A 115,343-nucleotide genomic window follows, 5' to 3' on the forward strand; every position below is an offset into this window, starting at 1 on the left:
AGCGCGCCGCCGAGCTGGCCCGCCGCCTCGCCGAAGGCCCCGCCCTCGCCCTCGCCCAGACCAAGGCCCTGCTCACCGCCGAGCTGGACATGCCGCTGGCCGCCTCCGTCGAGCTGGACGCCAACACCCAGGCCCTCCTGATGCACGGCGAGGACTACGCAGAGTTCCACGCCGCCTTCACCGAGAAGCGGCCGCCGAAGTGGCAGGGGCGGTAGCCGTGGCCGGGTCGTCCGTGCGGCGCATCGCGGTCATCGGCGGCGGCCCCGGCGGGCTCTACGCCGCGGCCCTCCTCAAGCGCCTCGGCCCGGACCGCGAGGTCACCGTCTTCGAGCGCAACGCCCCCGACGACACCTTCGGCTTCGGCGTCGTCCTCTCCGACGAGACCCTCGGCGGCATCGAACACGCCGACCCCGAGGTCTACCGGGCGCTGAGCCGCGAGTTCGTCCGCTGGGACACCATCGACATCGTCCACCGCGGCCGCACCCACACCTCCGGCGGCCACGGCTTCGCCGCCCTCGGCCGCCGCCGGCTCCTGGAGATCCTGCACGAACGCTGCGCCGGCCTCGGCGTCGACCTCCGCTTCCGCACCGTGGCCCCGCCCGCCGCCGAGCTGGCCGCCCACCACGACCTGGTCATCGCCGCCGACGGGGTGCACAGCGCCACCCGCGCCGCGCACGCCGACGCCTTCGGCCCGGACATCACCGGGCACCGCAACCGCTACATCTGGCTCGCCGCCGACTTCGCGCTCGACGCCTTCCGCTTCGAGATCGCCGAAACCCCGTACGGCGTCATGCAGTTGCACGGCTACCCGTACGCGGCGGACGCCTCCACCGTCATCGTCGAGATGCGCGAGGAGGTGTGGCGCGCCGCCGGGCTCGACACCTGTGACGCGGCCGAATCCACCGCCCGCTGCGCCAAGTTCTTCACCGAGGCCCTGGACGGCCGCCCCCTCCACGGCAACCGGTCCTCCTGGCTCGCCTTCCGTACGGTCACCAACTCCCGCTGGTCCCACGGCAACACGGTGCTCATCGGCGACGCGGCCCACACCGCCCACTTCTCCATCGGCTCCGGCACCAAGCTCGCCGTCGAGGACGCCCTGGCGCTGGCCGCCTGCGTCGAGGAACAGCCGGACCTGCCGGCGGCGCTGGCCGCGTACGAGGCCGAGCGCCGCCCGGTCGTCGCCTCCACCCAGCGCGCCGCAGCCGCCAGCCTGCACTGGTTCGAGGAGCTGGCCACCTATGTGGAACAGCCGCCCCGGCGCTTCGCGTTCAACCTGCTCACCCGCAGCCGCCGGGTCACCCACGACAACCTCCGGCTGCGCGACGCCTCGTTCACCGCCGCCGTGGAGGAGGAGTTCGGCTGCCCGCCCGGCACCCCGCCGATGTTCACCCCGCTGCGGCTGCGCGGCCTGGAGCTGCGCAACCGCGTCGTCGTCTCGCCCATGGACATGTACTCCGCCACCGACGGACTCCCGGGCGACTTCCACCTCGTCCACCTCGGCGCCCGCGCGCTCGGCGGCGCCGGGCTCATCATGACGGAGATGGTCTGCGTCAGCCCCGAGGGCCGCATCACACCCGGCTGCACCGGTCTGTGGACCGACGAACAGGCCACCGCCTGGCGGCGGATCACCGATTTCGTCCACACCTCCGCCCCCGGCGCGGCCATCGGCGTCCAGCTCGGCCACTCCGGCCGCAAGGGCTCCACCAAGCTCATGTGGGAGGGCATCGACCAGCCCCTGGAGAGCGGCAACTGGCCCCTGGCAGCCGCCTCTTCGCTCCCGTACGTGCCCGGCGTCAACCAGGTCCCGGCGGAGCTGGACCGGGCCGGACTGGACGCCGTCCGCGAGCAGTTCGCGGCGGCGGCCCGGCGCGCCGCGAGCAGCGGCTTCGACCTCCTTGAACTCCACTGCGCCCACGGCTATCTGCTCTCCGGCTTCCTCTCCCCGCTCACCAACCACCGCACCGACGCCTACGGCGGATCACTGGCGAACCGCCTCCGCTTCCCCCTCGAAGTCTTCGACGCCGTGCGCGAAGTCTGGCCGCGGGAACGGCCGATGACCGTCCGGATCTCCGCCACCGACTGGGCCGAGGGCGGCACCGACGCGGCCGACGCCATCACGATCGCCCGCGCCTTCGCCGAGCACGGGGCCGACGCCATCGACGTCTCCACCGGCCAGGTCGTGCCCGAGGAGCGCCCCGAGTACGGCCGCTCCTACCAGACCCCGTACGCCGACCGGATCCGCAACACCGTCGACGTCCCCGTCATCGCGGTCGGCGCGATCTCCTCCTGGGACGACGTCAACTCCCTGCTCCTGGCGGGCCGCGCCGACCTCTGCGCCCTGGCCCGCCCCCATCTGTACGACCCGCACTGGACCCTCCACGCGGCCGCCGAACAGGGCTACAGCGGACCCGGCGCGCCCTGGCCGCTCCCGTACGGCGCGGGCAGCCGTACCCCGCCCACCGGCCGCACCGACGCACCGAAGCCCCGGCTCACGCTGGGGTGACCGGACAGGTGTGACAGAGGCACCCGGCGGGGTGCGGCGCGCCGTGGTGGGTCTCGCGGTATCCGGCGGCGAGCCGCTCCAGCAGGCCGGCCAGCTCCTCGGCCTCCTCCCGCGACCGCGGGCGCACGCCGATCGCCGCGGCCCGGCGTAGCACGGCCGGCGCGAACACCGGCTTCGCCCGGAAGGTGTGCAGATGGCGCGAGCCCGTGTCGACGGTGATCCAGCGGCCGGTGCGGGCACGCCCGATGGTGGTCACCTGCTCGTGCGCCATGCCCGGGTAGCTGTCGACGACGTACACCTTCGCCCCGCCCCGGTACGTCCTGGTGCCCGGCCGCAGCTCCTGTCCGCCGTCCCCGTACCGCCGCCACCGCACGACGTTCGCGGCGACCAGCCACAGCGGCTCCGGCACGACGGGCTCGGCCGTCACCTGTTCCTCCTCAACTGCACCCGGTCCGCCACCGGTTCGTAACCGACGCGCAGATACACGCCGTTGCTCGTCGGGTTCGCCAGGTCCGTGAAGAGCAGCACCTCCGCCGCGCCCTCCGCCAGGGCAGCCCGGGACGCCTCGGCCGTGACGGCGGCCGCGTACCCCCGGCCACGGAACTCCGGCGGCGTGTACACCGACGTCACCCGCACCGTGCCCGCCAGCATCCGGGAGCGCCCCGCCAGCGCCACCGGCGCCCCGCCGCTCTCCCAGAGGGTGAGCGACCCGCGTTCCGTGCCCTCGTCCACCAGCCACTCGGCCGAGGACTCGGCCTGCCCGGTCGCGTCGGCGAACCCCCGCACCCAGGCCACCAGCAGTGCCCGGTCCGCCCGCGTCGCCGCCCTGGCCCGGCCCTCCGGGGCGGGGGAGGGCGGCCGGAGCGCGCCCAGCCGGTACAGCTGCTGCTCCCGCACGGTCCGGTAGCCCGGCAGCAGGGCGGTCAGCAGCGCCGCGGTGTCCCGGTCCGCGTCGACCCCGTCCAGGTCGGGACCCGACCCCAGGTCCGCCACCAGCGGCCCCACCGCCTCCGCGGGCACGGCGGTCAGCAGCGCCCCATGGGGCGGAGTGCGCACCAGGGTTCCCGCCACCGCCCCGTCCGCCCCGCGCCACCAGCCGAGCACGGGATCGCCCGCACCGTAGTGATGTGCGCCGGAACGCTTCAGTCGCTCGGTGACCGTCAGTGCCACCGTGTGCTCGACCGGCCGTGCGGCGAGCGAGGCGCCGGCCGAGGCGAGGAACACGTCGACATCGTCGGTGAAGGTCCAGGTCATGCCTCATCCTGCCCGGGTACGGGGGCCCGGGGCACCCGGATTTCACCCCCGGCGGGGCCTACCCCCGTACGTACTGCTCCCCGGCGTCCCGCAGCCGCTCGTGCAGCCGGCCGAACACTTCCGCCGACCGGCCGCCCGGCCAGTCCGCGGGCAGCAGCTCCGGCGGCAGACCCGGGTCCGCGTACGGGAGTTGCCGCCAGGAGTCCAGCGCCAGCAGATAGTCGCGGTAGGCGGTCTGCGGGCGGGGTTCGTCGTCGGCGTCCCCGGCCGCCTCCCAGTCCCGCAGCACCGGCTCGTGCAGTTCCAGGAAGTCGTGGTGCAGACGGGCCACCGCACCCAGGTCCCACCAGCGGGCGACCGCCTCGCGGGTGGCGGCGAAGCCGAGGTGCTCGCCGCGGAACAGATCGACGTACGGGGCGAGTTCGAGCCGTTCCAGGGTGTGCCGGGTCTCCTCGTACAGACCGGCCGGGGCGATCCACACCCCGGGCGCGGCCGTGCCGAAGCCGAGGCGGGCCAGCCGGGAGCGCAGCAGATGGCGCTTGCTGCGCTCCGCCTCGGGCACGGAGAACACCGCGAGCACCCAGCCGTCGGCGAGGCTCGGCGCGGGGTGCCGGTAGATCCGCCGGTCGCCGTCGTCCAGCAGCTGCCGGGCGTCCGGCGACAGCGCGTAGCCCGCCGAGCCGTCCCCGGCCCGGGCGGCCACCAGCAGCCCGCGCCGCTTCAGCCGCGAGACGCAGGACCGTACGGACGGGGCGTCGACGCCCACGGCGTGCAGCAGGCGGATCAGCTCCGACACCGCGAACGGCGAACCGTCCGCCGGACGGCCGTAGGCGCCGTAGAGCGTGATGATCAGGGAGCGGGGGGTGCGCAGCTCGGCCACGTGATCACTCTAGGCTTTGTTTTCCCTGAGCAGGAACCGCTGGAGTTTGCCGGTCGCGGTGCGTGGCAGGGACTCCTCGAACACGAAGACGCGCGGGCACTTGTGCGGGGCCAGGTTGGCTTTCATATGGGCGCGCAGCGAGTCGGCCGTCTGCTCGGAGCCCTCCGTCAGCACCACATGCGCCACCACGATCTCGCCGCGCAGTTCGTCCGCCCGGCCCACCACGGCGGCCTCCGCGACCTCCGGATGGCGCAGCAGGGCGTCCTCCACCTCGGGGCCCGCGATGTTGTAGCCGGAGGAGATGATCATGTCGTCGGCGCGGGCCACGTAACGGAAGTAGCCGTCCGGTTCACGGACGAAGGTGTCGCCCGTCAGATTCCAGCCGTGCCGGACGTACTCCGTCTGCCGGGGGTCGGCGAGATAGCGGCAGCCGACCGGGCCGCGCACGGCGAGCAGGCCCGCCTCGCCGTCGGGCAGCTCGTCGCCGTGCTCGTCCACCACCCGGGCCTGCCAGCCCGGCACGGGCACCCCCGTCATGCCCGGCCGGATCGCGTCGTCGGCCGCCGAGATGAAGATGTGCAGCAGTTCGGTGGCGCCGATGCCGTTGATGATGCGCAGCCCCGTCGCCTCGTACCAGGCCTGCCAGGTCGCCGCCGGGAGGTTCTCCCCGGCCGACACGCAGCGGCGCAGCGCCGAGAGGTCGTGGCCGTCCAGCTGACCGAGCATCGTGCGGTAGGCCGTCGGCGCGGTGAACAGCACCGAGACCCGGTGCCGGGCCAGCGCGGGCAGCAGCTGCTTCGGGCCCGCCTGCTCCAGCAGCAGCGTGGACGCCCCGGCCCGCAGCGGGAAGACCAGCAGCCCGCCCAGGCCGAAGGTGAAGCCCAGCGGCGGGCTGCCCGTGAACACGTCGTCGGCCGAGGGCCGCAGCACCTGGGCGGAGAAGGTGTCGGCGATGGCCAGCAGGTCCCGGTGGAAGTGCATACAGCCCTTGGGGCGCCCGGTGGTCCCCGAGGTGAACGCGATGAGCGCGACCTCGTCGGCGGCCGTGTCCACCGCCCGGTAAGGGCCGGAACCGGAGTGCGCGGCGGCCAGCCGGGTGAGGTCCGCGGGTCCGTCCCCGCCGAACGCGGTGATCCGCAGACCGGCCACGCCCGCCTCCGCCAGATCCGCCGTCGACCGGGCGTCGCACAGCGCGTGGTCGATCCGCGCCAGCGAGCAGATGGTGGCCAGCTCACCCGCGCGGGCCTGCGCCAGTACGGTGACGGCGATCGCGCCCGCCTTCATGACGGCGAGCCAGCAGGCGGCCAGCCAGGGCGTGGTCGGCCCGCGCAGCAGCACCCGGTTGCCCGGTACGACGCCCAGGTCCTCCGTCAGCACATGGGCGACGCGGTCCACGGTCTCCCGCAGTTCGCCGTAGCTCCAGACGGTTCCGTCGCCGGAGCGCAGGGCGGGGCGGTCGGCGCCGAACTCCTCGACGGTGCGGTCCAGCAGTTCGTGCCCGCAGTTCAGCCGGTCGGGGTAGTGCGGCGCCGGATCGTCCAGGAGGAGTTCCGGCCACTGGTCCGGCGGTGGGAGATGGTCGCGCGCGAAGGTGTCGATGTGGGCACCGGTGGCGCGACCGGTCGGCTCGTGAGGCGCGCCGGGGACGCGTACGGACGCGTCGGCGGCGGCTGTGGGCGTGTTCGGCGAGGAATTCGGCTCCATGAAGGATCGCCCCCTTGTCGCCTCTGGAGCGTATCGTTTGGGTGACGGTAGTCAACGGTCCGCGATAAGACATGGGTCAACGGTCCGCGATGAGACATGACGTGCGGTGCGAAAGGGCATGACGTGCGCAGCGACGCGACGAGCTGCCGCGCGACGCGACAGGACACGCGAAACGACGCGACAAGAGAGGCGCCGCCATGACGGCATTCTCCCTCGAACCGGAACAAACCGCCTGGTGCGAGGAGCTGCGCACCCTCGCCGCACAGGAGCTGCGCCCGCTGGCGGAGAAGGGCGAGCCCGGGCACGTCAACCGCCCGCTGCTGGCCGCCCTCGGCGAGCTGGGCCTGCTGGAACGGATGTTCGGCTCCGGGGCTCTTGATCTGTGCCTCCTCCGCGAGTCCCTGGCCCGGGGTTGCACCGAGGCCGAGACCGCGCTCGCCCTCCAGGGGCTCGGCACCACCCCGATCGTCCAGGCGGGCACCCCCGCCCACCGCGAGCGCTGGCTCCCGGAGGTCCGGGCCGGGCGGGCCGTCGCCGCGTTCGCGCTGAGCGAGCCGGGCGCGGGCTCCGACGCGGCGGCCCTGAGCCTGGCCGCCGAGCACACCCCGGCCGGCTGGGCGCTCACCGGCGAGAAATGCTGGATTTCCAACGCCCCCGAGGCCGACTTCGCCGTGGTCTTCGCCCGGACGACCCCCGGCGCGGGCTCCCGGGGCATCACCGCGTTCCTGGTCCCGTCCGACCGGCCGGGACTCACCGGCTCCGCCCTCGACATGCTCTCCCCGCACCCCATCGGCACCCTGGAGTTCGACGGCGTACCGGTCACCGCCGACGACGTCCTCGGCGAGCCCGACCGGGGCTTCCGGGTCGCGATGAACACCCTCAACCTCTTCCGGCCCAGCGTCGGGGCCTTCGCCGTCGGGATGGCCCGCGCCGCCCTCGACGCGACCCTGGAGCACACCGCCCGCCGCACCGCGTTCGGCGGTCCGCTGAGCGACCTCCAGGCCGTCTCGCACCAGGTCGCCGAGATGGCCACCCGCACCGAGGCCGCCCGGCTGTTGGTGTACGCGGCGGCAGCGGCGTACGACGCGGGGGAGAGCGGGGTGCCGCGCCGCGCGGCGATGGCCAAGCTGTACGCCACCGAGACCGCGCAGTACGTCGTCGACGCCGCGGTCCAGCTGCACGGCGCCCGGGCCCTGCGCCGGGGCCATCTGCTCGAACACCTCTACCGCGAGGTCCGCGCGCCGCGCATCTACGAGGGCGCGAGCGAGGTGCAGCGCACCATCATCGCCAAGGAGCTGTACGCGAACGCCGCACAGCGGCCCGGCCCCCACGAGCCGCCCGCCCCGGCGCCCGAACCCCCCGCCCAGCAGCCCGCGTCCCCGATCCAGGAGCCGCCCGCATGAGTCCGTCCCACCGGATCAACCCGGCCGAACTCTCCCCGCCCACCGGCTTCTCGCACGCCGTCGTCGCCACCGGCGGGCATCTGGTCTTCCTCGCCGGGCAGACCGCGCTCGACGCGGACGGCAAGGTCGTCGGGGCCACGCTGCCCGACCAGTTCGCCGTCGCGCTGGGCAATCTGCTCACCGCCCTCCACGCGGCCGGCGGCGCCCCCGCCGACCTCGCCCGGGTCACCGTCTACGCCACCGACGTCGCCGACTACCGCTCCCACGCGGCCGAACTGGGCCGGACCTGGCGCAGGCTCGCCGGGCGCGACTACCCGGCGATGGCGGTCATCGGGGTGGCCCGGCTCTGGGACGAGCAGGCGATGGTCGAGATCGACGGGGTCGCGGTCCTGCCGTGAGGCGCCGGCCCCCGAGTAGCGGCGGCGCGGCGGCGGAGCGAGGCTGAAGGGGTCCGGATGCCGACCCGCCCAGGAGAGTCAGCGGTGCCCAGCCAGCCGCCCCCGCGCCCCGCCGCCCGGTCCTATGACGGCGAGGGCATCGTCGTGGGCTTCGACGCGCACCGCTGTCTGCACGCCGCCGAGTGCGTGCGCGGGCTCCCCGCCGTCTTCGACGTCGACCGCCGCCCCTGGGTCCAGCCCGACAACGCCTCCGCTGACGAGGTCGCCGACGTCATCCACCGCTGCCCGAGCGGCGCCCTCCAGTACCACCGCACCGACGGCATGCCCGACGAGGTCCCCGACGTCCCCACCCATGTGTCACTGCACGCCGACGGGGTGCTCCACCTGCGCGGCGACCTCGAAGTCGCCACCGCGTACGGCCCCCGCCACGAGACCCGGGTGATGCTCTGCGGCTGCGGCGCCACCGGCAACACGCCGTACTGCGACCACAGCGGCCCCTGCGCCGAACACGGCTGAGCCGGTCCGCGCGACCGGGCCCCGGACACAGCGGCCGGGAGGTGCGCGGCGCGCCGGTCGGGTGAATCGGCCCGAGAGATATATCTGTATTTAGTGCCCTTTATTCCGGATGCCCCGCCGCCCGCCCCGGACACCCCGCTGTGATCGCGCTCATCGTCGCCCACTTCGCGCTGGCGGCCTGCGCGGGCCCGCTGGTGCACCGGCTCGGCCGACGGGCCTTCGTCGTGCTCGCGCTGCCCCCGGCCGCCGCGACCGTCTGGGCCTTCACCCGCTGGAGCACCGCCGCCTCCGGAGCCGCCGACACCTGGACCTGGGAGTGGATCCCGGACTACGGGGTCACCCTCGACCTCCGCCTGGACGCGCTGTCCGAGCTGATGGTGCTGCTCGCCGCCGGGGTCGGCGCGCTCGTCCTGCTCTACTGCGCCTCCTACTTCACCGACGACACCCCGCAACTGGGCCGCTTCGCCGGAAACCTCCTCGCCTTCGCGGGCGCGATGCTCGCCCTCGTCCTCGCCGACGACCTGATCACGCTCTATGTGTTCTGGGAGCTGACCACGGTCTTCTCCTATCTGCTGATCGGCCACGGCAGCGAACACCGGCACAGCCGCCGCTCCGCCCTCCAGGCCCTCGTCGTCACCACCTTCGGCGGCCTCGCCATGCTCGTGGGCTTCCTGATCCTCGGTCAGGCCGCGGGCACCTACCGGATCTCCGCGATCCTCGCCGACCCGCCCGAGACGACCCTCGCCGTGTCGATCGCCGTGGTCCTGGTGCTCTGCGGGGCCCTGTCGAAGTCCGCGATCTGGCCGTTCTCCATGTGGCTGCCGAACGCCATGGCCGCGCCGACCCCCGTCAGCGCCTATCTGCACGCCGCCGCGATGGTCAAGGCCGGGGTCTACCTGGTCGCCCGGCTCGCCCCCGCCTTCGCCGACGTCCCCGTCTGGAAGCCCGTCGTCATCGTCCTCGGCGGCGCGACCATGCTGCTCGGCGGCTGGCGGGCGCTGCGCCTCAACGACCTCAAGCTCGTCCTCGCCTACGGGACCGTCAGCCAGCTCGGCTTCCTCACCCTGCTCGCCGGGACCGGCAACCGTGACGCCGCGCTCGCCGCCGTCGCGATGATCCTCGGACACGCCCTCTTCAAGGCCCCGCTGTTCCTCGTCACCGGCATCGTCGACCACGCCGCCGGCACCCGTGATCTGCGGGAGCTCTCCGGCGTCGGCCGCTCGCTGCCGTACGTCGCCGGGGTCGCCGTACTCGCCGCCGCCTCCATGGCCGCCCTGCCGCCGCTGCTCGGGTTCGCCGCGAAGGAGGCCGCGTTCGAGGCCCTGCTGCACGGCTCCGCCGCCGACCGGTGGGCGCTGGGCGTCGTCGTCGCGGGCTCCGCGCTGACCACCGCGTACACCCTGCGGTTCGTCTGGGGCGCGTTCGCCCGCAAGCGCGGCGTCCCCGACACCCCGGTCCACTCCATCGGCTGGGCCTTCCTCGCCCCGCCCGCCCTGCTCGCCGTCCTCGGCCTGGTCCTCGGCCCCGGCGTCGGCTGGACCGACCGGCTGCTGGGCGCGTACGCCGACACGTTCCCGCCCGACCCGGACCCGTACCACCTCGCCCTCTGGCACGGATTCGGCCTCGCGCTGCTCCTGTCGGCGCTCGCCTGGGCCGCGGGCACCGTGCTCTTCCTCGGGCGCTCCCGGGTCACCCGGCTCTCGCGGCGGATCGCCTGGCCCACCGCCGACAGCGTCTTCGGCCATCTGCTGCTCGGGCAGGAACGTCTCGCCCTCCAGGTCACCGGCTTCATCCAGCGAGGCTCGCTCTCGGTGTACCTGGCCACCACCCTGCTCGTCATGCTCGGCGGCCAGCTCGCCGTCCTCCTGGTCGACACCCCCTGGGACGGGGCCGTACGCCCCCGGGTCTGGGACAACCCGCTCCAGGGCGCGGTCGCCGCCCTGACCTGTGCCGCCGCCCTGCTCTGTCTGACGGTGCGCCGACGCATGAAGGCCGTCGTCCTGGCCGGGCTGACCGGATACGGCACCGCGCTGCTCTTCGTCGTCCAGGGAGCGCCCGACCTGGCGCTCACCCAGTTCTGCGTGGAGACCGTCGCGATGATCGTGTTCGTGCTGGTGCTGCGCCGGATGCCCGTCCACTTCCAGGAGACCGTGAGCACCTGGCGGCGGGCCACCCGCGTCCCCGTCGCCCTCGCGGCGGCGGCCACCGTCGGCGTCGGGATGTGGGTCGCCGCCGCCGCGCGCACCGCCCCGCCGGCCGGCGCCGCCATGGTCCAGGAGGTCGCCGACCACGGGTACAAGGACGTCGTCGCGACGATCCTCGTCGACCTGCGCGCCTGGGACACGATGGGGGAGTCCGCGGTGCTCGCCGCCGCCGCGGTCGGCGTCACCAGCCTCATCTATCTGCACCGCCGCAGCGAGGGCACCATGGCCCAGGAGGAGCTGCGCGGCCGCACCGCCTGGTCCCTCTCGGCGCACCACTCCTCCCGGCTGCCGCTCGGCGACGACGCCGCCCCCGAACGCAGCTGGCTGGCCGCCGGAGCCACCCTCGCCCCCGAGCACCGCTCGATCGTCTTCGAAGTGGTGGCCCGGCTGCTGTTCCACCCGATCCTGGTGCTCTCGGTCTATCTGCTGTTCTGCGCCGAGTCCCTGCCCGGCGGCGGCTTCGTCGCCGGACTCGTCGCCGGGGTCGCCCTGATCACCCGCTATCTGGCGGGCGGCCGCTTCGAACTCGCCGAGGCCGCACCCCTGCAGCCCGGACTCTTCACCGGACTCGGCCTCTTCATCTCCACCGGGGTCGGCCTCATCGGACTCGCGGAAGGCACCGTCCTGCACGCGTTCACGTACTACGGACATCTGCCGGTCTTCGGCAAATACCACCTGAGCACCTCGGTCCTCTTCGACTTCGGCGTCTATCTGCTGGTCCTCGGCGTCGTCCTGGACATCGTGCGGGCCCTCGGCGCCAAGGTCGACCGGCAGATCGAACGGGCGGCGGGCGTCCTCACCCCCGACGGCGGCCCCGAGGCGGGAGGACCCTTGCGATGATCGTCAGCGCCTCGCTCATCGCCACCGCCGTCGTGCTCTGCGCCGTCGGCGGCATCCTCATGCTCACCCGCCCGCTGACCCGCATCCTGCTCGGCGCCGTCGTCCTCAGCAACGGCATCAACCTGCTGGTGCTCTCCTCCACCGGCCGGGCCGGCGCCGCCCCGCTGCTGTACGGGGTCTCCCTCAGCCGGGTCACCGACCCGCTGCCGCAGGCCATCGCGCTGACCGCCATCGTCATCACCCTGGCCACCACCGCGTTCCTGCTGGCCATGGCCTACCGCAGTCACCAGATCACCGGCACCGACGAGGTCCACGACGACCTGGAGGACCGGCGCATCGTGCTGCGCGCCGAAGTCCTCGGCGAACGGGACCAGTTGCGCGAGCAGTTCCGGTCGGGCGCCGAACCCACCGCCGAGGAGCGCGAACGCTACCGGGAGGAGCGCCGCCGGCTCCGCGACCGGCTCCGCGCCGACCGCGCCCGCCAGGCCCGCGGCCGCGATGCCTCCGGCAACCTGTGGAACGACGTACTGGGCGCGGACCCCGAGGACTACGCACGCGACGGCGACGCCAAGGCGGACGACCGCTACCCCCGTGACCGAGGAGCCCGAGGATGAACGCGCTCGTCCCGCTGCCGGTGCTGCTGCCGCTGTGCGCCACCGGCCTGAGCCTGGCCTTCGGCACCCGGCTGGGGCGCTTCCAGCGCTTCATCAGCGTGGCCGTGCTCACCGCCGTCACCGCGCTCTCGGCGACCCTCATGGTCGCCGCCGACCGGCAGGGCCCGCTCTCCGTCCACCTCGGCGACTTCGCCCCGCCGCTCGGCATCACCCTGGTCGCCGACCGGCTGTCCGGACTGATGCTCACGGTCTCCTCGGCCGTCACGCTCTGCGTGCTCGTCTACTCCCTCGGCCAGGGCATGACCGACCGGGACAAGGAGACCCCGCTCGCCGTCTTCCACCCCGCCTATCTGATCCTCGTCGCCGGGGTCTCCTGCACCTTCCTCGCGGGCGACCTCGTCAACCTCTACGTCGGCTTCGAGATCATGCTGGTCGCCAGCTTCGTCCTGCTGACCCTCGGCGGCACCGGACCCCGGATGCGGGCGGGCTCCACGTACGTGATCATCTCGCTGTTCTCCTCGATGCTCTTCCTCACCGCCATCGCCATGACGTACGCGGCCACCGGCACCGCCAACTTCGGCCAGCTCGCGGTACGGCTGGCCGACCTCCCCGTCGGCGTACAGACCCTGATCCAGGCGATGCTGCTGACCGTCTTCGCGATCAAGGCCGCCGTCTTCCCGCTCGCCGCCTGGCTCCCCGACTCCTACCCGACCGCCCCGGCCCCGGTGACCGCCGTCTTCGCCGGACTGCTCACCAAGGTCGGCGTCTACTGCATGCTGCGCACCGAGACGCTGCTCTTCCCCGGCAACCGCATCGGCGACCTCCTGATGGCCATCGCCCTGGCCTCGATGGTCATCGGGATCCTCGGCGCGGTCGCCCAGACCGACCTCAAGCGGCTGCTCTCCTTCACCCTGATCAGCCACATCGGCTACATGGTCTTCGGTATCGGCCTCGCCACCCGCGAGGCGTACGGCGGGGCCATCGTGTACGTCGCCCACCACATCACCGTCCAGACGACGCTGTTCCTCGTCGCCGGGCTCATCGAACGCCGGGGCGGCACCACGGAGCTGACCCGGCTCGGCGGGATGGCCCGGGCGGCGCCCATGCTCGCCCTGCTGTTCTTCGTCCCGGCGATGAACCTCGCCGGGATCCCGCCGCTGTCCGGCTTCATCGGCAAGCTCGGGCTGATGCGCGCGGGCGTCGCCGACGGCGGCGGCTGGGCCTGGGTTCTGGTGGCCGGCTCGGCCGCCACCAGCCTGCTGACGCTGTACGTGGTCGCCAAGGTCTGGAACCTCGCCTTCTGGCGGGCCGCCCCGCCCGGACAGGCCGCCGCCGGCACGGTCCTGGAGTCCGGCGACGACAGCGACGACGACACCGACGCGGGCCCCGACGACATCCCCGGCACCGGCGACGAGGGCATCGGAGCCACGCCCCCGCCCGCCGGTCGGGCCGTCGCCGCGACCCTGCACGGACGGGCCGTCATCACCACCAGCCGGCTGCCCCGCACGATGGTCGCGGCCACCGCGGCGACCATCGCGATCGGCCTCGCCTTCACCGTGTTCGCCGATCCGCTCACCGCCTTCACCGACCGCACGGCCGCCGAACTCCTCCAGCGGACCCCCTACATCCAGGAGGTGCTGGGCCGGTGAGACGGATCCTGCGCTTCTCGTTCAGCAACGCCGATCTGCCGCCGCTGAGCTGCGAGTTCGGCACCCGCCGCCGACGGGTGATCGATCTGCCGCTGATCGCCTGGCTCACCGTCATCTGGGTGCTGCTCTGGTCGACCCTCACCTGGGCCAACGTCCTGACCGGCCTGGTCGTCTCGGTCCTCGTCTGCCTCGCCTTCCCGCTGCCCCGGGTCGACCTCGGACTGCGGCTGCACCTCTGGGGCATCATCTGCCTGGCCGGCTATCTCTTCCACGACATGTACACCTCGGGGGTGAAGGTCACCCGGCAGATCTTCTTCGGCCTGCCGCACCGGGCCGCCGTCATCGGCGTCCCGCTGCGCTGCCGCAGCGACCTGATGCTCGCCGCCACCGCCGTCGCCGTCTCCAACGTCCCCGGCGGCTCCATCATCGAGGTGCGCCGGGCCACCGCCACCGTCTTCCTGCACGTCCTGGACGCCGACCGGCCCGAGGAGCTCGAAGCCGCCCGCCGCAAGGTGTGGCGGCTGGAGGAACTGACCGTACGGGCCTTCGGCACCCCCGACGAGATCGCCCGGGTCGCCGAACCCCCGCCACCGCCCCAGCTCGCCGCCGGGAGGCCCGCACCATGACCGCACCCGAACAGGTCGACCGGATCCTGCTGACCACCGCCGTCGTGCTGATCCTCGTCGCCGGGGCGCTGCTGCTGGCCCGGATCTGGCGCGGCCCCTCCATGCTCGACCGGGCGATCTCGCTGGACGTCTGCGCCGCCCTGATCATCGCCGGCCTCGCCGCCAAGTCGGCTTTCGCGCGCGACCCGTTCTACTTCCCGATCATGCTGGTGCTGGCGTTCCTCGGGTTCACCGGCTCGGTGGGCATCGCCCGCTTCATCGCCGTACGCGACCGGCCCCGCCACCCGCACCACGGCGACACCCAGGAGGGCCCGCAGTGAGTCTCTGGCTCCAGATCGTCGACACGGCCGGCGCCGTGCTGCTCCTCATCGGCGCCGCGATCTGTCTGCTCGGGGTGATCGGCATGCTCCGGCTGCCCGACGTCCTCTCCCGCAGCCACGCGGCGACCAAGCCGCAGACCCTCGGCATGATCCTGGTGCTGGCCGGGGTCGCGCTGCGGCTGCGCAGCGGCATGGACCTCGCCACCCTCGCCCTCATCGCCTTCTTCCAGATGCTCACCGGACCGGTGGCCTCGCACCTGGTGGCCCGGTCCGCGTACCGCACCGGCCAGGTCGAACACAGCGAGTTGCTCTTCGACGAGCTCGACGAGCAGCTCACCGACGGCAAGTGACCGCTCTCCGGCGGCCGTCACGGACAAAGCCCCCACGGCCCCGGGCCCGCGTGCCATGATGCGGGCACTGCCGGACGCTGGGGGGCGTAGTGGAAAGCACGGGCACAGTGCTGCGCGCATTGCGCGGCGCACAGAAGAGCGCCAAGGGCGTCTCGCTCTACTCGCGGTACGTGAACCGGCCCGCCGGACGGCTGCTGGCGGCCGGGGCCCATCGGGCGGGAATGACGCCCAATCAAGTGACCTTGACCAGTGCGCTGTTCACCTACGGCGCGCTGGCGTCGGTGGCGCTCGTCGAGCCGTCGTGGACGCTCGCCGTTCTGGTCTACGCGGCGCTCGCGGTCGGCTTCGCCTTCGACTCCGCCGACGGGCAGCTCGCCCGGCTCACCGGGCGGGGCGGGCCGGACGGGGAGTGGCTGGACCATGTCGTGGACTGCGGGAAGCTGGTGCTCGTCCACACCGCCGTCCTGATCTCCTTCTACCGCTTCGGCGAACTGCCCTCGGACACCTGGTTGTTGCTTCCGCTGGGCTTTCAGCTGGCCGCCGTGGTGACCTTCTGCGCGGGGCTGCTGCGCGAACAGCTCGGCAAGGCGGCGGCGAGCGCCCGGGGACCGTCCTGGGCGGAACCGGCGACGCCCGCGCAGCCGGTGTCCCGGGTGCGGGCCGTGGCGCTGCTGCCCGCCGACTACGGCGTGTTCTGCCTGGTGTTCCTGCTGCTCGGCGCACCCGGGGCCTTCCGCGCCGGGTACGCCGCGCTCGCGGTGGTGCACACGCTGTTCCTGGCGGCCTTCCTCGCCAAGTGGTTCAGGGAGCTGAAAGCGCTCCGGGCCGGCTGACGAGCACGTCCAGCGCCCGGCGCAGCTGGGTGCTGGACGTGTGCACGGTGTACGGGAAGTAGACGACCTCCACGCCGACTTCGGCGAAGTCGCGCTCCAGCTTCTGGCCCTTCTCGGTGCCCCGCCAGTCGTCGCCCTTGAAGATCACGTCGAACCGGACCTGCTGCCAGGTCTCGACCTTGTCCGGCACGGTCTCCACGAACGCGGCGTCCACGAACCGCACGCTGCGGACGATCTCCAGTCGTTCGCGGAGCGGGATCATCGGCGTGTGCCCCTTGGCGAGGGCCGCCATCTCGTCCGACACGACCCCCGCGACCAGGTAGTCGCACTGGCTGCGGGCGTGCCGCAGGATGTTGAGGTGCCCGACGTGGAACAGGTCGTACACCCCGGGTGCGTAACCCACCCTGTGCTGCACCATCCGTATCTCTCCCCCCACGGTGAACGTGATCCGGTGATGTTCCAACGACCTTACTGTGAAGAACACTTGTGCAAGCCGTGAACGGATAAGCTCGGCAGGGGCTGTTCCCCGGTGGGGACAGCGGCTGTCGTGGGGGGAAGGCGATCGTCCGATGTCCGAAACATCAAGGCCCAGTCCGCTGCGAGGCCGCCGGCTTCTGGTGGTTTCGACCAACTACGCCCCGGAGCTCACGGGCATCGGCCCGTACGCCACCCAACTGGCGGAGCACTGGGCCGCGTCCGGCGCCCGCGTACGGGCGCTCACCGGTATGCCGCACTACCCGTCCTGGCGGCTCGACGAGAACTACCGAGGCGTCTGGCGGACGGTGGAGATACGCGGCGGCGTCGGAGTGCACCGGCGCAGGCACTATGTGCCGCCCCGTCAGACCGCTCTGAAGCGAGCCGCGTTCGAGGCGAGCATCCTCGCCACCGGGCTGTTCGCACCGCCGCCCGGCCGGCCCGACGCCGTGATCTCCCAGATGCCCAGCCTCGCCGGCGGCGTCATCGGAGCCCGCCTCGCCCGGCGCCACCGCGTCCCCCATCTCCCCGTCGTCCAGGACCTGATGGGCGCCGCCGCCGCACAGAGCGGCATCCGGGGCGGCGGCAGGGCCGCCGCCGTCGCCGCGGCCGCCGAGCGGTACGCACTGCGCGGGGCCGCCCTCGTCGGCGTCATCCACGAGAGCTTCGTCCCCGGCGTCAGGGCCCTCGGCGTCGACCCCGGCCGCATCCGCCTCGTCCCCAACTGGACCCATGTACAGGGCCCCACCGCCGACCGCGCCGCGACCCGCGCCCGGCTCGGCTGGCCCGACGGGGTCCCGGTGATCCTGCACTCCGGCAACATGGGCCTCAAGCAGGGCCTGGACGTCCTGGTGGACACCGCCCGCCTCGACCCCGGCCTCCGCGTCGTCCTGATGGGCGACGGCAACCAGCGCGACGCGTTGCGCGCCCGCGCCGAGGGACTCGCCAACGTGGAGTTCCTGGAGCCCGCGGGGGCCGAGGAGTTCACCGACGTCCTCGCCGCCGCCGACGTCCTCGCGGTCACCCAGCGCGCCTCGGTCCTCGACATGAGCGTCCCCTCCAAGCTCACCTCCTACTTCACCTCCGGACGCCCCGTGATCGCCTCCGTCGCCGACGAGGGCGGCACCGCCGACGAGGTCCGCCGCTCGGGCGCCGGGCTCCTCGTCGCCCCCGAGGACCCGGCCGCCCTGCTCGAAGCGGTCCGGAAGCTGGCCGCCGACCCGGCCGCCGCCGACGCCCTCGGCGCCGAGGGCCCGCGCTACGTCGCCCGCCATCTGAGCCGGGAGGCGGGCCTCGCCCGCTTCGACGACCTGCTCGCCGAGGCCCTGCCGGACGCACGAGGGAGCTCCCGCCGATGACGCCACAGCACCGCGCCCCGGACGACCAGGACGAACCGGCGCTCCTGCGCGACCAGTTCCGCCAACTCCTGCGCTACCGCTCCCTGCTGGCCACCGGCGTCGTCATCGGCCTGCTCGGCGGCGGCTATCTCGCCCTCGGCGGCGAGGACACCTACACCGCCACCGGCGAGGTCCTCGTCCGCTCCGCGATCTCCGACCCCTTCGCCGCCGGAGCCACCGCCGACAAGGGCATCAACATCGGCTCCGAGCGCCAGACCGCCGTCAGCGACACCGTGGGCACCCTGGCCGCCGGAACGCTCCTCAATGAGGGCGACGACGTCACGGCCCGCAAGCTGCTCGCCGGACTCCAGGTCACCAACCCGCCCAACACCCTCACCCTCCGCTTCTCCTACACCGGCGACACCCCCGAGCAGTCCCGCGCCCGCGCCGAAGCCCTCGCAGGCGCCTACCTGGCCCACCGCAAGGCGCGTACCGAGGAGAGCATCGAGAACATGGCCGGTGGCTACCGTGCCCAGCTGAAGCCGCTGGAGGAGAAGCGCGACCTGCTGGAGGAGCAGGCCGGTGCGGCAGCGGCCGACGACGTCACCAGCGCCCGCGCCAACATCATCGTCTCCATCTCCGAGCTGAGCCGGAAGATATCCGAGCTGAAGGCCCTGGACACCACCCCCGGCTACCTTAACAAGAAGCCCGTCGCCCCCACCTCGCCGACCGGCCCAGGACTGCCCCTGCTCCTCGGGCTCGGCGGCGTCGTCGGTCTCGCGCTCGGGCTGCTGCTCTCCTGGGTGCGGCTCGTCTTCGACCCCGCCGTACGCTCCACCCGCGAACTCGTCCACTCGCTCGGCGCACCCCTGCTCGGCACCCTGCCCCGGGAACGCGCCGCCGCCGGCAGCCTGCTCGCCATCGGCCGCGGCGGCTCCCGGCTCGCCGAGGAGTACCGCGCCGTCGCCTTCCGGCTCGCCTACGACCCCTCCTTCGCCGAGAGCCGCCGTCTGCTGGTCACCTCCCCGCGCGGCGACAACGCGGCGGCCGCCGCCGCTGCCGCCAACCTGGCCGCCGCGTTCGCCGAGATGGGCCGGGACGTGCTGCTCGTCGAGGCCGATCTGCGCACCCCGTCGCTCGCCGACGACCTCGGCTCCGCCGCCCACGAGGTACGGCCGCCGCGCTGGGCCGCCGAGGAGAGCGACGGCAGCTGGCCCACCGGCGGCCGCTCCAACGTCGACGTCCCCGGCTCCGGAGCCTTCGCCCTGATCCCCGGCACCACCGCCGACAACGTCCCGCGCGCCCTGACCTCACCGTCCGTCGGCCGCATCGTCGCCGAGGCCGACCGGCCCGGCGGTGTCGTCATCGTCCTGGCCCCGCCCGTCCTGTCCTACGCGGACGCGGTCGCCCTGGTCGACCGGGTCGAGGGCGTCATGATCGTCTGCGACCCGCGCGAAGTGCACCGCAGCGACCTGGAACGCATCCGCGAGATCATCGGCGCCTCCGGAGGTTCCGTGCTCGGCGCCCTGCTCCACCCGGGCCGGGGCCGCCTGCGGCGGGCCGAGCGCCGCGCCAAGGCCGCCCGCCGCCGCTCCACCGGCGGCGACGGTGGTGGAGGCGGGGGCGGCACCCCGTCCGCCGAGGCGGACGCCCCCGAGCTGACCGGCGATCCCGCCGAGACCCTCGGCCTGCGCTCCGTCAACCTGCCGGCCGCCCGCCGGTGAGAGCCCGCACCGCCGTCCTCTGCTCGGTCGCGGACCAGGGCGTGGCGGCGCTCACCAACATCCTGGTGCTGGTGGCCGCCGCCCGGCTCTCCACCCTCGCCGACTTCGCCCGGTTCTCCGCGGTCTACCTGGTCTTCACGGTGCTCCTCGGCGTCTCGGGCGCGTACACCGGGCAGCCGCTGGTCCTCCGGCGCGGCGCGGGGAAGGAGACCCGGGGCGCCTGCCGGTCCGCCGTCACCTTCACCGTGCTCGCCGCCGCCGCGCTCGGCGCACCGCTCGCCGCCGTCTGCGCCCTCGTCCCCGGCGACACCGCCCGCGCCCTGCTGATGCTCGGCCTCGTCCTCCCGGTGGTGCTGGGACAGGACGCCGTACGGTACGCCTTCTCCACGCTCCAGCGGCCCCATCTCGCCCTGACCTCGGACCTGTTGCGGCTCGCCTGCGTGCTCGGGGCGCTCTCCGTACAGGACTACGGAGCCTCCCCGGCCCGCCTGATCGCCGTCTGGGGCCTGTCCGCCCTGCCCGCACTTCTGCTCTCCGCCGCCCTCCTGCACCGTGCCACCGCCGGATCCCCGCTGCGGCTGCGCCCGATGCTGCGGCGCGGCCACCTCGGACAGCGCTTCACCGTCGAGTTCGGCGTGGGCAACGCGACCGGCCAGCTCTCCGTCCTCGGCCTCGGCGCGGTCGGCAACCCCCTCCTCGTCGGCGCGCTGCGCGGCGCGACGACCCTCTTCGGCCCGCTCAACGTGCTCTACACCTCCGCCACTTCCTTCGGCCCGCCGCTGCTGGGCCGCATCGACGACGAGCGCCGCCGGATCCGGGCCACCGCGTTGCTCGCCGCCGTCCTCGCCGCGACCGCCGCCCTCTGGGCCACGGTGCTGGCCCTGCTGCCCGACGCCGCAGGCCGCCAACTCCTCGGCGACACCTGGCCGGTGGCCGCCGAACTGCTCCCGGCGACGGGCAGCCAGTACGCCGCGATGGCCGTCGGCACCTGTGGCCTGCTCGCCCTGCGCATGCTCGACCCGCGCACCACGCTCGCCATCCAGGTCGTCTTCTCGCTCACCGCCGTGGCATTTCTCGCGGGCGGTTACGCCGTCGGGGGCGTCCCGGGCGCGGCCTGGGGGCTGTTCCTGGGCTCGCTCTGCAAGGCCGTCGCCACCTGGATCAGAGTGGCGCGGCTGCGCCGGCACAGCCCGGCCCGCGACGGGGACGTCAGCGCCGACGCCCTGCCCGCCGCTCCGTGAACGTGGCGATCGCGACCAGGCACAGCGCGGCGATGGCCAGTTTCCCCGCCGCCTGCAGCAGCGGGCCGCGCAGCAGGATGAAGGTGTATCCGGCGATCAGCGGCGCGGCGATGGCCAGCACGCTCCCGGGGCCTGGCCCCGCCCGGGTCACGGCCAGGGCGTAGCGGCGGTCGGTGCGGGCCGACGCGTAGCCGATCAGCGCCATCCCGCCGATCATGCCGGACGCGCCGAGATCGACCCAGAACTCCGTCCACAGCGGGGCCGAGAGGTTGGTCATCCGCAGCCCCATCCACTGCCCGACCCGGACCCCGGTGTCCTCCGGCTTCCCGCTCCACACCGCGCGCGGCACGAAGAACAGCCCGGAGCCCGCCAGTTGGCGGCCGTAGGTGTGGCCCCGGGTGTCCACCCACGAGATGGTGTTGGCGAACATCACCATCTGGTCGTAGTCCTTGGTCACCAGCGGATCGAAGACCGAGGCCGACTGCACGGACCGCTGGCTCCCCTCCTCGTACCGGAACCTGTCCGCGTACGGGAACAGCACCAGCGCCCCCACCACGCCCGCCGTCAGCACCGTCCGGTAGACCGCCGCACTGCTCGGGAACGCGGCGAACACGAACGCCACCACCACCGTCAGGAACCAGTAACGGGCGTTGGAGACCGGGTTGTTCACCAGCAGGTTCAGCGCCGCCAGCGCCACCCACACCAGCACCGTCGACGGTCTGCGCCGGGCCCGGTAGGAGGTGGCCAGACGGCGGGTGTAGAAGAGCAGCGCCAGCAGCGCCGGGACCTGGCCGAAGCCCTTGAGGAACGCCGAGCCCACATTGGACCCCTCCGTGACCACCCCGCTCGCCGCCACGGTCTCGTTGATCTCCTGCCTGCTGGCGAAGAAGACCGCGGGCCCGCCCAGCTTCATCACGTAGAACGCGCTCGCCGTGAACGCCAGCAGCACCAGCAGCCGCAGCCGCAGCGGATGAGCGACGGCGGGCCCGCCGCCCGAGCCGCGCGCGGAGGGGGTCCGGCGGCGCAGCGGGCGCCGGGAGGCCAGCAGTGCCCCCAGGTCGTAGGCGGCACACCCGACCAGGACCATCGCGATGGCCGTGACCAGGTCCTGGCGCGGCCCCACCATCGGCGTCGGCGTCTGACCGATCACCACCTGGGCGAACGGCGCCACGCCCATCGCGATGTACACGAACATCCAGAAGACGCCCTGGAGCAGCCGCCGCCGGGTGGAGAGGATCATCGTCGCGAGACGGGCGCCCGCGTAGCAGGTCAGCACCAGCTGGAGCCAGTACGCGGTGTCCCGGACCCCGTCGCCGGGCTGGGCGGCGATCACCGCGGGCAGGAAGCAGACCAGGCCCAGGATGAGCGGCACGGACAGCGCCCGCGACAGCATCGACCAGGCGATCGGCCGCTCCGGAGGGCCACCGGGAACCCCGGGCCCCCGTGGGCCCACGACGGTGGGAGCGGCCTGCTCCCGCGCCGACGTGTGCACCGACGTCATGCGCCCCCCCCGGGATCAGTGAACCGCTGAACACTCTAACGAATCAGCCCACTTGAGGGGGGCCGATGACTACGCTGTGAATACTTGGCCATAGTCGAGGGGAACTCTGGTGAAAATCCTGCACATTGTCACGCTCCACACCCCGGATCACGCTTTCGGCGGTCCGACGCGCGTGGCGTTCAACCTCTCCAAGGTCCAGCGGGCGAACGGCGACGACGCACGCGTCATGGCCCTCGGCGACGGCTTCCCCGGCGGTGAACTGCCCGCTGAAGTGGAAGGAGTTCCGGTCCATCTCTTCCAGGCCCGGCATGTCCTCCCGATGTTCGAGGTCAGCGGCATCGCCTCCGCCGGGCTGCTGAACACCGCCCGCCGCATGATGCGCGGCGCCGACCTCGTCCATGTCCATCTGATGCGGGACCTGGTGACCCTGCCCGCGGCGCTCCTCGCACTCGCGACCCGTACGCCCCTGGTCGTCCAGACCCACGGCATGATCGACCCCACCGAGAAGAAGGTCGCCCAGCTCACCGACCTCCTCGGGGTCCGCAAGGTGCTGCGCGAGGCGGACGCCGTCCTGCATCTGACCGAGATGGAGCGGCTCGACGTGAACGCCGTCGCCGCCCCCGTCCCGCTCACCCGCACCGTACGGCTGGTCAACGGGGTCCGCCCGCAGGAGCGCAAGCCCGCCCGCGAGCCCGGCCGCCCGCCCACCGTGCTGTATCTGGCCCGGATCCAGGCGCGCAAGCGGCCCGAGGACTTCGTCGCCGCGATGCCGCACGTCCTCGCCCGCCACCCGGACGCCCGCTTCGTGCTGGCCGGTCCCGACACCGGCGCGCTGGCCGGCACCCTGGCGCTGGCCCGGAAGCTCGGCGTGGCCGAATCCCTCGACCATGTCGGTCCGTTGGAGCACGACGAGGTGCTGGCCGCCGACCGTGAGGCCGATGTGTATGTGCTGCCCGCGATCGAGGAGCCGTTCCCGGTCTCGGTGCTGGAGGCGATGTCGGTCGGCACCCCGGTCGTCATCACCCGCACCTGCGGGCAGGCCCCCGATGTGGCGGGTGCGGGCTCGGGCCGGGTGATCGACAGCCGGGTCGGCGAGGACGCGGCCAACGCCCGCAAGGTCGCCGACGCGATCCTGGAACTGCTGGAGCCGGAGGCCGCCGAGCAGGCGGGCAAGGCCGCCTGGGAGCTGGTGAACGAGCAGTTCACCATCGAGGCCGTCACCGCCACCCTCCGGCGGACCTACGAGGACGTGGTCCGCCGGAGGCGAGGGTGAGCAGAGCACTGATCAACGGATCGGCTTCTCGCGGGACTTGAGCGCGATCTGCCAGCGGTAGAAGCTCATCGCCAGCGCGAAGTCGAAGCCCGCCCGGCCGTCCAGGAACCCCCGCTTGTAGAGATACATGTAGGCGAAGGACACCACCGGCTTGAACGGCGCCTTGTGGAACAACTGCCCCTGGCGCGACTTGACCTGGCGCACCTGCTCCTTCACCCGGGGGTGGTGCTCCAGCCAGGCCTCCCAGTCCGAGTAGCGGTTGTGCCGCTCGAACCAGGCGGTCACCGGGTCGAGGTCCTGGTGCTCGATGGGGTGGGTGAGCGTGCCCACGCTCGCCGCGACCGGCTGGTAGTGGCCCTCCACCTCCCCGATGCCCGGCGCGTCCAGGTCCCCGACCTCCGGGTAGTGGCAGCGGGTCCGGTCGGTCAGCGACCGCTTGCGGATGGTGTATCCGTGCCGCAGCCGCTTGCCCGAGAACCAGTAGCCGAGCGGAATGTCGTACGCCGCGGGCTTCGGCGCCGCCGGATCGCGGAAGGTCTCCCGCAGCTCGGCCAGCAGCCCGGGGCTGAGCCGCTCGTCGCCGTCCAGGAGCAGAATCCAGTCCAGGTCCGTGCGGACGTTCTCCAGGCACCACTGCTTCTTGCGCGGATGCCCGCCGTCCCAGGTGTACGTGACCACCTCGGCCCCGCACTCCTCGGCGATCTTCACGGTGTCGTCGGTGCTGTGGGAGTCCACCACCACGACCGCCTCGAAGTGGCCCAGCACCGATTTCACCGCCTCCGCGATGTTCAGACCCTCGTTCTTCGTGGGGATCGCCACGGCTATCGGGAGTTTCGGCGTACCTGCGGTCATTCCGCGGCTCCTTCGGGCAGCCAGGCATAGCAGCCTGTGGACGTGAACGTAACTGCGGAATCGGGGATGGTGATCCTGCGGGACTTCCCGGTGCCGGACGTGCCGGAGGCCAGCTCCTTGCCGCCCGCCCCCTCGATCTGCCAGGAGCAGTCCGTGGTGGGGGAGGCCGAGCGGTACACGCCCGGCCGGAGCTTCTTCCCGGAGTGCCGGCCGTCCGGGTAGCCGTACGCCGCCTCGTCGACCAGGTCCTGGTGCTGGGTGCAGAGCCCGGCGACCGCGTCCTTCGCGTCCGGGATCTCACCCGTCACGATCGCGCCGACCGCGGTGTCCCGGTCGGCCTTGACGAGGTAGCGCAGCTTGTCGCAGGTCTCCTGGCCGGTCTGGAGCACGGCCGCCGGGTCCATCCCCTTCGGTACCCGGTCCTTCAGATACTCCTTCTGCTTCTTGGTGAACGTCCCCGTGGCGGGGGTGATCTCGTCGGCGGGCGTCTTCGGGCCCTCGGCCGTGGCGGCAGGAGCGGACGCTCCCGGGACCGCCGGCTCCTCGGTGGGCGGCGCGGCGGGCTCGGTGGCCGTGGTGGCGGACGGGCCGGGGACGGCGGGCCCGGAGGCCGCGGGGCGCTGGGCGCCCGCGGCCTCCGGGTCGTTCCCGTCCGCGGACGAGCCGCAGGCGGCCAGCGCCGCCGCCGTCAGCACGACGGCGGCGCAGGCCAGGAACGGGTTTCTCATCTCTCAGCCGTTCCTCAGGGCGTAGTGCGCGCTGACCTGGGAAGCGCTCAGCGCGGTCGGATAGATGGCGGTCTCGTCGATCTGCCCGGCGAAGAAGTTGCTGGTGGGGCGGTTCGGCCAGCCGGACAGGTTGTCCCCGCCGACCCGCCAGTAGCCCGGGTAGTTCTCGTTGCCGGTGATCAGGATGTTCGACGCGCGCAGCTGCCCGTCGACGTACAGCGCCATGCCCTGCCCCAGGGGGCCCTGGGTGGCGACGACGTGGTGCCACTGCCGTCGTTGTAGGCGGCCGATGTGGCGACGGTGCGGGCTCCGCCGCTCTGGACGCCGAACACGAGGCGTCCGTCGTTGCGCATGTAGATGTGCTTGTCGTGACGGTTGCTGTTCTGCTGGGTCAGATTGCCGAAGCCGACGATCTTCCCGCCCCGGGTCGTGGTGGTCTTGATCCAGGTCTCGATGGTGAACCGGGCCGGCTGGGTGTGCTTCCGGTTGCTGTACGCGTACTCGTCGGTGCCGTTGAACCCGATCGCCGTCGAGGGCCCGGCGACCGCCGCCGGGGTCTGCCGGTAGGCGGGGCCGTTGCGCATGAAGCCGTTGTTCAGATCGCCGCTGCTGTCGTGCGCGAAGGTGGAGGTGCCCTCGTCCCAGCGCCAGTAGAGGCTCGCCCCGTCGGACCTGACCCGCGCCGGGTACGCCTCCGCCGTGCTCGCCACGGTCGCGGACTGGGCCGGTGACTTGGCGCTGGTGTTGGGGCCGTCGCTCGCGGTGATCCGGTACGAGTGGGTCTCGCCCGGGGCGACAGCGGTGTCCGTCCAGGTCAGCTGGGGCCGGTCCCAGAAGACCGAGTAGCCGGTCGTCGTGTGGATCGGGGTGTTGGAGCCGTCCTTGTAGATCCGGTAGGTCAGCTCACCGTCGTCGGTGTCGAAGCTGGTCTGCCAGTTCACGTCGATCTGCCCGGGGGTCAGCGTGGAGAGGCTGACGTTGGGCACCCACGGCACGCCCGTGTCCGGGCCGTCCGCGAACCGGGTCAGACCCTGCTGCGGCTTGGTGTTGACGGTGGTGAACTCGCCGCCCACCCACAGGTAGTGGCGCCCGCCGCTGCTCGTCTGGCTCATCACGCGCGGCCCGACCGGCTCCCCGATCCCGTCGTTGGTGTCCGGGAACCAGGGCAGCAGCTTCGGGTCGTCCACCGACTGGGCCAGCAGATGCTTGCGCGGCTGGTCGGGGAAGGCGCCCATGCTGGAGCAGTCGTGGGCGTGGCTGCCGCTGTAGAGCACCCCGGAGTGCACCAGCACGGCCTGGGTCGCGCCGAGGCAGGTGTCCCGCCAGCGCTGCTCGAAGTTGCTGAGGTTCAGCGCGATGCGTCCGTCGAACACACCGCCGCCGGTGCCCTCGTTGCCGGTGTAGAAACCGGCTCCGTCCGTGGTGATGTCCTGGACCGTGGAGTTGTTGTGGATGAACCCCGGGTAGGACTTGGTGAGCTGTCCGGTGGTGGCGTCGACGACGGCCAGGGCGTGGGTGTTCGTGCCGTTGATCCGGAAGAAGTCCCCGCCGAGCAGCACGTTCTGCCCGTCCGGGGTCACCTCGACGGCCCGTGCGACCTCGTCGGCGTTGGCCGTGAAGGGCAGCAGTGAGGCTCCGGTCGTGACGGCGGCGAAGTGGCTCCGGGTCTGCCCGCCGACCGTGGTGAAGTCGCCCGCCAGATAGACCGTGTCATCGGTGACGGCAAGCCCGCGCACGGTCGCCGAGACCCCGATCTTGAAGGTGTTGCTGACGGTGCAGGTCTCGGTGTCGATCGCCGCGATGTTGCTCACGCCGACACCGTTGACCGCGCCGAACTGGCCCCCCGCGTACAGGGTTTCGCCGTCCGGGGAGAGGGCGAGGGCCCTTACGGTCGCGGTCCCCGAGGAGATGGTGAAGGACAGCGAGCAGTCGGTGGGCGCCCCGGTCGCCGCGTCGAACGCGGCGAAGTTCACCGCGGGCCGCTCGTTCGTGCCGGGGGTCGCGGTGGGGGGCCGCAGGGTGGAGAAGGTGCCGCCCGCGTAGACGACGCCGTCGCCGGCGGCCATCGACCAGACGATGCCGTTGGTCTGCCAGGTGGAGAGGTCGTCCGCGGTGATGGCGACCGGTGGTGTCAGCGCCGCCGCCCCGGAGGCCCCGACCGTGGTCGCGGTCAGGGCTCCGGCCAGCAGGCCGAGAGCGGCGGACACGGCCCGCACACGGCCGCGTCCTCCGCCTCTGCGCCCCGTACTTCCGTTCATCATTCAGCTCCGAAGGTGAGATTCGAGCTGCGGCCGAAAGGCCGCGGATCCTGCCTCGCCCGACCGGCGGCGGGGACGGTGCGTCCCGCCGCGGACCGGGGCGAGTGGGGAGGCGGGGCCGGGGCCCCGCCCATGGCCGGCGCGTTGAGCCCCACCGAGCGGTCGGTGGAGATCGGCGGTGGCGCCGGTGATCGTCCCGGTCACGGGCGCGGAAGGCGCTGGCCGGGGGTCATGGGTGGCCGCCGGCCCGGTCCGGGCGTCGGCGGTCACACGGTCGGTCGGTCCGGTAAGGGAATGGCGGACCGGCAGCGGTCCTGCCCCGTCATCGGTCCACCCGGACGGCGGCCCCGGTCAGCTGGTCGTCCAGCTGGCGGATGTCGGCGTCGACCATGATGCGGGCCAGCTCCCGCGACTTCACCTCGGGCTTCCAGCCCAGCAGCTCCTCGGCCTTCGAGGCGTCGCCGATCAACGCGTCGACCTCGCTGGGGCGTTCGTACTTGGGGTCGTAGCGCACATGCTCGCGCCAGTCCAGGCCCGCGTGCTCGAAGGCGTACTCCAGGAACTGGCTGACCTTGACCCCCTCGCCGGTGGCGACCACATAGTCGTCGGGGGCGTCGCACTGGAGCATCCGCCACATGGCGTCCACGTACTCCGGGGCGTACCCCCAGTCCCGGACCGCCTCCAGGTTGCCCAGATGCAGCCGGTCCTGGAGCCCCGCCTTGATCCGGGCGACGCCCCGGGTGATCTTCCGGGTCACGAAGGTCTCGCCCCGGCGCGGCGACTCATGGTTGAAGAGGATCCCGTTCACCGCGTACATGCCGTACGCCTCGCGGTAGTTGACCGTGGCCCAGTAGGAGTAGACCTTCGCCACGCTGTACGGGCTGCGCGGGTGGAACGGGGTCTTCTCGTTCTGCGGGGGCGGGCTGGCGCCGAACATCTCCGAGGACGAGGCCTGGTAGATCCGGGTCTGGATACCGCTGGCCCGGACCGCCTCCAGCAGCCGGATGGTGCCGAGCCCCGTGACGTCACCGGTGTACAGCGGGGCGTCGAAGGACACCCGCACATGCGACTGCGCGCCCAGGTTGTAGACCTCGTCGGGCTGGATGTCGCGCAACAGGTTCACCAGCGCGACACCGTCGGAGAGGTCCGCGTGATGCAGGACGAAGGAGCGCTCCGGCTCCTCGGGACCCTGGTAGATGTGGTCGATCCGCTCGGTGTTGAAGCTCGACGAACGCCGTATGAGCCCGTGCACCGTGTACCCCTTGTCGAGCAACAGCTCGGCCAGATACGAACCGTCCTGGCCGGTCACCCCGGTGATGAGCGCGGTCTTCGCCACGATTCCCCCTTCTCTGCTGATCGCCTCGACGGCGATGTTCACCGACATATCGGAATTGGAGCGTTCTGCGGCAAAGGGTCACCGCAGTCCCTTTCTGCTGGCACAATCCGAGCCATGACGACCGAACTCCCCGTCCCGCCCCAGGAATCCGCCCGTTCCCTACTGCGGCCCGGCTCCCGCATATTCGTCGCGGGACACCGCGGCCTGGTCGGCTCGGCGGTGGCCCGCCGCCTCGCCGACGACGGCCACGAGGTGCTCACCCGCGGCCGCGACCTGCTCGATCTGCGCGACACCGCGCGGACCGAGACGTATCTGAAGGAGGTCCGCCCGGACGTCGTGGTGCTGGCCGCCGCCAAGGTCGGCGGGATCATGGCCAACAGCACGTATCCGGTGCAGTTCCTGGAGGACAACCTGCGCATCCAGCTCAGCGTGATCGCCGGTGCGCACGCGGCCGGGACCGAGCGGCTGCTCTTCCTCGGCTCGTCGTGCATCTACCCCCGGCTCGCACCCCAGCCGATCCGCGAGGACGCCCTGCTCACCGGCGAGTTGGAGCCCACCAACGAGGCGTACGCCCTCGCCAAGATCGCCGGAATCGTCCAGACCCGGTCCTACCGGCGGCAGTACGGCGCCTCCTACATCAGCGCCATGCCCACCAATCTCTACGGGCCCGGCGACAACTTCGACCTGGAGACCTCGCACGTCCTGCCCGCGCTGATCCGCCGCTTCCACGAGGCGCGGCGCGACGGCGCCCCCGAGGTGACCCTCTGGGGATCCGGCTCCCCGCGCCGTGAGTTCCTCCATGTCGACGACCTCGCCGCCGCGTGCGTACGCCTGTTGGAGGCCTACGACGGTGACGAACCGGTCAACATCGGCTGCGGCGAGGACCTCCCGATCCGCGAACTCGCCGAGACCGTACGGGAGGTGACGGGCTACCAGGGGCGCATCGGCTGGGACACGTCGAAGCCCGACGGGACACCCCGCAAGCTGCTCGACGTGACCCGTCTCTCCTCCCTCGGCTTCAAGCCGCAGATCCCGCTGCGTGACGGCGTCGCCCGCACCTACGCCTGGTGGCTCGGCCAACTCCCGTCCGGACAGTGATGGTCCGCCGCCGTGAGAGCTCTCACGGCGGCACACCGGTGCCGCTCCCCGCGTCCGCACGCCCGCCCCGCCCTCAGTACGCCCCGCGGCCGTCGGTGACGGCGCGCACGGTGCGGGCGAGGAGTCCCAGGTCGGCGGCGACCGACCAGTTGTCGACGTACCACAGGTCCAGCGAGACGGTCTCCTGCCAGCTCAGGTCGGAGCGGCCGCTCACCTGCCACAGGCCCGTGAGCCCCGGTTTCACCGCGAGCCGGCGATGCTCCCGCTCGTCGTAGCGCGAGGCCTCCTCCGGCAGCGGCGGCCGCGGACCGACCAGCGACATATGACCCAGCAACACATTGAGCAGCTGCGGGAGTTCATCGATCGAGGTGCGCCGCAGCAGCCGTCCGACCGGTGTCACCCGGGGATCGCCGCGCATCTTGAACAGCGGACCGTCGACCTCGTTGGCCGCGGCGAGCTGTGCCTTGAGCTCCTCCGCGTCCGCCACCATCGTGCGGAACTTCCACATGGTGAACGGCCGGTTGTGCCGCCCCTGCCGGACCTGCCGGTGGAAGACCGGCCCCCGCGAGGACAGCCGGACGCTCAGCGCCACCGCCAGTAACAGCGGTGCCAGGGCCAGCAGTCCGAACAGGGCGCCCGTGCGGTCCAGCACGTTCTTGAACACCGCCTGCGGCCCGCCCCGCAACGGCGGCGCTATGTGCAGCAGGGTGAGCCCGGCCGCCGTGACCGGGCGCACCCGCTCCGCCGCCACCCCGGACAGCTCCGAGAGCACGGACAGGGCGACGCCCCCGTCGTGCAGCCCCCAGCCCAGCCGCCGCAGCCGGTCGCCGGTCAGCTGGGGCCCGGGAGCCACCAGCACCAGGTCCGCCGCATGGGCGTAGACCCCGCCGAGCACCGTGCTCACATCGTCGTCGGCCGGGCAGGACGCGAGGCGCCCCGGCGTCTGCACCCCGTCCAGCTCCAGCCGGGCGGACCCCACCGGAATCGCGGCGACCAGCGAAAAGTCGTGATCCGTACGGGAGTTGAGCAGCCCGGCCGCCCGGTCCACGCCGGCCGCGTCGCCGACCAGCAGCACCCTGCGGACCCGGTGGTCCCGGCGTCCGGAGAGCGGCCACCGGCGCAGCCCCGCCACCGCGGTGGCGACGAGCAGCCCGGGAGCCACGGCCACCACGGCCGTGGCCGGGTCCACCGGGCTCCCCGCAGCCGTGTGCAGCACGGCCAGCAGACCGATGAGTACGAGCCAGTCCCCGACCGCTCCGAGCGCGCCGCCCGGCTCGGTCATCGGCGGGTCGGTGTACCGCCCCCGGGCGCCCCGCAGCCCGGCCCACATCAGCCCCGCCACCGCGGCGGCCGCCACCGGACGGGGCTGGTCGCCCGCCCGCAGCAGCAGCCAGGCAGGACCGGCCAGACCCAGCAGGTCGGTCAGTGCGGCGAGGGCCGGCCCGGGGGCCTTCCTCCGCCGGGCCGGCGCCTGGCCGGCCGGGTCGCGCTGTGCCGTCGGGGCCCTCCACAGCTGCTCCAGGGCCGCCGTGCGATTCCGGGAGGCGGCGGTGCGGGGGCGCGGCGCGCCCCGGAGCCCCACCGGTCCGGATAGGTCGGTTTCCGGTATTTCGACATGCCCCATGAACCCCCCAGTCACAGTCGCACCCCCACAAACAGGACGCATCCGTCGATCCCATGGACTGACGGATGCGCCCTCGCTCGGTGCACGATATCCACACACGTGCCATTTCGCTGGAGTTCTCGTGAAGTTCAGACGGCTCGGTCCAGACACCTCCGATCGGCCGGAACCATCCGATGTCGCCTTCTGTGTACGGATGTTGAGGGAGCGACAGACGGGTAAGCGCTTGTGCCCGACGGGCGGTCGTGGGCGGCGAGCGGAGGCTCCGACTCCGGTGCGCCGGGCCGGGAACGCACGAACCCCCTGGCGGGCGGGTGCCCGGCCAGGGGGTTCGCGTGATCCTCGCCGTGCCGCCAGGGGTGGTGAGCGGACGGCGAGGGGGCACTACGGGGTCAGAACGCGCCGTCCGTGCGCCGCTTGGCGCGCCGGTGGACCAGCAGTCCGGCGCCAACGAGCCCGGCTGCTGCGAGAGTTACCGACATCACAGTCGCTCCGGTGGCGGCCAGGCTGCCGCCGCCCGAGGTCGGGGTGGCACCGGTGCCACCCGCGAGACCGCCGCCGACCGCCGCCCCGGACCCGGAGCCGCCGACCGTCGAGCCGGAGCCGCCGGCTGTACCGGAGGAGCCGCCGGAAGCGGAGCCGCCGCCCGACTGCGTACCGCTGTCACCGCCGGTCGCGCTGTCGCCGCCCGTGGACGCGTCGCCGCCTGACGAGCTGTCGCCGCCCGTGCTGCCGCCGCTGTTCGAGGTGTCGCCGGTGCCGCCGGCGTCGCCACCGGTCTCGCCGCCGCTGTCACCGCCGCTCTCGCCGCCGCCCGTGGCCGCCGTGACGGTGAGCGTGACCGCGGTGGTCCGGGTGGTGCCGACGGCGTTGCGGAACTCGGCGCGGTAGCGGTAGCCGTCCTGGGCCGTGCGCGCGGTGAAGGCGAGCTCCGACCCGGTCGCGCCCTCGACGTCCTTCCAGGTCTGCGCGCCGTCCGTGCTGACCTGCCAGCGGACCGTGGGCTCCGGGGTGCCCTCCGCCTCCGCGGTGAGGGCGACCTCCTCGCCGTCCTGGGCCGTGAGGTCGGCGGGCGCCCGGGTCACCAGGGGCGAGACCTGCCGGGCCAGCTTGGTGATCTTCCCCTCGGCGGGGCTGGTCACGAAGACCGTGCCGCCGCCCGGCTCGACGGCGAGCGAGGCCGCGCCGGACTGGGAGTGGTTGCCGGGCAGCGACAGGTCCTTCGCGGCGACCGCGAAGTCCTCGCTGCCGTACACGGTCAGCGTGCCGTTGTTGTCGTTGGCCGGGTCGGAGAGGTCCCCGCCGTCCTGCCAGACGACGAAGGCCCGGCCGCTGTCGGTGTCGAAGGCGGCGTCGCGGGCCAGGTCCTTGCCGACGAGCGTCTTGACCAGCGTGCCCGTGGCGTCGAAGACCAGCACGGACCGGTTGACGCCGACCCATACCGCGCCGGTGGCCGGGTCCGTCTCGGTGAACCCGGCCATGCCCTGCGCGCCGGGCAGGTCGAAGGAGCCGGTCAGTTCGAACGACGCGAGGTCGACCCGGTGCAGCTTGCCGGCCGCGAAGTCGCTGTACCAGAGCGCGTCCCGCTCGTGGTCGGCGGCGAACTGGGCGCCGCCCGGCAGGGTGAGACTCCGGGTGGCCTCGCCGGTCGCCCGGACGATCTCGGAGAGCTTCGCGCCCTGGGCGACCAGCACCGTCTCCGGCGTCGTCCCGGGCGCGATGTCCGTGATGGTGGACCCGGCGAGCCAGACGCCCGAGGCCGCCTCGTCGCCCGCCTTGGCGGCCCCGACGCCCCGCAGCGGGTAGTTGTAGACGACGCCGTCGCCCGGCAGCGGTCCCGAGATGCGGGCGGCCGTCGAGGCGCGCAGCTCGCCGGTGGAGCCGGGGGCCTGGCTGATCCAGCTCTCCGACGTACCGTCCTCGGGGTTCAGCACATGCAGCCCGCGCTCGTCGACGTCGGCCGTGTCGGGGAGGTTGTCCGCGCCGACGTACAGCTTCTTCGATTCGGGGTGCAGCAGCAGGTCCAGCGGCTTGCCCGCCGAGGTGAAGTCGGCGACCGCCTGGTAGGAGACGGTTCCCGCGGGCACGTCGACGCCCTCGCCGCCCGGTTCGCCGGGCTCCTGGCCCGCGAAGGCGACGGGTATCCGGACGTCCTGCGTACGGTCGCCCGCGGCGCGGTGGTCGGCGCGGGTGACGACGGAGCAGGACACCTCGGCGCAGTCGAGGCCGTCGCCCTTCGCCGTGACCTCGATCTCCACGTCGAACGTCCCACCGGGCCCGAAGGCCTGCGCGAGATCGCCCTCGTACGGGTCGCCCGGAGGCACGATCCACTGCGAGGTCTTCGAACCGCCGCTCATGTCCGCGCCGCCGAGGCAGGGGGAGGGCACCCGGTTGTCGCCGTTGTCCTTGCACAGGGCGACGTAGATGCCGGTGGTGAGTCCGTACCCCTCGCCGGCGACGCGGACCTTCTGCCCGGCCGGGTCGAGTCCGGTGGTGGCCGAGACGGTGAGCGTCTGGCCCTGCGGACCGGTGGCGGTCTTCGGGGTGCCGGCGTCGGCGCTGACCGCCGCGCCGACGGGGATCGCCGCGAGCAGCAGGGCGGCGACGGCGGCCGTACCGGCCCGGCGTCTCAGCCTGCCGCGGCCGCTCGGCGGGGTGCCGGGAGCGGAGCCCGGAGTGGATGTCATGTCATTCCTCGTCACGACGCGTGGGAGCCCGGTCCCGGCGCGAGCTGCCGGGACCGGGCGAATGGCTGTACTACTGAAGGAAGTTGCTCGGTGTCATCCGAATCCGTCTCACACGAAGTCGATGGGGGCGTGGACGTCGTACTTGCGGTCGTTGGTGTCGGTGTGGTCGGCGCGGGTCACGATGGCGCACTCGACGGTGTCGCCGCAGACGTTGCCGCCGCCGAGGTCGGCCTTGACGTGTATCTGGACGCTGAAGGTGCCGCCCGCGCCGAAGGGCGAGGTGTTGGGGAGGCCGCCGCCCAGGCTGGACACCCAGTGCGAGGCGCCGGTGGTGCCGGACTCGTCCTGGCCGCCGAGACACGGCGAGGGCTTGTTGTCGCCCTGGGCCCCGTCCACCACGCACAGGCTCACGTAGACGCCCTGGGAGGTGTTGTAACCGCTGCCGCTGACAGTGATGTTGGCGCCCGAGGCGGCCGCGGTGTCGGGCGCGGTGAGCGACAGGTTGTAGGTCGTGCCCCCGTCGGTGACCGTACGGGTACTGGTCGCGGCGGCGGCGGGGGAGGCGAAGGTCACGGCCAGTGCGGCGGCGGCGAACGCGGCGAGACCCGTGCGGGCGACGGTACGGGTGGAGGGAACAGCACTCATGTGATGAGCACCTTTCTCGGCATCGGTAACCAGAACCACGGACACCCAGTCGACTTAGGTAAGGCACACCTAAGTCGAAGTCTGTTGGGTTGTCAACAAAGTGGCCCGCCCCGGCCGCAGGGGCGCAAGGGTGCGGAGGTCAGCCGGCTCCGGCCGGCGGGAGGGTCTGCTCGGTCCAGATGGTCTTCCCGGTCGGGGTGTACCGCGTGCCCCACCGCTGGACCAGCTGCGCCACGATGAACAGGCCGCGCCCGCCCTCGTCGTCCTCCGCGCTGTGCCGCAGGTGCGGCGAGGTGTGACCGGTGTCCGAGACCTCGCACACCAGGGTGCGGTCCCGGATGAGGCGCAGCCCCAGCGGCCCGCCCCCGTACCGCACCGCGTTGGTGACCAGCTCGCTGACGACCAGCTCGGTCGCGAACGACAGCTCCTCCAGCCCCCAGGCGGCCAGTTGCCCGGTGGCCAGCTCGCGGGCGCGGCCCACCGACACCGGCTCGGCGGTCAGCTCCCAGTCGGCCACCTGTTCCGCGTCCAGCTCGCGGGTACGGACCAGGAGCAGGGCCGTGTCGTCGGCGCTCGTGCCGCCGGGCACCAGCTCGGACACCGCCCGGTCGCACAGCTCCTCCAGCGACGCGCAACCGCCGCCGAGCACCCCGCCCAGCGCGTCGAGGCCCTGCCCGATGTCGTGGTCCCGGGCCTCGACCAGGCCGTCGGTGAACAGCGCCAGCAGGCTGCCCACCGGCAGGTCGATCTCCATCGACTCGAACGGCAGGCCGCCCAGGCCCAGCGGCGGCCCGGCGGGCAGGTCCGGGAACGTGACCCGGCCCCCGGGTTCGACGATCGCGGGCGGCAGATGCCCGGCACGCGCCATGACGCAGCGCCGGGAGACCGGGTCGTAGACCGCGTACAGACAGGTCGCCCCGGTGGTCACGTCGTACGTCTCGACCGCCCCGCCGTACGGGTCCGACCGGTCCTCCGCGGGCTGCCCCACCAGGTCGTCCAGCCGGGTCAGCAGCTCGTCGGGGGCCATGTCGAGCTGGGCGAAGGCCCGTACGGAGGTGCGGAGCCGGCCCATGGTGGCGGCCGCCTGGAGCCCGTGCCCGACCACGTCCCCCACCACGAGACCGACCCGGGTGCCGGACAGCGGGATCACGTCGAACCAGTCCCCGCCGACCCCGGTCACATCGTCGGCCGGCAGATAGCGGTAGGCGGTCTCCACCGCGGACTGCGGCGGCAGATGGTGGGGCAGCAACTGCCGCTGGAGGGCGAGGGAGGCGGTGCGTTCGCGGGTGTAGCGGCGCGCGTTGTCGATGCAGACGGCGGTCCGGGCCGTCAGCTCGTCGGCCAGGGCGACCTCGCCGTTGTCGAACGTGGTCGCCCGGTCGGGGGCGAGCGCCCGGCCCGAGGCATCGGGGCCCACGCCCCGCTCGAAGGTGACGAGCCCCAGAATGCCGCCCCCGGCCCGCAACGGGACCACGAGGGTGCCCTCGTCGAGCACGAGCCCGCCGGAGGACAGGCTGCGGTGCTGCGGCGAACCGGGCGGATAGCCGACCGGCGGATACGGCGCCGGGGCCTCGCCGGAGGCGTCGGGGGCCGGTGCGGTTTCCGGCGGGACGGTCTCAGGCAGGGCGGGGTCCGGCGCACCGGCGCCCGGCTCCGACCGTTCGGCGACCCGCAGCAGGGACATGTCCGCCGTGCTGCCCACCGCCGCCGTCTCCCCGGTCACCGCGGCCCGGGTGACATCGACCCGTACGGCGGCGGCGAAGTCCGGCACGGCGACCTCGGCGATCTCCTCGGCGGTGGTGGCCACGTCCAGGACCGTGCCGATCCGGCGGCCGGCCTCGACGAGGAGGGCCAGCCGTTCCTGGACCCGGTAGCGGTCGGTGATGTCGAAGGCGTCCTCGCAGACGCCGAACACATGCCCGTGGGCGTCCTCCAGCCGGTAGTAGGCGCAGGACCACAGATGGTCCCTCCCCGGATCGCTGGGCGGCTGCCCCCGGAAGTTCAGGTCGAGGATCGGCTCGCCGGTGTCGATCACCTGGTGCATGACGCCGTCGAGCGTCTGCGGATAGCCCGGGCTCACGAAGGAGCCGCCGGAGTACAGCTCATCGGCCCGCATGCCCCGGAACGCGGCCAGCGGCTGCCCGATCTCCCGTTCGTAGGCGGTGTTGCACCAGGTCAGCCGCAGATCGGTGTCGTAGATCGCCAGCCCGACGGGCGACTGGGTGGCCAGCCCCTGGAGCAGGGCGATCCGCGACTCCCAGTGCCGCAGCTCGCCCACCTCGGCCGCCACCATGATCCGGTCCGGCGCGCCCGGCGTCCCGCTGCCCGCGGCGCCGCCCGGCAGCGGACAGGTCGCCGTCGCCACCAGCAGCTCACGGCCGTCGCGGGTGCGGGCCACGTGGATCTCGTTGCCGACGAGGGACGAGGGCCCGAGACCGGGACCGGCCGTTCCGGCGACGTCGGAGGGTTCGGCAGGTTCGGAAGGATCAAGCGGTTCGGCCGGTTGGAGCGCTTCGGACGGCGGGGACGGCTCGGGCGGCCCGTCCGGGGAAGGGCCGCCGACCGTGACCGGGTGCGCCGAGAGGAACGCGCTCAGGGGCCGCCCCAGGACCTCGGAAGGCGCGTAGCCGAGCAGCTCGGCGGCCGCGGGGCTCCAGCCGATGACGGTGCTCTCGGCGTCCAGAACCATCGTGGCCGCCCTGGTGACGTCCAGGGGGCCACGGAAATCGGCGCTCTCCGCCGTGTTCGCCGCGCTCACGGCGCGACCCCGGCCCGTTTCATTACCCTCAGAATCCGCCCTGCCCGGGACCGGCACAACCGCGGTGACCCGGTCCTGGCCCGCGGGGCACCGGCGTCAGCGCACCCCGTCGGGCCGGAACTGCACGCTGACGCGCGGTCCGACGGCCCGCGCGGTCTTGGGGATCGCGTGCTCCCAGGTGCGCTGGCAACTGCCGCCCATGACGATCAGGTCGCCGTGGCCGAGCGGCCTGCGCACGGGGGCGGGGCCCGGGCGGCGCGGCCGCAGGGCGAGGTGCCGGGGCGCGCCCAGCGAGAGGATCGCGACCATGGTGTCCTCGGTGCCTCCCCGCCCGGTGGTGTCCCCGTGCCAGGCGACCCCGTCCCGCCCGTCCCGGTAGAAGCACAGCCCCGCCGTGGTGAACGGTTCGCCGAGCTCGGCCGCGTAGTGCCTGCTCAGCTCGGTACGGGCGGCCTCCAGTGCCGGATGCGGAAGAGGGTCGCGGCGGCCGAAGTGGGCCAGCAGCCGGGGGACCGCCACCACGCGCTCGTACATGACGCGCTGCTCGGCCCGCCAGGCGACATCCCGCACCAGCGTCTCGAACAGCGTGTCCGCGCCCCGGAGCCACTGCGGCAGCACGTCGATCCAGGCCCCGTGGCCCAGATCGGTGCGCCGCAGCCCGCTCAGGGGGCGGGTGCCGACCTCGGCCTCCTGGTCGAAAAGTGAGCTCTGCAGGTGTACGGCCATGGGACGAGCGTAACGCTATTCGAGCATGTGTGCGAATATTCGGACGGTGGCGGCGCCTGCTCAAGCGGTGACGGGGAGGGGCCCTTCCTTGATCAGATCGGCGCACTTCTCGCCGATCATCATCGTGGTGATGCACGGATTGACCGTCGGCAGGAACGGCATGACGGACGCGTCGGCCACCCGCAGCCCCCGGACCCCCTTGACCCGCAGCTGCGGGTCAAGCGGCGATTCCACGTCCTCGACCGGGCCCATGCGGACGGTCCCGGCCGGGTGGTACACGGTGTTGTGCGTCTCGCGGATGTAGTCGAGCAGCTCGGCGTCCGTGGTGGCGCCCGGCCCCGGCGCCAGCTCCGCGCCCGCCCAGTCGGCCATCCGGGGCTGCGCGACGATCTCCCGCGCCAGCCGCAGCCCGTACGTCATCACCCGTACGTCGTGCTCGTCGGTGAAGTAGCGCGGATCGACCCGGGGCTTGTCCCGGAAGTCCCGGGTCCGCAGCCGTACCGTGCCCCGCGACCGGGCGCGGGTGACGTTCGGGGTCAGACAGAAGGCGTTGTCCGAGGTCGGGTAGCCGCGCCGGTAGGTGTTCATGTCGAACGGCACCGAGCCGTAGTGGAACATCAGATCCGGCCGGTCGAGCCCCGGCTCGGTGTCGGCGAAGATCCCGATCTCCCACCACTGGGTGGAGGTGGTGACCATGGGCCGTTTCGCCTCCCACATGATCACGCCCTCCGGGTGGTCCTGGAGGTGCGAGCCGACGCCGGGGGAGTCCACCCGTACGTCCACCCCGGTGTCCCGCAGATGTCCGGCCGGGCCGATGCCGGACAGCATCAGCAGCTTCGGGGAGTCGATCGCCCCGCAGGAGACGATCACCTCGCGCCGCGCGTGCACCGCCCCGCTGTGGACCGTGTCGGGCTCCAGATACTCCACCCCGGAGCACCGGTCGCCGTCGAACAGCAGCCGCTTCGCCTGGAGCCCGGTCCGTACCTCCAGGTTCGGCCGCTTTCCCAGCACCGGGTGCAGATATGACACCGAGGCCGAGGAACGGGTGCCGTCCTCGCGGGCGTTGATCTGGAACCAGTGCGCGCCCCGGATCACCGTGGAGCCCGTGTTGAACGGCACGGTGGGAATGCCCGCCTCCGCGCAGGCCTCCAGCAGAGCCGTGCCGCACGGGTCGCGGGGCGGCACGGTCCGGATGATGACCGGACCGGAGCGGCCGTGGTGGTCGCCGGGCGCGTCGTTCGTCTCAAGGCGCCGGTAGAGCGGGAAACAGTCCGCCGCGCTCCACCCGGTGCAGCCCAGCGCACCCCACTCGTCGAGATCCTCGGCCGGGGCCCAGAAGGCGATGCAGGAGTTGTGCGAGGAGCAGCCGCCGAGCACCTTGGCGCGGGCGTGCCGCATGAAACTGTTGCCCATCTCCTGCGGCTCCACCGGGTAGTCCCAGTCGTAACCGGACTCCAGCAGCGCCATCCACCGCTCCAGCCGCAGGACGCTGTCGTCCCCGACGTCGGAGGGGCCCGCCTCCAGGACGCAGACGGTGACGTCCGGGTCCTCGGTGAGCCGGGCGGCGATGACGGCGCCGGCCGTACCGCCGCCGACGACGACGTAATCGAACGCGGGTGCAGGGCTTGCTTCGGACATCGGGTCTCCAGGATCGGGCCGGCCTGCGGGGACGTCAGCCGGCCGGCGGGGGCGGAGTGGTGGTGGGGGCGGTGGGGTCCTCCTGGGCCTCGAACCGGTGCTCGGCGAGGACGCCGGTCCGGTGCCGCTGGACGAACCAGTAGTAGGCGAAGCCGCCGAGCGCGACGACGCCGATGAACAGGAACGCGCCCCAGCGCAGATACCAGTGCTGCGGGCCGGTCGCGTTGTACACCTCGGCGCGCGGCCAGGCCAGGTTGAGCGACATCGCCGTGCCCCAGAGGACCGCGAGCACATTGACCGGCAGCCCCCAGCGGCCCAGTGAGAACGCGCCCTCGCGCGGCTGCCAGCCGCCGCGCAGCCGGCGCAGCAGCATGGGCACGGTGACCAGCAGATAGGCCACGTAGATCATGATGATCGCGATGCTGGTGATCACCGAGAAGATCTGCGGCTGGTTGATGTTCACCACCAGGATCACGACGCCCACCACCCCGATCAGCACGGCGGGCACCACGGGCGTCTGGAACCGGGGACTGACCCGGGCCAGCTTCGATCCGGCGGGCAGGTTGTTGTCCCGGGCCATGGCGAACATCAGCCGGATCCCGGCCGCCTGCACGGCCAGCACACAGACCGTGATCGCGACGACCACCGCCCAGAGGAAGATCTCCCCGACGGTGTCGCCGAGCGTCGCCAGCACCACGTACTGCAGACCGCCGGTCGACAGCTCCTCGGCCTTCAGGTCGGGCACCGAGAGCAGCGCGAAGAGCAGGATGAACGCACCGATCAGGAAGGACGCGATGAGCGCCCGGAGGATGGCGCGGGGCGCGTTGCGGCCCGGGTTGTGCGACTCCTCGCCGAGCGAGGACGCGGTGTCGAAGCCGTACATCACATAGGCCGAGGCCAGCGACGCGGTGAGGAACGCGCCGAAGTAGCCCAGCGACTGGCCGCTGCCCAGCCCGTACGTCTCCGTCAGCGCGGTGCTGGGGCCCCGGGTGATGTGGGCGGCCAGGAAGATGATCAGGGCCACGGCGGCGATCAGTTCGATGAAGACGCCCGCGGAGTTGATCCGGGCCATGAGCTTCACGCCGAACGCGTTCACCAGCGTGGAGAACAGGATGAGCACCGTGCCCAGCAGGACGGCGTTGGCCGCCTGGTCGTTCTTGCCGCTGCCGTCGCCCACGAACTGGAACCAGTCGTCGATCTGCGGCAGCGTGATCTGGTATGCCAGCGCCACCGCCGACAGGGTGACCATGGTGGCCGTCATCATCATCCAGCCGCCGAGCCAGCCGACGTGCGGACCGCCCATCTTCTTGGCCCAGTTGTAGACCGAACCGGCCACCGGATAGCGGGCGGCCAGCTCGCAGAAGCACAGGGCCACCATCAGCTGCCCGCAGAAGACCATCGGCCAGGACCACCAGTAGGCGGGGCCGCCGAAACTGACGCCGAAGTAGAACAGCTGGAAGGTGCCGGTCAGGATCGAGATGTAGCTGATCCCGGCGGCGAAGGTGTGGAAGTTGCCGAGCGTGCGCCGGAGTTCGGGCTTGTAGCCCAGCTCGCCGAGCGCGTCGTCGTCATGGCTGCTGTCCGGCACCGCCCGCCCTTCGGGGCCCTTGACGCCGCTCACTCGAACCACCGCTGGGGGACCGCCGCGACATTGCGCCAGATGTGCTTGGCCTCCTGGTACTCGGCGAGACCGGCCGGACCCAGCTCGCGGCCGAAGCCGGACTGTTTCATGCCGCCCCACTCCGCCTGCGGTACGTAGGGGTGGAAGTCGTTGATCCACACGGTGCCCGCCCGCAGCCGCGAGGCCACCCGGTGGGCGCGCCCGCCGTCCTGCGTCCAGACGGCGCCCGCCAGCCCGTACACGGTGTCGTTGGCCAGCCGGACCGCGTCGTCCTCGTCCCGGAACCGCTCGACCGTGAGCACCGGACCGAACGACTCGTCCTGCACCACGGACATCGAGGTGGCGCACTCGTCCAGCACGGTGGGCGGGTAGTAGAAGCCGCCCGCCAACGCCGGATCCTCGGGCCGCGCGCCCCCGCAGCGCAGCACCGCGCCCTCGGCGATGCCCTCGGCCACGTACGCCTCGACCTTGTCGCGGTGCGCCGCCGAGATCAGCGGCCCGCTGCGCGCCTCCTCGTCGAACGGCCCGCCGAGCCGGATCCGGCCCGCCCGCGCCACCAGCTCGTCGGTGAACCGGTCGTGCAGCTCGTCCTGGACGAGGAGCCGCGCCCCGGCGGAGCAGACCTGCCCCGAGTGCAGGAAGACCGCCATCAGCGCGTAGTCGACGGCGGTGTCGAAGTCGGCGTCGGCGAAGACGATGTTCGGATTCTTGCCGCCCAGCTCCAGGGCCACCTTCTTCACGGTGGGCGCGGCGGCCGCCATGATGCGCCGCCCGGTCACGAGCCCGCCGGTGAACGACACCAGGTCGACCCGCGGATCCTCGGTCAGCGGCGCCCCCACCACGCCTCCCGCCCCGAGCACCAGATTGGCGACCCCGTCCGGCAGCCCGGCCTCGGCCAGCAGCCCCATGAGGAGGATGGCGGTGTGCGGGGTCAGCTCGCTCGGCTTGAGGACGAACGTGTTGCCGGCCCCGAGCGCCGGGGCGACCTTCCAGGCGGTCTGGAGCAGCGGATAGTTCCACGGCGTGATGAGCGTGCAGACGCCGACGGGCTCGTACACGATCCGGCTGTCGACGTCCGCGAGCCCGGTGTCGACGACCCGGCCCGCGTCCCCGGCCGCGACGAGGTTGCCGAAGTACCGGAAGCAGTTCGCGATGTCGGCCATGTCGTAGGCGCTCTCGACCAGCCGCTTCCCCGTGTCCAGCGACTCGGCCCGGGCGAAGACGTCCTTGTCCCGCTCCAGCAGCTCCGCCACCCGCAGCAGCAGCCGCCCCCGCTCGGCGGCCGGTGTCCCCGGCCAGACCCCCCGGTCGAAGGCGCGCCGGGCCGCTGCGACGGCCGCGGCGGCGTCCTCGGCCCCGCCCTCGTCGACCTCGGCCACCGGCGTGCCGTCGGCCGGACAGCGGATCTCCCGCTTCCGCCCCCCGGCGGCCGCGGTCCACTGGCCATCGATGAACAGCTCCGGCATGGGCTCCTCCTGTACGGGGGCGGGACGGGCGCCCCGCCGGGTGCGGGCCACGGCGACGACCGGCTCCCCGGGTGACGACGTCAGCACAGACAGTAAGGGCGGCCGGGTGTGTGCGCAGCGCGGACGCGGCCGTCCGGAGCACGCGCCCCGCCGGCCCGTCGGCCGGACACGCACCGCCCGGGGCCGGGCGCTCCTCGCCCGATAGGATCCGGTCCGGCCCTGACCTCAGGTCATGGGCCGGTCAACAGGTCATGAAACAGGGCGATTTACGCCCTGCCGCGCCGCCGCGAGAAGCGCGTCCGCCGGGCGGCCGGAACAGCCGGAACACCGAGTGAGTGGAGCGCCAGTCATGCGTGGAGGCAGTGTCGCCGTGGTCGGCGGCAGCATAGCGGGGTGTGCCGCGGCCCTGGCCGCGTCGCGCGGGGGAGCGGAGCGGGTCACCGTCCTGGAGCGCGCCGACGACCGGCTCCGGGACAGAGGGGTGGGCATCGCCCTCCAGAGCGACCGGTACGAGGAGCTGCGGGAGGCCGGGTACGTCGCGCCGGAGATGCCCTGGGCGCCGCTGACCCGGCGGGTGTGGAGCGTGCGCGACGGCGAGGCCGACCACGGCCGGGCCGTCGGCGAGCAGCCGTTCCCCTTCCGGGCCTACAGCTGGGGCTCGCTGTGGAGCGAGCTGCGCCGCCGGGTGCCCGAGGAGGTCACCTACCGGTCCGGTGCGGTGGTCACCGGGGTGGAGCCGGACGCCGACGGGGTGACGCTGCGGCTCGCGGACGGGTACGAGGAGCACTTCGACGTGGTGATCGGGGCCGACGGATACCGCTCCGTCGTCCGCGAGGCCATGTTCCCCGGCGCGGACGCCACGTACGCCGGATACATCGGCTGGCGCGGGACCTCGTCGGACGTCGCGGACCTTCCGTCGGACGGCAACGACGCGCACAACATCGTCTTCCCCGGCGGTCATTGCATGATCTACCGCATCCCGGACGGCGTCGGCGGCCACCGGCTCAACTGGGTGCTCTACACCGCGCCGCCGCAGGCCGACGGTCTCCACCCCGACCTGCGGACCCCCACCTCGCTGCCGCCGGGCCGGCTCAACTCCGAGCTCACCGCGCGTCTTCGGGCCCTGGTCGCCGACAACTTCCCGCCGTACTGGGCCTCCAGGGTGCTCCGCACCCCCGCCGACACCACCTTCATCCAGCCCATCTACGACCTGGAGGTGCCGCACTACACCTCCGGGCGGATGGTGCTCGTCGGTGACGCCGCCAGCGTGGCCCGCCCGCACATCGGCGGCGGCAGCGTGAAGGCGCTCCAGGACGCCACCGCGCTGGAGGCCGCCTGGAAGGCCGGGAGCAGCTGGAAGGAGGTCCTGGAGAGCTACGACGCCGGGCGCGGGCCCGTCGGATCCGCCATGGTCGCGCTCGCCCGCCGGATGGGCGACGCGCAGGTCGAGAACACCCCGGACTGGTCCGCCATGGGCCAGGCCGAGTTCGACACGTGGTGGCAGGACCAGAACAAGGGCTCCGACCGGCGCAGCGGCTTCGGCGGCCACAGCATGAAGGCCGGGTAGGCGCGGCGTGCGCGCGGCACGGGTGCGGTGACCCCGCGGGGGTCGTCGCACCCGTGCCCGTACCGCGCTCGTGCCCGTACCGCGCTCGTGCCCGTACCGCGCTCGTGCCCGTACGGCCGTCGTGTCTCAGGCCGCCGTCGGGGCCAGCTCCAGCGCCGCGTGCAGCGCGGAGGCATCGGCGCGGGCGTCCGCACCGGACATGCGCAGCGTCACCCGCCCCGAGGTGAGGACCGTGAGCGTACGGGCGCACTCGGCGGCCTGGGCGGGGCTGGGCGACACCAGCAGGACGGCGATGCCCTCGGCCGCCAGCGTCGTTACCAGTTCGTGGACCTGCCGGACGAGGACCGGCGCGAGGCCCTCGGTCGGCTCGTCGAGCAGCAGCACCCGTGGCGAGCCGAGCAACGCGCGGGCCAGCGCCAGCATCTGCTGCTCGCCGCCGGAGAGATCCGTACCCCGGTTGCCCCGGCGCTCGCCCAGCCGGGGCAGCAGCTCCAGGACCCGCGCGGGGGTCCACACGCTGGGGCGCGTCGTGTCGCCGCGGCGCGGCGGACGGTAGGACAGCCGCAGGTGCTCCTCGACGGTGAGCCCGGCGAACACCCGGCGGCCCTGCGGTACGAGCCCGATCCCGGCGCGGGCGATCCGGTGCGCGGGCCGGCCCGTCACCTCACGGCCGTCCAGGGTGACGGTTCCGGCGCTCGGGCGCATCAGCCCGGCGACGGTGTGGACGAGGGTGGTCTTGCCGGCGCCGTTGTGACCGACGACGGCATGGACCGTGCCGGCGGACACCGACAGGTCGAGCGCGTGGAGGACGGTGCCGCCGTGGTAGCCCGCGGTCAGGCCGGTGAGTTCGAGCATCGGGGGACGGTCATCCTCTCGCTTCGGTGACGGGCGCCGCTTCGGTGACGCGATCCGCTTCGCCGACCGCTGCCGTCGAGCCGGTGCCGTGGTACGCGTCGCGGACCTCGGGGTGCGCCAGCACCTCCTGGGTCCCGCCGGTGACGAGCACCTTCCCGGCGGCCAGCACCGTGACCGTTGAGGCGATCTGGGCGACCACCTCGACATGGTGCTCCACCAGGATGACCGCCACGCTCGCCGGCAGACCGCCGAGGATGCCGAGCAGCCGGCCGATGTCGCCGTCGGTCAGTCCGGCCGCGGGCTCGTCCAGGAGCAGCAGCCGGGGCGCGCCCGCCAGCGCGGCGGCGAGGTCGAGCATGCGGCGCTGCCCGTGCGAGAGCGTGGAGGCCGGGCGACGGGCGAGGTCCGCCAGTCCCACGGTCTCCAGATGGCGGCCCGCGGACTCGGTGTGCTGCCGGTAGCGGGACGGGCTGCGCCACGCCCCGCGCCGCTTCGGATGGTGCGGCCAGCCGGCCAGGACGACATTGTCCAGCACCGACAACTCCGCTATCACGGATGGCTGTTGGAAGCTGCGGGCGATGCCGAGACGGCTGCGCCTGGCGGTGGACGTACGGGTGATGTCGGCGCCGTCGAGGGCGATCGTGCCGTGGTCGGGCCGGTCCGTGCCCGCGATGAGGTTGAGCAGGGTGGTCTTGCCGGCGCCGTTGGGGCCGATGACGGCGTGCCGGGCGCCCGCCGGAAGCCGGAGGCTGACATCGTCGACGGCGGTGAGCGTGCCGTAGCGGCGGGTGAGCCGGGTGAGGTCCAGCACGGGCGGCGGGGCGGTCGCGGCGGGGGCGGATGCCGGTGCCGCGGTGGTCGGTTCGGGTGTCATGGGGAGACCTTCCCGGCGGGGGCCGAGGTGGGAACGGGCGTCGGCCGGTCCGGCGGCCGGGGCGCGTCGGAGGACGGCCCGCTGCCGCCGCCGGATTTTCCGCGCAGACCCGCGAGACCGCGCGGCAGCACGTACACCGTGGCGACGAAGAGCACGCCGAGCAGCAGCGGCCCGTGGCCGGGCCAGGAACCGGCGACCCAGTCCCGGGTGGCGACGATGAGCCCGGCGCCCAGCAGTGCGCCGATCACCGAGGTCGTACCGCCGATGACCACCGCCAGCAGGGCGAACGCGGCGATCTCGAACCCGACGTCGGCGGGGGAGAGGTACTGCTGGACGGTCACCATCAGCGAACCGCCCACTCCGGCCAGCGCGCCCGCGCAGATGTGGGCCACCAGCAGATAGCGCCCCACCGGATGCCCCGAGGCGCGCATCCGCGCCTCGGCGCCCCGGGTGCCCGTCAGCAGCTTCCCCGCCGGGGAACGCAGGACGAGCAGGGTGAGGGCCACGGCGACGACGGCGACGACCAGGGCGTAGTTGTACAGCTCGCTCTCCGCCAGCATCCCCTCCCCGCCCCAGAGCGCCTGCGTGGCCGGGAAGCCGACGAGACCGTCGGCGCCGCCGGTCACGGACTTGAGCTGGTTGACGACCGCACCGGTCAGCTCGCCGATGGCCAGCGTGATCATCAGGACGGTGGTGCCACGGGCCCGGATCACCGCCGGCCCCACCACCGCCGAGAAGACGGCGGCGGCGAGCGCCGAGAGGACTATCTGGACAGGGCCCACGGTCCACCCGGCGTCCGCGAGGTTCGCCGTGGCGTACGCGCCCACGGCGAACGGAGCGGTCTGCCCGAGGGTGGGCAGCCCGGCGTAACCGGTGAGGATGGTGACGCTGACCGCGAGCAGCCCCAGGGCCAGCGCGGAACCGGCCAGCGAGATGCTGTACGCGTCGAGCAGGGCCGGCAGCGCGATCAGCACCGCGAGCAGCACGAGCAGCGGAGCCGCCTGCCACCACGCGGCCCTGCCCGGCAGCCGGCCGACCCACGCCGGCACCCGGTTCCCGCCCGCTCGGGGCGCCGTGGCGCTCCGGTCCGGGGCCCGGTCCTGACCCCGGCCCCGGTCCGCCTCCGACGCCTTCGCCGCTGCCTTCGCCGACCGTGCCGCACCGCCCGACGGCCGTCGCAGCCGGGCCGCGAGAGCGCCCCGCAGCCGGGCGACCGGGTCCGTGGCAGGGCCCTCGGGGCCGTGGCCCGTCGCCGGTTCCGCGAAGCGGGAGCGCAGCACCAGCACCGCCGCCATCGCGGCGAAGAGCAGATACGGCGCCAGCTCGGGCGCCAGCGAGACGCCCAGCGTCTGCACCTCGCCCACGGCGACCGCCGCGAAGAAGGTCGCCCACAGCGAGCGCAGCCCGCCGAGCACGACCACCACGAGGGACAGCATCAGCACGTTCTCGGACGTGCCGGGCCCGGGGCCGATGATCGGCGCCCCGAGCACACCCGCCGCCCCGGCCAGCGCACCCGCCGCCGCGAGGACGCCGGTGTGCACCGCCCGGGGGCTGAGCCCGGTGGCCGCGAGCATCTGCGGATCGTCGGCGGCGGCCCGTACCGCGGCGCCCATCCGGGTCCGGGTCAGCACCCAGGTGCCGAACGCGGCGAGCAGCACGGCCATCACGATGAAGCAGAGCCGGTAGGCGGGGTAGCGGTGCCCCAGCAGCGTCACCGAGGAGTCGAGCGCCTCGGGTACGCGTACGGGGAGTTCGTCCGCCCCGAAGAACTGGATCAGCAGATCACCGCCGATCAGGGCGAGCCCGAACGTCAGCAGTGCCTGCGCGAGATGCCCACGCCGGGCGAGCGGAGCCGTCGCGGCGGACAGCCCCGCCCCGGCGACGCACGCCGCGGCGGTTCCGGCGGCCAGACCGAGGGCGAGCCCGCCCCAGGTCCCGTCGCTCAGCTCGGCCCCGGTGTAGGCGCCGATCGCGTACAGCGTGCCGTGCGACAGATTCAGCACACCCGCCGTGCCGAAGGCGAGACTCAGACCGGCGGCGACCACGAACAGCAGCAGCCCGAAGGCCACTCCGTCCACCGCCGGCACGAGGTGGGCATCCAGGAGATCCATGTCAGCTGCCGAGCGTCGCCAGGTCCTGGACCATGACGTTGGCCAGCTGGGAGCCGTCCGGCCGCACCTGGCGCAGGTACCACGTCTGCACCGGCGAGTGCGCCTTGTCGCCGAACTCCCAGGCGCCGCGCGGACTGTCGATCTGGCCGAGACCCGCGATGGCCTTGTTGATGGTCTGCGGCGTCACGTCGCCGTCCTTCGCCGCGTCGGCGATCGCCTTGTCCAGCACGGCGGCCGCGTCGTACGACGACATCGCGTAGGTGGTGGGCTGGGTGTCGTGCTCCGCGGTCCAGTCGGCGGCGAACTTGCGGTTCGCCTCGTTGTCGAGGTCGGCCGCGTAGTTCAGGACGGAGTAGATGTCCTTCGCCGCGGGACCCTGGGCCTGGAGCACGCTGCCCTCGGTGACGAACGCCGTGTACAGCGGCAGATCGGCGATGTCGGACTGGGCGTACTGCTTGGCGAAGTCGATCGCGGCCTTGCCGGCGTAGAAGCAGTACACCGCCTTGGCGTCCGTCTTGGCGATCTCCGCGAAGTACGGCATGAAGTTGGTCGTCTTCGGGAACGGCGTCCAGGTGGTCTTGCCGTCCGGGTTGGCGAGCTTCCCCTTCACCCGCTTGAACTCATCGGTGAAGCCGCGGAGTTCGTCGTAACCGCCCTGGTAGTCCGGGCCGATCGCGTAGACCGGGCCGTCGACCTTCTCCTTGATGTACGGAGCGATGGCCCTGCCCGGCTCGTCGGACAGGAAGCTCGTCGTCCACACGTACTCGATGTCCTTGACCGGCGGCCGGGCGTTCGACCCCAGGAAGGGGATCTTCGCCTGCTGGGTCAGGGGCAGCACCGCGTTGACCGAGCCGCCGCCGACGAGGCCCGTCAACACGTCGACCTTGTCCTTCTTGACCAGCTTGGTGGCCGCGGGCACGGCGGTCGGCGGGCCGTCGCCCTCGTCCGCCACGATGAGCTCGACCTTGCGGCCGCCCAGCTTGTTGCCGTGGGTGTCCAGATACAGCTTGAAGCCGTCCCGCAGCTCCGTGCCGACCGGCTCGTACGTGCCCGACAGGGAGGCCACCAGGCCGACCTTCACGGTGTCGTCGGAGGAGCCGCTGTCGCCGCTGCACCCGGTGACGGCCGCGAGGCCGAGGGCGAGGGCGGCGGCGCCGACGGGACGGAATCTGCGGTGGCGGGGACTCGATGGGGCGAAGGGGAACATGAGGGCTCTCATCAGGGGTGGAGGGACAGCGGGCGGGGCGGGGGGCGGCAGGATCGAGGGGTCCCGGTCGGGGGAGGCCGGGCCGCAGGTCAGCGCGCGGGCGGCAGGCTCGCGTCGCGGACCTGGGGGGACAGCGAGTCACCGACCTGGTTGATCAGTTCGGACATCATGTAGCTGACCTCGCCGATGTCCGCGTCCCTGGTGGTGGTCACGAGCAGCGAGGCGCCGCTGGAGACGGCCATCGAGAACATGTAGCCGCCCTCCATCGCGGTGAGGCTGTGCTCCACGGGGTCGGTCTGGGTCAACTGTGCAGCAGCGGAAAGCAGGTTGACGATGCCGGACGCGATGGCGGCCAGCCGCTCGGCGTCGTCGCGTTCCACGCCGGCGTACGCCAGCGCGAGTCCGTCCACGGACACCGCTATCGCCTGGGTGACTTCCGGGATACGCCCGGCGAAATCGCTCAGGATCCAGCTCAGGTCGGAGGAGGTGGTCATTTCTCGGTCCGTTCGGTGTTGTCGTCCGGGGCGGAACGCCCCCGGTGGTTCGTGCTCCGGTTGATCCCCTGGGCGTAGGCCGCCAGTACGTCGGAGACCTGCCGGGAATCCCGGCGGCGGGGCGACGGCCGCGGAGCACCGGTGCCGGGCCGCTGTTCGGTGCCGGTCCGCTTGCCCCCGGCGGGCCACTGCTGAGGTGTTCTGCGCTGCCGCACCGGCAGCCCGGAGGAACTGACCCCGGCGACCCGCGACGCCGGCTCGTCGTGCACGGGATGCGGTGCGGGAGCGGTGTCGTGCCCCCGCTCACCCATGGGTGCGGACGCGGGTGCGGACGCCGTGTCGTGCTCACGCGTGGGCACGGCGGTGGGCGCGGTGTCGTGCCCACGTTCACGGCCGATGACCCCCGAGCCGACCGGGGCGCCCCCGTGGCCGGGCCGCGCGTCCGCCGCGGTGGGCTGCCGGCGACCGCTCGGCCCCGGCGGTGTGATCGGGCGCGGCGCCTCGTAGCCGGCATGGCTGCCGGGCCCGACCTGCGACGGCCCCTGGTCCTCCTTGAAGTCCAGGGCCAGCACCTTCGCGGGCAGCGTGACCTCGGCGATGGTGCCGGGGCCCGAGGAGTCGCGCAGCTCGACAACGATGCCATGGCGCGCGGCGAGCCGTGCCACCACATGCAGACCCATGGACCGTACGTCGCCGATGCCCGCCTGCGGTTCGCGCAGCGCGGCGTTGTGGACCGCGCGGCGCTCCGCCGTGATGCCCACGCCCTCGTCGACGATCTGCACGACCGCCCGGTCCCACAGCCGCCAGACGGCGACCCCGACCTGCTTGTCCGGGGGCGAGTACCGGGTCGCGTTGTCGAGCAGCTCCGCCAGGATGTGCGCCACGTCGTGCACGGCGCGGGCGGTGACGCCGATCCCCGACTCGATCACGCCGAGCGAGACCCGGTCGAACCGTTCGATCTGCTGGGCGGCGGCCACGATGACGGTGGAGCACCCGACATCGGCGGACCGCACCCGGGCGTTGCCGTAACCACCCAGCACCAGCAGGTTGTTGGTATTGCGCTCCATGCGGACCGCGAGGTGGTCGAGAGCGAAGAGGGTCTTCATCCGTACGGGGTCGGCCTCGTCGCGCTGCACGGTGTCCAGCTCGGACACCATGACCGAGGTCAGCCGGGCTCCCCGGCGCGCGACCCCGACCAGCGTCTCGGCCAACTGCTCGTGCGCCTGTGCCTGTTGCGCGGCCAGGCGGACGGCCTCGTGGTGGACGGCGTTGAACGCCTCACCGACCTCGCCGATCTCGTCCTGGCCCGTGGTCCTGACCGGGTCGCCGGTCCGCCGGGCCACCTCCTCGGGCGTCGCGCCGCGCAGGGCGCCGGGCCGGGACAGCTCGGTCATCACGGCGGGCAGTCCGGAGTGGGCGACCTCGTGCGCGGCGTTGCGCAGATCGCGCAGCCGCCGGATCATGACGCGGCCCAGGCGGATCGCGACGACGACGACGCCGACCAGGGTCAGGAGCACCAGCGCGACCTCCGCGCCGGCCGTCCAGACGAGGGTGGTGCGTACGTCGGATACCTGGGCGTAGACGGCGGCGTCGACCCGCTTCTCCACCGAACGCAGCAGCTCCTGCCGGTCGTTGGCGGCCTTCTGCCACTCCTCGGGGGTGACCGTGATGTCCTTGCCGGTGCCCGTGCGCCCGATCTCGTCCTCCAGCCGGCGGGCCTCCAGCGCCTTCGTCCCGGAGAGGGTGCGCTCCAGCCAGGTCCGCCATTCGCCGGGCCCGAGGTCGAACATGACGCCGATCGACTCGGTGTAGCCCATCCGGCCGGCGTCGAAGGTCCGCTGCGAGGCGGTCGTGAAACCGCCCGCGGCCTGGGCTCTCGCCACGGTGACCTGCTGCTGGGCGGTGTGCTCGGCGGCCTCGGACAGGGCGGCCGCGGCACGGATGCGGTCGGCGATGTCGGCGTCGACGCCGTCCGCCTGCGCGATGCCGTCGCGGTAGCTGTTGAGGTCGGCGATCACGATCCGATAGCCGAAGGCGAGCGCGGAGACGGTGCTGCTTCCCGAGCGCACCTGGGCGCGCAGCCCGGGCATCTCCTCGATGAAGCGCTCGATCCGGTCCAGGGCGCCCTGGGCGCTGCCGGGTACCGAGGAGAGACCCTTGGTCCGGCCGCGGAACATGGCGATGCTCTTGTCGGTGGCGTTCGTACGTATCCGGAAGGCCTCCGCGTCCCCCTGTTCGGAGATCAGGGCGGTGGCCGCCGCCCGCTCACGCTGCAACTGGTGGGCCAGCTCGCTCGCTCCGTCGGCGGCGTCGACCATCGAGGTCAGCCGGCCTGCCTGGAGCGCCTGGTTCGTCGCCGGTGCGAGGGCGAGAACAGAGAAGGCGACGGCGACGGTGAGCGGTGCGGTGACGAGGAGTACGAGGCGACGATTGATTTTCACTGCGCGGCTCCGTGGCCGGAACCGGGCTCGAATATCGGTGACACTCAGATACCTGTTAACGGGTTGTGGGGGTGTCGGTAAGGACATGCTGACGGGGTCAGCGATGCTGGTGGGGCAACAGAGGCCCCAGGGGCGCGCGGCATGATCCTATGCCGTAGTGCGCTCCTCCGGATGGGGGAATCTCTGAAAAATCTGCGCACCGACCGCACAAAGGTGGCCTGACCTCGATCACAAGTGTGCGAAAAAAGCAGGTTATTGAGCCAATACGGCGTGTCCGGACGCCGTTCAGCGCCCCGATGGTGTCACCGAGAAGTGTCCATCCACGCCTCGATCTCGTCCGCACCGCGCGGCAGACCCGACGACAGACACAGCGCGCCCTCGGCCGTGATGACGAAGTCGTCCTCGATCCGCACCCCGATGCCGCGCAGCTCCTCGGGAAGGGTCAGATCGTCGGGCTGGAAGTACAACCCGGGCTCCACGGTGAGCACATGGCCCTCCTCCAGCACACCGCCCGGATACGTCTCGCTGCGGGCGGCCGCGCAGTCGTGGCAGTCCAGGCCGAGCATGTGGCCCGTGCCGCAGACGGTGTAGCGGCGGTACAGACCGGACTCGTACGGGATCGCCCCGCCGCCGGGCCGCAGGCCCCAGGCGTCCAGCCCGTCGGCGATGACGCGCGTCGCGGCGTCGTGGAACGCGCCGTACGGCGCACCGGGCCGCAGGGCCGCGATGCCGGCCGACTGGGCGGCGAACACCAGGTCGTACACACGGCGTTGGACATCCGTGAAACGGCCGCCGACCGGCAGCGTCCGGGTGACGTCCCCCGTGTAGAACGAGTCCGCCTCGACACCCGCGTCCAGCAGGAGCAGCTCCCCTTCCCGTACCGGACCGTCGTTGTGCATCCAGTGCAGTACACACGCGTGCGCGCCGGCCGCCGCGATCGTCTCGAATCCCAGGCCGTAACCCTCCAGCCGCGCGCGCCGGTTGAAGGTGCCCTCGACCCACCGCTCACCCCGCGCGAGGCGGGTGGCGCGGGGCAGTTCGCCGACGACGTCGTGGAAGCCGGCGACCGTGTGCCCCACGGCGGCGCGCAGCTGCTCGATCTCCCACTCGTCCTTGACCAGCCGCAACTCCGACAGGAACGACAGCAGTTCGGCGTCGGCCGGTGCGGACGGCGGGACCAGCGCATCGACGAACGCGTCCGTGCCGCGCACCACCCGGGTCGGGACGCCGCCGCCGAGCGCCCGCTCCAGGCCGTCCCGGGCGGCCGCGTCGACGCCGAGGGCGTCGGAGGTCTCCCGGAGGGTGCGGCGGCGGCCGACCCAGAACTCGCCGTGCTGCCGGTCGCTGTAGAACTCCGCCCCGGACGGACCCGCGTCGCGCGGTGACCGCGGCCGGGTGAACAGGGTGACCTCGTGCCCGCTGCCGGTGGGTTCGAGGACGAGCACACTGTCCGGCACCGCCGACGTCCCCTGCTCGGCGGTGAGATGGATGAACGCGGAATGCGGCCGGAAGGCGTAGTCGAAGTCGTTGCTGCGGGTCCTGAGCCCGCCCGCCGGGACGACGATCCGCTCGCCGGGGAACCGCTCGGACACCGCCGCACGCCGCCCGGCCGCGCTCGCGGCCCCGGAGACGGGCGGGAGCCTCCGGTCCGTGTCCGCCCACCCCTGCCGAAAGACCTCGGCGACCACGGCCGGTGTCCGAAGGTCGTGGTTCCTGGCCCCGCGCGAGCCGTCCCGCTGTTCCATCGCACGCCTTCCCGTCATCCGGCACCGTGTCATCAGGCGGCCGGGTCATGAGCCCGTTCCCGTCGTCCGGTCGCCCCGTCGTCAGCCCCGCAGCCGGGCCATCCACGCCTCCACCTCGTCGGCGGCCCGCGGAAGGCCGGCCGAGAGGTTCTCGTTGCCGTCCTCGGTGACCAGGAAGTCGTCCTCGATCCGCACACCGATGCCGCGGAGCTCCTCGGGTACGGTCAGGTCGTCCGGCTGGAAGTACAGGCCCGGCTCCACGGTGAGCACCATGCCCGCCGCCAGCGTCCCGTCCACGTACAGCTCGGTGCGGGCCTTCGCGCAGTCGTGGACGTCCAGGCCGAGCATGTGCCCCGTGCCGGCCAGCGTCCAGCGCCGGTGCAGCCCCAGTCCGTACGCCTCGTCCACCGCCCGCCCGCCGAACAGGCCCCAGGAAGAAAGGTGTTCGGCCAGCACCCGCTGGGCGGCATGGTGGAAGTCCCGGTACTTCGCGCCGGGCCGGACCACGGCGATGCCGGCCGACTGCGCCGCGTACACCGCGTCGTACACCCGGCGCTGGACCGGCGTGAAGCGGCCGTCGACCGGCAGCGTCCGGGTGACGTCGGCGGTGTAGAGGTTGCGGCTCTCCACCCCGGCGTCGACGAGCAGCAGCTCGCCCGGGCGGGCCTCGCCGTCGTTGCGGCCCCAGTGCAGGGTCGTGGCGTGCGGTCCCGCCGCGCAGACCGACGCGTAACCGACGTCGTTGCCCTCGATCCGCGCCCGCATCCGGAAGGTGCCCTCGACGACCCGCTCCGGGGTCGGTGTGTCCGTGCCGAGGGCGCGCACCACGTCCTCGAAGCCACGGACGGTCGCCCGGCAGGCGTGGCGCAGCTCGGCGATCTCGAACGCGTCCTTGATCAGGCGCAGTTCGGACAGCGCGGCGCGGAACTCGGTGTCGCGCTCGGCGGTCACCCTGTCGGCGAGGGCGGCGTCGACGTCCGCGTCGTGGCCGCGCAGCAGCCGGATCGGGCCGGTGGCCGTGGCGAGCCGCTCGGTGAGGGTGCGGACGTCGCGGCAGGGCAGGCCGAGAAGCCGCTCGTTCTCGGTGAGGCTGTTGCAGCGGCCGTCCCAGAGCTCACCGTGGTAGTCGCGCCAGAACTCGCCGTTCTCGCGGTCGGACCGGGGGAGCAGACAGGCGATGGCCCGGTGCTCGCCGACCGGGCCGGGCTCCAGGACCAGTACGGAGTCCTGCGACTGGTCGCCCGTCAGATGGACGTAGTCGGAGGACGGCCGGAACGGATGGTTCGTGTCGTTGGCGCGGACCTTCGGGTTTCCGGCGGGGATCACCAGGAGTTCACCGGGGAACCGGGCGGAGAGCGCCGCCCGGCGGCGCGCGGTGTACGCCGCCTGCGCCACGGGTTCGAGGTCATGGCGCTCGGTGTCCGCCCAGCCCTGCCTCATGTTCTCGGCGAGCTCGCTGCTCACCTCCCCGTACAGGCCGTTCTTCCGCGCCCTGTTCTCGTCCGGCTCATCGGCCACGATCTGCCCCCGACGCGCATCCGTCATGCTCGCTCCTCCTCGACCGTGGACCGGAACTCGCAATGTACGGTGTGACATTGCACAAGACAAGAGGGGAGTCACCCCACCGCTTTCCCGCCCCTGCCCACCCCGTAGAATCCGTGAAATGAGTGTGCGCCGCCGAGCTACCCCTGGCCGCCCGCGAACCAAACCCGCCGAGGAGCGGCGCGCCGACCTCATGGACGCGGCCGAGAGGGTGTTCGCCGAGCGGGGCATCGACGCTGCCCGGATCGATGAGATCACGGAGCGCGCGGGTGTCGCGATCGGCACCTTCTATCTGCACTTCAGCTCCAAACGCGACCTCATGCTCGCCGTACAGGCCCGCTTCATCGACCGACTGGTCGAGCGACAGCACGAGGCGGTGCGGAAACTGCCCGCCGACGACTGGGTCGGACGCGTGGACGCCTGGCTCAGCGACGCGGTCCGCGTCTATCTGGAACACGCCGAACTGCACGACGTGTTGTACGGCCACACTCCGATCAACGCCACGACGGAGATTCAGGTCAGCCCCGAGAACGCGCATGTCGAAGCGTTCCGGCGACTCATCACCGAGCGGCCGAACCCGCCGGCGGACGCCCCGAACCCCGCGATGGCGGCGATTCTGATCTACAGCGCCTGGTACGGGGCCACCCATGCGCTGTTGCACCACGAGGCCGAGGACATCGACCGGCTGGCCGACGAGCTCATCGCCGACATCACCGACCTCGCACACCGCTACCTGCGCACCGAGACCTGAGCGACGCGGCCCGAGAGCCGTGGCACGGGCCGGGCTGCCGACGACCCTCGTGTGCGGATCGCCGACAGCAAAGCGGGTCCGTGACCGGTACCGGTACCGGTGGTCAGGAACTCACATCGGCGATCCGCCAGTGACGTGCCTGCTCGTACTGTGAGCTCAGACGCGCGAATGTGCCGCCCGTGAGCAGCAGTTCGTCCCGCGTGCCCGCCTCTACGACCCGGCCGTCGTCGAGCGCGACCACATGGTCCGCGGCGGCCAGGGTGGCGGGGCGATGGGCGATCACGATCACCGTACGGCCGGGGTCGGCGCCGAGGTTGGCGATGGCCCGGGTGATCGCGGCCTCGTTCTCCGGGTCGAGAGCCGAGCTGGCCTCGTCGACGAGGACGATACGAGCCCGCTTGAGCATCGCGCGGGCGATCGCGACCCGCTGACGTTCGCCGCCCGACAGCTGCGCGCCGCCCTCGCCCACCCGGGTCTGCCAGCCGGCCGGCAGACGCTCGATCACCTCGTCGAGCCGCGCCGCGGTGGCCGCCTCCTTCAGCTCGTCCCAGGTCGCGTCGGGGCGCGCCAGGCGCAGATTGTCCTCGATGGTGTCGTCGAAGAGGTAGACGTCCTGGAAGACGATGGCGATCTCGTCGAGCAAGGTGGCCGGGTCGAGTTCGCGCACATCGACGCCACCGACGCGCAGCTCTCCGGAATCGATGTCGAAGAACCGGGCGATGAGCCGGGTCGCCGTCGTCTTCCCGGACCCCGACGGTCCGACCAGGGCGGTGGTGGTGCCCGGCGGGCAGTGCAGCGACACCTCCTTGAGGGCGGGGGTGTCGCCGCCCGGGTAGGTGAAGGTGACGTTCGAGAACTCGACGTCGGCCTCGGCGATCCGGCGCACCGGCTCGGCCGGAACCGGCAGCGCGGGGGTGGACAGCAGCTCCTCGATCCGCGCGATCTGGTTGCGCAACGCGCGCAGGGCGCCGATGAGTTCGATGAGGTTGCCGAGCGGCTCCAGGAAACGGGCGGCCAGCACGAGCAGCACGATCGCCCTGGCGGCGTCGATACGTCCGCTGAGCATGAGCTCGGCGGTCAGCGCGAGCACCGCGACGAACCCGGCCATGATCACACCGGTGTAGACGAAGAACGGCTGCCGCGCGCGGCGCATGCCCTCCCGGTAGGTCTCGCGGTGGTCCTCCAGCGCGGCGCGCATCCGGGGCGTGCCCTCGGCGTGACCGGCGGCACGCAGCACCGGCTGGGCCTGGCCGAGCTCGATCGCCCGGCTGGCGACCCCGGCCGCCGCCCGCTCCAGCTCGATCTCGGCGATCTCGGAGATCCGCGCGGCCCGTTGCAGGGCGATGTAGGCGACCAGCGCGATCGCGCACAGCAGCAGCGCCATCCGCCAGTCGACCGTGAACGTCACGACGACGACCGTCGCGGGCAGCAGCGTCGAGGTGATCACGGGGCCGCCGATGGTCACCGCCAGATGCGCGGCGCTGCCCACGTCCGCGGTCACCCCGCGGGCGAGCCGGGCCTTGTGCTCGGCGGTGAACCAGCCCAGCGTCAGCGTGCTCACATGGCGCATCAACCGCCGCCGCAGCTGCGCCGCGAGCGCGCCCGCCGCCGCGAAGCCCACCGGGGTGGCGACGATGCTGAGCACCGCGTACAGCACCGCGCCGGCCGCGCCGAGCACCAGCCACGGTGTGGCCGCTCCGACGTCCGGTTCGGGGCGCACGACGGCGTCCAGGATCGGGATGAGCAGCGCCAGCAGCAGGCCCTGCAGGACGGCCTGCCCCGCGGTGAGCAGCCACAGCCGGGCCAGCAGCTTCGGGTTGGGCCAGAGCCGGTAAAGGCGGCGGATCACGCGAGCACCCCTTCCTGTGCCGCCCACATCCGGGCGTACAGCCCGTCGCGCGCGAGCAGTTCTTCGTGGCGGCCCTGTTCGACCAGGCGTCCGTTCTCCAGTACGAGGATCTGGGCGGCGCCCGCGATGGTGTGCAGCCGGTGGGCGATCACGATCACCGTCTTGCCCACCGCGAGGTTGGCCAGCGCCTCCTGGACCGCCGACTCGCTGTCGGCGTCCAGCGCGGCCGTCGCCTCGTCCAGGACGACGATCGGCGCCCCGGAGAGGATCGCCCGCGCGATCGTCAGCCGCTGGCGCTCACCGCCGGACAGGCTGCCGCCGCCCGCGTCGAGCAGCGTGTCGTAGCCGTCGGGCATGCTCTCGATGACCTCGTGGATGTGCGCCGCCTCCGCCGCCGCGCGGACCTCGGCGTCGCTCGCGCCTGGCCTGCCGATGCGGATGTTCTCCGCCACGCTGTCCCGCAGCAGGGCGACGTCCTGGAAGACCAGGGACATCGACGCCAGCAGTTTCGCGGACGGGATCGAGCGCACGTCCACCCCGCCGATCCTGAGCGACCCCTCCGTCACCTCGTAGAAGCGCGGCAGCAGGCTGGCGAGCGTCGTCTTGCCGGCGCCCGACGGACCCACGATCGCGGTCACCCGGCCCGGCGGACAGACGGCGCTGATCTCCTCGACCGCGTTGGTCACCCCGTCGTAGGAGAAGGAGACCCGGTCGAACTCGACACCGTGGCCGCCGGGCAGCCGCGGCTCCTCGGGCTCCGGCAGCGGCGTACGGGCCAGCAGCCGCTCGATGTTGGCCGCGCCCATCCGGCCCTTGCGCACCCCCTGGGCGGCGGTCACGGCGGGAAGGATGGAGTTGGGCAGTCCGATGGCGACCACCAGGAACGCCACCAGATCCGCGACGCCGAGCGACCCGCGGTCGACGAGGAACAGACCGGCGGCCGCCACGGCGGTGAGGACGGCCATCTCCGAGCCGAACAGCCGCGAGGCCGCGGAGCTGTGGCGCACCTCGGCGACCCAGGCCGCGAACGCCTGGGTGTGCTCGTCCACGGCGTCGTCGAAGCGGCGCAGCACCCGGCCCCCGGTGCCGAACGTCTTCACCACCTGGATTCCGTCGGCGTACTCGACGCTGGCGGCGCTGATCCGCGCGTCGGCGGCGACCAGCCGGTTCATATGGGTCGTCATGGACCGCATCGAGATACGGAAGAAGATCCCCATCAGGAGCAGCACGCCCAGCACGACGAACGCCATGCGCACGTCGACGAGGAGCAGATAGCCCGTCGCGACGACCATCACGGTGGTCGCCCCGACCAACTGCCCCAGGGCGTGCGCGATGACCTCGTGCATCTCCTCCAGGTCACCCGTCATCGCTCGCTTGACCTTGCCCGAGCCCGCGGCGCGGAACCAGCCGAGGGGCAGCTTGCCGAGGTGGGTCACGATCTGCACGCGCACGTCGTGCAGGATCGCCGCGTCCGCGTAGTGCCCCACCCGGGAGGACTGGACGAACAGGACGAGCCAGGCGCCCCCGCCCGCCGCGCCGATGCCGACCCAGGTCCAGATGGCGGTGTGCGACTCCGCGGGGTTGTCGAGCATGAGGCGGGCGATCTCGGCGACCGCGATGTAGGGCACGATGCCCGCCGCCGCACTCAGGCTCGACAGGATCGCGCAGATGACGAGTGAGGTCCGGATCGGAGCGAGCAAGCGCAGTAACGCGCCGGGTCCCGCCAGCCCCGGAGTCTGCGATGTTGAAGGTTTCATTAGGGTACCCTAACATGGCGACTGAGGCTCATTCAATAATGTGTGCAGCGCCCGGAGATACCCCTCATGACCGTCACCGAAGGGAACGCCTCTTCATGTTCCAGCCGCACTTCGACCACCCGTCGGCCGGCCGCGGACCACGTGCGGCTCCGCACCGGACCCGGGCCGCGTTCAGCGCCCTCGTCGCGCTCACGGCGCTCGGAGCGACCGGGTGCTCAGGCGCCGACACGGGCCCGCGCGAGGAGAGCGGGGCGAGCGGAATCACCTTCGAGTCCTGTAGTCGCACCGTCGAGCTCGACCGGGCCCCGAAGCGCGTGGCGATCACCACGGACGCCATCGCCGACACCCTGTTCGCGCTGGACGTCGGCGACCGGATCGTCGCCAAGACCCGCGGTGAGTCCGCCCCCGCGCCCGAGCTGAAGGAGCGTCTCGCGAAGCTGCCGAGCCTCGGGACGCGCAATCCGAGCGTCGAGGCGCTGATCGCGGCCAAGCCCGATCTCCTGATCACCGATCAGGTCGAGAAGGTCTCCGGCAAGCTGGGCAGTCCGAGCATCGCCGAGCTGGAGAAGCTGGGCATCGCCACCTATGTGGTCGGCGGCGGTTGTGCGGCGGACCTGAGCGCGGACACCTCCGGGCTCGACGCGCTCGACACCGACCTCGGCCAACTCGGCACCATCTTCGGTGTGGAGGCGCGCGCGAAGGCGTTACGGGACGAGCTGCGCGGCAGCCTCGACGACGTACGCCGGCGGACCGCGCAGCAGCCCAGGAGCGAGGTCGCCGAGATCTCCCAGGTCGCCGGCCAGCTCTATGTGACCACCGGAGGCCTCGCGAACGACGTGCTCGAACGGGCGGGCGGGCAGAACGTCTTCGCCGATCTGCCGGGGCAGTTCGCCCCGGTCAGCGCCGAACAGATCGTCGCCCGCAACCCCCGGGCCGTCATCGTGGACAACTTCACGGCGACGACGAAGGGCCGCAACGACGCGGTCGCGTTCCTGAACCGCACCTTCCCCACCGTCGACGCGGTCAAGGAGGGACGGGTCCTCGTGATCGACGCGGCCAAGACCGGCGCGCGCGGCAGTACGCGGCCGGTGGCGGGCGTCACCGAGATAGCGAGCTTCCTGCACCCGAGCACGTCCCGCTCCCAGTAAGGTCCGCGATGCACAAGCAATCACCCGCCCCCACCGTCACCGGTGACGCAGGGCCTTCGCGGGGCGGCAGCCGGCCGGCCCCACGGCGCGGCGGTCGGCATGTCCCCCTGACCGTCGTCGCACCGCTGCTGTTCGTCCTCCTCCTCGTCACGGTCTGCGTGGCCGTGTCGGTGGGATCCGTCGGTGTGCGGCTGGAGACCGTCACCGAGGTCATCGGCGGCCACCTGATCGGCACCGGGACCTCCGCGAGCGTCATGGACGACCAGATCGTGTGGAACCTGCGGCTGCCGCGTGTGCTGCTGGCCGCCGCCGTCGGCGCCGGGCTCGCCGTCGTCGGTGTCACGCTGCAGGCGACCGTACGCAATCCGCTCGCCGACCCCTATGTGCTCGGCGTCTCCGCCGGCGCCGGGCTGATGGCCTCCGTCGCGATCACCCTCGGGTCGGCGGCGGTGGCCGGTCTGTCGACATCGGCCGCGGCCTTCGTCGGAGCGCTCGTCGCGATGACCGCGGTCCTCGCACTGTCGCGCCGCGCCGGCCGGGTCATCCCGAGCCGGCTGATCCTCGCCGGGGTGACGCTCTCCTATCTGTTCAGCGGCGCCACCAGCTTCGTCATCTTCCGCAGCGGCAACGCGGACGCCGCGCACTCGGTGCTGTTCTGGCTGCTGGGCTCCCTGTCGGAGTCGTCGTGGACCAACCTGGCGCTGCCCGCCGCGGCCGTGCTGGTCGTCGGCGTCCATCTGATGGTGCAGACCCGGACCCTCAACGCACTCGCGGCCGGTGACGACGCGGCGCTCTCGCTCGGCGTCTCCGTGCACCGCGTCCGCATCCGCCTCCTGGTCACCGCCTCCCTCCTGACCGGCGTCCTGGTCGCCGTGTCCGGCGGAATCGGCTTCGTGGGACTCATCGTTCCCCATCTCGTACGCCTGGTCGTCGGCCCGGACCACCGCCGGCTGCTCCCCATCGCCATGCTGGTCGGCGCGATCTACCTCGTCGTCGTCGATGTGCTCTGCCGTGTTCTCGTCCGTCCCGAGGAACTCCCCATCGGGATCGTCACCGCCGTGCTCGGCGCGCCGGTCTTCCTGTGGCTGCTGCGACGTTCGGAGGCGTCATGAGACTTTCCCTGTCCGGCGTCGGCGTCCGGATCGGTTCCGTCCCGATCGTCGCGGACTGCGATCTCACCGTCGAGGACGGCGAACGCGTCGGCCTCGTCGGCCCCAACGGCAGTGGCAAGACCACGCTGTTGCGTACGGTCTACCGCGCGCTCGACCCGTTCGCCGGCCGCGTCGCGCTCTCCGGCGACGACGTGACGACGCTCGGCCAGCGCGAGGTCGCCCGGCGTGCCGCGCTCGTCGCCCAGGACAGCGCTCCGGACTTCGACTTCACCGTGGAGGAGGTCGTGGCCATGGGGCGCGGACCGTGGCTGCGGACCTTCGAGTCGACCATCGGCCGTGGAAACGGGGCGATCACCGCCGCGCTGGAACGGGTCCGGCTGGCGGAGCACCGTACCCGCAGGCTCTCCACCCTGTCCGGCGGTGAGCGGCAGCGGGCTCTGGTGGCCCGTGCGCTCGCCCAGGAGAGCCCACTTCTGCTCCTCGACGAACCGACCAACCATCTCGACGTGTACGCGGCGCTCGAACTCCTGGAACTCGTACGCGATCTCGGGCGGGCGACGCTGTGTGTGCTGCACGATCTCAATCTCGCGGCCGCCTACTGCGACCGGCTCTACGTCCTGCACCGCGGGCGGATCGTCGCGGGCGGCCCGCCCGCGGAGGTCCTCACCCCCGAGCTGGTCCGGACCGTCTTCGGAGTCACCTGCACGCATCTGACCCATCCGGCCACCGGCGGCCTGCTCCTCGCGTTCTCGCCGCAAGAGGTTGCCCCGGTCCATCATCCGTGACGGTCGTCAAAAGGTTCCTTCCGCGGTGACTAAATGAATGCCCTCGGCGGTTGTCGCAAAATCGTTTCGCCGGTTGACGCGGGCCGAGACCGTGGTAAGAATCTCCACCAGCTCCTTGATTAACATTTGGATGATTGTCACCACATTTGACCTTCGGTCGTCGCCGGAATTCGCCGTGCCATGGCATCGCGGAGCGATCCCCGAAGCGCGCAGATCTCTTTCAACGCGTCGTCCAAACGAAAGGCGAATCACCCGGTGATAGATCGTGTGAATGTCATGCCGTTAACGGAACGCCAGAATGAAGACGAGGCCCAGGCGGCCATCATCCAGATCGACGAAGTGCTGACACTTCTGCAGGAGCTCGGCGATGTCGCCCGCCGCGCACGCATGAATCTGGTCGCCCCACGACACCGGGGCGCCCGTGGTGTCCCGGCCCAGCAGGCGGTCGCCGGAACGCCCCGCACCCCGACGCGGTCCGAGGACGCCCCGGCCGGCGAAACCGGGGCCCGGGACACCCGGCCCGCTGCCGCTCAGCAGCCCCTGCCGCTCACCCGGCGCCAGAAGGAAGTGCTCCATCTGCTGGCCCAGGGTCTGTCCAACCGCCGGATCGGCCGCGCGCTGCACATCACCGAGCAGACGGTGAAGGCCCATCTGCACATGGTCTACCACAAGCTCGGCGTAGCGGACCGTACGGAGGCCGTGGTCATCGCCATGCGGCAGGGGCTGGTGCAGCACCAGCGCCGGGAGGACACGCCTTCCTGACCGGGCGCGGAAAGCGCGGAGGGCGCGGAAGGCGGCACAGGGCGGCAGTGGCGTCGGCGGTGAGCCGGTGCCACTGCCGCCGGACGGTACCCGGTCAGGCAGCGGTGTCGGGTACGGCCTCGATGAGCGACGCGTTCAGCTCCTGGGCCAGCGGCACGACCTCGGTGACACGCAGCCCCGCCCCCGCGCAGAGCGCGGTGTACTCCGCCCGGGTGCGCTGCCGTCCGCCGATGGTGACCAGCATGTGCAGATCGGTCAGATACGGGTTCTCCAGGGCCGCGTGGTTGATGGTGTCCACATCGGCCGTGTCGGGCAGCACGGGTTCGGCGATGAGCAGTTTCGCGCGGTCGGGCATGGCCGCCCGGACCCGGCGCAGAATCGCCCCCGCGCGTTCGTCGTCCCAGTTGAGCACCACGTTCTTGACGAGATACAGATCGGCGCCCCCGGGTACGTCGACGAAGAAGTCTCCCGCGACCGCGCGGCACCGGTCCGCCAGCCCGGACGCGGCGATGGTCTCCCCCGCGCGTGCCACCCCGGCCTCGGTCTCGTACACGGTGCCCGTCAGCCGCGGGTACCGGTCGAGGAACGCGGCGAGCAGCGTGCCGTCACCGCCGCCGACGTCGACGACCGTACGGAAGGGGCCCAGGTCGTAGACCGCGGAGATGGCCGAGGCCATCTCCAGCGGCAGATGACGCCTGCTCATGGCCGAGTGGAACAGCGCGGCCAGCTCCGGCCGGCCGGACAGATAGTCGTACACCGGCTCGCCGAACTCCGTGTCGAACGCGGGCCGGCCGGTACCCAGCGACTCCTCCAGATTCAGCCAATTGCGCTGGAAGACGTCGTGCGTGAGGAAGGCGGCGAAGGCCAGCAGCGACGCCGGGGTGTCGCGGCGCAGCAGCGCCCCCGCCTCGGTGAGCGCGAACCGGCCCGGGCTCGGCTCGACGCACAGGCCGAGCGAGGCCAGGGCGCGCAGCAATCTGCCCAGCTGCTCGGCGGGCAGACCGCAGCCGCGGGCCAGTTCGTCGGTGCCGGCCTCGCCGTCACCGATCCGGTCGGCCAGCTCCAGCCGCGCGGCGGCGCCGACGGCCTGGGTGGCCAGTGTCCCGAAGATCGCTGATATCACGGTGCGGCGGGCGTCGGCCTCGGTCTTCATGAACTCACTTTCCTTCTGCTTCGGTGGACGTAGCGGTGATGGACAAGGCATGGCGGAAGATGTTCAACGCGTCCCACTTCGCCTTGACTTCCTGGAGCCTCGGATAGTTCTCGCCGTAGTACAGCGCGTGCCAGGGGACGCCGGAGGTGTTCCATTCCGGGTCGGCGAGATCGATGTCCGCATAGTTGATGTAGGCGCCGGTGTTGATGCCGTTCGGCACCGGCACCCCGCCCGTCGAGGAATGCACATCGCGGTACAGCTCGCGGATCCAGCGCAGGTGTTTGTCGTCCTCGGCGGGATCCTGCCAGGTGACCATGTAGAACGTCTTCAGCAGAGCGCCTCGCGGAATGGCCGTGGCGGCGGAGGGCACGGTGTTCACCTTGCCGCCGTAGGCGATGTATTCCACCGCCGCGTACGTGCCTTGATAGTCGTCGTCGGTGAGGTGCCGGTAGAGGGCGGCGAGTTGGTCCGCGCTGTGCGGAGCGCGCAGGTCCGCCGATTTGACCTTGCACCGCAGTCCGATGGCTGTCGGTCCGGTGTCGGGCACCGCCAGATACTGGCTGGCGGCCAGCCACGGCAGGGACGTGCGCCGGGCGGTCGGGGCGACGCCGACACCGGCGTCGAGCGCGTCGAGGAAGGCCCGCATACGGGCGGGCGCGCCCGGCGACTCCACGGGCACGTGGGCGTGCAGGGAGATGTTCCCCGTCGAGCGGTGTTGACAGTCGAGCAGGGCGTACAGATCGGTGTTCGGCGAGCCGACCGTGCTGTTCGCCATCTGCCAGTCCATGAAGTTGCCGATCAGCCGGACGAAGCCGGCCTCGGTGAGCCGGTCCCACGGCCAGCTCACCTCCGCGATGTGCAGGGCGCCCGGCGGGCGGGGCAGCAGGCCGGCCGGATCGGTGCCGGACGCCTCCGGGGAACGCATCCAGTAGCGGGTGATCACGCCGAAGTTGCCGCCGCCGCCACCGGTGTGGGCCCACCAGAGGTCGCGGTTCGGGTCGTTCTCCTCGCGCGTGGCCACCACCGTCGACACCTTGCGGTCCCGGCCCACGACGACCACCTCGACCGCGTACAGATGGTCGACGCTGAGTCCGAGCTGCCGGGACAGCGGTCCGTAACCGCCTCCGCTGATGTGCCCGCCCGCTCCCACGCCCATGCAGAAGCCGACGGGGACGGTGACGCCCCAGTGGTGGAAGAGGGTGTGGATCATCGTTCCCACCGGAGCGCCGGCCTCGATGACGAAGGCGTTGCGTTCCGGGTCGAAGTCGACGCGGGACATGGGGGAGAGGTCCAGGATGACCTCCACATCGGGCGCGGCCACGAAGTCCTCGCCGCAGTGCCCGCGCGATCGCACGGTGATCCTCTTCCCGGCCGCCACCGCTTCCCGGACCGCCTCTTCGGCCTGCCGGGGCGAGTGGACGAGGCGGAAATAGTCCGGCTTCGCGACGAACCGGTAGTTGTAGGCGTGGCACAGGTTCTCGTAGCGGATGTCGTCGGGCGTGACCAGTGTGGAATTCGGCGTCAGGATCGCCGGTCCTTTTTCCGCTGCGCTATTACTGTCGTCACGTTTCATGAACTTGTTTCCGCCGTCTCTGCTGTCCGGTCCGCAAGGGACATGGGTGGTCGCCCTGAACGCGCCTCGGTCGTCGGATCACCGTAGCCCGGCGGCGATGCCGGCAGTGCGTAACGTAAACGAAGGTTCGAGCCGATTAAACCCGGAGATTTAGACCTGTTGCCGGTGGAGATGCTCGTCTGTAAAGTCCGGGACCACCAAAACGGACCGGCGATTGAGGCAGGGTATGAGCAGTCCCGTCAGTGAAACCGTTTGTGCGGACCGCCTGCTGAACGACTGGCTGAGCAGTGTGGGGCTCGGGATCGAGTATTCCCGGGCCGAAGCCAACACGCTGTATTTCCTGGACGAGAACGGTCAGGAAGTTCCGGTGCTTGATCATGTGTGCGGATTCGGATCGTTGATCTTCGGCCACAACAACCCGGACATCATCGAACACGCGAAGTCCGTGTTGGACCAGCAGATTCCGGTGTACGTCCCGCTGTCCCGGCAGTCGCACGCCAACGACATAGCCACGACACTGAACGCGATATTACGACGGGAGACGCCGAGCAAGGACGGCGACTACGCGGCGATATTCGCCAACAGCGGAGCCGAAGCCGTCGAGATATGTGTGAAGCACGCGGAGCTGGAGCGCCGCGCGCGGACAGCGAAACTCACGGACGACATCGGCCGGCATACGGAGGAAGCGCGAGAGGCGATCCGCACCGGGCGGGCAACCCTCCCCGAGAGCGGCCACGTTCAGGTCGATCAGGCGGGCGGCCCTGCCGAGAGGTTCGAGCGACTGATCGCCGAGGTCGAGCGCAGGAACGCGGAACTGGTCGCGAGGGGGCCCGTCCATCTGGCGCTGGAGAACGCCTTTCACGGCAAGCTGGTCGCCAGTGTCCAGCTCACCCAGAACCCGCACTGGCGGGTGCCCTTCACCTCGCTGGCGTCGTCGACCCGCTTCCTCCCCGCGGACCGGCCGGAGGCGATGAAGGCGGCCGTCGAGGATCTCCGGGAAAGCCTGCTGGACGTCCTGGTGGACGACGGCGTGGTGCGGGTGGTGGAGCGGGACTTCCCGGTCATCGGCGCCTTCTTCGTGGAACCCGTCCAGGGCGCGAACGGCATGCGTCCGCTGACCGAAGCGGCGGCCCGTGAGATCAGGGCGGTGTGCGACGCGGTCGGATGCCCGTTGATCGTCGACGAGATCCACAGCGGCATGGGGCGGACCGGCGCCTTTCTCGCCAGTTCGCACATGGGTCTGCGGGGCGACTACTACACCCTGGCCAAGAGCATCGGCGGAGGAATCGCCAAGAACTCGGTGGCACTCTTCCACCAGGACCGCTTCCGCCCGGAGTTCGAGGTCATGCACAGCTCGACCTTCGCCAAGGACGGGTTCTCCGCCGCCGTCGCCGTCAAGGTGCTGGAGATGCTGGAGGCCGACGACGGCCGGGCGTACAAGGTGGCCGCCGAGCGCGGGGACCGGCTGAAGGAGATGCTGACCTCGGTCGCGTCCGACTTCCCGGATGTCGTGGACGGCGTCGAGGGCATCGGCCTCATGGTCGCGCTGGAGTTCACGGACCAGACGGAGGCGTCCTGCCAACACCTGCGGGAGAAGGCCGGATCGGGCATGCTCGGCTACTTCCTGGCGGGATACGTGCTGCGGGAGCACCGGATACGGGTGCTGCCGGTCGGGCCCGCCGGGAATTCGGTCCGGTTCGAACCCTCCATCCATCTCACGGACGCGGACATCGCCCGCACGGAGTCCGCGCTGCGCGATGTCTGCACGCTGCTCCGGCATCAGGAAGGACACCGGCTCACCCCCTGACGGGGCGCGGGGAACGCGCTGCCGGAACGGCAGACGACCAGGCATTCCTTGGGATGGGCGGAGAGGTGTCCGATGACGAGCAGAGCGATGTCGAACGATTCCCCGGTACCGAACGATTCCCTGGTATCGGGACTGATGGAACACGCGCTCAGCGCGGCCTGCGCGGCCTCGGCGCGCGCGGCGGTGACCCTGGGCCTGCCGGAGGCGCTCGGCGATACGCCGGCGACGGCCGATGAACTCGCGACAGCGATCGGCGCGCACCCGGCCGCGCTGCGACGGCTCCTGCGGGCGCTGACGTCCTACGGAGTGTTCGCGGAGGAGGCGGAGGACGCGTTCGTCCACACCGAGAAGTCACGGGCGCTGCGCGAGGACTCCCCGGACAGCATCAAATATCTGGTGCTGTGGTGCACCGAGCCGTGGCTCTGGGAACTCTGGGGAAACCTCGACGAGTCGGTACGGACAGGAGGCGAGGTCTTCACCAGGGCGCACGGCCGGACGTTCTACGAGCAGCTGCACACCGCATGGCCGGATTCCGCGCGGACCTTCGCCCGTGCCATGACCGAGCAGACCCGGTGGTCCGCGAACGCCATCGCCGACATGCTCCCGATGACCGGGGCCGGCACGATCGCCGATGTCGGCGGCGGCCAGGGACTCGTGCTCGGTACGTTGCTGGAACGCCACCCGACCCTGCGGGGCTTTCTGCTCGACCTCCCCGACGTCGTGGCGAACGCCGATGCGCGACTGCACCCGGGCGGCGAACTGGCTCACCGGGTGCGGCTGGTGCCCGGTGACTGCCTGAAGGACATCCCCGTCGAGGCCGACACCTACCTCTTCAAGAACATCCTGGGGGTGAACGACGACGACTCGGTCCTGATCCTGCGCAACGCGGTGCGGGCGGCGCGGCCGGGAGCCCGGATGATCATCGTGGAGAACTTCGTCGACGACGGTCCCGGAAAGAGGCTCGCCGCCGCGCTGGATCTCCGCATGCTGCTGGTCATCGGCGGACAGAAGCACACCCGGGCCGGACTGCTGAGCATCGCGGAGCGGGCCGGACTGACCGTGCGGAGGGTCCGCCCGGTGGACTCGACCCTGCACATGATCGAGGCCACCGCCCCGATGTAGCCGAGGGCCGATTCCCGACGGCGGTGGCCACGGGCCTGCTCCTCCCGGCGGGGGGCGGGCCCGTTGCCCCTGGCGGGAGGACGCCCTCAGCCCCGCGGCGGGTTGCCGTGCAGCTTGCGCCGTTCCCGGCCGTTGGGGTGACGGATGACCACCCCGGCCGTGCCGCCGGCCCCGGTGAGCCGGATCAGCGGCGTCCCCGGGAGCCGGTCGGACGTGGTCTCGTCCTTGAGTCCGCCGAAGCCGGGATCCATGCCGCCGGTGTCCGCGGCCCAGCCGTCGGGGATGACGATCGTGACGCCCGAGGTCTCCCCGTACGCCTCCACCGCCACCTCCGTGAGGCGGCACTCGACCCGGGTGAAGTCCAGCTTCACACCGCCCACGCCGCCGTGGGCGATCACCCGCCCGGGAACCTCCCAGCGCCCGGGGCCCCGGGACGCGCCGTACAGGCCGCCCTTGAGTACCAGCGGCGGCCCGCTCGCGGCCGACTGCGGCTGTGGCAAGTCGGCGGTCAGGACGGCCAGTTCGGCATGCGTCCCGGCCCGCAGCGCCCGCTCCAGGCGCGCATCCAGCTCGTCGAAACCGATGCGGCCCTCGGCGGCCGCATCGCGCAGCCGCTCCACCACCGCTTCCCGGTCGTCGTGGGAGGCGCGGAGTTCTCCTGACGGGACGGGGCGCGGAGCGGGCTCCGGAGGCAGGGCGGTCATGGTCACCAGAATAGGCGGACCACGCCGCGCCGTTCGCCCGTGCCGTCAGCCGACGACGACCGCCTTGGTCTGCATGAGGAACGCGCCGAGATACCCCTCGTGCGGAAGGCCGGGACGCGTCCAGGTCGTCGGATGGTCCCCGATATGGATCTTGTTGATGGACGGCTCGGCGACCAGCGCTTCGATGAGGTCGGCGTCGTCGGTGAAAGCGGTGAGCGACAGGGTGTCGCGCAAGGGCGCCATCCAGTCGCCCTCACGCCGCCACGGCAGCACCCAGACGCAGGGGAAGCCCATCTCGATCCGGGCCTGCGGGGCGTCCTGGCGGTCGAGCAGGAACACCGCCGGGCGCAACACCGCCGAACCGTCGCCGAGTTCGTGGGCGATGCTCTCCGCACCCAACAGCGGCCGCGCGTCGCCCGCCCGGGCCCGCAGATAGGCGTCCATGGCGTGCGCGGCCTCGGCCCGGCGGACCGGCAGCCCGGCCCGCTCGTCACCCGGGGGGAGCGACGGAAGCCTGTCCAGCCGTTCGGCGATGGCCTCGGCGACGGGCCCGGGGTCGCCCTCCACGAACACCGCGGTCGCGTTGACGCACCCGGTGCCGGCATGACCGGCGATGGACTCCGTGATGGTGTCCAGGTGCCGCGCGGCATCCGCACCGGAGGTGAGGAGGATCTTCGACCGGCCCGGCCCGAACGGCATGACCAGGGTGCTGGACCCGTATTTACGGGCCACCTCGTCGCCGCCGAACGCGATGGCGACATCCGCCTCGGCGACCAGCCGGTCGGCCGTCGGGTGGTCCGTGGGCAACAGGACGACCTGGTCGTTGTCGTAACCCACCTGGCGCAGGGCCGAGACCAGCCGGTGCGCGGTGAACGGCTCCCGTTGCGACGGACGGACCGCCACGCGGTACCCGAGAGCCAGGGCGTCGAGCCACGCGGTGTGCACGGCGGGGGAGTTGGCCGGAGCGTGCACCATCAGCACCTCGCCGCGGCGCGTCCACACCCCGGAGCCGTGTCCGGTCCGCGGGTCGCGCCAGCTGTCCGCCGCGCCGGCCGGACGCGCCTGGTGCACGCTCTCGTACGCGGTCGCGGCGTAGTCGCCGACCTGCTGGGCCAGCAGCCGTACGGTGGCGATCGGTATGCCGGACACATCGGCCACGGTCCGGTGGTAGGAGTCGGGGGAGACCCCGTCGACCGCGCCGCTCGCGAAGAGCCAGCCCGCCCGGGTCAGGAGCTTTCTGCGCCGTTCCGGGTCGGGCGGTGCGGCCCTGCGCAGCGCCCGGATGCTCCGCTGGGCGAACAGCCAGGGCACCAGGCTCAGTTCGGCCACCGGCTCGTCCCGGACGTCGCGGACGACTTCCTGGTTCCGGCTCAGGTAGGGCCCCGCGGTGCCGAGTGCGGGGAGTGCCACCGGCGCGGGGGATGTGCTCCGCACGTCAGTAGACCCCTTCGACCACTGCGGCCGCGCCGAACTCCCGTACCGGCCTGAACGCCGCCACCGCGTCCCCCGGATACCCCAGGCGGTGCGGGTGGCGGATCCCGGTGTCCCGGTCCAGGTTGTTGGGCAGGAAGAGATTCCGGGTGATGTGGTGGGTGAGGACCTGCCCCCGCTCCCCGTACGGCACGTTCTTCCCGGTGTCCGGATCGATCACCGAGAACATGGAGAACGGCGACGGCGGGTCGAAGACCGGGGACTCGTCGGCGGGCGCACCCGGCCGCTCCGGCATCGCGCAGAAGATCATCGTGCTGCCGAAGATGCTGACGAAGTTGATCTGCGGGAAGAGTTCGGTCCGGAACAGATGGCGGGTGTCCTCGTCCATCGACGTACCGCCGTAGATGACCGTGTTCACCTTCGCGTTGATGAGGTCCACCAGATGATCGCGCCGGCAGACCGCCTCCAGCAGCGGCGGCGTGATCACCATGACGCGGATGTCCTGGCTCTGCAGGATCCATTCGATCTGGTTGACCAGATGGGTGATGTAGGCCTTCGCCTCGTCGGCGGCGCCGCGGCCGATGACGAGTTTCGCCCAACGCGGGTCGAAGTCCACGGTGAAGAAGATGGAGCCGAAGCGCTGGGCGGTGTCCTGGGCCAGGATGCCGGCCATGTGCGGGCCGGCCGGCATGATCCCGAGCCAGTTGTCGCCCGCCGCGATCCCGTGCTCCAGCAGCCTGTTGTAGTACCAGGCCCAGGACTGCTCCCGGACATCCGGCAGCACGAACACCCGCTTCGGCGCCCCGGTCGTACCACCGCTTTCGCCCACCACCGGTGGAGTGGGCAGCTGGGTGATGGATCCGTAGCCCCTGGGGACCAGGTCCTCTATGCGGGAGTCGCGCAGGTCGTCGACGACGTTGGCGAACAACGACAGATCCTCGACGGTCCGCACGTCCTTACGCGGATCGAAGGACAGTTTCCTGCTCTGCTCCTGCCAGAACGGTGAGCCGGTTTTGGGGTCGAAATGCCATGCCATGGCTTCCTGGATGAGATCCTGCGATTCCGGCGGGCTGTCCCAAGAAGTGTCGAGTGCGGATGCGGCACGTGAGGTCATTGCCTGACTCCTCGGCATTCTCTTTCGACGGTCGGCTTGGTCGAAAATCTACAAGGCCGCACAGTCCTTCGGCCATAGCTGCCTTCTCATCCGATGGGCCACCTGGTTTTACACCCGTGGATCTAGTCTCATTGCCGCTTGCTCGGCGGTGTGCGTAGTCTGCTGCGCGAAACAGCCTCCATCCGACGGACCATCACATGACTGCGGGCAGGAGTGGAAATGGGTGAAAGCCGCTACGACGTGATTGTCGTGGGTGCGCGGTGTGCGGGTTCGCCGACCGCGATGCTGTTGGCGAGGAAGGGATATCGGGTTCTGGTCGTGGACCGGGCGTCTTTTCCCAGCGATACGTTGTCGACCCATCTGGTGCATCCGCCGGGCGTCGCCGCGCTGCGCGGATGGGGTCTGCTCGACCGGCTGGTCGCCACCGGCTGTCCGCCCATCCACACCTATGAGTTCGACTTCGGCTCCCTCGTCCTGCCGGGCGCTCCGGGCACGGCGGCCGAACCGTACGCGTACGCGCCTCGTCGGACCGTCCTGGACCAACTGCTGGTGGACGCGGCGGTGGAGGCGGGCGCCGAACTCCGTGAGGGTTTCACGGTCTCCGGGCTCGTCCTCGACGAGGCCGGCCGGGTGGTGGGCGTGCGCGGGCGGGAGACGGGCGGCCCGGAGGTGACCGAGCGGGCGTGCGTGGTGCTCGGCGCGGACGGTCTGCATTCGCTGGTCGCTCGTGCGGTGGGTGCGCCGCGGTACAACGAGCACCCGAAACTGATGGTCGGCTACTACAGCTACTTCAGCGGGCTGGAGATGGACGGCGTATTCAAGGCGCATTCCCGTCCCCACCGGAGTTTCGGCGCCTGGCCGACACATGACGGACTGACCCTGGTCGGCGGGTGCTGGCCGTTCGCGGAATTCAGTGACATCAAGAAGGACATCGAGGGAAACTACTTCAAGAATTTCGAGCTGGCACCGGCGTGGGCGGAGCGTGTACGCGACGCCCGGCGTGAGGACCGGATCGTCGGAGCGGCCCTGCCGAACTACTTCCGCAAGCCCTTCGGCCCCGGCTGGGTGCTGGTCGGTGACGCCGGCTACTGCAAGGACTTCTTCACCGCGCAGGGCATCAGCGACGCGTTCATTTCCGCCGAGCTGTGCGCCCGGGCGCTGGACGACGCGCTGTCCGGGCGTACGGCGTTCGACGCGGCGATGGCCGGCTATCAGTCCGCCCGCGACCGGCACGCACAGCCCGTCTACGACTTCACGCTCCAGGTCTCCGCGCTGGAACCGCTCTCCCCGGAGTTCGAGAAGCTCCTGGAGAGCATGGCCGGGAACCAGCAGGCCATGGACGCGTTCGCCCAGGTGAACGCGGGCGTGATGCCGATGTCGCAGTTCATCGCCGCATGGGGCACTTCCGGCACCGCCTGAGAAGTGCCCCGTGCGGCGGCAGGTCACCGGTGTTGGTCACCCGGGCCGGTCACCGGTGCCGGGCTCACCCGGACCGGACGGCACCCTCACCGGCCACGGCGGTGTGCCGGTGCACGAGCTCCCCGGACTTCCATACGTGGGTGATGCGCTCCGGGTCGGCCAGCACGCCGATGTCGGACAGCGGATCCCCGGCCACCGCCAGGAGATCCGCGTCGTGACCGGCGGCCAGCCGGCCGGACCGGGGCGCCCGGGGCCCGAGCGTGCCGGGGCCGTGGGCGGTGGCCGCCGCGATGGCCTCCAGCGGGCTCAGCCCCGCCTCGGTCAGATGGGCGAACTCGCTCGCGTGCCCGCCCCAGGACAGCGGGCCGTTCCGGTCGCTGGTGCCCAGATCCGTTCCGAGGGCGATGGTGACGCCGGCCCGGTGCGCGATGCCGATCGCCGCGCGATGCCGCTCGGCCATCAGCTCGAAACGGTCCCGCCAGGCCGGCGGCAGCGCGGCGACGTTACGCCGGAAAGCCTCGTAGACGGTGCGCGTGGGCACCAGCGTCATGCCCCGGCCGGCCATCAGGTCCGCGGTCTCCTCGTCGATCTCCGTACCGTGCTCGACCGTGTGGCACCCGGCGTGGATCGCGGCCAGGATGCCGGCCCGCCCGTGGCAGTGCGCCGCGACGATGCGGTCGGCCCGGGCGGCTTCGGAGACGATGGCCTTCAACTCCTCGCTGCGGTACTGCTGGTGCACCGGGTTGTCCACCTCGCTCAGCACACCGCCCGAGGTGCAGATCTTGATCAGTTCGGCGCCCGCCCGGAGCTGGAGGCGTACGGCGCGCACACACTCGTCGACCCCGTCGGCGATGCGCAGCGTGCCGCCGCTGCGGCAGGGGTCGGTCACCCAGCGATAGGGCAGGCGATGCGCGTCGCTGTGCCCGCCCGTCTGCCCGATGACCTGGTTCGCGCTGTAGATGTTCGGGCCGGTGAACGTGCCCTCCCGGACGGCCTCCGCGAGGACGCAGCCATGGCCGCCCATGTCGCGCAGGCTGGTGAACCCCGCGCGCAGCGCCGTCTCGGCGTCCTTGACGCTGCGGGCGACGGCCAGCGTCTCGGGGGTGAGCATCAGTTCCTCGGTGCTGACCCGGCCGCGGATCCCGGCGAGGTGCACATGGCAGTCCCACAGCCCGGGCATCAGGGTGGCGACCCGCGTCGGTGCCAACGCCCGGTGTGCGTAGCTCAGTTCGGTGGTCGGACCCGCGAACTCGATCCGGCCGTCCGTATGGACGACGCTGCCGTGCGCGGTGGGCTCCCCGGCGCCGGGGATGAGCAGGTCCGCGTCGATGCGATGGGTCATGGGCTACGCCTCCACGGCCGTGCGCCGCGCGATATCGGCGCGGAGCGCCTTCTTGTCGATCTTTCCGATGGCGGTGGTGGGCAACTCCGTGACGAGGTGCAGCAGTTCGGGCAGCTTCCAGGGGGCGAGCCCCAGTCCGCGCAGGAACCGGCGCACCTCCAGCAGGGTGGGTTCCTCCCGGCCCGCCTCCGGGACGACGTACAGGCAGACGACCTCGCCGTACAGCTCGTGCGGCGCGCCGACGGCGGCGCAGCCGCGTACGGCCGGATGCCGCGCGACCGCCATCTCCAGATCCTCGGCGGGGATCTTCTCGCCGCCGCGGTTGATGATGTCGCGGACCCGGCCGTTGACGACGAGGTCGCCCTCGGGCATCCGGGTCGCGAGGTCGCCCGTGCGGTAGAAGCCGTCGGGTGTGAACGCCTTCGCGGTCGCGGCCGGGTCCCGGTAGTACCCCGCGACGGTGTAGGGGCCCCGGGTCAGCAGTTCTCCCGTGGTGCCGTCCGGCACCGGCCGGCCGTGCTCGTCCACGATGACCACCTCGTCCAGCGGGGAGGCGGGGCGGCCCTGGGTCCCGACGATCACCGGCTCCGGGTCGTCGAGACCCGTATAGCTGAGCAGGCCCTCGCTCATGCCGTAGCACTGCTGGAGCGTCGCCCCCAGTACGGGGCGGACCCTGCTCGCCAGTTCCGGTGCGGGGCGGGCGCCGCCGGTCTGGAGCACCCGCAGACTGCCGGGACCGGCGGTCGTCCCGTCGGCGGCGGCCAGCCACTGCAGGGCCACCGTCGGCACGAGCGCGCAGTGCGTCACCCGTTCGCGCGCGATCAGGTCGAGGGCCTGCCGGGGGTCGGTGGTGTCGCCGAGCACGACCGTGCCGCCCTGGGCCAACGTCCCCAGCACGCCCGGGCAGTTGAGGACGAACCCATGGGCGGCCGGCATCACGGCCAGGTAGACGGAGTCGTGCGAGACGTCCGCGATCTCGCAGGCCGTCCGGATCATGTACGCGTACGCCGCGTTGCCCCGCGGAATCACCTTCGGCGGGCCGGTGGTGCCCCCGGACAGCAGGAACACGGCGGCGTCGGTCATGGCGGACTCCCGGACCCGACGGTCCGGCCCGGCGACCGGGCCGACCGGACCGTCCCACGGCGCGTCCGGGTCGCACAGGGCGGCGAGGTCGACATCGCCGTCCGCGGCGTCGCCGAGAGCGAGGACATGCCCGAGACCCGCGTGCTCCTTCCGCAGCCGCCTGGCCTCTTCCACCGGGCCGGCCGACCTGCGACCGGCGCTCACCGCGAGGGCGACCGGCCGGGCGGCACGCACCACATGGCCCAGTTCGTACGCGCCGAACCCGGGCAGGACCAGCACCGGCGGCGCTCCGATGTCGAGCAACGCCAGGACCAGCACCACGAATTCGGCGCAGTTCGGCAGCTGCACCACCACCCGGTCCCCGGCCCGCACCCCGAGCCCCTCCAGGCGCTGTCCGGCCGTGGTGACGGCCGTGTGCAGCTCGCCGTGGGTCAGCCGGGTCGTTCCGCTCACCACGGCGCAGCGGCCGGGGGAGCGCAGGCGGGCGGCGCGCAGAGCGTCGGCGATCCGCTCCTCGCGCCACAGCCCGGCCCGCACATAGGCCTCGGCCCGTCGCGGGTCGATCATGGGCACGTCCGGATCCAGCGGCCGGACCCCGGACCGGCTCATCGGGGCGTCCCCGGTATGCCGACCGCCAGCTGTTCCACCGTGTAGTCCACCTTGTCCCACAGATCGACCCGGATGCCGAATCGTTCGCGCAACTGAATCTCCAGATCGGTGGTCTCGACCGAGCTCAGGCCGAGATCGGCGCGGAGCCGGGTATTCGGTTCGATCTCGGCAAGCGTCTGCTCCGCGATACCGATATCGAGCAACAACTGCTTGAGTACGTCCACGGACACGACGGCTCCTTGATTTTCCGATGGCGTTACGGCGAGCGCAGGGCGAGGCTAGGCGACGCCTGTCGGCCATGACAACGGACTAATACGTCGGTACTAGCCGCCCGCTGCGGAAACCGTTGCGGTGCACCGAGGTCGTAGAACGGCATTACATCAACCGGTGTATTTCCGCCGGAGGCTGGATTTGAGAGTGTTGCGCCATGCCGGACGAATATCGTAAGTCTGCGGTGTGCAGTGGTGACCCGTACGAGATTCCCTATCCGGAACTCGGGTCCGTACTCGGAGAGCAGGAAATCGGTGTGCTCACCCGGTTGCTCGCATCCGGTGAGAACCTGTCAGGGGGACGATTCCGCGAAGAGTTCGAGCGATGTTTTCGCGAGTACCTCGGTGTGCCGCACGCGCTTTCGGTGACCAGCGGGACCGTGGCACTGGAGATCGCGATACGGCTGCTCGATCTGAAAGAGGGCGACGAGGTCATAGCGACCCCGCAGACCTACAAGGCCAGTGTGCAACCGCTGTTGAACTACCCGGTGCAGGTGCGCTTCTGCGATGTCGAACCGACCACGCTCAACATCGACCCCGAGCATTTCGCCTCGCTGATCACCAGCCGTACCAGAGCCGTGATCCTGGTGCACTACGGCGGTCTGCCCTGCGACATGGACACCATCATGGAGATCGCCCGCCGGCACGGCATCACGGTGATCGAGGACTGCGCACACGCGCTCGGCGCGGAATACCGGGGGCGAAAGCCGGGCGCGCTGGCCGACATCGGCTGCTTCAGCTTCCACTCCAGCAAGAACATCACCACCCTCGGCGAGGGCGGGATGATCACGCTGTTCGACCGGACGCTGGCCGAACGGGCGGACCGTATCCGGTCCAACGACGCCGACGCGGTCTACCGCGAGCGGGCGCGGACCATCGGGGAGACCACCAGCGCCCGCCCGTGGATGATGCACCCCGGCGCCGCCTTCACCCACGACTGCTCGGCGATCCGCTACGGCGGCACCAACGCCACCCTCGCGGAGCCGAACGCGGCGGTGGGCACCGTCCAGCTCGCCAAACTGGACCGGCTGGTCGGCAGACGGGCGGACATCGCGGCCGCCTACACCGAGGTCCTCCAGCAGTACCCCGGAATCCGGATGCACGAGGGACCCGAGCCGGTCCGGCACGGACACCACCTGTACACCTTCTTCGCCGACCCGGCCGACGGCTTCCGGCGGGACCGCCTGGTCTCCCGGCTCGACGCCCTCGGCGTGCAGATGCAGCTGCGCTACTTCCCCCTGCACCTGCTCGCCGAATGGCGGGCGAGGGGCCACGACGCCGGGGAGTGCCCGGTCGCCGAGCGCATGTGGTTCGAGCAGCAGGTCAACCTGCCCTGCCACCCGGGCATGCCCGACCGGCAGGTCGAGCAGGTCGTGTCCCGGCTGGACACCGTCCTCGGCCAGGAGGTCCGAGGCATACCGATCGCGGCGGGAACGGCGCGGCAGACGGAGGGCTGGGACCGGTGACCGAAGCGGAGCACTACGACATCGTCGTCATCGGCGGCGGCCCGGTCGGGCTCGCCTCCGCCTGGCATGCCGCCCGCCGGGGCGCACGGGTGGCGGTCTTCGAGCAGTTCGCGTTCGGCAACGAACAGTGCGGCACGAGCGGCGCGGAACGGCACTGGCGGCTGCAGTACACCGAGCCGGACCTGTGCCGGCTGACCGGAGAAGCCCTGCCGCTGTGGCGCGAACTCGAACGGGCCGGCGGGCGGCAACTGCTGCACGCCTACGGCAGCCTCTGGTTCGGCGACATCGACGTGGCCACCAACGAGGGCAAGATCTCGGCCACCGCCCGGACCATGGACGAGCTCTCCATCCCGTACGAGTGGCTCACCGCGGCCGATATCGAGCGCCGCTACGGATTCACCGGTCTGCCCGGCCACTTCGAGGGATTCGTCCAGCCCGACGGCGGCGCCGTCGATGTGCGCGCCACGGTGGAGGGCCTGCTGCGGCTGACCGAGGACGCGGGGTGTGTGCTGCGGGCGGGGGAGCCGGTGCTGGAGCTGGTTCCCGACGGCGAGGGCGTACGGCTGCGCACCTCACGCGGCTGGTGCCGGGCGGGAAAGGTCGTGCTGGCCAACGGCGCCTGGGCCAACCGGCTGCTCGAACCGCTGGGCACCCGGCTCGACCTCAATGTGTTCGAGATGGCGCTGGTGACGCTGCGGCAGCGCGATCCCGGGGCGCGCTACCCGTTCTGGTTCGTCTTCCAGGAACCGACCGAGGAGGACACCAACCTGTTCTACGGATTCCCGCCCAACGCCTGGCAGGACACCGACCGGGTCCGGGTCGGCCCGGTCTTCGAGGTCAACGCGCTGGCCGACCCCGCGCAGGCGACCGGCGCCCCCGATCCACGCCATGTGGCCAGGATGTGCGCGTGGGTGGAGCGGCATCTGCCGGTGGTGGACCCGCGGCCGCTGGCGCGCGAGACCTGTCTCGCCGTACTGCCGGCCGACCCCGAGCGGCAGTTCTTCCTCGGCACGGCCAAGGGCCGTTTCCACGGCGGGGAGAACGTGGTGATCGCCACCGGCGGCTGGGGCTTCAAGTTCGTCCCGCTGCTGGGCAAGGTCTGCGCCGACCTGTGCGTGGACGGCGCGACCGACTACCGCGTCGACCGCCTGATGCTGCCCGACGCGACCCAGCCGTAAAGACGCCTGGCGCCAGCCGTAGAGGCGCCCCGCACGCCGCGACCGATCCCGCCGACACATGGCCGGCCCTTCCTCTGCAAAGGAGATTCCCCGGTGGTTTCCGAAGTCCCTGCCTCGGGTGTCCAGCACCGCGGCACGCCCGTCGATATCGCCGTTGTCGGGATGGCGGGCCGCTTCCCCGGCGCCCCCGACATCGACGCCTACTGGCACAACCTGCGCTCCGGCGTCGAGTCGATCGAGAGGCTGACCGAGGACGACCTGCTCGCCGAGGGGATCGGCCGGGAGGTCTTCGAGGCGCCGGGTTACGTACCTCTCGCGCCGACGCTGGAGGGGATCGAGCTCTTCGACGCCAGGTTCTTCGGCTTCACGGCCCGGGAGGCGGCGCTGCTCGACCCGCAGCAGCGGCTCTTCCTGGAGAGCGCGTGGCAGGCGATGGAGCACGCCGGGATCGACCCCGGCCGGTGCGGCACCACCGCCGTGTTCGCGGGCGGCAACATGCCCGCCTATCTGATGTCCAACCTGCTCGGCGGGGCCCGGATCGTGCTCGACTCGACGATGTTCGAGCTGCAGATCCACAACGACAAGGACTATCTGGCCAGCCGGACCGCCCACAAGCTCGGTCTGACCGGGCCCGCGGTGAACGTGCAGACGGCCTGTTCCACCTCGCTGGTGGCGGTGCACCAGGCCGCCGCCGCCCTGCGCTCCGGCGACTGCGAACTCGCCCTCGCCGGCGGGGTGTGCGTCCGGGTGCCGCACCGCGTCGGATACCGCTACGAACCGGGCCTGATCCACTCGCCGGACGGGCGGTGCCGGCCGTTCGACGCCGACGGCGCGGGCACCGTCTTCGGCAACGGGGCCGGGGTGGTCGTGCTCAAGCGGCTGGCCGACGCCCGGCGCGACGGCGACCGGATCCTCGCCGTGCTCAAGGGCTCGGCGGTGAACAACGACGGTGCGGACAAGGTCGGTTACACCTCGCCGAGCGTGAGCGGACAGGAGGCGGTGGTCGCCGCCGCGCTCGCCGACAGCGGGGTGTCCGCCCGGTCGGTCACCGCGATCGAGGCGCACGGCACGGGCACCCATGTCGGCGACCCCATCGAGATCACGGCGCTCAGCAGGGCGTTCGGAACGCACACGACGGACACCCAGTTCTGCGCCGTCGGCTCCGTCAAGTCGAACATCGGGCACCTGGAGTCGGCGGCGGGCATCGCCGGTTTCATCAAGGCCGTGCTGCAGCTGCAGCACCGGACGCTGGTGCCCAGCCTCCACTACCGACGCCCCAACCCGCGCATCGACTTCGCCGCCACCCCGTTCTTCGTCAACACGGAACTGTGTCAGTGGCCCGAGGGGGACTCGCCCCGCCGGATCGGGGTCAGCTCCTTCGGCATCGGCGGCACCAACGCCCATGTGGTGCTGGAGCAGGCGCCGGAACCGCTCCCCTCCCAGGCCTCCGACCGGCCGGAGCTGGTGGTGGTCTCGGCCAAGTCCCCGGCCGCCCTTGACGCGGCCACCGAGGCGCTCGCGGACAGGCTGACCGCGCTCGGCGACCGCCCCCTCGCCGATGTCGCCCACACCCTGCAGACCGGTCGCGCGGCCATGCGCTACCGCAGGGCCCTGGTGGCCGCCGACACCGCCGAGGCGGCGGCGCTGCTGTCCGGGGCCGACCCGGGCCGGGTGCGCGCCGCGGACGCGGGCAACAGCCCGGCGAAGGTGGTGTTCCTCTTCCCCGGCCAGGGCGCGCAGTACCCCGGGATGAGCCGGGGCCTGTACGAGAGCGAACCGGTGTTCGCCGAGGCCATGGACGAGTGCGCGCGCCTGCTGGCCGGGCCGCTCGGCCTCGACCTGCGGACCGTGCTCTACCCCGACGTACCCGCCGAGGACGGGCTGACCCACACGACGCTCGCGCAGCCGGCCCTGTTCGCCACCGAGTACGCGCTGGCCAGGCTGCTGCTGTCCTGGGGCGTCGAACCGGATGTCATGGTCGGGCACAGCATCGGCGAGTTCACCGCGGCGGCCCTGTCCGGCGTGCTGTCCCCGGCGGACGCGGCGCGTCTGGTCGCCGTACGGGGCAGGCTCATGCAGGACCGGCCGACCGGGGCCATGGTCTCCGTCGCCGCCGCCGCGGCGGACATCGCGGCACTCCTGCCGGCCGGGGTGTCCATCGCCGCCGTCAACGCACCCACCCTCTGCGTGGCCTCCGGACCGCACGAAGCGGTCGCGGAGCTCCGCGCACTCCTGGCGGACCGGCAGATCACCGTGCGCCCGCTGCACACCTCGCACGCCTTCCACTCGGCCATGATGGACCCGGCCGTGGAGCCGTTCACCCGGGCCGTGGCCGCAACGCCCCTCGCCGCCCCCGGCCGCCCCTTCGTCTCCTGCGTCACCGGCGAGGCCATCACCCCCGAGCTGGCCACGGACCCGGAGTACTGGGGTACGCACATGCGCCGCCCCGTGCTCTTCGCCGACGCGGTCCGTACCGCGATCGGCGACGGCCCCGCCGTCCTCGTGGAGGTCGGCCCCGGCAACACCCTGAGCACCCTGGCCCGGGCCGGCACGGCGACCGGCGGACCCCGGGCCGCGGCCGTCACCACGATGCGCAGGCCGGACGAGCCCGCCGAGGACGGCCAGGTGCTGCGTACCGCCGTCGGCGACATCTGGCTCTTCGGCGGTGCGGTCGACTGGCCCGCCCTGCACACGGGCCGGCGCGAACGGGTGGAACTGCCCGGCTACCCCTTCCAGCGCGACCGCCACTGGATCGAACCGCGCGGCGCGGCGACCGGCACGCCCCTCGTACCCGAGATCGCCGAGCACGAGGAGCCGGACCCGGAGCAGCTCACCCGGGCGACCCGGCCGAGCACCCTGGTGACCGCCTATGTGGAACCGGCGGACGAGCTGGAGAGCACCGTCGCCGGGATCTGGGAGGAGATGTTCGGCATCGCGCCGATCGGCACCCAGGACAACTTCTTCGAACTCGGCGGCCACTCGCTCCTCGCCATCCAGGTGCTCAACCGGCTCCAGGCCACCGCCGGCGTCACGGTCGAGCTGGGCAGACTGCTGGCCACCCCCACCATCGGCGGCATGGCCGAGCAGCTGCGCGCGGCCGGCGCCGCCGGGCCCGAGGACCGCCTGCCCACCCTCGTCCCCCGGCCGGAGCGACGGTTCGAGCCGTTCCCGCTCACCGAGATGCAGCAGGCCCAGTGGATCGGCCGGCTGTCCAGCTTCGACATGGGCGGCGTCGCGCCCCACCTGTACTTCGAGTTCGACAGCCACACCATCGAGGTCGACCGGCTGCAGCGGGCCTGGCAGCGGGTGGTGGAACGGCACGACATGCTCCGTATGGTCGTCCTCCCCGACGGCCGGCAGCAGGTCCTCGCGGAGGCGGAGCCCTACCGGTTCGAGGTGCTCGACCTGCGCGCCACCGAGCCCAGGAAGGCCGAGCGGCAACTGACCGAGATCCGCGACCGGATGGCCGCCGAGGTACGTCCGGCGGACGTCTGGCCGCTGTGGGAGATACGCGTCGGCCTGCTGCCGGACCGGCGGGTCCGGGTGCACATCAGCTTCGACCTGCTGGTCGCCGACGTCGACGCGTTCTTCTACCAACTTCTGCCGCAGTGGCGCGAGTTCTATGAGAATCCCGATCACGCCCCGGCTCCGATGACCCTCACCTTCCGCGACTACGTGCTCGCGGAGGAGGAGTTGCGGAAGACCGCGCGGTACGAGCGCTCGCTGGAGTACTGGCGCAAGCGGGTCCGCGAGCTGCCCGCCGCACCCGAACTGCCCACCGCCCAGGCCGCCGTGGGCGGCGAGCGGCAGGCGTTCGTCCGCAGGCACGCCCGGCTGGACGCCGAGCTGTGGGGCCGGATCAAGGCGAAGGCGGGCGAGTTCGGCGTCACCCCGTCCAGCGCCATGCTCGCCGCGTTCGCCGTCACCATCGGCACCTGGAGCAAGTCCCAGCGGTTCACCCTGAACTTCACGGCCGTCAACCGGCTGCCGGTCCACGAGGAAGTCGACGACCTGGTCGGTGAGTTCGCCTCCTTCGACCTGCTGGAGGTGGACGCGGTGGCGGCGCCCGACTTCGCCGGGCTGGTGCGCGAGCTGCAACGGCAGAGCTGGGCGGACTTCGACCACCGTTACGTCAGCGGCGTACGCATCCTGCGCGAGCGGGCCAGGGCCCGTGGCGGCGCGGGCGACGTCATGCCGGTCGTCTTCACCAGCGCGCTCGGCGGCGATACGGACGGAAAGCCGACGCCGTCGCCGGTGGACTGGCTCGGCGAGCAGAGCTACTTCATCTCGCAGACCCCGCAGGTGACCATCGACCACTTCCTGCTGGAGTTCGGGGGCAACCTGGAACTGGCCTGGCACGCCGTCGACGGGCTCTTCCCCGAAGGGCTGATGGAGGAGATGTTCCGGGCCTACCAGGACTTCGTGGTCGGCCTCGCGGAGACCGACGGCTGGCACCGCCCGCCGGTGCTCGACCTGCCCGCCGGGCAGCTCGAAGCCCGGACCGCCGCCAACGACACCGCCGGTGAGCTGCCCGATGACGTCCTGCCCGCCCGGATCCTGGCCCGCGCCGACTGCGCCGAACCGGCGGTCATCACCGAGGACCGTACCCTCGACCACGCCGAACTCATCGGCCGTGCCGTCGCGTTGGCCCGGACGCTGACCGGGGCCGGCTTCGGCCGGGGAGCCGTGGTCGGCATCGGACTGGCCAAGGGGTGGCGCCAGATCGTGGCGGCGCTTGCGGCCTCCGCGGCCGGCTGTACGTACGTCCCCCTGGATCCCGGCCTCCCGGAGGCCCGACGCCGCTGGCTGGTCGAACAGGCCGGGATCGGCTGCGTGCTGGCCGAACCGGACACGGCGGAACACTGGCCGAACGCGCCGCGGGTGCTGCCGGTGCCCGAGGACGCGCCCTGGAGCCCGGCGGACGCGCGGGCCTGGACCTGCCCGGCCCTCCCGGACGACACCGCCTACGTCATCTACACCTCCGGCTCCACCGGTACGCCCAAGGGCGTGGCGGTCAGCCACCGGGCCGCGCTGAACACCCTGGTGGACATCGAGGAGCGGTTCGGCATCGGACCGGGCGACCGGGTGCTGGGGCTCTCCGCCCTCAACTTCGACCTCTCCGTGTTCGATGTGTTCGGGATGCTCGCGGCGGGCGGGGCGATCGTGCTGCCCGAGACGGCGGACCGCCGCAACCCGGACCGCTGGACCGAACTGTGCCGACGGCACGGGGTCACGGTGTGGAACTCGGTGCCCGCCCTGATGCAGATGCTCGTCGAGCACCTGGAGAACCGGGAGCCGGCCGACGGTCCCGGCCACCTCCCCGCGCTGCGGCTGACCCTGCTCAGCGGGGACTGGATACCGCTCTCGCTGCCGGACCGGCTGCGGGCGGTGGCGCCCTCGACCGAGGTGATCAGCCTCGGCGGCGCGACCGAGGCCGCGGTGTGGTCCATCGCCCACCCGGTCGGCGAGGTCGCCCCCGACTGGCCGTCCGTCCCGTACGGACGCCCCCTGCGCAACCAGCGCTTCCACGTCCTCAACGACCGGCTGGGGCACGCACCGGTATGGGTGCCGGGCCAGCTGCACATCGCGGGCGCCGGGCTGGCCGAGGGGTACTGGCGGGACGAGCGGCGCACCGCCGAGTCGTTCATCGTGCACCCGGAGACCGGGGAGCGGCTGTACCGCACCGGCGATCTCGGGCGGTATCTGCCCGACGGGACCATCGAGTTCCTCGGCCGTGACGACTTCCAGGTCAAGATCGGCGGCTACCGGATCGAGCTGGGCGAGATCGAACACGCCCTGGCCGCCCACCCCGGCCTCCTCAGTGCCGTGGTGTCCGCGCCGGGCGCGCGCACGCAGCAACGGCTGGTCGCCCATGTCGTACCGGCCGACCCGGGCATGCGGGACGATCCGGACTTCGCCGACCGGCTGCGCGCCCACCTCGCCGCCACCCTGCCCTCCTACATGATTCCGTCCGATGTCGTCCTCATCGACGAGATGCCGCTGAGCGACAACGGCAAGGTCGACCGCTCGGCACTGCCCGACCCCCGGCGGGCGGGCAGCGGCGGCGATACGGACGCGAGGACACAGCGGGACGACGAGGAGGAGGCCACCGGGGCGCTGCACACCCTGCTGATCCTGGCCGCCGACCTCCTCGGGGTGGAAAGCCCCGGGGCGCGGGACAACTTCTTCGAACTCGGCGGCGACTCCATCATGGGGGTGCAGTTCGTCGGCCGGGCCAACGCCGAGGGCATCCCGATCAGCCCGCAGAACCTGTTCGAGAGCACCGACTTCCGCGAACTGGCCCTGGCCGTACCCGCCGAGGCGGTCGTCGACGACACGGGCACGGCCGTGGCGCTCACCCCGCACCAGGCACTGGCCCGGGCCCAGGCCGGCTCGGTGGTGCTCGACGTACCGGACACCTTCGACCCGGAGCAGGCGGGCCGCGCCCTGAGCACCCTCGTCGACCGCCACCCGGCCCTGCGCACCCGGGTGCGTGCCGAGGACGGCCGATGGTCCGCCGTACGCCACGACCGGGGCGAGGACCCCGAGGTGCCGGAGATCGACCTCGGCGCCCTGCCCGACGACGTACGGGCCGAGGCGGTGGAACAGATGCTCGGCGAGATGGCCGGGGAGGTCGACATCGAGGCCGGGCCGACGGTCAAGCTCGCGGTGTTCCGGCTGGGCGAGCGGGGCAGCGTGCTGGCCTGCACGGTGGCGCAGGGGCTGATGGACGATGCCTCCGTCCTCCTGCTCTGCCGCGAACTGGCCCACACCTACGACCGGCTGGCCGCCGGTCAGCCGGTGGTGTGGAGCGCGGGCGCGGGTTCGCCGCAGGCCTGGAACCGGGGCCTGCGCCGGGAGCCGGCGCATCCGGCGGGGCTCGCCGAACCGACCGGGGCGCCGCCGGAGCCGACCCGGCAGCGGACGGTCGAGCTGGACGCCGCGCGTACCGCGGAGCTGTTCGCCGCAGCCGCGGGCAGCCACCACCTCGACCCCACCGAGGTGCTGGTGGCGGCGGCGTCCGTGGCGCTGGGCCGGACGCTGGCCGAACCGCCGCAGCTCCTGGTGGAACGTTCGCTCCGGGCCGACCTGGCCGCCAGCGACGAACCCGCCGGACGCCTGGTGGGCCGGATGACCGAGCTGCGGACCGTGGAGCCCGCGGCGGCACGGGAACCGCTCGACGACGCCCTGCTCCGGGTGAAGAGCCGGCTCAGGACCACGCGACCGCTCCCGGTCCTGGGGGCGACGGTCACGGTCCGGGAGGTGGTGACCTGGGACCGCGCCGGGGGCGCGATCGGCGTCCCCGCGGACTTCGCCGGGGTGACCGGCCTCGCGGGCCGGCACGACCGGGCTGTGGGCCAGCTCGGCTCCGCCGTGGTGGACGGCGCCCTGCGGACGCGCTGGCAGCTGGGCGACGCCGTGACCGAGGACGAGGCGACCCGGCTGGCCGACGCGTTCGGCGCGGTGCTCGCGGAGATCGCCGAGCACTGCCGTGCGGCGGCGGAGGGCTCCTACGAACCGTCCGACTTCCCCCTGGCCGACCTGTCCGAGGACGAGCTGGCCGAATTTCTCGACGAACTGCGGTGACACCGGTGACAACGGCGGACGGGGCAGAGATGACGGACAACGGCACGACCGGGCGACCGGTCCGCGATATCGCGGACATCTACGAACTCTCACCGATCCAGCAGGGCCTGCTCTACGAGCAACTGGCCCAGCCGGGGCTGGGCATCTATGTGGAGCAGCTGGGGCTGGAGTTCACCGGGACGATGCACCCCGAGCACTTCGAGCGCGCGTGGCAACGGGTCGTCGACCGGCACCCGATCCTGCGCAGCTCCTTCCACTGGCGGAAGAACGGAACCGTGGTGCAGGTCGTGCACGGTTCGGCCACGCTGCCGCTGGAGACGCTGGACTGGCGCGACCTCGACGAGGAGACCCAGCGGGACCGGCTGCGGGCGACCCTGGACGCCGAGCGGGCGAAGGGGTTCGACCTGACGGACGTTCCCCTGATGCGCAGCACGCTGATCCGGCGCGGTGACGAACGGTGGACGTTCTCCTGGCGGTTCTCGCATCTGCTGATGGACGGCTGGTCCTTCACCCTGGCCATCCAGGACTTCATCGACCACTACCGGGTGCTGTGCCGGGGCGGACAGCCGGCCGTCTCGCCGGGACGCCCGTACCGCGACTACCTCTCCTGGTGGCGCGAGCGCGACCCGGAGGAGGCGCGGGAGTTCTGGCGCAAGGAGCTGGCGGGCTACCGGCCGGTGGAGCAGCTGCACCTGGGCGGGACGGAGGTGCCCGAGGGCGAGCCCACCCACGCCCACTTCGAACGGGTCCTGGGCGATCTCGCTCCCCGGCTGACCGCTCTGGCCCGCGCGGAACAGCTGACACTCGCCACGCTGGCGCAGGGAGCCTGGTTCGTCGTGCTGGGCCGCTTCCTCGGCCGTACGGATCTCACCTGCGGCATCACCATGGCGCACCGGCCCGCCGACCTGGTCGGTTCCGAGGACATCCTGGGACCGATGATCGCCACCCTGCCGCTGCGCAGAAGGCTGGAACCCACGACACCGCTGCGGTCCTGGCTGCGGGAGTTCGGCAAGTACGGCATCGAGGCGAGCGGGCACAGCGCCGTGCCGTTGACCGAGATGCAGTCGCTGCTCGGTACGGACTCGGCGATTCCGATCCTCCGGAGCAGCGTGTCCTACGAGAACGTGCCGATGCCGGACTTCGACCTGGCGGACGTCGGGGCGGAGATGACCGAACTGGTCTACGACGGCAGGCCCCACTTCCCGATCACCATGGTGATCATGCCGGGCGCCGAGATGCCGCTGCGGATCGTCCACGACCGCCGGCAGGTCTCCGACGAGGTGGCGGAACGCATCGCCGGTGACGTCGTCTCGGTGCTCACGCAGATGATCGAACGCCCCGAAGTGACCCTGGGGGAGCTGACCTTCCTCAGCACACCGGAACCCGAGACCGCCCCCCTCGCCGACCCGGGCGACGAGACCCTGCACGAGACGTTCCGGCGCCACGCGCGCCTGCGCCCGGAGGCGGTCGCCGTACGCTGCGGGGGCCGCACGCTCACCTACGGGGAGCTGGACGCGTACTCCGACCGGATCGCGGCCACCCTGCGCGAGCGGTGTCCGGACGTGACGCGCGTGGGCCTGTGCCTGCCCCGGTCCATCGACCTGGTGGCCGCGATGATCGGCGTGTTCAAGGCCGGGGCGGCCTATGTCCCGCTGGACCCGGAGTACCCGGCGGACCGGCTGGCCGAGGTGCTGGCGGACTCGGCCGCGGAGCTGGTGCTGATCGACGGCGTACCGGACGAGCTGATCGATACGGACGGGGCGAGGACGGTCACGCTCGCGGAGGTGGCCCGGCAGACGGACCGCCGGACGGGCCCGCAGAGTGGCCGACAGGCGGACCGCCGAGGAACCGCACAGCCGGTAGACAGCAGCCCATCCGACCCTGCCACCGCCAACTCCACCTCCACCGCTACCTCCACCGCACCCGCAACCTCCCCCGACACACCGGCCTACCTCCTCCACACCTCGGGCTCGACCGGCCGCCCGAAGGGCGTCCCGATCACGCACCGCAACGTACAGAGCCTGCTGGCCGCCGGCCGCGAGGTCTTCGGCTTCACGGCCGACGACGTGTGGACCTTCGCGCACTCCTTCGCCTTCGACTACTCGGTGTGGGAGATCTGGGGCGCGCTGGGCAACGGCGGCTCGCTGATCGTGGTGGACCGGGAGACCGGACGCGATCCGCGCGCCCTGGCCCGGCTGATCGCCCAGGAGCGGGTGACGGTGCTGAGCGAGACGCCCTCGCTCTTCGAGCACCTGGTGCCCGAACTGGCCGACGACACGGCGCTGCGCAGGGTGTTCCTCGGCGGCGACCGGCTGGACCCGGCGATCCTGCGGCCCTGGTTCACCCGGTTCGGCGGCCGGGACATCGAGCTGTACAACCTCTACGGGGTCACCGAGGCCACCGTGGTCTCCACGTACCACCTGGTGGGCGAGGAGGACGTATGCACCGACCGGCCGATTCCGATCGGCCGCGCGCTGCCCAACCAGCGGGTGTTCCTGCTCGGCGAGGACGACCGCCCGGTACCGGTGGGCGCCACCGGCCAGTTGTGCGTGGCCGGGCCAGCGGTCGCTTCGGGCTACCACGACCGGGACCGGCTCACGGCGGAGCGCTTCGCGGCGGCCCCGCAGGCGGGCCCGTCCACCGAGCCCGCCCTCCCGATGTACCGCACGGGCGACCTCGCGACCGGCACCGCCCAGGGGGAGTTCCACTTCCTCGGCCGTGCCGACGCGCAGCTCAAGGTGCGCGGCTTCCGCGTCGAACCGGGCGAGATCGAGGCCGCGTTGCGCGCGCTGCCGGGCGTACGGTCGGCGACGGTGGCGGTCCACGGCACGGGTGGGGCGCAACGGCTGGTCGGCTACGCGGTACCGGAGGAACCGGCCGCGTCGCCCACCGCGGGTCCCGGGCTCACCGAACCCCTGCGGGAGCTGCTGCGCACCCGCCTGCCGGAACACATGGTGCCGGTCGCGGTGTACTGGATCGACCGGATCCCCACCACCCCGGGCGGCAAGGTGGACGTCTCCGCCCTGCCCGTACCGGACGCCGTGACGACCGCCCGGTTCGTCGCCCCGAGGACCGAGGCCGAGCGGCTGCTCGCCGGTCTGCTGTCCGAGCTCCTCCAGATCCCGGCCGTGGGCGCGGGCGACGCGCTGGGCGATCTGGGACTGCACTCGCTCGGGGCGATGCGGCTGGCGGCGAGGCTGCGCAGTGCGTACGCGGTCGATCTGGCGGTGAGCGAGCTGCCGGCCACCCGTACGGTCGCCGAGCTGGCGCGTGCGATGGAAGCCGCGAGTCCGGCCCTGGCGGGTGAGACACGGTGAACGCGACGCGCGATCACCAGGACGGCTCGGCCGGTCCGGACAGTCCGGACAGCCCGGAGAACCAGCGATGCAGGGAGCGGGTCCGGCGCTTCGCCGAGGAGGAGATCGCCCCGCTCTCCGCGAAGATGGACAGGACGGCCGGACTGGACGCGACCCTGCGTGAACGCCTGTTCGCGGAGGGCCTGATGGGGGTGGAGATACCGCGCGGCTACGGCGGCACGGGCGGCACCCTCTGCCGGTTGATCCTCACCATCGAGGAGGTGGCGCGGGTGGATCCCGGCGTCGCCGTCGGGGTCCATGTGCACAACGTCCTCGTCGCGGGCACGCTGCTGCGCCACGGGTCGGGAGACCAGCGCAGACAGTACCTTCCCCAACTGGCCACCGGGAGGATCGGCGCCTTCGCCCTGTCCGAGGAACAGGCGGGCAGCGACGCGTTCGCGCTGACCACCGTCGCCCGGAAGGAGGGCGCGGGCTATGAGCTGAGCGGCCGCAAGCGGTGGACCAGCAACGCCCGCAACGCCGATCTGCTGCTGGTCTTCGCCCTGGTGGACGACGGCGGACCCACGGCGTTCGTGGTGCCCGCCGACGCACCCGGAGTCTCCCTGGACCACCGGGTCGAGCAGATGGGGGTGAGAGCGGCGGCCACCTCGGACGTGATCTTCGACCGGACCCCGGTCCGTACTGCCCAGCGCATCGGCCCGCCCGGCGGCGGCCAGAGCGTGGCGATGGCCGGACTGGACCTCGGCCGGCTCGGCATCGCCGCACAGATGGTCGGGCTCGCCCAGGGGGCGCTGGACGTGGCGGTCGGCTACAGCAGGGTCCGCGAGCAGTTCGGCAGCCGAATAGCCGACCACCAGGGCGTCCGCTTCCCGCTGGCCGACGTGGCGAGCCATCTGGCGGCGGCCCGGGCGCTGTTGTACCGGGCGGTCGACCTGTACGGCCGGGGCGCGGACCCGGTCGAGCTGATGCGGCTGACCGCCATGGCGAAGTACACCGCCTCCGAGGTGGCCGAACGGGCGGCCTCGGTGGCGGTGGAGACCCTCGGCGGGAACGGATACACCGACGCCTATCCGGTGGAACGGTTCTACCGGGACGCCAAGGCCGGAAAGATCTACGAGGGCACGTCCAACGTCCTGCTCCGCACCATCGCCTCGATCATGATCGGGGTGAGCCCGGGTGACTGAACCGCTGCTCCTGCTGTGCTTCTCCTACGCGGGCGGCAACGCCCAGACGTACGTCCGCTGGCGCCGGCACCTGGGCCCGGACATCGAGGTCCGCCCCATGCAACTGCCGGGCCACGGCGAGCGGATCGGCGAGACGCCCAGGCACCGCTGGGACGACCTGCTGGCCGATGTCAGAACGGCACTGCCAGGACTGACAGACCGGAGGGGCCGTCCGATCGCCCTGTTCGGACACAGCCTCGGCGCCCTGCTCGCGTTCGAGTGCGCCCGGATACTGACGGCCGAGCACGGCATCCAGCCGGTGCGGCTACTGGTGTCGGGCCACCGTGCCCCTCACCTGCCGCTGCGCGAGGAGCTCCTGCACCACCTGCCGGACCCGGAGTTCCTGGCAAAGCTCAGCGAACGCTCACGCACACTGCGCGCTCTGACGGACCCGGAGTTCCGCAGACTCCTGCTGCCGATGCTGCGGGCCGACTTCACGGCCTCCGAAACCTACGAGTTCACGGAAGGACCACCACTGACCTGCCCGATCACCGCCCTGGGCGGCGCACAGGACGAGGACGCCACCCTGACGGAACTCTCCGCCTGGCAACGGCACACCACGGGCCGGTTCGACCTGGCCGCCTTCGAGGGGGACCACTTCTTCATCGACGACGCGTGGCAGCGGGTGGTGGCCACGGTCGGCGACCGGCTGGGGGTGCGTGTGGGGAGCGAGTTGGGGTGAGGGGCGGCGGGCGAGCGCCGTCAGCGCTCGCCGGGTCGGACGGCTCGGGGTGTGTGCGCACCTACTGCTCCGTGCCGACCGGCGGTGGCGTCACTGACGGCTCGATGGTCGACCGGATGTACAGCCGTGTCGTGCCGGGCTCGAATTCGTGGACGAACAGGTCGATACAACGCTGAAGGTGTGTGCCTTCAGGAGTGTCGAGCCCCTCGGGACAGAGGCTGGTCCTGCGAAGATTCCGGGTGAACGTTTCCGGCTCCGGCAGCTTTAGATGAGTGAAGTTGGCCGCAGGACGGTAGTCCTTCTCCTTGACGAGGGTGTTTCCAGACATCTCGATGTCATCCGGGATGAGTCGCTCCGTGTAAGTTCGAGCATCCTTGCTCGGCAGGACGAAGGAAAGCAGTCCCGTGTCGTAGCGCTGCCCGACCTTGTAGCCCGCGCGCCGGTCCGACGCCTGCTCCGGGAAGCGGATGCCGATCTGTTCGCTCATCCAGGCCGGTGTCGCCCCCTCCTCCCAGCAGCAATTCATCTCTTGGTTCACCAACTGCGACTCCGACCGGTCGGCCACCCACCACAATCCGCCGGCCACGGCGGCGCCACCGACGCAGAGCGCCAGAGCGACGATGGCGAGTGCGACCCGGGGGCGACGTGGAGACTCGGACTGTTCACCCTCGACTTCATGACCGAGACCGCTCATGGGAGCCTCTACCGTCCTTCCTGCTGCTCACGACCGGGATCCGTGCGATCGCCACCACGCTCCGGCTCGTCGGGCTGTGGCATGGGGCCATGGTCAGGGGCGGACGCACCCAGGTCGTAGTGCTTTACCGAGCTGCTGCCCGCCATGTCGAATTCGCGGGCGATGCCGGTGGTGTGGAAGCGAGCCATCTGGCCGTCCGGGATGTCCATGGTGCTGTCGCCCACGAGCCCGATGGACACCCCCTTGTTCTCGTCCCAGTTGTAGCGATCCCAGGCGTTGGCCTGATAGTCAAGGCTGACCTTGGGCTCCCCATCGGTATCCGGCACCACGGTGACCACTCCTGTCACGTTCGACCTGGTGGAACCCACCGCGTAGAACCAGTTCTCATTGACATCAGGGGTGAAGCTGAAGTCCCGGTTGTCGGTCTCCACCGGTATCGACACCGGCTGTCCGCCGTTCCTCCTGAACTCCGCCAGTGCCTGATCACGCCATGCGTTCTGGTGATCCGTGACAGTGCGCTCGATGTGCGAGCGGAATTCAGGCACCTCGGACATCATCTTGTCGACGGGCAGGTCCATATCCGTTCCGCTGTTCCCCAGGTAATGCGCCATGTGCCGGGCGGCGTCGTTGTCACCCTTCCAGTCGGCCAACTCGGCCACCAGGTTCATCTTTTCCCGGTTCCTGCGCTCCTCCGCGCCCGGCTCCTCGACGTCGTACGGGCCGGATCCCCGGTCGGCAGCGGCTTGCTTGACCGACGGAGCGAGCAACCCGGTGGCCAGAAGGTCGTCCTTGTGTCCCGCCCACAACTCCCCACGAGCCTGTGGGCTCAACGAAGTCCACAGCCGCCGCAGCTCAGCACGTTGCGCGGTGTTCGCGTCGCCGCCGAGCGAGGCGAGTTTCGTGGCTCGGGGCAACTGGTCCTCGTCCAGCGAGGTGTACGTCGCATGCCCCGCGTTGTGCGGGTCGCCGCCGTGACTGCGCTTCAACGCACGTGTCACAGCGGCGTCGATCTCGGCCGCATGGGCCACCAACCCGGTGAGGGTGTCCGCGTACCACTGCATCAAGTCCTTGGTTCGCTGTGAGGTTCCGTCCGCATCACAGAATGCCTCCGTCACGTTGACCGTACCGTTGGGGCCGTCCGTCACCACCAGGCCCGGATCCGGTTCTCCCCGGCGGGTCGGATTCCCCTTGCGCGCCTCCGCGGACAGTTCCCGGGCCTTCTTCTGAAGGCGTGCCAGTTCGTCGTGGGCGTCTTCGAGTACAGCGGAGATGGAAGCTGCCTCCAGGTGCAGATCAGCGACTTCCTTCGCTGTTTTCCGGACGAACTCCTTGGTGACCGAGGCGTTCAGGCCCGCCCACTGAGCCCCGTCCGACAGCTGGAGAAGGCCGCTGTAGACACCGGTCCTCAGCTTCTTCAGGTTCGCGGCCGTGGACTTCCAGTCGGCTGCGGCGGTATCGAGCTTCCCGAGGTCGACTTCGACAAGGTCTGTATAGCTGAACGTCCCCATGGTGTGCCGACCGCTCACTTCACGTACTTGAGCAGCTCGGACACCGGGACTGCGGAGCCGTCCCTCCGCGTGAGTGCGGAGGCGATCTCCACCTCGTCCTTGGCATGGCTCTTCTTCGAGTAGTCCAGGTGGTTGGAGATGTGAGCACACATCTGCAGGACGGTCTTGACCTGCGAAGTCCATACCTCGAGCGTGGTAAACAGCTCAGTGCCCGCGTCGAAATTCCGGCTCTTCAGCTCCGCCGCGGCACGGGCCGTCGTCCCGGCTCCCGCCTTGTCCATCCCGGCTCCGGCGATATCGGCGTGCTTCTGCAGTGCACCATGAACCCGAAACGCCTCATTGCCGACGGCACCCAGGTCGTCCTGGTGGACCACCAGGTCCCCGTCGGTTCCGGACCCACTACCCGGTGCCGTCCCGGCCGCATTGAGCCGCATCTGTGCGGAGTGGCGATCCCGGGCATCTGATGTGAGCTGCGCCCACTCGTCTTCGAACGTCACCGTTCCCCCTGTTCCGGCGTGAACAACACACCTTATTACAGGCAATGTTGAACCATCGGGTGCTGCTCAGGGGCGACGCACTCGCACCCCTCCCCGCCCCGCTGCACAGCAGGCCGGAAAGGGGTGCGGTGGAATTCGTCCGTCAGATGTCCCGGAAGATCTCGATCTGCGCGCCCACCGAGTTCAGCCGCTCGGCCAGTTCCTCGTAACCGCGGTTGATCACATAGACGTTGCGGAGTACGGAGGTGCCTTCCGCCGCCATCATCGCCAGCAGCACCACCACGGCGGGCCGCAGCGCGGGCGGGCACATCATTTCCGCGGCGCGCCAGCGGGTCGGGCCCTCGACCAGGACGCGGTGGGGGTCGAGGAGTTGAAGGCGGCCGCCGAGGCGGTTGAGGTCGGTGAGGTAGATCGCGCGGTTGTCGTAGACCCAGTCGTGGATCAGGGTCTGGCCGTGAGCGGCGGCGGCGATCGCCGCGAAGAACGGGACGTTGTCGATGTTGAGGCCGGGGAACGGCATCGGGTGGATCTTGTCGATCGGGGCCTCCAGTTTGGAGGGCCGCACGGTCAGGTCCACCAGGCGGGTGCGCGCGTTGTCGGCGGCGTACTCCGGGGTGCGGTCGCAGTCGACGCCCATCTCCTCCAGGACCGCGAGCTCGATCTCCAGGAACTCGATCGGCACCCGGCGGATGGTGAGTTCGGACTCGGTCACCACCGCCGCGGCCAGCAGGCTCATCGCCTCGACCGGGTCCTCGGAGGGGGAGTAGTCCACGTCCACGTCGATCTGCGGGACCCCGTGCACGGTGAGCGTCGTGGTGCCGACGCCGTCGACCCGTACGCCCAGCGCCTCCAGGAAGAAGCACAGGTCCTGGACCATGTAGTTGGACGAGGCGTTGCGGATGACGGTCGTACCGTCGTGCCGGGCGGCGGCCAGCAGGGCGTTCTCGGTCACCGTGTCGCCGCGCTCGGTCAGCACGATCGGCCGGCCGGGGGAGACCGAGCGGTCCACCTGCGCGTGGTACAGGCCCTCCGTCGCGGCGATCTCCAGGCCGAACCGGCGCAGCGCGATCATGTGCGGCTCGATCGTGCGGGTGCCGAGGTCGCAGCCGCCCGCGTACGGCAGGGTGAACTGCTCCATCCGGTGCAGCAGCGGGCCCAGGAACATGATGATCGAGCGGGTGCGGCGCGCGGCGTCGGCGTCGATCGCCTCCATGTCCAGCTGCGCGGGCGGCACGATCTCCAGGTCCACGCCGTCGTTGACCCAGCGGGTGCGCACCCCGATGGAGTTCAGCACCTCCAGGAGCCGGAACACCTCCTCGATCCTGGCCACCCGGCGCAGAACCGTGCGGCCCTTGTTGAGGAGCGTGGCGCACAGCAGCGCGACACAGGCGTTCTTGCTGGTCTTGACGTCGATGGCCCCGGAGAGCCGCCGGCCGCCGACGACCCGCAGATGCATGGGACCGGCGTAACCGAGCGACACGATCTCGCTGTCGAGGGCTTCACCGATGCGGGCGATCATCTCAAGGCTGATGTTCTGGTTGCCGCGCTCGATGCGGTTGACGGCGCTCTGGCTCGTGGCGAGCGCCTCGGCCAGCTGGGTCTGTGTCCAGCCCCGGTGCTGGCGGGCGTCACGGATGAGCTTGCCGATACGTACGAGGTAGTCGTCTGACATGACGGTAGGTTATCTCAGATATGAGATGAGGATGATGTGGGGGTGTGCCGTTCGAGTGACAGGTGTGTACCGGCTCCGCGTACGCCCGGTCTCTCCCATCGTTCCCCGCGCGGGCGCGAAGGGCGCGGTCTGCGCGTCCGTACGGGGCCGCGGAGCGACGTCCTCCGCCTCGGCCCTCAGCCCGCTCGGCCGTGCCGGCGGGCGGTGGCGCGCTTCCGGTGGGCGAGGCCGAGCTTGACCGGGACCAGCGCGAGCCAGCACCACATGGCCGCGACGGGGGAGACGAGGTAGGCGACCGGCACCGTCGCCGCGAAGAGCGCCGCGGTGGAGGCCAGGTCGGCGATGACCGCCCGCCCCACATCGCCCCGGGCGGCATCCGTCCCGTGCTCCGTCGCCCGTCTGCCGGTCAGGAACATCGCCAGCTCCAGCAGGTTCGTGACGCTGACCATGCCGGCGTACACGGCCACGGTCAGCGGGCGCGCGGCGTATTCGGAGAGCAGGGCGGTCGGGAACGGTACGAGGGCGATGGCGCCGAGCCACATCAGCGCGAACCGCAGCGACACGCCCTCGAAGCGCGGGACCAGCCGCACGATCAACCGGTGGTCGCGCCAGAACCCGGCCAGGATCGTGAAGCTCAGCGCATACGCACCGAGGTCCGGCAGCGCCTGCCGCACCGCATCGGTGAACTCGTCCTTGTCCAGGCCCGGTTCGATGTGGAGGTCGAGGACCAGCAGGGTCATCGCGATGGCGAAGATCCCGTCGGACAGGGTCGTCAGACGGTCCGCGCTCTTCTCGTCGGCCTGCTCGGCGGCGGCTCGGTCAGCACTCACCCGCCTCAGGGTGCGGGGGCGAGCCGGCTCCTGCCGTCATTACGCCGACGGGGGGCAAGCCGAACCGCCCGCTGCCGGTCCGCCGGGCTCCGGCGCGTCCAGGACTGCGGCCACGGCTTCGATCTCGACGAGCTGGTCGGCGTACCCGAGCACGGTGACGCCCATCAGGGTGCTGGGCACGTCGTGGTCGCCGAAGGAGTCCCGGACCACCTGCCAGGCGGCCACGAGATCCTCCTGCCGGGCCGATGCCACGAGGACCCGCGTGCTGATGACGTCCTCGACCGAAGCGCCCGCGTCGGCGAGCGCGGTCCGCAGGTTCTCCATGGCCTTCGCCGCCTGGCCGGCGTAGTCGCCGACGGCCACGGTGGCGCCGTGCTCGTCGAGCGGGCACGAACCGGCTAGGAAGATCAGCCGCGATCCGGCGGGCGCCGTGGCGGCGTAGGCGTACTCGGCCACATCGGAGAGGGTGCGGGAACGGATCAGCGAAACGGCGCTGGTGCGGGTCACGGTGGGTTTCTCCTGGGGTGGGGCGCGTGCCGGGCGGCCGGGCCGGATGGCAGGTGCGGGTGGCCGGGCCGGGTGTGCTGCGCTGGGTCGGCCGACCATGGAATGCATCATCCTTTCAGCGCACTTCACGTCCGGCTTCTCTATTTTTCCTGGCCGGTTCCCCTGCCTGGCAGCATGATTAACGCCAGAGCCTCGCGTGGGTTCGGCAGTACGGCCCTGATGGCCGCGCCCAGCGGCAGGACGGCGAGCAGCCCGAGCGTGGTGACCCACAGAGGCGTCAGCCGCCCGCCCGCCCCACGCGGCAGCGGCCCGTCCACATCGTCGCCTGCGCACAGGGACGAAGGGGCGCGGTCCGCGCGTCTGTACGGGGCGTGGGGCCTCGCCCGTCGGCTCGGCTCGGCCCGGGCCGATGGGCGGGTGTCGTCGCACCGAAGTCCGACGTGGCGGGTGCGTTGCCGCGGCCGTCGCACCTGCCGTGCGGCCCCAGGGTTGTTGTTCCGGGGTCGCACGGCAGATGGGCATGGGAGACCTAGGGGGCACTGCTCTCGGAACGCTTCCCCGGCACTTCGCCCGGTTCCTCGTCCGGCTCCAGGTCTACGGCATACACGGGGCGCTCATCGATCCCCAGGATGCGCATCAACTCGCTGGTCGATACCCGGTACCTGCCGCCGACGCGTAGTACCGGGCAAGGGAAGACGCCCCTCTGGTTCAGCCGGTACGCGGTTTCGGTGCAGATCCCGAGCGCGCGGGCCGCCGTGCGCAGATCGATCGCGACCGGCAGGTCGAACAGCTCGGTGAAGCCCAGTCGGCCTCCGGGCCCGCGCGTCACGGCCGCCCCGCCGAGGGGCGGATCGGCAGGGTTCCGACGCGATGCCGGGAACGCCGTCGCCTTCGCGGGCGGGAGGCCGGCGGGCGGTCCATCGTCCCGCCGGGTGTGACGGTGAGAGCTTCCTCCCGCAGGTGCTCGGGGCGTACGCGGAAGCGAAGCGGTGCCCGCAGTCCCTCCGGGCCGTCCGGACGGTCGACCTGTACGTCCAGAACCTCCGGCGACGAACTGGATTCCGTTGCCCCAGCAGGGGCAAGGGCGCGGTCCTGGGAGACACGCTCCACCTGTGTGGAGGGAATCTCCCGCAGCCCCTCACGCGCGAAGCGCCACGCCCTGGTGCGCGCCGCCTTGATCAGCGGTGTGATGTGGAGAGGTGTCGCCGGCTCCGATGCCGCCAGCTCGCCCAGAAGGGCCAGGATCATCTCGGACTCCACGTCCGACCTGTCTGCGCGCAGGCGCCCGCAGACGCGATGAACCGTCCCGCTCAGCATCGGCAGGGCGAGTCGGATCGCCAGCAGTTTCGCGGTTCCGTGGGGGGTGGCATCGGCCTGTGCTTCGGCGAGTGTCGCCTCCCAGATCGCGGCGGAGAGCCGCGGGTCGCTGTCCGGTCCGTAGAGGGCTTCGTGGGCGGCGGCGACGGTCAGCCGGACAGGCTCCGCCGTCGTTTCTTCCGCTTCCGCGTTCATGGTGATGGTCAGAGCGATCGCGTCCTTGATCCGAGGGTGATCGAAGTACCGCCTCACTGAGGCGAATGCGTTTGTTCCGTGGAAACCAATCATGAAATATCCCTCCTTGGCCCGGTGAAGGCCTCGGGCGCCGGATGAAGAGAGGCGAGCTGTCGCGGTGTCGGTGCGCCGCTGCGGGCATCCGTAAGAACCGGACAAAACGGGAAGTGGCCTCAGGTGTCTCACTTTTCTACAGACGTCTGCGACGTTGGGTGGCTGCGGGCCTACCGCTCGGAAAAGGGTGTCGCTTGTTCTGAGCGGATAAGGGGCGCCCGCCCGCAGACGGGCGCCCTTCAGATGCCGAGCGTCAGGCCGTGTCGGACGCCGAGGGGTCCGGCGACTCGGTCCGCGGGGTCGCGGGGGTTGTCCCCTCGGCCGGGGTGGCCGCCCTCCGGCGGCGCTCCGGCGGGAAGCCGGGAGACGTCCTGAGGCGGCTCAGCCTGCGACTGCGCTGGCGGTTGTTCATGTGCGAGAGGTCCTTCCTGATCGGGATCGGTGCCGTCTCGACCGGTTCGGCGAGCGGCTGATGCCATCGTGCCCGGCCGGCCAGGCCCCCTGCGGAGCGAAAACTGAGTGATAACTGAGTAGTTGGGGGGCGTGAAGGAGCGCACGCGTATGAAGTGGCTCGCTGCTGCGCACTGATTCAAGGGGTGTCGCAAGGCCACCGGGGGCGGGCCCCGCTGTCGTGCGCGGAAGGGGTGAGCGATGGACGCGCGGGTACTGGGCTCGATCGGCGTCGAAGTGGCGGACGAGGAGGTTGTCTTCGGCACATCGAAGGTGGCCGCCCTGTTCGCGATGCTGGTCACGTCGCCGGAGTGCAGTTGCAGCAGAAGGGAGATCGCCGAAGTCCTCTGGGAAGGGAAGGACGTCGGTGACAAGCTGGACCGGGCCGTCGCGGATCTGCGCAAGCGTCTGGGGAAAAGGCTCCTGCCGCACGCGGGCAAGTCGGGCCGCTGCAAGCTCCTCGTGCCGGCCGAGAGCGTCGACTATCTCCGTTTCCTGGCGGGTCGGCAGCGGGCGGCCGCCCTCCGGTCACCTCTGGAGAAGTACGAGCGGCTCCGTCTCGCCCTGGAGGAGTGGAAGGACGACGAGCCCCTACGGGGGTTGCGTGAGAAGGGCTTCGAGAAGACCCGGCAGCGGATGCGTGATGAGCGCGTTGCCGCCGTGTGCGACCTGCTGGACGCCGCGTGGCGAACCGACGAGGAGAAGTGGCTCCGGGAGGAGGCGGAGAAATGGTACGCGTGGCTGCCGGCCAACCCCAGGGTGCGCGGTTACTACTTGATCGCCTTCGGCCGGGGCATGCCCGACGAGAAGCGCGAGAGCCTTCTCGACGACTGGACCGGACGGTACGGCAGGCCGGACGGAGAACTCCAGGACATCATCGACAGGTTACGCGGCGGAGAGTCCTGGGCGGGCAGGACGCTACGGCCGCCCGTCCCGGACGAACTGCCGCCCTCCGACCGCGAGATCGTCGGGCGGGAGCCGGCGCTCCGCGCCCTCGTCGACGCCGTTTGTACGGACCGCGACGCCGGCCGGGTGCCGGTGGTCCTGATCACCGGCATGGCGGGTGTGGGGAAGACGTTGTTGGCCCGTGCTCTCGCTCAGCGACTGCGGGAGTGTTTCCCGGACGGCAACCTCTACAGGGAGTTGAACGGATTCAGCGACACCGGGATCCCGCCCGCCGAGCCCGAGCACGTGCTGGACGGCCTCCTGGCGGCCGTGCCGCCGTACTCGACGGAGATGACGGGACTCCAGCACAAGATCGGGGTTCTGCGTTCGGTTCTGGCTCGTCTCTCGGTGCTGCTGGTCCTCGACGACGCGGCCGACGCCCAGCAGGTGCTTCCGTTGCTCCCGCGAGCGGGCGCCAACGCCGTGATCATCACCAGCCGAGACGATCTCGGTGCGTTGCGGTCACAGCAAGGGGTGCATCGTCACAAGGTGGAGCTGTTGCCGGACGAAGAGGCTCTTGAAGTGCTCTGGGCGAACGTGCCCGAGAAGGACCGGGCCAAGCACGCTCCTGTCCTCACCGAAGTAGCGCGGCTCTGCGGGAATCTGCCGCTGGCGCTCGTCGTCGTGGAGCGATGGCTCAAGGACCGTCCGCTGCGCGCCCTCCCGCATCTGCTGGCCCAGATGAAAGAGGAAGGAGCCAGGCTGGAGGTCCTCCACGTGCCCGAGCACGAGAGGTCGATCCGAGTGGCGTTGGGTGTCTCCGCGCGTGCTCTCGGCGTCGAAGCCAGGTTCCTGCTGTGGCAGTTGGCCGTCCATCCCGGTCCCAGCATCTCCTGGGACGCGGTCATGGACCTCGGCGGCGTGCGCGGGGAGATGGATACGGACCGCGCCCTGGGACAGCTCGTGGCGGCGAACCTGGTGGAGTTCCGCTCGGACCGCTACCGCCTGCACGACCTGGTGCGCGTCTTCGCCCGCTACCACCTGGACGTCGTGACTCCGGAGGACGCGGAAGAGCTGAAGGCGGCCACCGTGCGGCAAGTGCTGGAGCACCAGTTGCAGAACGTCCGGGTGTGCGACCGCGTGCTGGACCGCCGACGCGTGCTGCCCATCGGTGAACCGGACGGGGTGACGGTGCTGCCCGAGCCGGCCGACCCGGAGGAGGCCGCGGAGGCGCTCGACAAGGAGTACGAGACGGTCCGGCACTGCTTCGAGCTGGCCGTCAGCCGGAACATCGAGCGGTACATGTGGCTGCTGCCGGTGATCCTGGTGCCTTACCAGTGGCGCCGCTCCAAGCTCGCCAACGCGCTGAAGTTCCTGCGAACCGCGGTCGCGGTGGCGGAGACCCGGGCATCGCCGGTCGAGTGCGCTCATGTGTACCGCCTGCTGGCCGGAACCCAGTGGCGGCTCATGGAATTCGCCTCGGCCGCAGGGTATCTGCGGCGGGCCGTTCGCCTCAGCGAGACGGACGACAGCGAGGAGAGCCGACTCAGCCTGGCCCGATCCTGCTACGCGCTCGGTGTCACTCTGCGCAAGCAGGGCGAGGCGGTGGAAGCGGAGGAACACCTCCGACGGGCTCTGGAGCTGTACCGGGAGATCCCCGACCCGGCGGGAGAAGCGGCGGCCCTGAATGGCATCGGGGCCATTCACTACGACCGGGGTGAGCACGACGAGGCGCTCCACTGGTGCGCGGACGCCCTCGTGGCCATCGAGCGGACAGCGGATCGCAGCGGCCGGGCCGATGTGCTGTTCACCCTGGCCAAAGTGCACCTGGCACGCTCCGAACGGGACGAGGCGGTCCTGCTGTACCGCCAGGCGTGCGACATCTTCCGCGAGCAGGAGCACTGGCCCGACGAGGCCAAGGTGCGGCGGCTCTTCGCGGACGTCCTGGTGGCCGCGGGGGACACCGGGGCCGCGGTCGAGCAGTTGGAGCGCGTCCTCGTGCTGCGGGAGCGGATGGACGGCGCGGAGGTCGGGGAGGTCCGGGCGTTGCTGGAGAGCCTGAGATGACGCCTGTCGGCGGACGGCGCGGTGTCACGGCCGGGGTGGACGGGCGCGCCAGTACTCAGTCGTGTCGGGCGTCAGGCGCTTCGACGGGCGCCGACGTGAGCCCGGCTTCGGGAGGTGGCGGCGGATCCGTTCGAAGACCTCGCGCACGTCGGCCGGGCGCTCCGCGGCCTCCCACCGGACCATGTGAAGCGCGAGGTCGCGGAATTCCACGGGGATCGCTTCGAGTCGGTCGGGCGGGAGTACGGGGTGGTGCCGGGTGACACGTTCCTCCATTCCGCCGTAGGGGAGAGACATCACGGTCATCTCCAGCAGGATGCAGCCCAGGGAGAAGATGTCGGCCCTGCCGGTCAGACCGTGCGGGTTGGGTTCCCACTGTTCCGGAGCGGAGTATCCGAACGTGCCGAGATCCCATTTTGTTTCTTCTCCTTCCACCACAGCGTGCCCCATGTCGATCAGGCGAAGGCGTCCGTCCGGCTCGACGAGCACGTTCTCGGGCTTGAGATCACCGTGCACCAGCTTCCGGTCGTGCACTTTCTGCAGGATCTCGCAGAGCTGGCCGATCACCGATGCCACCGTTTCCGGGTCCCTGACCGGTTTCGCCTTCGCCCAGGAGTCCCGGAGCTGCGGACCATCGATGTACTCCATCACCAGGCACCTGCGGTTCCGGTACGTCCCGGACGCGAAGATCTCGGGAATCTCGTCGATGCCGGTCAGCTTCAGCATGCGCCTGCCCTCCTCCAGTAGGTACCTGCCGGCGCTCCGGTGAGCGCTGCTGCTTCCCACGGTCCGCGCCTTCTGGGTCTTCACCGCGACCCTCCTCCCGGTCCGAAGCTCATATGCGAGATAGAGGTCGCCCTGACCCCCGTCGTCCACCATCCCCAATACCTCATAGAGCTGCTCGATGTTGCCGATTTCCTCGATCTCTTCGAGATGACCCATGAATGTCTCCGTTCTTTCCCGCCGAAAGAGCCAGACCGAAAAAATTGTTCGAGAAAGGTGAATGTCTGTGACCGTAGAAAAGGATCAGGAAATGTCGCAACCCTGGCTTCCCCCTGACGGGGTCCGCCGAACCACCCCGTGCATCACGGTCTCCGCGGGCATGTTCAAGAAGAGCGGATTCCGCTGTCCGGCCGCCGACGCGCTCAAGGCGCGCGGCTACCGCCCCGTCGCCCCTGAGGCTCGCCGCCGCGAGCGGCTGGAGCACTTCACCCTCGGCCCCTTCATGGCCGCCTGCGACGCCCGCAACGGGCCGGCCGCGTCGTCGGCCGACCCGGGCCGATCGCGTACGGCACCGCTCCACGACGGGCTCCGGGTCTGGACGGACCACGCCCTGGCCATGTACGACGCCACCTTCCCGGCCGACTCGTCGCGGCCACTGACCGAGGTGGCCGAACGGTGGGTCTACCGCTACCGGCCGTCAGGTCAGGAGGCCGGGCGCCTGGAGGAGTTCCGGTTCACCGTCTGGGGTCGCTGCCTGGCCTCCTCGGACGGGAAGCACCGTGAACTCCGCCTGCCCGTTCACCGGATCGGCGCGGAAGCACCGCCCGAGGGCTTCGTCGCCGCCACGGCTCTGGTGCTGGCCGAGGGCGCTCCGGGGCCGCTGCCGGAGCACGTACGGATCGTCGAGTTCGCACTTCTCGATGGTCGTACGCGAGAGCTTTTCGCCGGGAGCCGGTCGGAGGCGCTCGCCCACTACCGTGCACACGGGCCCGGTGCATTGGCCGAAATCCTCAACGGACAGGAGTACCGGCCTGGTTCTTCGTGCGTCGACTGCTCCTACTTGAGTGTCTGCCCGGCCCTGCGCTCGACCCCCGGACTGCTGGGAACGGAGTCGGCGGGCCGTCCGCGCCGCACGTGGTCGGTGACGAACGGGCGCAACTACCGCGCCTGCCCCGCCCGTGACCACCTGCGCCGGCTGCGGCTGCCGACGGCGGACGCCGTCGAGCGGGAGGCGACGGCCGAGCGCGGCCGGGCGGTGCACGCCTACCTTGCCGATCGCCACGGCCGCGGCGTCCCCAGCCCGTGCACGACGCGGGTTCCCGAACGGTGGGTCCCGGACGGCTTCGATCTGCCCGACCACGAACGCGCCCTGGGCGAAGTGCTGTTGCGCAGGCACGCGGCGGTCTGCCCGCTCCGGTGCGTCCGGGACGGATCGGATGTACGAACCGAGCCACGTGTCGTCCGGCACGACAGCGCCGCCGACGTCGTGGTGCTGGCGGAACCCGATCTGCTCTACCGCGACGCGGACTCGTGGGTGTGGCGCGAGACCAAGACCTCGGCGAGCGAACGCCGTCCGAACCCTTCGCTCCTGGAGCACTACCCCCAACTGGCTCTGGCCGTCCTGCTGGTGGCACGGGGCGACCTGGGAGGCAGCCCCGACCGGGCGCGGGTCGAGTTGGAGGTGCTGCGCCCGGGTGGGGCCGACCTCGAAATCATCGACCCTTTCGCCCCCACCCACCGGAACACGGCGGAACAGGTGGTGCGGACGATGGTGACCGCGTGGCACGGGGACGACGACTACGCTCCCTCCCCGGGGCGTTCCTGCGGCCGGTGCGAAGTAGCACGCTGGTGCGATCAGGCGCCCGCCGCCGGGGCCGCCGCGTGAACGCGCCGACGGCCGCGTACCGCGGCAACCCGCCCGAGGCCCGTGAGGCGGGAGACGCGGGCACCGAGCTCTTCTGTGAACTCGCTCGGACAGTAGCGGCGTTGGCCGATATTCAGGGCCTACGATCGTTCACCCTCCCCTACCCGGGCTTCGCGCAACGCGCGCTTGACCGCACGGTGGCGCGCTGCCTCGACATCGGGCACACGCCGCCGAGAAGCTTGCCGGAGATGTGGGAGTGGTGCAGGAGCCGTACGGCAGCCGATCCCCTCTTCGGGGTCTCGGCCTCCTTCGTCGCTCCCGACGCCACGCTGGTGCATCCCGTCGGCCTGATGCCCACGCGGACCTGCCTGGAAGTGGCTTCCCACCGTGACACCGCAGGAGCGGACGCCGAGGTACGCACCCTCCTCGACGAACTCGTGGCCCGGTGTGGTTCGGACGAGCGGTTCCGGCGGTGTCGCCGGTTCCTGGCGCGCAACCCCGTCGTCCACCAGGAGGACCGCTTCGCGGTCCGCAGGAACAAGGCGGGCTGGAACAACGACGCGTGGACCAGAGTCAGGGACCTCTACCGGCCCGTGCCGGAGTTTCTGTACGTCGACGACGTTGCCCTGCGCTGTCCGACGTGTGGGCTCCCGGCCCTCACGCACGATCGCACCGTTCCGCTCCCCGGCCGCCCCATGGCCGCCGAGGAGGCGTGGTGCGAGGGAGAGGAATGTCCGCGCGACGGTGGCCTCGAACTGATCAGAAAGCCGAAGCTCGCCCTGGTACAGCCGCGCTCGCTGCGCGTGTTCCTCGCCCTGCCGCAGGCCGTCGAGGAAGCGGCCCTGAGCGGGTTGGAAGCGGCCGGGATCGGCTGGTCCTCCGTATCGGGAGAGCTGGGCGCCTACCGGTTGCGGGTGACCGGCGACGAAACCGTGGAAGTACGGATCCGCGATCGTCTGGAACCCGGCCTGCTCGCCGCCGGTATCGCCCACTCGCCACCGTCCGCGGACCGGACGTTCGTCGTCGTGCCCCAGCGGCTCGCCGACCGCACGGGATACCGGGCCCGCTTCACCTCCGGCCTGCCGGCTTCGCTCCGCGAGCGGATGGTGCTGACCACCCCCACCGGCCTCGTACCGGGCATCCGAGGAGAGGACCAGGCCGATGCGTAGCATCATCCCGCCCTTGAACGACGTGCTCGGCGGCCTCCAGACGTTTCTGGGGCCGTCTTTCCGCAAGCCCGCGCTGGAAGCGTTCTGCCAGGTGGAACTCGGCCTGTATCTCCAGCAGGAGCTGATGCCGGGCTCCCCGGCGGGCAGCGCGTGGGTGCTCTTCAGCGGATACGGGTTCGCGCAGGCGTACGGAGCACCGCTGCCACAGGACGCGGAACGGACGCTGCGGGTCGCCCGATACTCGCTGTGGACCCTGCGCAGAGGCCGGACTTGGCGCGAGGCGCTCGACCGCTATCAGCAGTTCGACGCGCGGACGCGTGGCTACGACGTGCCTGACACCGAGGCTCCGGCCGTTCGCCGCGAGATCTCCGTCGCGAGCGACCGCTTTCAGGTGTACGGCGGGCTGCTGCGGACGGCACCCCCGCTTGAGGGCAAGCGACGGCCGGTCGCGGGTCCTGGGCCGCACGTGTTCACCGTGAGCCGCTCCCTGGCGGAGGTGCATCTGCCGGTGGTGCCCAGCACCCCCGTCATCGCCCACGACCTCGACATGATTCCGGCCGGCGGCGGGGAGCCGTTGGTCTTCACCAGAAAGGACCTGGAGCGCACCGCGGCGGAGATGGACGCCGTACACGCCCGAGCCGTCCACGACGGCAGGGCGTCGGGGAGGCCGCCGCGGTGGCTGGAACGGCTCGGAGACTTCGAGATGTCCGTCAAAGAGCCGGTCGACGCCACCGGCGAGGTGAAGAGCGCTTTCCGCAAGGACCACGACTTCACCTTCACCATCGACAGCATCCAGCACCTCCTCGGCATCGTGGGCGCGGGCAAGAGCACGCTGCGCGACATCATCGCCGTCCACCTCGCGAAGCTCGGCAAGCGCACCACCGTCGTGGTCTCCGACGTCGCGGAGGTGCTCAAGCTGGTCGAGACATACAACCTCTACACCGAAGGCGCGGCCGCTCCGGTTCTTGGATCCTCCGGCCGGGAGCGGCACGCCCAGCGACTGCATCGCCGGCTGGCCGGGCGGGGCGAACACCGACTGCTCGCCCACGACGACCCCGCCTTCGCCTATCTCGGCACCTCCTGCACGCTGAACGTCCACCGACAGGACGCCGCCCCGTCCGTCGAGCCGCTCGCCTTCGGCGAGGCCCCTTGCTCCCGGCTGCGACCGCCGTCCGACCCGAGGCGCGGGGACGGGAAATCACCCTGGCAGAAGCGGCTGAACACCTGCCCGTACTGGTCTGTCTGCCCCCGCCACCACGGGGCACGCGCTCTGGTCGACGCGCACATCTGGGTCGCCACACCGGCCGGTCTGATCGACGCCTCGCCACCCCGCCCGCAGAACGGCGAACGCATCCGCTACCTCGAACTCGCCTGTCGCCGCAGCGACCTGGTGATCGTGGACGAGGCCGACCGCGTGCAGATGCAGCTCGACCAGGTCTTCGCGCCCGCGGCGGTGCTCGCCAGCGACGAGGACAAGGGCCTCATCGACGAACTGACCCGGCACAAGATCCGGGAACTCGCGGCTAGCGGGCGCACACAGCTGTCCGAGGGGGACGTACAGACCTTTTCCGCCGCGCTCAACACCGCCACGGCCGCGACGGACCGGCTGTACGCGATGCTCGTCACCGACTACGACCTGCGCTGCTGGGTCCGGACGGGATACTTCAGCGCCTGGACCCTGCAACTGGGTCTGCTCGACGAACGCTATCCGCTGGCGGACGGCGGTGGCCCGGAGGACGAGAACCACGCCCCCCGGGAGGCCCTGGGCAAACGCCTCGACGCGTTCCGCGACAACCCCTTCGGTGACCGGGCCCGCAGGACGGACGAGGACTTCGGCGACCTGACGGTCCTGCTCAACGAGCTTCTCCACACGGGCAATCCGGAGAACACCCGACGCTCTCTGGTCAAGGTGATGGACAAGGTCTTCCAGTTGGACGCGGCCTACATGGCTGCCCGCGGGCAGGACCACGAGGTAGCACTCGCCGAGTGGGAGCGGAAGGAAGAGTTACGGGGAAAGGCCGCGCGCAAGGGCCGCGAACCCAGGAAGACCGAGCCGCCGAAGAGTCCGGAGGACTGGCACAAGGAACTGGCGGTCCGGTTCGAGTTCACCTTGCTGCTGAGCGCCCTCGAACCCCGCCTCGCGATGATCAACGCCATGTGGCCGCGGGTCGAGTCAGCTCTCGACCTGGGCTACAACCAGATGTACCGTCGGCCGCTCGACTACGGGCCGATGGTGCCCGAAGCGCCCATGGGCAATGTGCTGGGATTCCAGTTCAGGGTCCCCGGCAAGGACGAGGGCGGAGTCCGCAGCGGGGAGCTGACCTTCTTCAGGTGCAGCGGCGTCGGCCGTGAACTGCTGCGCGCGCTGCCCCATCTGGCTTCCGTGGACGGTCGCCCCGGTGCGCATCTGCTCCTGATGTCCGGCAGCAGCTGGGCCGGCGAGTCCAGTCGCTACCACATCTGCGTCCCGGTCGGTGTCATCATCGAGCCGCCTCGGGAGGTGACCGAACGCATCGCCGCCGAGAGCGACATGCGGTTCGAGTTCATCGATGACGGTGACGAGAAGCTGCGGATGTCCGGCAGCGTCCCCGAGGACCGCCCCGAAAAGCTGCGCCGTATCGCACGGTACCTGGGCGAAGGAGAACACGACCTCCCCGAAGGAGGGCCGTTGGAGCGTGAGCTGCTGTCCCTACCTGCGAAGAGGGGGCGCATCCTGCTGCTGGTCGGCAGCTACGTCGAAGCCCGCCTGGTCGCGGACACCTTGCACAACCTCAACATGCGCTGGCGCGACAAGGTCTTCTGCCTGGTGTCGGACGACGAGGAGATCGCCCCCGAGGACGAGGCGCCCTCGGTGAACCGCGCCCGCTCCCTGCGCCGGGGCGACGTGGAGCACCTGAACGAAATCGAGGCGGAGATCCTCGTGGCGCCCCTGCTGGCAGTCGAGCGGGGCCACAACATTCTCAACGACGACGCCGAGGCCGCCATCGGCACCGTCTACTTCCTGGCCCGGCCCAACCCGCACCCCGACGACCTGTCCCTGGCGGTCCACGCCGTCAACGACTGGATGGTCCGCGCCACCACCACGAGCACCTTCAGCTCCTGGGTGCGAGGGGCCCGCAGCATCGAGGATGGTGCGGACGAGGTCCGTCGGCTGGCCCGCTCGCGCTGGTACCAAGTCCTCGCACGGTCGATGGCCTGGAGCCGCCTCGGCGACGACGAACGGGCACCGGTCACCTGGGACATGCTGGTCCTCATGTGGCAGGTCATCGGGCGGCTGGTACGCGGCGGCGTGCCTGCCCGGGTGGTCTTCGTGGACGCGGCTTTCGCCCCCAACCGCGCGGCGACGCCGGAGCGGCCCGACACTCCCGAGTCCAGCCTCCTGCACAGCATCGTCGACGTGCTGGACCCGTACTTCGAGGGCGACGCGAAGTCGGCCGAGGAGCAGTTCATCGCCCGCGCGCTGTACGAGCCGCTGCGACGCATGCTCACCCGTCTGCTCACCGACCCTCCCCGGCCCGCGGGCACTCGAGAAGCTCCACACCTCACCTCTCACTAGGAGGCAGCCGTGTACCGGACCATTCGTTCCACCGCCTATGAACCCGACCCGCTGAACGGCCCGTGGCAGGAGGAATCGCACGTACTGCGGCTGGGCGAGGACCTGCACACCGAACTGACCCGGATGCACGCCGAAGCCGGCGGGGACAGGGCCCGCCCCGACCGGCTCCCGGTGCGGCAGCTCAACTTCCTGCTCCAGGCGCTGGCTCCCGGGGTCATCGCCACCGGCCGCCGCGCGGGCACGGACGGCAGCCTGCCGTGGCTCTACGCGAGGGAGACGGTGCCGCCGGATGTGCTGGCCCCGCTGATCGGTACCTGGGCGACGCGCCTGTCCCAGCAGCAGGACGACGACGGTCCCGATCTGGAGGAGCGGCTGCTGGCGGCAGAGGCGGACCCGACTGTTCCGATGAGGCTCCCCGAGTGGCAGACCGAGCGGATCGATCTCACCGAGACGGTCACATCGGCTGGAGGCACTGCCGAACCCGCTCCGCGCCTCTACGGCCTGCTGCCGGAGTGGGTCGCTTTCCGATTGGCCGCCCGACCGTTTCGTACCAATGACGCCACTCTTCACTTCCGGGTGGAGAGCTCGGGGAGCGGGGCCCGTCTCGTCTCCTGGCCGCCCCAGCGGTACGAGCGGAACAAGCGGACCTGGTACTACTCCGCCTGCCTGAACATCACGGTCCAGACGGTGCCGTTCGCCCCCCGATTCCGTGTCCACGTCTCCAGCCAGGTGCGTCGCTGGGCCACGGAACTGGAGGTGCGCCCCCACGCGCTCGGCGGGGCGACGGTCCTCTTGGACGCCCCGCTGCCGTGGCCGGGGGGACCGGACCGAGGACAACGGCTGGTGGTGAACACACTCGGATACGACCGACGCCAGAAGGAACTGGTCTGGCGCCGCCGCAGTCCCGCTCTGTTGCTCCCCGGCCTGGACATCGTGCGCCATTACCCGGAACCCGAGGAGCTCTTCGCCCACCCGGAACGCTGGATCAACGGATGCGGGGACGTGGCGGCGGGCATCGTCTACCACCCGGCGGTCGGACCGCACAAGGTCGGCGGCGGGCTGATGCCCCGTGAGCGGGCGGAACTGGACGCCTGGGTGGAGGAAGGGCTGAGCCCGGTGCTGCGTCGTGTCCCCGACCTCACGCGGGTCACGCGGAGCAACACCCCCTCGCTGCTTCCTCGTTCGGGCCCCAGGGCGGCACCGGGCGTCCGGGAGGCGCGACTGGCCCTGATGCGTGGCGCGGCCCTGGCGCGATCCCTGAAAGGCCAGGCTCTGGACGTCGAGATCCTCTGGCAGTCCCCGGAGACCGCCACCGCGCTCCTCGCTGAACTGCCCAAACTGATCGGTGCTGCCCCCGCGGAGAAGGTGGGCCAGGATGCCGACGCCACCTGGCGGGTTCGGTGTGAGGGCGTCGACATCCGGGTAAGCGCCCGGCCCGCCGGCCCGCTGGTCGACGCTCTGCCTGTCTCCCGCGACCGCAGCCGCCCGAAGGCTGTCCGGTTCGCCGAGGCCGTGGAGGGGCGTAGTGCGTTGCTGTCGGAGCGGATGACCTCACCGCGGGGTGAGGCCGGCGTCGTGATCGCGGAGATCGCAAGCAAGGACCGCTTCGCCGCCCACCCGGACTCCGACCCGAAACACGCGCTGCGCCTCGCCTGGGCGAGGCTGGGATGGCTCAGCCAGTTCCTCAATGTGTCCGACGACCCCGACGGCGCCCTGGAACACCGTGCCCGGTGGATCTGGTTGGACGCGTTCCGCCAGCTCGGGGCGATCAGCCCACCCGCGCATCGGGTGGGGGCCGGAATCCCTGGCGATCTTCAGTACGCGGCGCTCTGGCTCGTCCGCCACACGAGGAAGGGCCCCACGCGCCGGCCCGTCCGACGCCTGGTCGCCGTGCGGGTCCGTCCCGACGCCGGACCCGGCGTCATCGAGGGGTGGGACGCCGAGCGTGCCGAGTGGGTGCCCTATCCGAAGCTGCTGCTGCTTCTCTCCCGGGCCGCCGGGCCGACCGTGGAAATCGAGCGAGAAATCCGTACCCTGCTCTTCCAGCTCCGCGACCGCCCGACGCTCCTCATGGCGGACGCGGGCAACCTCCGCCAGTGCTGGCCGCAGCTGCGCAACGGCTCGCTGGTCCGGGACACCGTCGGATTCGAGGCTGCCTCCGGCCAGCGGCTCGCGGCCTACGGGAACGACCTGCGGATGCTGCTCGTGCGGGACGCGAACGGGAGGGAAGAGGTCCCGGAGTGGTACGCGCACGACCACCGGGGCAAGGTCGGCTTCGCCGAGGGCGTGTGGGGAACGATGGACGACGAGAGCCGGGTCTTCGCCAGCACAGCCGCCACGCCGCACACGGCGGCGAGGCCCAAGGGCCTCATGAAGCTGGTTCCCACGGCGGAAGGCCGCTCGGCGCCCGCCAAGACGGCCTGGAACCCTGGTCAGCTGGAGATCACGGTCCTCGGCTGTCTCTCGGAGAAGGCGCTGGCGGACACCGGGCGCGAGGGCGAGGCGCCCGACCGCCCGGCGGAGTGGGCGACGCTCGCCCACCAGCTGCGGTACCACGACGACTATCCGCCTCTGGCCCGCCCGCTCCCGCTGCATCTGGCGCGTCTCGCGGGCCAGTACGTCCTCCCGGTGACAGACGGAACGGAGAATGGCGGGAGGACGAAAGGCACCGGGGCCGGGCCCTCCGCACGATGAAATCGGAGGTTCTCCGAGCGGTCCGCCGCTAGGGTGGCCCGATGCCGTCGATCAAACAGGTCCAGATCACCTTCGACTGTGCGTCGCCCTGGCGCGTGGCCCGCTTCTGGTGCGAGGTGCTGGGGTACGTCCTCCCGCCGGTGCCGGAGGGGTTCGCCACGTGGGACGCGTACGAACTCACGCTGCCACCCGAGAAGCGGGACGCGGGAGCCGTCTGCCAGGACCCCGCCGGGGTGGGCCCGCGGATGTACTTCCAGCGCGTTCCCGAGGGCAAGGTCGTCAAGAACCGGGTGCACCTCGACGTACGGGTCGGCACCGGGCTGGTGGGCGAGGAGCGTGTCGCCGCGCTGGAGGCCGAATGCGCGCGGCTGCTCCCGCTCGGGGCGACGCGGCTGGAACTGCTGGTCGCCGACGAGGAGAACGAGTCCTGCCTCGTGATGCAGGACGTCGAGGGCAACGAGTTCTGTCTCGACTGACCCGGACGGGGTGAGGCGCCGGAGCGATCCGCTCGGGCGCTCTCAGCCGTCGCCCGGAAGCTGCCGGGCGAAGCGGCGGACGGCGTCGGTGAAGGCGTCCGGGGCGTCGAAGTTCGCGAGATGCCCGGCCCGGGGGATCAGTTCGACACGGGCGTCCGGGTGCGCGCGGGCGAAGTCCGCCTCGCCGGACCGGAAGACCCTGTCCTTCTCGCCGTTGAGGATCAGCGCCGGAGCCGCCACATGGCGCATCGCTCCCGCGTCGAAGCGTCCCAGCACCTCGCCCCAGGCGGCGGGCAGGGTGTGGAAGGCGTAGCCGGACCGGACGGTCGCCTCCACCACCTCCTTCGGGTACTGCCGCAGCAGCAGCCGGTCGTTCCACCGGGCCAGCCGGTCCGCCGGTATGCGGGGAACCAGCCCGGCGACCCACTGGTACGGCATCGTCCACGGCCCCCGGGTGGAGGCGCTGGCGCCCGCGAGGACCAGTCCGCGCAACTGCTCCGGACGCCGCCGGGCGAACTCCAGCGCGGCGTACCCGCCGAGCGAGTGCCCGACGACCAGGGCCGGCCCGCGGCCGAGCGCGTCCACCGCGCAGGCGATGACCTCGGTCGCGGCGCTCAGGCTCCAGGGCTCGGCCGAGCGCGTTCCGTGGCCCGGCAGGTCGACGGCGGCCACCGGGAATTCCTCCCGGAGTGCGGCGAGTTGGGTACTCCACTGTCCCGCGCTGAAGCGTGTCCCGTGCACGAAGACGATCGGTGGTGCGTCCGCTGCCGTCATCAGGCCCCCCGGTGATGTCGTACTCACCGGGACTCTATCGGCGACTCCGTCGCCGGTCCGGAACGGATGCGCGATCCGGGCCTTCTCCTCCACATCCTTTCCCCGGACCGCTCTCGCGTGCCTGCGATAGGTTGCCCGCCATGTCTGAACTCGGATCCGTCCCCTGGCCGCCCGCACCGATCACGACCGAGCGGCTCCTGCTGCGCGAGCCCGAGCCC

At 71.6% G+C, this 115,343-nt stretch carries 85 protein-coding genes and 2 pseudogenes (2 of these 87 only partly in view); 40 read left to right on the top strand and 47 right to left on the bottom strand.

Annotated elements, in window-relative coordinates:
- Together ACSMXR_RS29210 and ACSMXR_RS29215 are read left to right on the top strand one after the other, a co-directional pair.
- Positions 1-215, top strand: the 3' portion of a protein-coding gene (locus tag ACSMXR_RS29210) for an enoyl-CoA hydratase family protein (protein ID WP_218524425.1). Its footprint begins 613 nt before the window's first position; only the last 215 of its 828 coding nucleotides appear in the window; its start codon lies beyond the left edge, outside the window; its stop codon occupies positions 213-215.
- Positions 200-2,503 carry a bifunctional salicylyl-CoA 5-hydroxylase/oxidoreductase gene (locus ACSMXR_RS29215; protein ID WP_473170242.1) on the top strand — a complete coding sequence of 768 codons (2,304 nt, stop codon included), beginning with the start codon at positions 200-202 and terminating at the stop codon, positions 2,501-2,503. Before ACSMXR_RS29210 ends, ACSMXR_RS29215 begins: the two co-directional genes overlap by 16 nt.
- Here the strand turns inward: ACSMXR_RS29215 and ACSMXR_RS29220 are convergent.
- From ACSMXR_RS29220 to ACSMXR_RS29235, 4 genes are read right to left on the bottom strand one after another with little or no spacing between them, the layout of a single operon-like run.
- Entirely contained in the window at positions 2,490-2,930 is a 441-nt protein-coding gene (locus tag ACSMXR_RS29220) for a hypothetical protein (protein ID WP_473170243.1), read from the bottom strand. The two genes, ACSMXR_RS29215 and ACSMXR_RS29220, sit on opposite strands and share 14 nt — an antisense overlap.
- Complete coding sequence (locus tag ACSMXR_RS29225; protein ID WP_473170244.1) at positions 2,927-3,757, bottom strand: GNAT family N-acetyltransferase; 831 nt, start codon at positions 3,755-3,757, stop codon at positions 2,927-2,929. Before ACSMXR_RS29225 ends, ACSMXR_RS29220 begins: the two co-directional genes overlap by 4 nt.
- A 58-nt stretch (positions 3,758-3,815) precedes the next feature.
- The gene (locus ACSMXR_RS29230; RefSeq protein WP_376187748.1) at positions 3,816-4,637 is read right to left on the bottom strand and encodes a PaaX family transcriptional regulator; all 822 of its coding nucleotides are present in this window, start codon (positions 4,635-4,637) and stop codon (positions 3,816-3,818) included.
- Between the two features lie 9 nt (positions 4,638-4,646).
- Positions 4,647-6,341, bottom strand: coding sequence for an AMP-binding protein (locus ACSMXR_RS29235; RefSeq protein ID WP_473170245.1), 1,695 nt, complete (start codon positions 6,339-6,341; stop codon positions 4,647-4,649).
- 197 nt (positions 6,342-6,538) lie between these two features.
- Between ACSMXR_RS29235 and ACSMXR_RS29240 the strand changes: the two genes are divergently transcribed.
- The 10 genes from ACSMXR_RS29240 to ACSMXR_RS29285 all read left to right on the top strand — a co-directional run bounded on the left by ACSMXR_RS29240 (position 6,539) and on the right by ACSMXR_RS29285 (position 16,094).
- Positions 6,539-7,744, top strand: coding sequence for an acyl-CoA dehydrogenase family protein (locus ACSMXR_RS29240; protein ID WP_473170246.1), 1,206 nt, complete (start codon positions 6,539-6,541; stop codon positions 7,742-7,744).
- Positions 7,741-8,142 carry a RidA family protein gene (locus tag ACSMXR_RS29245; protein ID WP_137230356.1) on the top strand — a complete coding sequence of 134 codons (402 nt, stop codon included), beginning with the start codon at positions 7,741-7,743 and terminating at the stop codon, positions 8,140-8,142. Before ACSMXR_RS29240 ends, ACSMXR_RS29245 begins: the two co-directional genes overlap by 4 nt.
- 57 nt (positions 8,143-8,199) lie before the next feature.
- Positions 8,200-8,658 (top strand): (4Fe-4S)-binding protein, encoded by a 459-nt coding sequence (locus tag ACSMXR_RS29250; protein ID WP_170994450.1) that lies wholly within the window; start codon positions 8,200-8,202, stop codon positions 8,656-8,658.
- A 140-nt stretch (positions 8,659-8,798) separates the two neighbouring features.
- Positions 8,799-11,702, top strand: coding sequence for a Na+/H+ antiporter subunit A (locus ACSMXR_RS29255; protein ID WP_137230360.1), 2,904 nt, complete (start codon positions 8,799-8,801; stop codon positions 11,700-11,702).
- On the top strand, positions 11,699-12,316 hold the full coding sequence (locus ACSMXR_RS29260) for a Na(+)/H(+) antiporter subunit C (protein WP_359144371.1): 618 nt from the start codon (positions 11,699-11,701) through the stop codon (positions 12,314-12,316). Before ACSMXR_RS29255 ends, ACSMXR_RS29260 begins: the two co-directional genes overlap by 4 nt.
- Positions 12,313-13,965, top strand: a complete 1,653-nt coding sequence (locus ACSMXR_RS29265) for a Na+/H+ antiporter subunit D (RefSeq protein WP_137230364.1) — start codon at positions 12,313-12,315, stop codon at positions 13,963-13,965. Before ACSMXR_RS29260 ends, ACSMXR_RS29265 begins: the two co-directional genes overlap by 4 nt.
- On the top strand, positions 13,962-14,591 hold the full coding sequence (locus ACSMXR_RS29270) for a Na+/H+ antiporter subunit E (RefSeq protein WP_137230366.1): 630 nt from the start codon (positions 13,962-13,964) through the stop codon (positions 14,589-14,591). The genes ACSMXR_RS29265 and ACSMXR_RS29270 overlap by 4 nt, the downstream gene beginning before the upstream one ends.
- Complete coding sequence (locus ACSMXR_RS29275) at positions 14,588-14,911, top strand: MrpF/PhaF family protein (protein WP_137230368.1); 324 nt, start codon at positions 14,588-14,590, stop codon at positions 14,909-14,911. The genes ACSMXR_RS29270 and ACSMXR_RS29275 overlap by 4 nt, the downstream gene beginning before the upstream one ends.
- The gene (mnhG, locus tag ACSMXR_RS29280; protein WP_137230370.1) at positions 14,908-15,261 is read left to right on the top strand and encodes a monovalent cation/H(+) antiporter subunit G; all 354 of its coding nucleotides are present in this window, start codon (positions 14,908-14,910) and stop codon (positions 15,259-15,261) included. The genes ACSMXR_RS29275 and mnhG overlap by 4 nt, the downstream gene beginning before the upstream one ends.
- Positions 15,262-15,350: 89 nt before the next feature.
- Positions 15,351-16,094, top strand: a complete 744-nt coding sequence (locus tag ACSMXR_RS29285) for a CDP-alcohol phosphatidyltransferase family protein (RefSeq protein WP_364882205.1) — start codon at positions 15,351-15,353, stop codon at positions 16,092-16,094.
- Here ACSMXR_RS29285 and ACSMXR_RS29290 read toward each other — a convergent pair.
- Positions 16,063-16,512 carry an FAD synthase family protein gene (locus ACSMXR_RS29290; RefSeq protein WP_030079843.1) on the bottom strand — a complete coding sequence of 150 codons (450 nt, stop codon included), beginning with the start codon at positions 16,510-16,512 and terminating at the stop codon, positions 16,063-16,065. The two genes, ACSMXR_RS29285 and ACSMXR_RS29290, sit on opposite strands and share 32 nt — an antisense overlap.
- Before the next feature lie 151 nt (positions 16,513-16,663).
- On the opposite strand from ACSMXR_RS29290, the gene ACSMXR_RS29295 reads away from it, so the two are divergent.
- The 3 genes from ACSMXR_RS29295 to ACSMXR_RS29305 are packed head-to-tail and all read left to right on the top strand — an operon-like array spanning position 16,664 to position 20,870.
- Positions 16,664-17,926: a glycosyltransferase gene (locus ACSMXR_RS29295; protein ID WP_473170247.1), complete on the top strand. Its 1,263-nt coding sequence runs from the start codon at positions 16,664-16,666 to the stop codon at positions 17,924-17,926.
- On the top strand, positions 17,923-19,629 hold the full coding sequence (locus tag ACSMXR_RS29300; protein WP_473170248.1) for a P-loop NTPase family protein: 1,707 nt from the start codon (positions 17,923-17,925) through the stop codon (positions 19,627-19,629). The genes ACSMXR_RS29295 and ACSMXR_RS29300 overlap by 4 nt, the downstream gene beginning before the upstream one ends.
- The gene (locus ACSMXR_RS29305) at positions 19,626-20,870 is read left to right on the top strand and encodes an MATE family efflux transporter (RefSeq protein ID WP_473170249.1); all 1,245 of its coding nucleotides are present in this window, start codon (positions 19,626-19,628) and stop codon (positions 20,868-20,870) included. Before ACSMXR_RS29300 ends, ACSMXR_RS29305 begins: the two co-directional genes overlap by 4 nt.
- Here ACSMXR_RS29305 and ACSMXR_RS29310 read toward each other — a convergent pair.
- A complete protein-coding gene (locus tag ACSMXR_RS29310) occupies positions 20,839-22,371 on the bottom strand; it encodes a hypothetical protein (protein ID WP_381909217.1) in 1,533 nt (510 codons plus the stop codon). The two genes, ACSMXR_RS29305 and ACSMXR_RS29310, sit on opposite strands and share 32 nt — an antisense overlap.
- 109 nt (positions 22,372-22,480) lie before the next feature.
- Here ACSMXR_RS29310 and ACSMXR_RS29315 point away from each other — a divergent pair, with 109 nt between their 5' ends.
- Positions 22,481-23,644 (top strand): glycosyltransferase, encoded by a 1,164-nt coding sequence (locus tag ACSMXR_RS29315; protein WP_473170250.1) that lies wholly within the window; start codon positions 22,481-22,483, stop codon positions 23,642-23,644.
- A 12-nt stretch (positions 23,645-23,656) separates the two neighbouring features.
- Here the strand turns inward: ACSMXR_RS29315 and ACSMXR_RS29320 are convergent, their stop codons facing one another.
- The 4 genes and pseudogenes from ACSMXR_RS29320 to gmd all read right to left on the bottom strand — a co-directional run bounded on the left by ACSMXR_RS29320 (position 23,657) and on the right by gmd (position 28,818).
- Positions 23,657-24,496 (bottom strand): glycosyltransferase family 2 protein, encoded by an 840-nt coding sequence (locus ACSMXR_RS29320; RefSeq protein WP_218524412.1) that lies wholly within the window; start codon positions 24,494-24,496, stop codon positions 23,657-23,659.
- Complete coding sequence (locus ACSMXR_RS29325) at positions 24,493-25,224, bottom strand: hypothetical protein (protein WP_381793752.1); 732 nt, start codon at positions 25,222-25,224, stop codon at positions 24,493-24,495. The genes ACSMXR_RS29320 and ACSMXR_RS29325 overlap by 4 nt, the downstream gene beginning before the upstream one ends.
- Before the next feature lie 3 nt (positions 25,225-25,227).
- Positions 25,228-27,485 (bottom strand): annotated as a pseudogene (locus tag ACSMXR_RS29330) (LamG domain-containing protein).
- Positions 27,486-27,804: 319 nt separating this feature from the next.
- Positions 27,805-28,818, bottom strand: coding sequence for a GDP-mannose 4,6-dehydratase (gene gmd, locus ACSMXR_RS29335; RefSeq protein WP_137230745.1), 1,014 nt, complete (start codon positions 28,816-28,818; stop codon positions 27,805-27,807).
- A gap of 114 nt (positions 28,819-28,932) precedes the next feature.
- Between gmd and ACSMXR_RS29340 the strand changes: the two genes are divergently transcribed.
- Positions 28,933-29,916 (top strand): GDP-L-fucose synthase family protein, encoded by a 984-nt coding sequence (locus ACSMXR_RS29340; protein ID WP_381909220.1) that lies wholly within the window; start codon positions 28,933-28,935, stop codon positions 29,914-29,916.
- A gap of 73 nt (positions 29,917-29,989) precedes the next feature.
- On the opposite strand, the gene ACSMXR_RS29345 is transcribed toward ACSMXR_RS29340, so the two are convergent.
- From ACSMXR_RS29345 to ACSMXR_RS29380, 8 genes are all read right to left on the bottom strand, one after another.
- On the bottom strand, positions 29,990-31,498 hold the full coding sequence (locus ACSMXR_RS29345; RefSeq protein ID WP_473170251.1) for an exopolysaccharide biosynthesis polyprenyl glycosylphosphotransferase: 1,509 nt from the start codon (positions 31,496-31,498) through the stop codon (positions 29,990-29,992).
- A gap of 431 nt (positions 31,499-31,929) precedes the next feature.
- The gene (locus ACSMXR_RS29350) at positions 31,930-34,224 is read right to left on the bottom strand and encodes a hypothetical protein (protein WP_473170252.1); all 2,295 of its coding nucleotides are present in this window, start codon (positions 34,222-34,224) and stop codon (positions 31,930-31,932) included.
- A gap of 108 nt (positions 34,225-34,332) precedes the next feature.
- The gene (locus ACSMXR_RS29355) at positions 34,333-34,869 is read right to left on the bottom strand and encodes a hypothetical protein (protein WP_137230394.1); all 537 of its coding nucleotides are present in this window, start codon (positions 34,867-34,869) and stop codon (positions 34,333-34,335) included.
- A gap of 139 nt (positions 34,870-35,008) precedes the next feature.
- Positions 35,009-37,627, bottom strand: coding sequence for a SpoIIE family protein phosphatase (locus ACSMXR_RS29360; RefSeq protein ID WP_473170253.1), 2,619 nt, complete (start codon positions 37,625-37,627; stop codon positions 35,009-35,011).
- A gap of 96 nt (positions 37,628-37,723) precedes the next feature.
- Positions 37,724-38,353, bottom strand: coding sequence for an alpha-ketoglutarate-dependent dioxygenase AlkB (locus ACSMXR_RS29365; protein WP_137230398.1), 630 nt, complete (start codon positions 38,351-38,353; stop codon positions 37,724-37,726).
- A gap of 60 nt (positions 38,354-38,413) precedes the next feature.
- Positions 38,414-39,991, bottom strand: a complete 1,578-nt coding sequence (locus ACSMXR_RS29370; RefSeq protein ID WP_473170254.1) for a GMC family oxidoreductase — start codon at positions 39,989-39,991, stop codon at positions 38,414-38,416.
- Between the two features lie 34 nt (positions 39,992-40,025).
- Positions 40,026-41,612 carry an APC family permease gene (locus ACSMXR_RS29375; RefSeq protein WP_473170255.1) on the bottom strand — a complete coding sequence of 529 codons (1,587 nt, stop codon included), beginning with the start codon at positions 41,610-41,612 and terminating at the stop codon, positions 40,026-40,028.
- Positions 41,609-43,078 carry an aldehyde dehydrogenase family protein gene (locus tag ACSMXR_RS29380; RefSeq protein ID WP_364882243.1) on the bottom strand — a complete coding sequence of 490 codons (1,470 nt, stop codon included), beginning with the start codon at positions 43,076-43,078 and terminating at the stop codon, positions 41,609-41,611. The genes ACSMXR_RS29375 and ACSMXR_RS29380 overlap by 4 nt, the downstream gene beginning before the upstream one ends.
- 349 nt (positions 43,079-43,427) lie before the next feature.
- On the opposite strand from ACSMXR_RS29380, the gene ACSMXR_RS29385 reads away from it, so the two are divergent.
- The gene (locus ACSMXR_RS29385; RefSeq protein ID WP_218524402.1) at positions 43,428-44,645 is read left to right on the top strand and encodes an FAD-dependent monooxygenase; all 1,218 of its coding nucleotides are present in this window, start codon (positions 43,428-43,430) and stop codon (positions 44,643-44,645) included.
- A 126-nt stretch (positions 44,646-44,771) separates the two neighbouring features.
- Here ACSMXR_RS29385 and ACSMXR_RS29390 read toward each other — a convergent pair whose 3' ends face one another.
- From ACSMXR_RS29390 to ACSMXR_RS29425, 8 genes are all read right to left on the bottom strand, one after another.
- A complete protein-coding gene (locus ACSMXR_RS29390) occupies positions 44,772-45,500 on the bottom strand; it encodes an ABC transporter ATP-binding protein (protein ID WP_137230408.1) in 729 nt (242 codons plus the stop codon).
- Between the two features lie 10 nt (positions 45,501-45,510).
- Positions 45,511-46,374, bottom strand: a complete 864-nt coding sequence (locus ACSMXR_RS29395; protein ID WP_473170256.1) for an ABC transporter ATP-binding protein — start codon at positions 46,372-46,374, stop codon at positions 45,511-45,513.
- Entirely contained in the window at positions 46,371-48,485 is a 2,115-nt protein-coding gene (locus ACSMXR_RS29400) for a branched-chain amino acid ABC transporter permease (protein ID WP_473170257.1), read from the bottom strand. The genes ACSMXR_RS29395 and ACSMXR_RS29400 overlap by 4 nt, the downstream gene beginning before the upstream one ends.
- A 1-nt stretch (position 48,486) precedes the next feature.
- Entirely contained in the window at positions 48,487-49,692 is a 1,206-nt protein-coding gene (locus tag ACSMXR_RS29405; RefSeq protein ID WP_137230414.1) for an ABC transporter substrate-binding protein, read from the bottom strand.
- 89 nt (positions 49,693-49,781) lie between these two features.
- Positions 49,782-50,186 carry a roadblock/LC7 domain-containing protein gene (locus ACSMXR_RS29410; protein WP_030079793.1) on the bottom strand — a complete coding sequence of 135 codons (405 nt, stop codon included), beginning with the start codon at positions 50,184-50,186 and terminating at the stop codon, positions 49,782-49,784.
- On the bottom strand, positions 50,183-52,627 hold the full coding sequence (locus tag ACSMXR_RS29415; protein ID WP_473170258.1) for a sensor histidine kinase: 2,445 nt from the start codon (positions 52,625-52,627) through the stop codon (positions 50,183-50,185). Before ACSMXR_RS29415 ends, ACSMXR_RS29410 begins: the two co-directional genes overlap by 4 nt.
- Positions 52,628-52,929: 302 nt before the next feature.
- Positions 52,930-54,372, bottom strand: coding sequence for an aminopeptidase P family protein (locus ACSMXR_RS29420; protein ID WP_473170259.1), 1,443 nt, complete (start codon positions 54,370-54,372; stop codon positions 52,930-52,932).
- A gap of 81 nt (positions 54,373-54,453) precedes the next feature.
- On the bottom strand, positions 54,454-55,917 hold the full coding sequence (locus tag ACSMXR_RS29425; protein WP_473170260.1) for an aminopeptidase P family protein: 1,464 nt from the start codon (positions 55,915-55,917) through the stop codon (positions 54,454-54,456).
- A 118-nt stretch (positions 55,918-56,035) separates the two neighbouring features.
- Here ACSMXR_RS29425 and ACSMXR_RS29430 point away from each other — a divergent pair, with 118 nt between their 5' ends.
- Positions 56,036-56,665, top strand: a complete 630-nt coding sequence (locus ACSMXR_RS29430; protein ID WP_137230422.1) for a TetR/AcrR family transcriptional regulator — start codon at positions 56,036-56,038, stop codon at positions 56,663-56,665.
- A gap of 103 nt (positions 56,666-56,768) precedes the next feature.
- On the opposite strand, the gene ACSMXR_RS29435 is transcribed toward ACSMXR_RS29430, so the two are convergent.
- The gene (locus ACSMXR_RS29435) at positions 56,769-58,514 is read right to left on the bottom strand and encodes an ABC transporter ATP-binding protein (RefSeq protein ID WP_137230424.1); all 1,746 of its coding nucleotides are present in this window, start codon (positions 58,512-58,514) and stop codon (positions 56,769-56,771) included.
- Entirely contained in the window at positions 58,511-60,214 is a 1,704-nt protein-coding gene (locus tag ACSMXR_RS29440) for an ABC transporter ATP-binding protein (RefSeq protein ID WP_364882268.1), read from the bottom strand. The genes ACSMXR_RS29435 and ACSMXR_RS29440 overlap by 4 nt, the downstream gene beginning before the upstream one ends.
- A gap of 152 nt (positions 60,215-60,366) precedes the next feature.
- On the opposite strand from ACSMXR_RS29440, the gene ACSMXR_RS29445 reads away from it, so the two are divergent.
- The 4 genes from ACSMXR_RS29445 (at position 60,367) to ACSMXR_RS29460 (ending at position 64,078) form a co-directional block, all read left to right on the top strand.
- On the top strand, positions 60,367-61,419 hold the full coding sequence (locus tag ACSMXR_RS29445) for an ABC transporter substrate-binding protein (protein WP_473170261.1): 1,053 nt from the start codon (positions 60,367-60,369) through the stop codon (positions 61,417-61,419).
- Positions 61,420-61,427: 8 nt separating this feature from the next.
- The gene (locus ACSMXR_RS29450) at positions 61,428-62,531 is read left to right on the top strand and encodes a FecCD family ABC transporter permease (RefSeq protein ID WP_137230430.1); all 1,104 of its coding nucleotides are present in this window, start codon (positions 61,428-61,430) and stop codon (positions 62,529-62,531) included.
- A complete protein-coding gene (locus ACSMXR_RS29455) occupies positions 62,528-63,316 on the top strand; it encodes an ABC transporter ATP-binding protein (protein WP_381793720.1) in 789 nt (262 codons plus the stop codon). The genes ACSMXR_RS29450 and ACSMXR_RS29455 overlap by 4 nt, the downstream gene beginning before the upstream one ends.
- Before the next feature lie 276 nt (positions 63,317-63,592).
- A complete protein-coding gene (locus ACSMXR_RS29460; protein WP_364882275.1) occupies positions 63,593-64,078 on the top strand; it encodes a helix-turn-helix transcriptional regulator in 486 nt (161 codons plus the stop codon).
- A 94-nt stretch (positions 64,079-64,172) separates the two neighbouring features.
- Here the strand turns inward: ACSMXR_RS29460 and ACSMXR_RS29465 are convergent, their stop codons facing one another.
- Together ACSMXR_RS29465 and ACSMXR_RS29470 are read right to left on the bottom strand one after the other, a co-directional pair.
- Positions 64,173-65,231, bottom strand: a complete 1,059-nt coding sequence (locus ACSMXR_RS29465) for a methyltransferase (protein WP_473170262.1) — start codon at positions 65,229-65,231, stop codon at positions 64,173-64,175.
- Between the two features lie 4 nt (positions 65,232-65,235).
- Positions 65,236-66,804 (bottom strand): FAD-binding oxidoreductase, encoded by a 1,569-nt coding sequence (locus ACSMXR_RS29470; RefSeq protein ID WP_473170263.1) that lies wholly within the window; start codon positions 66,802-66,804, stop codon positions 65,236-65,238.
- 226 nt (positions 66,805-67,030) lie between these two features.
- On the opposite strand from ACSMXR_RS29470, the gene ACSMXR_RS29475 reads away from it, so the two are divergent.
- Both ACSMXR_RS29475 and ACSMXR_RS29480 read left to right on the top strand, forming a co-directional pair.
- Entirely contained in the window at positions 67,031-68,611 is a 1,581-nt protein-coding gene (locus ACSMXR_RS29475; protein WP_381909234.1) for an aspartate aminotransferase family protein, read from the top strand.
- A 135-nt stretch (positions 68,612-68,746) separates the two neighbouring features.
- Complete coding sequence (locus ACSMXR_RS29480; RefSeq protein WP_473170264.1) at positions 68,747-69,733, top strand: methyltransferase; 987 nt, start codon at positions 68,747-68,749, stop codon at positions 69,731-69,733.
- Positions 69,734-69,819: 86 nt separating this feature from the next.
- Here the strand turns inward: ACSMXR_RS29480 and ACSMXR_RS29485 are convergent, their stop codons facing one another.
- Genes ACSMXR_RS29485 through ACSMXR_RS29495 form a run of 3 tightly spaced genes read right to left on the bottom strand, consistent with a single transcriptional unit; the run spans position 69,820 to position 72,904 of the window.
- A complete protein-coding gene (locus tag ACSMXR_RS29485; RefSeq protein WP_473170265.1) occupies positions 69,820-70,437 on the bottom strand; it encodes a DUF1707 SHOCT-like domain-containing protein in 618 nt (205 codons plus the stop codon).
- Between the two features lie 45 nt (positions 70,438-70,482).
- Positions 70,483-71,871, bottom strand: a complete 1,389-nt coding sequence (locus tag ACSMXR_RS29490; RefSeq protein WP_473170266.1) for an aldehyde dehydrogenase family protein — start codon at positions 71,869-71,871, stop codon at positions 70,483-70,485.
- Position 71,872: 1 nt separating this feature from the next.
- Positions 71,873-72,904 (bottom strand): phenylacetate--CoA ligase family protein, encoded by a 1,032-nt coding sequence (locus tag ACSMXR_RS29495; RefSeq protein WP_473170267.1) that lies wholly within the window; start codon positions 72,902-72,904, stop codon positions 71,873-71,875.
- A 297-nt stretch (positions 72,905-73,201) separates the two neighbouring features.
- Here ACSMXR_RS29495 and ACSMXR_RS29500 point away from each other — a divergent pair, with 297 nt between their 5' ends.
- Positions 73,202-74,401, top strand: a complete 1,200-nt coding sequence (locus ACSMXR_RS29500; RefSeq protein WP_473170268.1) for an NAD(P)/FAD-dependent oxidoreductase — start codon at positions 73,202-73,204, stop codon at positions 74,399-74,401.
- A gap of 64 nt (positions 74,402-74,465) precedes the next feature.
- On the opposite strand, the gene ACSMXR_RS29505 is transcribed toward ACSMXR_RS29500, so the two are convergent.
- The 3 genes from ACSMXR_RS29505 to ACSMXR_RS29515 are packed head-to-tail and all read right to left on the bottom strand — an operon-like array spanning position 74,466 to position 77,659.
- Entirely contained in the window at positions 74,466-75,743 is a 1,278-nt protein-coding gene (locus ACSMXR_RS29505; protein WP_473170269.1) for a metal-dependent hydrolase family protein, read from the bottom strand.
- A gap of 3 nt (positions 75,744-75,746) precedes the next feature.
- Positions 75,747-77,435: a (2,3-dihydroxybenzoyl)adenylate synthase gene (locus tag ACSMXR_RS29510; RefSeq protein WP_473170270.1), complete on the bottom strand. Its 1,689-nt coding sequence runs from the start codon at positions 77,433-77,435 to the stop codon at positions 75,747-75,749.
- Positions 77,432-77,659 (bottom strand): acyl carrier protein, encoded by a 228-nt coding sequence (locus tag ACSMXR_RS29515; protein WP_240805830.1) that lies wholly within the window; start codon positions 77,657-77,659, stop codon positions 77,432-77,434. Before ACSMXR_RS29515 ends, ACSMXR_RS29510 begins: the two co-directional genes overlap by 4 nt.
- Before the next feature lie 203 nt (positions 77,660-77,862).
- On the opposite strand from ACSMXR_RS29515, the gene ACSMXR_RS29520 reads away from it, so the two are divergent.
- From ACSMXR_RS29520 to ACSMXR_RS29545, 6 genes are all read left to right on the top strand, one after another.
- Positions 77,863-79,170, top strand: coding sequence for a DegT/DnrJ/EryC1/StrS aminotransferase family protein (locus tag ACSMXR_RS29520; RefSeq protein WP_473170271.1), 1,308 nt, complete (start codon positions 77,863-77,865; stop codon positions 79,168-79,170).
- Positions 79,167-80,348, top strand: coding sequence for an NAD(P)/FAD-dependent oxidoreductase (locus ACSMXR_RS29525; protein WP_364882306.1), 1,182 nt, complete (start codon positions 79,167-79,169; stop codon positions 80,346-80,348). Before ACSMXR_RS29520 ends, ACSMXR_RS29525 begins: the two co-directional genes overlap by 4 nt.
- Before the next feature lie 93 nt (positions 80,349-80,441).
- Complete coding sequence (locus ACSMXR_RS29530; RefSeq protein ID WP_473170272.1) at positions 80,442-87,935, top strand: amino acid adenylation domain-containing protein; 7,494 nt, start codon at positions 80,442-80,444, stop codon at positions 87,933-87,935.
- 29 nt (positions 87,936-87,964) lie between these two features.
- Positions 87,965-91,252 (top strand): non-ribosomal peptide synthetase, encoded by a 3,288-nt coding sequence (locus tag ACSMXR_RS29535; RefSeq protein ID WP_473170273.1) that lies wholly within the window; start codon positions 87,965-87,967, stop codon positions 91,250-91,252.
- Entirely contained in the window at positions 91,249-92,436 is a 1,188-nt protein-coding gene (locus ACSMXR_RS29540; protein WP_473170274.1) for an acyl-CoA dehydrogenase family protein, read from the top strand. Before ACSMXR_RS29535 ends, ACSMXR_RS29540 begins: the two co-directional genes overlap by 4 nt.
- Complete coding sequence (locus tag ACSMXR_RS29545; RefSeq protein WP_473170275.1) at positions 92,429-93,157, top strand: thioesterase II family protein; 729 nt, start codon at positions 92,429-92,431, stop codon at positions 93,155-93,157. The genes ACSMXR_RS29540 and ACSMXR_RS29545 overlap by 8 nt, the downstream gene beginning before the upstream one ends.
- Before the next feature lie 61 nt (positions 93,158-93,218).
- On the opposite strand, the gene ACSMXR_RS29550 is transcribed toward ACSMXR_RS29545, so the two are convergent.
- The 9 genes and pseudogenes from ACSMXR_RS29550 to ACSMXR_RS29590 all read right to left on the bottom strand — a co-directional run bounded on the left by ACSMXR_RS29550 (position 93,219) and on the right by ACSMXR_RS29590 (position 100,470).
- Complete coding sequence (locus tag ACSMXR_RS29550; RefSeq protein ID WP_473170276.1) at positions 93,219-93,851, bottom strand: hypothetical protein; 633 nt, start codon at positions 93,849-93,851, stop codon at positions 93,219-93,221.
- Between the two features lie 8 nt (positions 93,852-93,859).
- Positions 93,860-95,359 carry a hypothetical protein gene (locus ACSMXR_RS29555; RefSeq protein ID WP_473170277.1) on the bottom strand — a complete coding sequence of 500 codons (1,500 nt, stop codon included), beginning with the start codon at positions 95,357-95,359 and terminating at the stop codon, positions 93,860-93,862.
- Between the two features lie 14 nt (positions 95,360-95,373).
- Positions 95,374-95,856 carry a hypothetical protein gene (locus ACSMXR_RS29560; RefSeq protein ID WP_170994453.1) on the bottom strand — a complete coding sequence of 161 codons (483 nt, stop codon included), beginning with the start codon at positions 95,854-95,856 and terminating at the stop codon, positions 95,374-95,376.
- Positions 95,857-95,998: 142 nt separating this feature from the next.
- A complete protein-coding gene (locus tag ACSMXR_RS29565; protein WP_137230472.1) occupies positions 95,999-97,528 on the bottom strand; it encodes a helix-turn-helix domain-containing protein in 1,530 nt (509 codons plus the stop codon).
- 176 nt (positions 97,529-97,704) lie between these two features.
- Positions 97,705-98,358, bottom strand: a complete 654-nt coding sequence (locus ACSMXR_RS29570; protein WP_364882320.1) for a TMEM175 family protein — start codon at positions 98,356-98,358, stop codon at positions 97,705-97,707.
- A 39-nt stretch (positions 98,359-98,397) separates the two neighbouring features.
- Positions 98,398-98,865 carry a RidA family protein gene (locus ACSMXR_RS29575; protein ID WP_473170278.1) on the bottom strand — a complete coding sequence of 156 codons (468 nt, stop codon included), beginning with the start codon at positions 98,863-98,865 and terminating at the stop codon, positions 98,398-98,400.
- 167 nt (positions 98,866-99,032) lie between these two features.
- Positions 99,033-99,182, bottom strand: a pseudogene (locus tag ACSMXR_RS29580) (ABC transporter permease); the annotation flags it as partial.
- A 212-nt stretch (positions 99,183-99,394) separates the two neighbouring features.
- Positions 99,395-99,694: a helix-turn-helix domain-containing protein gene (locus ACSMXR_RS29585; protein ID WP_364882326.1), complete on the bottom strand. Its 300-nt coding sequence runs from the start codon at positions 99,692-99,694 to the stop codon at positions 99,395-99,397.
- The gene (locus ACSMXR_RS29590) at positions 99,691-100,470 is read right to left on the bottom strand and encodes a hypothetical protein (RefSeq protein WP_473170279.1); all 780 of its coding nucleotides are present in this window, start codon (positions 100,468-100,470) and stop codon (positions 99,691-99,693) included. Before ACSMXR_RS29590 ends, ACSMXR_RS29585 begins: the two co-directional genes overlap by 4 nt.
- Before the next feature lie 260 nt (positions 100,471-100,730).
- Here ACSMXR_RS29590 and ACSMXR_RS29595 point away from each other — a divergent pair, with 260 nt between their 5' ends.
- On the top strand, positions 100,731-100,943 hold the full coding sequence (locus ACSMXR_RS29595) for a hypothetical protein (RefSeq protein WP_381909251.1): 213 nt from the start codon (positions 100,731-100,733) through the stop codon (positions 100,941-100,943).
- A 178-nt stretch (positions 100,944-101,121) separates the two neighbouring features.
- Positions 101,122-103,872 (top strand): AfsR/SARP family transcriptional regulator, encoded by a 2,751-nt coding sequence (locus tag ACSMXR_RS29600; RefSeq protein ID WP_473170280.1) that lies wholly within the window; start codon positions 101,122-101,124, stop codon positions 103,870-103,872.
- Positions 103,873-103,896: 24 nt separating this feature from the next.
- On the opposite strand, the gene ACSMXR_RS29605 is transcribed toward ACSMXR_RS29600, so the two are convergent.
- Entirely contained in the window at positions 103,897-104,811 is a 915-nt protein-coding gene (locus ACSMXR_RS29605; RefSeq protein WP_473170281.1) for a serine/threonine protein kinase, read from the bottom strand.
- Between the two features lie 91 nt (positions 104,812-104,902).
- Between ACSMXR_RS29605 and ACSMXR_RS29610 the strand changes: the two genes are divergently transcribed.
- From ACSMXR_RS29610 to ACSMXR_RS29630, 5 genes are read left to right on the top strand one after another with little or no spacing between them, the layout of a single operon-like run.
- Positions 104,903-106,477 (top strand): PD-(D/E)XK nuclease family protein, encoded by a 1,575-nt coding sequence (locus tag ACSMXR_RS29610; protein WP_473170282.1) that lies wholly within the window; start codon positions 104,903-104,905, stop codon positions 106,475-106,477.
- Positions 106,474-107,625: a pPIWI_RE_Y domain-containing protein gene (locus ACSMXR_RS29615; RefSeq protein ID WP_473170283.1), complete on the top strand. Its 1,152-nt coding sequence runs from the start codon at positions 106,474-106,476 to the stop codon at positions 107,623-107,625. The genes ACSMXR_RS29610 and ACSMXR_RS29615 overlap by 4 nt, the downstream gene beginning before the upstream one ends.
- Positions 107,618-111,181, top strand: a complete 3,564-nt coding sequence (locus ACSMXR_RS29620; protein WP_473170284.1) for a pPIWI_RE_Z domain-containing protein — start codon at positions 107,618-107,620, stop codon at positions 111,179-111,181. The genes ACSMXR_RS29615 and ACSMXR_RS29620 overlap by 8 nt, the downstream gene beginning before the upstream one ends.
- Before the next feature lie 9 nt (positions 111,182-111,190).
- Entirely contained in the window at positions 111,191-113,875 is a 2,685-nt protein-coding gene (locus ACSMXR_RS29625) for a pPIWI_RE module domain-containing protein (protein ID WP_473170285.1), read from the top strand.
- Between the two features lie 41 nt (positions 113,876-113,916).
- Positions 113,917-114,351 carry a VOC family protein gene (locus ACSMXR_RS29630; RefSeq protein ID WP_137230476.1) on the top strand — a complete coding sequence of 145 codons (435 nt, stop codon included), beginning with the start codon at positions 113,917-113,919 and terminating at the stop codon, positions 114,349-114,351.
- A 42-nt stretch (positions 114,352-114,393) separates the two neighbouring features.
- On the opposite strand, the gene ACSMXR_RS29635 is transcribed toward ACSMXR_RS29630, so the two are convergent.
- A complete protein-coding gene (locus ACSMXR_RS29635; protein WP_473170286.1) occupies positions 114,394-115,125 on the bottom strand; it encodes an alpha/beta fold hydrolase in 732 nt (243 codons plus the stop codon).
- Positions 115,126-115,265: 140 nt separating this feature from the next.
- Here ACSMXR_RS29635 and ACSMXR_RS29640 point away from each other — a divergent pair, with 140 nt between their 5' ends.
- On the top strand, positions 115,266-115,343 hold the 5' end (the start) of the coding sequence (locus ACSMXR_RS29640) for a GNAT family N-acetyltransferase (protein WP_473170287.1). The gene runs 459 nt beyond the window's last position; the window shows 78 of its 537 coding nt (coding positions 1-78); it begins with the start codon at positions 115,266-115,268; its stop codon lies off the right edge, out of view.

This window comes from Streptomyces sp. DSM 106670 (genome assembly GCF_055792845.1).

Excerpts from the sequence above, each read along its gene's own strand:
- ACSMXR_RS29225 (WP_473170244.1), bottom strand. The coding sequence starts at position 3,757 with ATGACCTGGACCTTCACCGACGATGTCGACGTGTTCCTCGCCTCGGCC.
- ACSMXR_RS29235 (WP_473170245.1), bottom strand. The coding sequence starts at position 6,341 with ATGGAGCCGAATTCCTCGCCGAACACGCCCACAGCCGCCGCCGACGCG.
- ACSMXR_RS29240 (WP_473170246.1), top strand. The coding sequence starts at position 6,539 with ATGACGGCATTCTCCCTCGAACCGGAACAAACCGCCTGGTGCGAGGAG.
- ACSMXR_RS29245 (WP_137230356.1), top strand. The coding sequence starts at position 7,741 with ATGAGTCCGTCCCACCGGATCAACCCGGCCGAACTCTCCCCGCCCACC.
- ACSMXR_RS29250 (WP_170994450.1), top strand. The coding sequence starts at position 8,200 with ATGCCGACCCGCCCAGGAGAGTCAGCGGTGCCCAGCCAGCCGCCCCCG.
- ACSMXR_RS29260 (WP_359144371.1), top strand. The coding sequence starts at position 11,699 with ATGATCGTCAGCGCCTCGCTCATCGCCACCGCCGTCGTGCTCTGCGCC.
- ACSMXR_RS29265 (WP_137230364.1), top strand. The coding sequence starts at position 12,313 with ATGAACGCGCTCGTCCCGCTGCCGGTGCTGCTGCCGCTGTGCGCCACC.
- ACSMXR_RS29275 (WP_137230368.1), top strand. The coding sequence starts at position 14,588 with ATGACCGCACCCGAACAGGTCGACCGGATCCTGCTGACCACCGCCGTC.
- ACSMXR_RS29290 (WP_030079843.1), bottom strand. The coding sequence starts at position 16,512 with ATGGTGCAGCACAGGGTGGGTTACGCACCCGGGGTGTACGACCTGTTC.
- ACSMXR_RS29295 (WP_473170247.1), top strand. The coding sequence starts at position 16,664 with ATGTCCGAAACATCAAGGCCCAGTCCGCTGCGAGGCCGCCGGCTTCTG.
- ACSMXR_RS29300 (WP_473170248.1), top strand. The coding sequence starts at position 17,923 with ATGACGCCACAGCACCGCGCCCCGGACGACCAGGACGAACCGGCGCTC.
- ACSMXR_RS29310 (WP_381909217.1), bottom strand. The coding sequence starts at position 22,371 with ATGACGTCGGTGCACACGTCGGCGCGGGAGCAGGCCGCTCCCACCGTC.
- ACSMXR_RS29320 (WP_218524412.1), bottom strand. The coding sequence starts at position 24,496 with ATGACCGCAGGTACGCCGAAACTCCCGATAGCCGTGGCGATCCCCACG.
- ACSMXR_RS29325 (WP_381793752.1), bottom strand. The coding sequence starts at position 25,224 with ATGAGAAACCCGTTCCTGGCCTGCGCCGCCGTCGTGCTGACGGCGGCG.
- ACSMXR_RS29340 (WP_381909220.1), top strand. The coding sequence starts at position 28,933 with ATGACGACCGAACTCCCCGTCCCGCCCCAGGAATCCGCCCGTTCCCTA.
- ACSMXR_RS29350 (WP_473170252.1), bottom strand. The coding sequence starts at position 34,224 with ATGACATCCACTCCGGGCTCCGCTCCCGGCACCCCGCCGAGCGGCCGC.
- ACSMXR_RS29355 (WP_137230394.1), bottom strand. The coding sequence starts at position 34,869 with ATGAGTGCTGTTCCCTCCACCCGTACCGTCGCCCGCACGGGTCTCGCC.
- ACSMXR_RS29365 (WP_137230398.1), bottom strand. The coding sequence starts at position 38,353 with ATGGCCGTACACCTGCAGAGCTCACTTTTCGACCAGGAGGCCGAGGTC.
- ACSMXR_RS29370 (WP_473170254.1), bottom strand. The coding sequence starts at position 39,991 with ATGTCCGAAGCAAGCCCTGCACCCGCGTTCGATTACGTCGTCGTCGGC.
- ACSMXR_RS29380 (WP_364882243.1), bottom strand. The coding sequence starts at position 43,078 with ATGCCGGAGCTGTTCATCGATGGCCAGTGGACCGCGGCCGCCGGGGGG.
- ACSMXR_RS29385 (WP_218524402.1), top strand. The coding sequence starts at position 43,428 with ATGCGTGGAGGCAGTGTCGCCGTGGTCGGCGGCAGCATAGCGGGGTGT.
- ACSMXR_RS29390 (WP_137230408.1), bottom strand. The coding sequence starts at position 45,500 with ATGCTCGAACTCACCGGCCTGACCGCGGGCTACCACGGCGGCACCGTC.
- ACSMXR_RS29395 (WP_473170256.1), bottom strand. The coding sequence starts at position 46,374 with ATGACACCCGAACCGACCACCGCGGCACCGGCATCCGCCCCCGCCGCG.
- ACSMXR_RS29400 (WP_473170257.1), bottom strand. The coding sequence starts at position 48,485 with ATGGATCTCCTGGATGCCCACCTCGTGCCGGCGGTGGACGGAGTGGCC.
- ACSMXR_RS29405 (WP_137230414.1), bottom strand. The coding sequence starts at position 49,692 with ATGTTCCCCTTCGCCCCATCGAGTCCCCGCCACCGCAGATTCCGTCCC.
- ACSMXR_RS29410 (WP_030079793.1), bottom strand. The coding sequence starts at position 50,186 with ATGACCACCTCCTCCGACCTGAGCTGGATCCTGAGCGATTTCGCCGGG.
- ACSMXR_RS29420 (WP_473170259.1), bottom strand. The coding sequence starts at position 54,372 with ATGGAACAGCGGGACGGCTCGCGCGGGGCCAGGAACCACGACCTTCGG.
- ACSMXR_RS29425 (WP_473170260.1), bottom strand. The coding sequence starts at position 55,917 with ATGACGGATGCGCGTCGGGGGCAGATCGTGGCCGATGAGCCGGACGAG.
- ACSMXR_RS29430 (WP_137230422.1), top strand. The coding sequence starts at position 56,036 with ATGAGTGTGCGCCGCCGAGCTACCCCTGGCCGCCCGCGAACCAAACCC.
- ACSMXR_RS29445 (WP_473170261.1), top strand. The coding sequence starts at position 60,367 with ATGTTCCAGCCGCACTTCGACCACCCGTCGGCCGGCCGCGGACCACGT.
- ACSMXR_RS29450 (WP_137230430.1), top strand. The coding sequence starts at position 61,428 with ATGCACAAGCAATCACCCGCCCCCACCGTCACCGGTGACGCAGGGCCT.
- ACSMXR_RS29455 (WP_381793720.1), top strand. The coding sequence starts at position 62,528 with ATGAGACTTTCCCTGTCCGGCGTCGGCGTCCGGATCGGTTCCGTCCCG.
- ACSMXR_RS29460 (WP_364882275.1), top strand. The coding sequence starts at position 63,593 with ATGCCGTTAACGGAACGCCAGAATGAAGACGAGGCCCAGGCGGCCATC.
- ACSMXR_RS29465 (WP_473170262.1), bottom strand. The coding sequence starts at position 65,231 with ATGAAGACCGAGGCCGACGCCCGCCGCACCGTGATATCAGCGATCTTC.
- ACSMXR_RS29470 (WP_473170263.1), bottom strand. The coding sequence starts at position 66,804 with ATGAAACGTGACGACAGTAATAGCGCAGCGGAAAAAGGACCGGCGATC.
- ACSMXR_RS29475 (WP_381909234.1), top strand. The coding sequence starts at position 67,031 with ATGAGCAGTCCCGTCAGTGAAACCGTTTGTGCGGACCGCCTGCTGAAC.
- ACSMXR_RS29480 (WP_473170264.1), top strand. The coding sequence starts at position 68,747 with ATGGAACACGCGCTCAGCGCGGCCTGCGCGGCCTCGGCGCGCGCGGCG.
- ACSMXR_RS29485 (WP_473170265.1), bottom strand. The coding sequence starts at position 70,437 with ATGACCGCCCTGCCTCCGGAGCCCGCTCCGCGCCCCGTCCCGTCAGGA.
- ACSMXR_RS29495 (WP_473170267.1), bottom strand. The coding sequence starts at position 72,904 with ATGGCATGGCATTTCGACCCCAAAACCGGCTCACCGTTCTGGCAGGAG.
- ACSMXR_RS29500 (WP_473170268.1), top strand. The coding sequence starts at position 73,202 with ATGGGTGAAAGCCGCTACGACGTGATTGTCGTGGGTGCGCGGTGTGCG.
- ACSMXR_RS29505 (WP_473170269.1), bottom strand. The coding sequence starts at position 75,743 with ATGACCCATCGCATCGACGCGGACCTGCTCATCCCCGGCGCCGGGGAG.
- ACSMXR_RS29510 (WP_473170270.1), bottom strand. The coding sequence starts at position 77,435 with ATGAGCCGGTCCGGGGTCCGGCCGCTGGATCCGGACGTGCCCATGATC.
- ACSMXR_RS29520 (WP_473170271.1), top strand. The coding sequence starts at position 77,863 with ATGCCGGACGAATATCGTAAGTCTGCGGTGTGCAGTGGTGACCCGTAC.
- ACSMXR_RS29535 (WP_473170273.1), top strand. The coding sequence starts at position 87,965 with ATGACGGACAACGGCACGACCGGGCGACCGGTCCGCGATATCGCGGAC.
- ACSMXR_RS29550 (WP_473170276.1), bottom strand. The coding sequence starts at position 93,851 with ATGAGCGGTCTCGGTCATGAAGTCGAGGGTGAACAGTCCGAGTCTCCA.
- ACSMXR_RS29555 (WP_473170277.1), bottom strand. The coding sequence starts at position 95,359 with ATGGGGACGTTCAGCTATACAGACCTTGTCGAAGTCGACCTCGGGAAG.
- ACSMXR_RS29565 (WP_137230472.1), bottom strand. The coding sequence starts at position 97,528 with ATGTCAGACGACTACCTCGTACGTATCGGCAAGCTCATCCGTGACGCC.
- ACSMXR_RS29590 (WP_473170279.1), bottom strand. The coding sequence starts at position 100,470 with ATGATTGGTTTCCACGGAACAAACGCATTCGCCTCAGTGAGGCGGTAC.
- ACSMXR_RS29600 (WP_473170280.1), top strand. The coding sequence starts at position 101,122 with ATGGACGCGCGGGTACTGGGCTCGATCGGCGTCGAAGTGGCGGACGAG.
- ACSMXR_RS29605 (WP_473170281.1), bottom strand. The coding sequence starts at position 104,811 with ATGGGTCATCTCGAAGAGATCGAGGAAATCGGCAACATCGAGCAGCTC.
- ACSMXR_RS29610 (WP_473170282.1), top strand. The coding sequence starts at position 104,903 with ATGTCGCAACCCTGGCTTCCCCCTGACGGGGTCCGCCGAACCACCCCG.
- ACSMXR_RS29620 (WP_473170284.1), top strand. The coding sequence starts at position 107,618 with ATGCGTAGCATCATCCCGCCCTTGAACGACGTGCTCGGCGGCCTCCAG.
- ACSMXR_RS29630 (WP_137230476.1), top strand. The coding sequence starts at position 113,917 with ATGCCGTCGATCAAACAGGTCCAGATCACCTTCGACTGTGCGTCGCCC.
- ACSMXR_RS29635 (WP_473170286.1), bottom strand. The coding sequence starts at position 115,125 with ATGACGGCAGCGGACGCACCACCGATCGTCTTCGTGCACGGGACACGC.